100 protein-coding genes and 1 tRNA gene (1 of these 101 cut by a window edge) are annotated in these 111,550 nt (G+C 50.8%); 55 read left to right on the forward strand and 46 right to left on the reverse strand.

The window, feature by feature from the left end:
• From OCL06_RS05225 to OCL06_RS05240, 4 genes are all read left to right on the forward strand, one after another.
• Positions 1–253 carry the 3' portion of a 5-oxoprolinase subunit C family protein gene (locus tag OCL06_RS05225; protein ID WP_262992687.1) on the forward strand. Its footprint begins 704 nt before the window's first position, so the window shows 253 of its 957 coding nt (coding positions 705–957); the start codon falls outside the window, past its left edge; its stop codon occupies positions 251–253.
• The gene (locus OCL06_RS05230) at positions 250–1,116 is read left to right on the forward strand and encodes an aminotransferase class IV (protein WP_262992688.1); all 867 of its coding nucleotides are present in this window, start codon (positions 250–252) and stop codon (positions 1,114–1,116) included. Before OCL06_RS05225 ends, OCL06_RS05230 begins: the two co-directional genes overlap by 4 nt.
• Positions 1,117–1,583: 467 nt before the next feature.
• Positions 1,584–2,666, forward strand: coding sequence for an endonuclease/exonuclease/phosphatase family protein (locus OCL06_RS05235; RefSeq protein WP_262992689.1), 1,083 nt, complete (start codon positions 1,584–1,586; stop codon positions 2,664–2,666).
• A 94-nt stretch (positions 2,667–2,760) separates the two neighbouring features.
• Positions 2,761–4,023 (forward strand): DUF2254 domain-containing protein, encoded by a 1,263-nt coding sequence (locus OCL06_RS05240; RefSeq protein WP_262992690.1) that lies wholly within the window; start codon positions 2,761–2,763, stop codon positions 4,021–4,023.
• A gap of 111 nt (positions 4,024–4,134) precedes the next feature.
• Here OCL06_RS05240 and fur read toward each other — a convergent pair whose 3' ends face one another.
• On the reverse strand, positions 4,135–4,560 hold the full coding sequence (gene fur, locus OCL06_RS05245) for a ferric iron uptake transcriptional regulator (RefSeq protein WP_262992691.1): 426 nt from the start codon (positions 4,558–4,560) through the stop codon (positions 4,135–4,137).
• Positions 4,561–5,014: 454 nt separating this feature from the next.
• Here fur and OCL06_RS05250 point away from each other — a divergent pair, with 454 nt between their 5' ends.
• On the forward strand, positions 5,015–7,021 hold the full coding sequence (locus tag OCL06_RS05250; RefSeq protein ID WP_262992692.1) for a methyl-accepting chemotaxis protein: 2,007 nt from the start codon (positions 5,015–5,017) through the stop codon (positions 7,019–7,021).
• A 63-nt stretch (positions 7,022–7,084) separates the two neighbouring features.
• Here the strand turns inward: OCL06_RS05250 and fldA are convergent, their stop codons facing one another.
• The 5 genes from fldA to OCL06_RS05275 form a co-directional block, all read right to left on the reverse strand.
• Positions 7,085–7,609, reverse strand: coding sequence for a flavodoxin FldA (gene fldA, locus OCL06_RS05255; protein WP_262992693.1), 525 nt, complete (start codon positions 7,607–7,609; stop codon positions 7,085–7,087).
• 31 nt (positions 7,610–7,640) lie between these two features.
• On the reverse strand, positions 7,641–7,859 hold the full coding sequence (locus tag OCL06_RS05260; protein WP_262992694.1) for a DUF2788 domain-containing protein: 219 nt from the start codon (positions 7,857–7,859) through the stop codon (positions 7,641–7,643).
• A gap of 111 nt (positions 7,860–7,970) precedes the next feature.
• Complete coding sequence (locus tag OCL06_RS05265; protein WP_262992695.1) at positions 7,971–8,756, reverse strand: alpha/beta fold hydrolase; 786 nt, start codon at positions 8,754–8,756, stop codon at positions 7,971–7,973.
• Between the two features lie 59 nt (positions 8,757–8,815).
• Positions 8,816–9,214, reverse strand: coding sequence for an H-NS histone family protein (locus tag OCL06_RS05270; RefSeq protein WP_262992696.1), 399 nt, complete (start codon positions 9,212–9,214; stop codon positions 8,816–8,818).
• 111 nt (positions 9,215–9,325) lie between these two features.
• Complete coding sequence (locus OCL06_RS05275) at positions 9,326–10,975, reverse strand: electron transfer flavoprotein-ubiquinone oxidoreductase (protein WP_262992697.1); 1,650 nt, start codon at positions 10,973–10,975, stop codon at positions 9,326–9,328.
• A 333-nt stretch (positions 10,976–11,308) separates the two neighbouring features.
• Here OCL06_RS05275 and OCL06_RS05280 point away from each other — a divergent pair, with 333 nt between their 5' ends.
• Together OCL06_RS05280 and OCL06_RS05285 are read left to right on the forward strand one after the other, a co-directional pair.
• Positions 11,309–12,061, forward strand: coding sequence for an electron transfer flavoprotein subunit beta/FixA family protein (locus OCL06_RS05280; protein ID WP_262992698.1), 753 nt, complete (start codon positions 11,309–11,311; stop codon positions 12,059–12,061).
• Positions 12,058–12,984, forward strand: a complete 927-nt coding sequence (locus OCL06_RS05285) for an electron transfer flavoprotein subunit alpha/FixB family protein (protein ID WP_262992699.1) — start codon at positions 12,058–12,060, stop codon at positions 12,982–12,984. Before OCL06_RS05280 ends, OCL06_RS05285 begins: the two co-directional genes overlap by 4 nt.
• A 105-nt stretch (positions 12,985–13,089) precedes the next feature.
• Here OCL06_RS05285 and OCL06_RS05290 read toward each other — a convergent pair whose 3' ends face one another.
• A complete protein-coding gene (locus OCL06_RS05290; RefSeq protein WP_262992700.1) occupies positions 13,090–13,398 on the reverse strand; it encodes an isoamylase early set domain-containing protein in 309 nt (102 codons plus the stop codon).
• A gap of 372 nt (positions 13,399–13,770) precedes the next feature.
• Between OCL06_RS05290 and OCL06_RS05295 the strand changes: the two genes are divergently transcribed.
• The 4 genes from OCL06_RS05295 (at position 13,771) to OCL06_RS05310 (ending at position 20,862) form a co-directional block, all read left to right on the forward strand.
• On the forward strand, positions 13,771–14,994 hold the full coding sequence (locus OCL06_RS05295; protein ID WP_262992701.1) for an efflux RND transporter periplasmic adaptor subunit: 1,224 nt from the start codon (positions 13,771–13,773) through the stop codon (positions 14,992–14,994).
• On the forward strand, positions 14,991–18,149 hold the full coding sequence (locus tag OCL06_RS05300; protein WP_262992702.1) for an efflux RND transporter permease subunit: 3,159 nt from the start codon (positions 14,991–14,993) through the stop codon (positions 18,147–18,149). The genes OCL06_RS05295 and OCL06_RS05300 overlap by 4 nt, the downstream gene beginning before the upstream one ends.
• Positions 18,146–20,275, forward strand: a complete 2,130-nt coding sequence (locus OCL06_RS05305; protein WP_262992703.1) for a prolyl oligopeptidase family serine peptidase — start codon at positions 18,146–18,148, stop codon at positions 20,273–20,275. Before OCL06_RS05300 ends, OCL06_RS05305 begins: the two co-directional genes overlap by 4 nt.
• Before the next feature lie 221 nt (positions 20,276–20,496).
• Positions 20,497–20,862: a hypothetical protein gene (locus tag OCL06_RS05310; RefSeq protein ID WP_262992704.1), complete on the forward strand. Its 366-nt coding sequence runs from the start codon at positions 20,497–20,499 to the stop codon at positions 20,860–20,862.
• Between the two features lie 86 nt (positions 20,863–20,948).
• Here the strand turns inward: OCL06_RS05310 and OCL06_RS05315 are convergent, their stop codons facing one another.
• Both OCL06_RS05315 and OCL06_RS05320 read right to left on the reverse strand, forming a co-directional pair.
• Positions 20,949–23,213, reverse strand: coding sequence for a TonB-dependent receptor (locus OCL06_RS05315; RefSeq protein WP_262992705.1), 2,265 nt, complete (start codon positions 23,211–23,213; stop codon positions 20,949–20,951).
• A gap of 112 nt (positions 23,214–23,325) precedes the next feature.
• Positions 23,326–24,321, reverse strand: coding sequence for a GlxA family transcriptional regulator (locus OCL06_RS05320; RefSeq protein ID WP_262992706.1), 996 nt, complete (start codon positions 24,319–24,321; stop codon positions 23,326–23,328).
• A 136-nt stretch (positions 24,322–24,457) separates the two neighbouring features.
• Here OCL06_RS05320 and OCL06_RS05325 point away from each other — a divergent pair, with 136 nt between their 5' ends.
• From OCL06_RS05325 to OCL06_RS05345, 5 genes are read left to right on the forward strand one after another with little or no spacing between them, the layout of a single operon-like run.
• Positions 24,458–26,263, forward strand: coding sequence for an acyl-CoA dehydrogenase (locus OCL06_RS05325; RefSeq protein WP_262992707.1), 1,806 nt, complete (start codon positions 24,458–24,460; stop codon positions 26,261–26,263).
• A 12-nt stretch (positions 26,264–26,275) separates the two neighbouring features.
• Positions 26,276–27,286 carry an NADP-dependent oxidoreductase gene (locus tag OCL06_RS05330; RefSeq protein WP_262992708.1) on the forward strand — a complete coding sequence of 337 codons (1,011 nt, stop codon included), beginning with the start codon at positions 26,276–26,278 and terminating at the stop codon, positions 27,284–27,286.
• Positions 27,283–28,041: an SDR family NAD(P)-dependent oxidoreductase gene (locus tag OCL06_RS05335; protein WP_262992709.1), complete on the forward strand. Its 759-nt coding sequence runs from the start codon at positions 27,283–27,285 to the stop codon at positions 28,039–28,041. Before OCL06_RS05330 ends, OCL06_RS05335 begins: the two co-directional genes overlap by 4 nt.
• Before the next feature lie 15 nt (positions 28,042–28,056).
• Entirely contained in the window at positions 28,057–28,818 is a 762-nt protein-coding gene (locus OCL06_RS05340; RefSeq protein WP_262992710.1) for an SDR family oxidoreductase, read from the forward strand.
• A gap of 22 nt (positions 28,819–28,840) precedes the next feature.
• Entirely contained in the window at positions 28,841–29,284 is a 444-nt protein-coding gene (locus OCL06_RS05345; protein ID WP_262992711.1) for a YaiI/YqxD family protein, read from the forward strand.
• 118 nt (positions 29,285–29,402) lie between these two features.
• On the opposite strand, the gene OCL06_RS05350 is transcribed toward OCL06_RS05345, so the two are convergent.
• Both OCL06_RS05350 and OCL06_RS05355 read right to left on the reverse strand, forming a co-directional pair.
• Positions 29,403–30,593 carry an amino acid aminotransferase gene (locus OCL06_RS05350; RefSeq protein WP_262992712.1) on the reverse strand — a complete coding sequence of 397 codons (1,191 nt, stop codon included), beginning with the start codon at positions 30,591–30,593 and terminating at the stop codon, positions 29,403–29,405.
• A 91-nt stretch (positions 30,594–30,684) separates the two neighbouring features.
• Positions 30,685–31,461 (reverse strand): NRDE family protein, encoded by a 777-nt coding sequence (locus OCL06_RS05355; protein WP_262992713.1) that lies wholly within the window; start codon positions 31,459–31,461, stop codon positions 30,685–30,687.
• Between the two features lie 110 nt (positions 31,462–31,571).
• Here OCL06_RS05355 and OCL06_RS05360 point away from each other — a divergent pair, with 110 nt between their 5' ends.
• Both OCL06_RS05360 and OCL06_RS05365 read left to right on the forward strand, forming a co-directional pair.
• Positions 31,572–32,189 (forward strand): lysophospholipid acyltransferase family protein, encoded by a 618-nt coding sequence (locus OCL06_RS05360; RefSeq protein ID WP_262992714.1) that lies wholly within the window; start codon positions 31,572–31,574, stop codon positions 32,187–32,189.
• A complete protein-coding gene (locus tag OCL06_RS05365) occupies positions 32,186–33,436 on the forward strand; it encodes a cystathionine gamma-synthase family protein (RefSeq protein ID WP_262992715.1) in 1,251 nt (416 codons plus the stop codon). The genes OCL06_RS05360 and OCL06_RS05365 overlap by 4 nt, the downstream gene beginning before the upstream one ends.
• A gap of 94 nt (positions 33,437–33,530) precedes the next feature.
• Here OCL06_RS05365 and OCL06_RS05370 read toward each other — a convergent pair whose 3' ends face one another.
• Positions 33,531–36,002, reverse strand: coding sequence for a CHRD domain-containing protein (locus OCL06_RS05370; RefSeq protein WP_262992716.1), 2,472 nt, complete (start codon positions 36,000–36,002; stop codon positions 33,531–33,533).
• Between the two features lie 197 nt (positions 36,003–36,199).
• On the opposite strand from OCL06_RS05370, the gene OCL06_RS05375 reads away from it, so the two are divergent.
• Positions 36,200–36,811 (forward strand): FMN-dependent NADH-azoreductase, encoded by a 612-nt coding sequence (locus tag OCL06_RS05375; RefSeq protein WP_262992717.1) that lies wholly within the window; start codon positions 36,200–36,202, stop codon positions 36,809–36,811.
• Between the two features lie 124 nt (positions 36,812–36,935).
• On the opposite strand, the gene OCL06_RS05380 is transcribed toward OCL06_RS05375, so the two are convergent.
• Positions 36,936–37,478, reverse strand: coding sequence for a glutathione peroxidase (locus tag OCL06_RS05380; RefSeq protein ID WP_373318445.1), 543 nt, complete (start codon positions 37,476–37,478; stop codon positions 36,936–36,938).
• Positions 37,479–37,644: 166 nt separating this feature from the next.
• On the opposite strand from OCL06_RS05380, the gene OCL06_RS05385 reads away from it, so the two are divergent.
• A complete protein-coding gene (locus OCL06_RS05385; RefSeq protein ID WP_262992718.1) occupies positions 37,645–40,137 on the forward strand; it encodes a S9 family peptidase in 2,493 nt (830 codons plus the stop codon).
• A gap of 178 nt (positions 40,138–40,315) precedes the next feature.
• Here OCL06_RS05385 and rrtA read toward each other — a convergent pair whose 3' ends face one another.
• A complete protein-coding gene (gene rrtA / locus OCL06_RS05390; RefSeq protein ID WP_262993114.1) occupies positions 40,316–40,900 on the reverse strand; it encodes a rhombosortase in 585 nt (194 codons plus the stop codon).
• Positions 40,901–41,003: 103 nt separating this feature from the next.
• Between rrtA and OCL06_RS05395 the strand changes: the two genes are divergently transcribed.
• Both OCL06_RS05395 and ggt read left to right on the forward strand, forming a co-directional pair.
• Positions 41,004–41,771, forward strand: coding sequence for an enoyl-CoA hydratase (locus tag OCL06_RS05395; RefSeq protein ID WP_262992719.1), 768 nt, complete (start codon positions 41,004–41,006; stop codon positions 41,769–41,771).
• A gap of 75 nt (positions 41,772–41,846) precedes the next feature.
• On the forward strand, positions 41,847–43,547 hold the full coding sequence (gene ggt / locus OCL06_RS05400; RefSeq protein WP_262992720.1) for a gamma-glutamyltransferase: 1,701 nt from the start codon (positions 41,847–41,849) through the stop codon (positions 43,545–43,547).
• 5 nt (positions 43,548–43,552) lie between these two features.
• Here ggt and OCL06_RS05405 read toward each other — a convergent pair whose 3' ends face one another.
• Together OCL06_RS05405 and cysK are read right to left on the reverse strand one after the other, a co-directional pair.
• Complete coding sequence (locus OCL06_RS05405; protein ID WP_262992721.1) at positions 43,553–44,017, reverse strand: nuclear transport factor 2 family protein; 465 nt, start codon at positions 44,015–44,017, stop codon at positions 43,553–43,555.
• Between the two features lie 119 nt (positions 44,018–44,136).
• The gene (cysK, locus tag OCL06_RS05410) at positions 44,137–45,102 is read right to left on the reverse strand and encodes a cysteine synthase A (protein WP_262992722.1); all 966 of its coding nucleotides are present in this window, start codon (positions 45,100–45,102) and stop codon (positions 44,137–44,139) included.
• A 211-nt stretch (positions 45,103–45,313) separates the two neighbouring features.
• Here cysK and OCL06_RS05415 point away from each other — a divergent pair, with 211 nt between their 5' ends.
• The 5 genes from OCL06_RS05415 to OCL06_RS05435 all read left to right on the forward strand — a co-directional run bounded on the left by OCL06_RS05415 (position 45,314) and on the right by OCL06_RS05435 (position 49,658).
• Positions 45,314–46,150, forward strand: a complete 837-nt coding sequence (locus OCL06_RS05415; RefSeq protein ID WP_262992723.1) for an AAA family ATPase — start codon at positions 45,314–45,316, stop codon at positions 46,148–46,150.
• Positions 46,150–47,340, forward strand: a complete 1,191-nt coding sequence (locus OCL06_RS05420) for a vWA domain-containing protein (RefSeq protein WP_262992724.1) — start codon at positions 46,150–46,152, stop codon at positions 47,338–47,340. Before OCL06_RS05415 ends, OCL06_RS05420 begins: the two co-directional genes overlap by 1 nt.
• Positions 47,340–48,332, forward strand: coding sequence for an XdhC family protein (locus OCL06_RS05425; protein ID WP_262992725.1), 993 nt, complete (start codon positions 47,340–47,342; stop codon positions 48,330–48,332). Before OCL06_RS05420 ends, OCL06_RS05425 begins: the two co-directional genes overlap by 1 nt.
• On the forward strand, positions 48,317–48,913 hold the full coding sequence (locus OCL06_RS05430; protein ID WP_262992726.1) for a nucleotidyltransferase family protein: 597 nt from the start codon (positions 48,317–48,319) through the stop codon (positions 48,911–48,913). Before OCL06_RS05425 ends, OCL06_RS05430 begins: the two co-directional genes overlap by 16 nt.
• Positions 48,914–48,974: 61 nt before the next feature.
• Positions 48,975–49,658, forward strand: coding sequence for a rhomboid family intramembrane serine protease (locus OCL06_RS05435; RefSeq protein WP_262992727.1), 684 nt, complete (start codon positions 48,975–48,977; stop codon positions 49,656–49,658).
• Here the strand turns inward: OCL06_RS05435 and OCL06_RS05440 are convergent.
• The 9 genes from OCL06_RS05440 to cmoA form a co-directional block, all read right to left on the reverse strand.
• Positions 49,643–50,251: a MarC family protein gene (locus OCL06_RS05440; RefSeq protein ID WP_262992728.1), complete on the reverse strand. Its 609-nt coding sequence runs from the start codon at positions 50,249–50,251 to the stop codon at positions 49,643–49,645. The two genes, OCL06_RS05435 and OCL06_RS05440, sit on opposite strands and share 16 nt — an antisense overlap.
• Positions 50,252–50,269: 18 nt before the next feature.
• Positions 50,270–51,637, reverse strand: coding sequence for an MATE family efflux transporter (locus tag OCL06_RS05445; RefSeq protein WP_262992729.1), 1,368 nt, complete (start codon positions 51,635–51,637; stop codon positions 50,270–50,272).
• On the reverse strand, positions 51,634–52,878 hold the full coding sequence (moeA, locus tag OCL06_RS05450) for a molybdopterin molybdotransferase MoeA (protein ID WP_262992730.1): 1,245 nt from the start codon (positions 52,876–52,878) through the stop codon (positions 51,634–51,636). The genes OCL06_RS05445 and moeA overlap by 4 nt, the downstream gene beginning before the upstream one ends.
• A gap of 116 nt (positions 52,879–52,994) precedes the next feature.
• Positions 52,995–54,770, reverse strand: a complete 1,776-nt coding sequence (locus tag OCL06_RS05455; RefSeq protein WP_262992731.1) for a sugar phosphorylase — start codon at positions 54,768–54,770, stop codon at positions 52,995–52,997.
• Positions 54,771–54,773: 3 nt separating this feature from the next.
• Entirely contained in the window at positions 54,774–55,997 is a 1,224-nt protein-coding gene (locus OCL06_RS05460; RefSeq protein ID WP_262992732.1) for a glycosyltransferase family protein, read from the reverse strand.
• A gap of 8 nt (positions 55,998–56,005) precedes the next feature.
• Positions 56,006–56,830 (reverse strand): HAD-IIB family hydrolase, encoded by an 825-nt coding sequence (locus OCL06_RS05465; RefSeq protein WP_262992733.1) that lies wholly within the window; start codon positions 56,828–56,830, stop codon positions 56,006–56,008.
• Positions 56,827–57,702, reverse strand: a complete 876-nt coding sequence (locus OCL06_RS05470) for a kinase (RefSeq protein WP_262992734.1) — start codon at positions 57,700–57,702, stop codon at positions 56,827–56,829. The genes OCL06_RS05465 and OCL06_RS05470 overlap by 4 nt, the downstream gene beginning before the upstream one ends.
• A 90-nt stretch (positions 57,703–57,792) precedes the next feature.
• Positions 57,793–58,776 (reverse strand): tRNA 5-methoxyuridine(34)/uridine 5-oxyacetic acid(34) synthase CmoB, encoded by a 984-nt coding sequence (cmoB, locus tag OCL06_RS05475; RefSeq protein WP_262992735.1) that lies wholly within the window; start codon positions 58,774–58,776, stop codon positions 57,793–57,795.
• A 3-nt stretch (positions 58,777–58,779) separates the two neighbouring features.
• Positions 58,780–59,520 (reverse strand): carboxy-S-adenosyl-L-methionine synthase CmoA, encoded by a 741-nt coding sequence (gene cmoA, locus OCL06_RS05480; protein ID WP_262992736.1) that lies wholly within the window; start codon positions 59,518–59,520, stop codon positions 58,780–58,782.
• A gap of 171 nt (positions 59,521–59,691) precedes the next feature.
• Between cmoA and OCL06_RS05485 the strand changes: the two genes are divergently transcribed.
• Together OCL06_RS05485 and add are read left to right on the forward strand one after the other, a co-directional pair.
• On the forward strand, positions 59,692–60,324 hold the full coding sequence (locus OCL06_RS05485; protein WP_262992737.1) for a response regulator transcription factor: 633 nt from the start codon (positions 59,692–59,694) through the stop codon (positions 60,322–60,324).
• A gap of 1 nt (position 60,325) precedes the next feature.
• On the forward strand, positions 60,326–61,336 hold the full coding sequence (add, locus tag OCL06_RS05490; protein WP_262992738.1) for an adenosine deaminase: 1,011 nt from the start codon (positions 60,326–60,328) through the stop codon (positions 61,334–61,336).
• 25 nt (positions 61,337–61,361) lie between these two features.
• On the opposite strand, the gene OCL06_RS05495 is transcribed toward add, so the two are convergent.
• Complete coding sequence (locus OCL06_RS05495) at positions 61,362–61,874, reverse strand: CAP domain-containing protein (protein ID WP_262992739.1); 513 nt, start codon at positions 61,872–61,874, stop codon at positions 61,362–61,364.
• Between the two features lie 368 nt (positions 61,875–62,242).
• On the opposite strand from OCL06_RS05495, the gene OCL06_RS05500 reads away from it, so the two are divergent.
• Positions 62,243–63,163: a sialate O-acetylesterase gene (locus OCL06_RS05500; protein ID WP_262992740.1), complete on the forward strand. Its 921-nt coding sequence runs from the start codon at positions 62,243–62,245 to the stop codon at positions 63,161–63,163.
• A 116-nt stretch (positions 63,164–63,279) separates the two neighbouring features.
• Here the strand turns inward: OCL06_RS05500 and fadE are convergent, their stop codons facing one another.
• From fadE to purM, 4 genes are all read right to left on the reverse strand, one after another.
• On the reverse strand, positions 63,280–65,742 hold the full coding sequence (fadE, locus tag OCL06_RS05505; RefSeq protein ID WP_262992741.1) for an acyl-CoA dehydrogenase FadE: 2,463 nt from the start codon (positions 65,740–65,742) through the stop codon (positions 63,280–63,282).
• Positions 65,743–66,036: 294 nt separating this feature from the next.
• Positions 66,037–66,765, reverse strand: a complete 729-nt coding sequence (locus OCL06_RS05510) for a DUF3108 domain-containing protein (protein WP_308445994.1) — start codon at positions 66,763–66,765, stop codon at positions 66,037–66,039.
• Positions 66,758–67,405: a phosphoribosylglycinamide formyltransferase gene (gene purN, locus OCL06_RS05515; RefSeq protein ID WP_262992742.1), complete on the reverse strand. Its 648-nt coding sequence runs from the start codon at positions 67,403–67,405 to the stop codon at positions 66,758–66,760. The genes OCL06_RS05510 and purN overlap by 8 nt, the downstream gene beginning before the upstream one ends.
• Positions 67,406–67,408: 3 nt before the next feature.
• Positions 67,409–68,446 carry a phosphoribosylformylglycinamidine cyclo-ligase gene (purM, locus tag OCL06_RS05520; protein WP_262992743.1) on the reverse strand — a complete coding sequence of 346 codons (1,038 nt, stop codon included), beginning with the start codon at positions 68,444–68,446 and terminating at the stop codon, positions 67,409–67,411.
• Positions 68,447–68,754: 308 nt separating this feature from the next.
• On the opposite strand from purM, the gene OCL06_RS05525 reads away from it, so the two are divergent.
• Positions 68,755–70,044 (forward strand): DUF2066 domain-containing protein, encoded by a 1,290-nt coding sequence (locus OCL06_RS05525; RefSeq protein WP_262992744.1) that lies wholly within the window; start codon positions 68,755–68,757, stop codon positions 70,042–70,044.
• Positions 70,032–70,781: a DnaA regulatory inactivator Hda gene (gene hda, locus OCL06_RS05530; protein WP_262992745.1), complete on the forward strand. Its 750-nt coding sequence runs from the start codon at positions 70,032–70,034 to the stop codon at positions 70,779–70,781. Before OCL06_RS05525 ends, hda begins: the two co-directional genes overlap by 13 nt.
• 5 nt (positions 70,782–70,786) lie before the next feature.
• Here hda and OCL06_RS05535 read toward each other — a convergent pair whose 3' ends face one another.
• From OCL06_RS05535 to arsC, 4 genes are read right to left on the reverse strand one after another with little or no spacing between them, the layout of a single operon-like run.
• Positions 70,787–72,712, reverse strand: coding sequence for a hypothetical protein (locus tag OCL06_RS05535; RefSeq protein WP_262992746.1), 1,926 nt, complete (start codon positions 72,710–72,712; stop codon positions 70,787–70,789).
• Positions 72,709–73,131, reverse strand: coding sequence for a DUF2069 domain-containing protein (locus tag OCL06_RS05540; RefSeq protein WP_262992747.1), 423 nt, complete (start codon positions 73,129–73,131; stop codon positions 72,709–72,711). The genes OCL06_RS05535 and OCL06_RS05540 overlap by 4 nt, the downstream gene beginning before the upstream one ends.
• A 3-nt stretch (positions 73,132–73,134) precedes the next feature.
• Positions 73,135–73,740 carry an NAD(P)H:quinone oxidoreductase gene (wrbA, locus tag OCL06_RS05545; protein WP_262992748.1) on the reverse strand — a complete coding sequence of 202 codons (606 nt, stop codon included), beginning with the start codon at positions 73,738–73,740 and terminating at the stop codon, positions 73,135–73,137.
• A complete protein-coding gene (gene arsC, locus OCL06_RS05550; RefSeq protein WP_262992749.1) occupies positions 73,740–74,093 on the reverse strand; it encodes an arsenate reductase (glutaredoxin) in 354 nt (117 codons plus the stop codon). The genes wrbA and arsC overlap by 1 nt, the downstream gene beginning before the upstream one ends.
• Before the next feature lie 97 nt (positions 74,094–74,190).
• Here arsC and OCL06_RS05555 point away from each other — a divergent pair, with 97 nt between their 5' ends.
• A complete protein-coding gene (locus OCL06_RS05555; protein ID WP_262992750.1) occupies positions 74,191–74,706 on the forward strand; it encodes a TlpA family protein disulfide reductase in 516 nt (171 codons plus the stop codon).
• On the opposite strand, the gene bepA is transcribed toward OCL06_RS05555, so the two are convergent.
• Positions 74,692–76,158: a beta-barrel assembly-enhancing protease gene (bepA, locus tag OCL06_RS05560; protein ID WP_262992751.1), complete on the reverse strand. Its 1,467-nt coding sequence runs from the start codon at positions 76,156–76,158 to the stop codon at positions 74,692–74,694. The two genes, OCL06_RS05555 and bepA, sit on opposite strands and share 15 nt — an antisense overlap.
• Before the next feature lie 243 nt (positions 76,159–76,401).
• Between bepA and OCL06_RS05565 the strand changes: the two genes are divergently transcribed.
• Positions 76,402–77,478: an AI-2E family transporter gene (locus OCL06_RS05565; protein ID WP_262992752.1), complete on the forward strand. Its 1,077-nt coding sequence runs from the start codon at positions 76,402–76,404 to the stop codon at positions 77,476–77,478.
• A gap of 231 nt (positions 77,479–77,709) precedes the next feature.
• On the opposite strand, the gene bcp is transcribed toward OCL06_RS05565, so the two are convergent.
• Together bcp and OCL06_RS05575 are read right to left on the reverse strand one after the other, a co-directional pair.
• Entirely contained in the window at positions 77,710–78,180 is a 471-nt protein-coding gene (gene bcp / locus OCL06_RS05570) for a thioredoxin-dependent thiol peroxidase (RefSeq protein ID WP_262992753.1), read from the reverse strand.
• A complete protein-coding gene (locus OCL06_RS05575) occupies positions 78,158–78,721 on the reverse strand; it encodes a glycine cleavage system transcriptional repressor (RefSeq protein WP_262992754.1) in 564 nt (187 codons plus the stop codon). The genes bcp and OCL06_RS05575 overlap by 23 nt, the downstream gene beginning before the upstream one ends.
• Before the next feature lie 227 nt (positions 78,722–78,948).
• Here OCL06_RS05575 and dapA point away from each other — a divergent pair, with 227 nt between their 5' ends.
• The 4 genes from dapA to OCL06_RS05595 all read left to right on the forward strand — a co-directional run bounded on the left by dapA (position 78,949) and on the right by OCL06_RS05595 (position 82,646).
• The gene (dapA, locus tag OCL06_RS05580; RefSeq protein WP_262992755.1) at positions 78,949–79,833 is read left to right on the forward strand and encodes a 4-hydroxy-tetrahydrodipicolinate synthase; all 885 of its coding nucleotides are present in this window, start codon (positions 78,949–78,951) and stop codon (positions 79,831–79,833) included.
• Positions 79,834–79,845: 12 nt separating this feature from the next.
• Positions 79,846–80,949, forward strand: coding sequence for an NlpB/DapX family lipoprotein (gene bamC / locus OCL06_RS05585; RefSeq protein WP_262992756.1), 1,104 nt, complete (start codon positions 79,846–79,848; stop codon positions 80,947–80,949).
• A gap of 12 nt (positions 80,950–80,961) precedes the next feature.
• Positions 80,962–81,675 carry a phosphoribosylaminoimidazolesuccinocarboxamide synthase gene (gene purC / locus OCL06_RS05590; protein ID WP_262992757.1) on the forward strand — a complete coding sequence of 238 codons (714 nt, stop codon included), beginning with the start codon at positions 80,962–80,964 and terminating at the stop codon, positions 81,673–81,675.
• A 110-nt stretch (positions 81,676–81,785) separates the two neighbouring features.
• Positions 81,786–82,646, forward strand: a complete 861-nt coding sequence (locus OCL06_RS05595) for a DMT family transporter (protein WP_308445995.1) — start codon at positions 81,786–81,788, stop codon at positions 82,644–82,646.
• Between the two features lie 175 nt (positions 82,647–82,821).
• Here OCL06_RS05595 and yfaE read toward each other — a convergent pair whose 3' ends face one another.
• The 4 genes from yfaE to ubiG form a co-directional block, all read right to left on the reverse strand.
• Positions 82,822–83,094 carry a class I ribonucleotide reductase maintenance protein YfaE gene (yfaE, locus tag OCL06_RS05600; protein ID WP_262992758.1) on the reverse strand — a complete coding sequence of 91 codons (273 nt, stop codon included), beginning with the start codon at positions 83,092–83,094 and terminating at the stop codon, positions 82,822–82,824.
• Positions 83,095–83,104: 10 nt separating this feature from the next.
• Positions 83,105–84,235 (reverse strand): class Ia ribonucleoside-diphosphate reductase subunit beta, encoded by a 1,131-nt coding sequence (gene nrdB / locus OCL06_RS05605; protein WP_262992759.1) that lies wholly within the window; start codon positions 84,233–84,235, stop codon positions 83,105–83,107.
• A 67-nt stretch (positions 84,236–84,302) separates the two neighbouring features.
• Positions 84,303–86,624: a class 1a ribonucleoside-diphosphate reductase subunit alpha gene (nrdA, locus tag OCL06_RS05610; protein WP_262992760.1), complete on the reverse strand. Its 2,322-nt coding sequence runs from the start codon at positions 86,622–86,624 to the stop codon at positions 84,303–84,305.
• Between the two features lie 424 nt (positions 86,625–87,048).
• A complete protein-coding gene (gene ubiG / locus OCL06_RS05615) occupies positions 87,049–87,753 on the reverse strand; it encodes a bifunctional 2-polyprenyl-6-hydroxyphenol methylase/3-demethylubiquinol 3-O-methyltransferase UbiG (protein ID WP_262992761.1) in 705 nt (234 codons plus the stop codon).
• A gap of 310 nt (positions 87,754–88,063) precedes the next feature.
• On the opposite strand from ubiG, the gene gyrA reads away from it, so the two are divergent.
• The 10 genes from gyrA to pyrF all read left to right on the forward strand — a co-directional run bounded on the left by gyrA (position 88,064) and on the right by pyrF (position 100,904).
• Positions 88,064–90,742: a DNA topoisomerase (ATP-hydrolyzing) subunit A gene (gyrA, locus tag OCL06_RS05620; protein ID WP_262992762.1), complete on the forward strand. Its 2,679-nt coding sequence runs from the start codon at positions 88,064–88,066 to the stop codon at positions 90,740–90,742.
• Between the two features lie 102 nt (positions 90,743–90,844).
• On the forward strand, positions 90,845–91,930 hold the full coding sequence (gene serC, locus OCL06_RS05625; protein ID WP_262992763.1) for a 3-phosphoserine/phosphohydroxythreonine transaminase: 1,086 nt from the start codon (positions 90,845–90,847) through the stop codon (positions 91,928–91,930).
• Positions 91,927–93,240, forward strand: coding sequence for a 3-phosphoshikimate 1-carboxyvinyltransferase (gene aroA, locus OCL06_RS05630; RefSeq protein ID WP_262992764.1), 1,314 nt, complete (start codon positions 91,927–91,929; stop codon positions 93,238–93,240). Before serC ends, aroA begins: the two co-directional genes overlap by 4 nt.
• 104 nt (positions 93,241–93,344) lie before the next feature.
• Positions 93,345–94,028 carry a (d)CMP kinase gene (cmk, locus tag OCL06_RS05635; protein ID WP_262992765.1) on the forward strand — a complete coding sequence of 228 codons (684 nt, stop codon included), beginning with the start codon at positions 93,345–93,347 and terminating at the stop codon, positions 94,026–94,028.
• A 107-nt stretch (positions 94,029–94,135) separates the two neighbouring features.
• A complete protein-coding gene (gene rpsA / locus OCL06_RS05640; RefSeq protein ID WP_262992766.1) occupies positions 94,136–95,806 on the forward strand; it encodes a 30S ribosomal protein S1 in 1,671 nt (556 codons plus the stop codon).
• 75 nt (positions 95,807–95,881) lie between these two features.
• Complete coding sequence (ihfB, locus tag OCL06_RS05645; RefSeq protein WP_262992767.1) at positions 95,882–96,169, forward strand: integration host factor subunit beta; 288 nt, start codon at positions 95,882–95,884, stop codon at positions 96,167–96,169.
• Positions 96,170–96,319: 150 nt separating this feature from the next.
• On the forward strand, positions 96,320–98,680 hold the full coding sequence (locus tag OCL06_RS05650; RefSeq protein WP_262992768.1) for a PilZ domain-containing protein: 2,361 nt from the start codon (positions 96,320–96,322) through the stop codon (positions 98,678–98,680).
• A gap of 89 nt (positions 98,681–98,769) precedes the next feature.
• On the forward strand, positions 98,770–99,027 hold the full coding sequence (locus OCL06_RS05655) for a LapA family protein (protein WP_262992769.1): 258 nt from the start codon (positions 98,770–98,772) through the stop codon (positions 99,025–99,027).
• Between the two features lie 2 nt (positions 99,028–99,029).
• Positions 99,030–100,199: a lipopolysaccharide assembly protein LapB gene (gene lapB, locus OCL06_RS05660; protein ID WP_262992770.1), complete on the forward strand. Its 1,170-nt coding sequence runs from the start codon at positions 99,030–99,032 to the stop codon at positions 100,197–100,199.
• Complete coding sequence (gene pyrF, locus OCL06_RS05665) at positions 100,200–100,904, forward strand: orotidine-5'-phosphate decarboxylase (protein WP_262992771.1); 705 nt, start codon at positions 100,200–100,202, stop codon at positions 100,902–100,904. It begins immediately after the preceding gene.
• Positions 100,905–101,002: 98 nt separating this feature from the next.
• On the opposite strand, the gene ald is transcribed toward pyrF, so the two are convergent.
• Positions 101,003–102,130 carry an alanine dehydrogenase gene (gene ald / locus OCL06_RS05670; RefSeq protein ID WP_262992772.1) on the reverse strand — a complete coding sequence of 376 codons (1,128 nt, stop codon included), beginning with the start codon at positions 102,128–102,130 and terminating at the stop codon, positions 101,003–101,005.
• A 133-nt stretch (positions 102,131–102,263) separates the two neighbouring features.
• On the opposite strand from ald, the gene lrp reads away from it, so the two are divergent.
• The 6 genes from lrp (at position 102,264) to serS (ending at position 108,996) form a co-directional block, all read left to right on the forward strand.
• A complete protein-coding gene (lrp, locus tag OCL06_RS05675) occupies positions 102,264–102,749 on the forward strand; it encodes a leucine-responsive transcriptional regulator Lrp (protein ID WP_262992773.1) in 486 nt (161 codons plus the stop codon).
• A 154-nt stretch (positions 102,750–102,903) separates the two neighbouring features.
• Positions 102,904–105,372, forward strand: a complete 2,469-nt coding sequence (locus OCL06_RS16160) for a DNA translocase FtsK (protein ID WP_308445996.1) — start codon at positions 102,904–102,906, stop codon at positions 105,370–105,372.
• Positions 105,373–105,402: 30 nt separating this feature from the next.
• Entirely contained in the window at positions 105,403–105,999 is a 597-nt protein-coding gene (lolA, locus tag OCL06_RS05690) for an outer membrane lipoprotein periplasmic chaperone LolA (protein ID WP_505606708.1), read from the forward strand.
• On the forward strand, positions 105,999–107,306 hold the full coding sequence (locus OCL06_RS05695) for a replication-associated recombination protein A (RefSeq protein ID WP_262992774.1): 1,308 nt from the start codon (positions 105,999–106,001) through the stop codon (positions 107,304–107,306). The genes lolA and OCL06_RS05695 overlap by 1 nt, the downstream gene beginning before the upstream one ends.
• 1 nt (position 107,307) lies before the next feature.
• On the forward strand, positions 107,308–107,688 hold the full coding sequence (crcB, locus tag OCL06_RS05700; RefSeq protein ID WP_262992775.1) for a fluoride efflux transporter CrcB: 381 nt from the start codon (positions 107,308–107,310) through the stop codon (positions 107,686–107,688).
• 12 nt (positions 107,689–107,700) lie between these two features.
• Positions 107,701–108,996, forward strand: coding sequence for a serine--tRNA ligase (gene serS, locus OCL06_RS05705; protein WP_262992776.1), 1,296 nt, complete (start codon positions 107,701–107,703; stop codon positions 108,994–108,996).
• A gap of 43 nt (positions 108,997–109,039) precedes the next feature.
• Here the strand turns inward: serS and OCL06_RS05710 are convergent, their stop codons facing one another.
• The 4 genes from OCL06_RS05710 to OCL06_RS05725 form a co-directional block, all read right to left on the reverse strand.
• Positions 109,040–109,387: a TusE/DsrC/DsvC family sulfur relay protein gene (locus tag OCL06_RS05710; RefSeq protein WP_262992777.1), complete on the reverse strand. Its 348-nt coding sequence runs from the start codon at positions 109,385–109,387 to the stop codon at positions 109,040–109,042.
• A 65-nt stretch (positions 109,388–109,452) separates the two neighbouring features.
• Positions 109,453–109,806: a DsrE family protein gene (locus OCL06_RS05715; RefSeq protein ID WP_262992778.1), complete on the reverse strand. Its 354-nt coding sequence runs from the start codon at positions 109,804–109,806 to the stop codon at positions 109,453–109,455.
• Entirely contained in the window at positions 109,806–110,195 is a 390-nt protein-coding gene (gene tusD / locus OCL06_RS05720; protein ID WP_262992779.1) for a sulfurtransferase complex subunit TusD, read from the reverse strand. Before tusD ends, OCL06_RS05715 begins: the two co-directional genes overlap by 1 nt.
• 51 nt (positions 110,196–110,246) lie before the next feature.
• Complete coding sequence (locus OCL06_RS05725) at positions 110,247–110,912, reverse strand: Bax inhibitor-1/YccA family protein (RefSeq protein WP_262992780.1); 666 nt, start codon at positions 110,910–110,912, stop codon at positions 110,247–110,249.
• 239 nt (positions 110,913–111,151) lie between these two features.
• On the opposite strand from OCL06_RS05725, the gene OCL06_RS05730 reads away from it, so the two are divergent.
• A tRNA-Ser gene (locus OCL06_RS05730) sits at positions 111,152–111,243 on the forward strand.
• Positions 111,244–111,550: the final 307 nt, after the last annotated feature.

Here is a 111,550-nt window from a genome sequence, read left to right on the forward strand (position 1 = left end):
CTCGGAAGGGATCACATTAGGTGCAATTCAGTTGCCCCCTGACGGTCAGCCAATTGTGATGATGCGAGACCGACAAACACTCGGTGGTTACCCCAAGCTCGGCTGCGTCTCCACGAACGATATCAGCAGGCTCGCTCAGATGGTGCCTGGCCAGCCGATAGAGTTTGAGGCACAAGATGCGGAGCAGGCCAGAGCAACCTATTTACTTAAATTACGCCAACGACAGTTGGTGACAGGATCGCAGTATACATGACAATAGCCTATTTAAATGGCGACTACCTGCCGGTCACAGAGGCGCGAATTTCTCCGCTTGACCGGGGGTTTTTGTTTGGTGACGGAATTTACGAGGTGATCCCGTGTCACCAGGGCAAAACGATTGGCTTCAGCGCACACATGGACAGAATGGGTGAAGGACTTGAGGCGTTGGAAATAGCATCGGGCATGAGCGCAGAGGACTGGCTTGAGGTAGTGAATCAACTGCTACAACAAAATGCGACATTTATACCCAGTGGCTACATTGGCATTTACCTGCATGTAAGCCGGGGTACAGATACCCGGCGGTTTCATGCTTACCCGAAAGATCTGAGCCCTACGCTGTTTGCCTTTGCCTTTGAACTGGCCAACCCGCCGAAGTGTGATCGCGACGAGGTAAAAGGATTACGTGTGGCGCTTGCGCAGGATCGCCGCTGGCAACGCTGTAATATAAAATCGACCTCTTTGCTGGGTAATGTCATGCACTACCAGCACAGTTATCAAAGCGGGTTGGACGAGACCATCTTATTCAATGCCGGGGAAGAGGTGACTGAAGCCAGCTCCTGCAATGTCTTTGCGGTGATCAATGGCGAAGTTGTTACACCATCACTGGACCATCAGTTGCTGCCAGGCATAACCCGTAAAATTACCTTGCAGGCGCTGCAAACTGCGAATATTCCACACCGGGAAAGACCGCTAACAGTCACTGAGTTAAAGCAGGCTGATGAAGTCTGGCTAACGAGTGCCAGCAAAGAAATATCCCCGGTTACTGAGATTCAGGGGCAACCGGTAGGCAACGGTAAAGCCGGGCCGGTCTGGTATGAGGCATTGACGGCATTTAATACGATTAAATTCAGTGCCTGACGAATTGTTTTTCTCAGCGGTGACGTTGTTCGCCTTAATTGCCTGCAGTCAGGGTTAGAAAGTATCCTTGTATTTACTAACTCTTTAGTTGGTATTAAATAGTTTAATGACTCTATAGTTGCTGGAGCAAAAGTGGCCAAAGTCACTCTGATACCGAGCCAAGTCACGAACCTACCTACCATCGTCAACTTTATTCTCTGAAATAAAATCCCGATGCAGAATCTGGCTGATCAAGTCGTTGAAATATTTCAGCGGCTCCTTTTTCTTCATTTCACAAAATAAGTCGCACATTTTCTCTATTCAGTTCATAGTGGTTTCTTCAAAGTGGTAGAAGCATCTTTTTCGTATTGACTATTTAATCGTTTTTTTTGCATAACCTTCTAACCTATGGGTAACAGTGAAAGCACTGGGGTGCGAAGATACAGTCGTCATCAGCCGAAGAGGTGAAATTACCTACAAGGAAAAGTATGGAAGTCACAATTATTATAGCCACGTTCATATTGGCAACCGTAACGCTGTTACCTTTGTGGCGCAATCCGCATTGGGTGGTGAGGAGTATGGATTTTCCTCGCATGCAATTAGCCATTGCTGCAGCTCTAATGATACTTGCGCAAATTACATTTCTTAATTATTCGGGTTATCAGGCCTGGCTCCTGCTTGGGGTCGCGATTGCCTGCTTGATTTGGCAACTCTGGTGGATTTTACCGTATACGGCTCTTTGGCGTGTGGAGGTAAAGCCGACCACCAATCCTGCTCCGGACAGAGCGCTAAGAATTCTCACTGCCAACGTACTGACGCCTAACCGTCAAGCCGATGTCTTGGTTAACCTGGTCAATCAGCATTCGCCCGATATACTCGTGACACTCGAGTCCGATCAGTGGTGGCAAGATCAGCTTGATAAGCTGGAAACTGACATGCCCTACAGTATTAAATGTCCATTGGATAACCTTTACGGTATGCACGTATATTCCAGGCTACCGTTAGAGGACATCGAAACGTCCTTTTTGGTTGAACAAGATATCCCTTCAATGCATGCACAAGTCAGGCTGCGCTCGGGGGATGTGGTACGGATACACTTTCTTCATCCCGCACCACCCAGCCCCTCAGAAAATCCTGAATCTGCGGAGAGGGATGCGGAGCTGGTTATTGTAGCGAAGAGTGTGACTGAAAGTGACCAACCCGTGGTGGTAACCGGAGACCTCAATGATGTTGCATGGTCGTCCACAACGCGCTTATTTCGAAAGTTGAGCGGGCTATTAGATCCGCGTGTGGGCCGAGGAATGTTTAATACATTTCACGCCAAATATCCGTGCTTTCGATGGCCTCTGGACCACCTGTTTCACAGCGAGCATTTTACTGTCAGTTCGATAAAGCGGCTACCTTACTTCGGCTCCGACCATTTTCCATTATTAACAGAACTATCTTTTAACCCTGTCCAAAAAAGTAATCAGGACGGACTGGATACTGATGAGGATGAAGAAGACTGGGCGAAATCGATCTCAAAAGAAGAAAAGGTGGGGGCAAAAGATGTGCCTACGCCGGGCGAGTAGCAGGTAGCAAGCATCACGGCGTTAGTTATAGCGAACGTGTTTAGCATTCTACCTGAGCCGTCACATCTGCTTGCTGAACTATTGGATAGCAAATATGGAAGATAAAATCAGGTTCTTTCTTAGCCGAACAGCTGAAAGACTGTGGGTTAAGCCTTTAATCGTTTGTCTCATATCAGTTTTAGTCGCGTTCGTAGCCCAGCTATTTGACCAGCTGGCCCTGGTTCAAAATGTGCCGGACGTGAAAACTGAATCAATCACAATGCTTCTTAAAATCATATCTGCAAGCATGTTAGTCATGGCTGTATTCGCGGTGGGCACCATGCTGGCGGCGTATCAATCCGCAAGCAGTTCAGCTACACCCAGAGCTTTTACTCTGGTCGTGTCTGATGATGTTTCTCAAAATGCCTTGTCCACCTTCATTGGGGCTTTCATATTCAGCATTGTGTCACAAGTTGCATTGATAAATGGTTATTACGAAAAAGCTGGTAAGTTTGTCCTTTTTATCATCACCATCATTGTCTTCGTGATCGTCATAATGGGGTTTATTAAATGGGTGGATAGTATCGCCCGACTTGGCCGTCTCAGTACCACAATTGCCAAAGTTGAAAAAGCCACGGCAGATGCGCTTAACCGGCGTGCTGAAAAGCCATATCTGGGTGGTACCAAAGCGGATCAGCGAAAAGAGGGAGTGCCTGTTTATGGCCACACGGTTGGTTATATCCAGCGGCTGGATATGGATTTACTCCAAGAGACTGCAGAGCGTGAAGAATTTCTGGTTGAAATTGCAGTGTTGCCAGGCACCTTCGTAACCTTATCCCAGCCTTTGGCCTTTATACGCGGAGGCGAGAACATGGACAAAGGGATTCAGAACAATGCTATCACTAACGCCTTTATAATTGATAAACATAGAACATTTGATGATGACCCCCGCTTCGGGCTGATTACCCTATCTGAAATAGCAAGTCGTGCGCTTTCTCCAGCCGTTAACGATCCGGGAACGGCCATCGAAATAATAGGTATTTATGTTCGTCTTTTTACAATATTCGCCCAGCAACCAGACGTTGGTAAGCAGACGGGAGTAGACTACGATCGCGTGGCGGTGCCTGAGCTTGCAATAAGCGATTTGTTCGAGGATGCGATGAATGCCATTGCGAGGGACGGCGCTGGTACAATTGAAGTTGTGATCCGGCATCTTAAAGCATTGCGAACATTTGCATCTTTCGATAATGAAGATATTAAAAATGCCGCGATCGAAACGGCTAGTATAGTTATGTCGCATGCGGAGCAAGCACTGAAAACGCCTGCGGAGATAGCGAAACTGCAGGCCGTATCTCAACGTGTCCGTACTGAAGATTAAGCCCTGCCTGCTAAATTATTACACTAATTGAGACAGAAGAGCTTTGTGTAATCACGAGAAAAAAAGCCCGCTTCAGCGGGCTTAGTACTTGTTTGTAGCAGTTACCGGAATTTAGTCAGACTGATCACAGTTACCGTCTGTGCACTCACCATACAGATACAAACTATGATGCGTAAGCTTCATTTTATTCTGTTTGGCGACTTCTTCCTGGCGCCGCTCAATAACATTATCTTCAAATTCGATGACTTTTCCGCACTTCAGACACACCAGGTGGTCGTGGTGATCTTTATGACTGATTTCAAATACGGACTTCCCGCCTTCAAAGTGATGGCGGTTGAGAATACCTGCATCATCGAACTGGTTTAACACCCGGTATACGGTGGCCAGGCCAATTTCCTCACCATGCTCAATCAGGATTTTGTAGACATCTTCTGCGCTGATGTGCTGGTTGTCTGGATCCTGAAGGATTTGCAGTATTTTCAAGCGCGGCAGGGTAACTTTCAGTCCTGCTTTTTTGAGTTCTTTATTCTGATCCATAGCCTACCAATTATTATGGCGTTTCGGGGTAGGGCTATTATAGGTAACTCACAACGATTTGGAAGTAAAAGCGCAAGCTTGCTGAGTGGTTGGTGGATTTAACACCACAGGGGACAAGTGAATTTTCCCTAAATGAGACTTTGGACTAAAAGATTTTCACTAAAGTGTCGATATAATGGAATGTAAATGTTACGTAATAAAGTTGTGGGGTAGACTAAGCAGGTGAAGACCACTATTAAATCTTCTGACTCCTGATCGCTGGCGATGAGAAAGAGCAATAACAACCCATTAAATCAGTCGGTTGTAGTTCTTGTGGGGAAGGTGAGTTTTCAATGTATGAAATAGTAATAAAACGCTTTTTCTTCACCCCGTACTTAGATTAACATCTCATTAAAATAATAAAGGTATGCGCGTCATTCATTGGCGGTGCAAAATCCACAAGTCGAGATAACGAATGCAGTTAAATGTCGTCAATAAAATTAGCCTGGGCTTTGCGCTGTTCGGGTGTTTGCTACTACTTACCAGTATTCTCTCCTATTTCGGGCTAAGTGATATCAGGCAATCAGCCGTCGATGTGGTAGACAATAAAATGCCTGTCCAAAGTACCGTGGTGAGTGTTAAAACGGAAATACTCTCGCTGGCCACCATCACCGCAAACGGTTACCACGTAAACTCCCTGGCTGAACTGCAGGCCAATCGCGAACGCTTTGAAAGCCTGGCTGAGCCGTTTCTTATCCATATGAATCAGTTGCAGCAGTCCATGACCACTGCTTCCGCAGCGCAGTCTGCTATAGACGGAAGTAAAGCATATGTTGCTGAAAGTAATGCAATGTATACGGCTCTGGAGCAAAAGTTGCGGTTGATTGAGCGCATTGCCGAGCAACTGGAAGGGGTCTTAATGTCGGCAGATGAAGCCAGTGCGTTGATGCTCGATTTGTCGTACTTAGAGGCTGACGGCCCGGGGATCCAAACCCTGATTGGTGCCGGCACCAACATCGATAATAAACTGCTGACCATGAATACTGCTATCGGTGAGTTAGCCGCCACCAACGATGAAACAGCTACGCAAAATATCGTGGCCGATCTTGAGTATCAGTTTAGTAACCTGAAAGTGGATAAAGATTACCTTAACCGCCTGGCCGAAGGCGTGGATGACGGCGGTACGGTGGCAGCATTCAACAATGAGTACCAGGCGTTAATCACCCAATTAACCGGGGACGAGGGGCTAATTTCTCTACAACAAAGCAAGCTGGCACAAATTGCTGCGGCGGCCAGCCACCGGGATGCGGCAAATCAGGCCCTAGAAAATGCATTAGCTGATATCAATGGACTGTTCCAGAACGTCAGTCAATCTACCCTGGCCGGTCAGAACGAGATATTACAAACGGTACAGGAGAATCTGGTTCGTAACCTGATAGTGGCTGTTACTGGCCTGCTAGCCGCGGTCGTTCTGGCTGTATTTGCGACCCGTAGTATTGCCCGTCCGCTGACTAAAATTAACCGTGGTCTGACACAGTTAAGCCAGGGCGATCTCACCACCAAGCTTGATCAGTCGGGCAAAGATGAATTTGCTGTATTAGCGGCCCGGGTGAATAGTCTTACCGATAGTTTACGTGAGCTGGTGGGAAATATTCTTGAACAAGAAATTAAGCTGATGGCTATCACAAAAGAGAGTGTGTCATTAGGCGAGCGAAGTCTGCGTGATGTGGATGCACAGCGTCAGCAGGTGCAGACTACTTCCAAGAACACTCAGGTGGTGCAGGACACCAGCCGCAGTAACCTGACCCAGATCAATGTCGCAATGGAAGAGCTGCATACTGTGACGGAGCAAAGCCGGGCGATAGCAGATTTGGTGGCTGACAGCCGTCGCCAGGTCGACAGCCAGGCCAAGCAGGCTGAAACGTCTGCCACTGTTATCCATCGCCTGGAAGAGAACAGCAGCCGTATAGGCAGTATCCTTGATGTCATTAAAACCATCGCCGAACAAACTAACCTGTTGGCCCTGAACGCAGCCATTGAAGCGGCACGAGCCGGTGAACAGGGCAGGGGATTTGCGGTAGTAGCCGACGAGGTACGCACACTGGCCAACCGTACCCATGCATCCACAGAGGAAATCGAAACTATGATTGACTCACTGCAACAGGATGCAAAAGAAGCGGTGGGTGCCATTGAAACTGGCCGGCAGCAAGCAAACCAGGGAGTGGAAATTACCCGGCAGGTGAGTGAACAGGTAGAGGGGATCCGCCATATCATTGTTAAGCTGAGTCAGATTAACCAGGACATAGTAAAGGACACTCGTGAGCAGGATGGGTTGTTAGCTGATGTGGCTACCAGCCTGACTACGATTGTTGAGTTGGCTGAGTCGAGCGCCAACAGTACCCGGCAGGCCAATCAATCGACTGCGCAGCTCGATGAACAAATGGAGAGCCTTAAACGGGCGGTGGAACGCTTTCAGCTGTAACTCTCACTGGGCTTCAACAAAAAAGGGCCGCATGTGCGGCCCTTTCTTGTAATTCCAATCTTATTAGGCCAGTTCAGCCAGGCACAGCTCTTCGTGCAACTGTTTGCACCAGGCTTTTACCCGCTCTTCGGTCAGTTCTGGCTGACGATCTTCGTCAATGCCCAAACCTACGAAGTGGTTGTCGTCGGCCATTCCTTTTGAAGCTTCAAAGTCATAGCCCTCAATAGGCCACTGGCCAACCAGAATGGCGCCGCGAGGCTCTACGATATCGCGTACCATGCCCATTGCATCGAGAAAATACTCGGCGTAATCTTCCTGGTCGCCACAACCAAAAATGGCGACCAGCTTATCGTTGAAATCAATGTCTTCCAGTTCCGGGAAAAAATCGTCCCAGTCGCATTGCGCTTCACCGTAATACCACGTGGGGATCCCAAAAATAAGCAGATCAAATTCTGCGATATCTTCTTTACTGCTTTTGGCGATGTCTTTTACATCAATAAGCTGTTTTCCAAGCTCTTTTTGAATCATCTTGGCAATGTGTTCGGTATTTCCCGTATCACTGCCAAAAAACAGGCCCACACTAGCCATAACCTACCCCTGTCTAACAGTTAAGTTGCAGTTAAACTCCGGCGCTCACCCAGAATAACTCTATGATCCCTTTGGCAGCAAAGCCAAGGGCACCGAGGCCTAGCACGCCGTACGCCACAACCCGGCCTATCAGCGGGACATTATTTCTGGCCAGTACGTCGTGTACTGCGAATGCCATCAATACGAATAAGCAGGTTAATCCGCCATACAGCATGATGGTTTCGATGAGCTCGTAATTTTCTGCAAGCATAAATATATCTTAAAAATTTCCGGCAAAACTATACCACAGTCTATACGTCTGACAGAGCCAAAAGCGTTTAAAAATACGTTAATCTTCTGCCCGTCAGCCAGATGGGATTAGTTATTTACATTTTGCTAATTGTTTTTCAACAATTGCGTTAAATAGTTGCGGTTTCTCGGCGTGCAACCAGTGTCCGGCGCCATTAATAACATGGGCTTTGGCGGCAGGGAAGTAGCTGGCTATTGCTGATCTGTGTTCTGGCAGAATATACTCAGAATCGCCGCCTTTAATAAATAAAACCGGCCCCTGATACTGAGCATCCATCGCCGGCCAGTCGCTGATATGCGAATAGCTGGCCTTGAGACCGGATAAATTAAACCGCCATTGCCATTGTCCGGCCTCGTTCTGATAGAGGCTTTTTAGCAAAAACTGTCTTACGCCGGCTTCGGCGATGTGTTTAGCCAGCTGCTCATCGGCCTGCTGACGACTTTGAATCGAGGCCAGGGACACACTTTCAAGTCCTGCAATAATACTCTGGTGTCGGTGTGGGTAGCTTACCGGCGCAATGTCTGCTGCCATGACCTGGTGAACTAACTCAGGGTGGTGTAATGCAAAACGCAGCGCGACCTTGCCGCCCAGAGAATGTCCGAGCAGGATAAAGCGACTAAGTGATAGCTGAGAAACAGTCGCATGCAGACACGCTACTGCTGCATCCAGCGTAAACGTATTAAGGCGTGGTGACTGACCATGATCTGGCAGGTCGACGGAAATAACCCGAAAATCTTTTTCAAAGTGTCGGCGAATAACGGCGAGATTATTTAAATCACCGAATAATCCATGAATAAGTAACAACACCGGACGTTTTTTATCGCCTTCGGTGTCTGAGTAATGCAGTGCATCAGGCATGATCATCCGTAAATTATTTGCGAGAGAAAAGCACGCCGCGAGAAACGCGGCGTTAGATATTAAATTGAGAAGTCTTGTAACTTCTTGCCGTTATCAATGGCTTCTTTAAAGACTTTTGGCATACGGCCAATGCCTGTCCATGGATGAGTTTTACCGTCTTTATCGGTAATTTGATATTTTACCGGGCGCTTTTTACCGGTGGTTTTTTTAGGTGTATCTGAAGACGATACTTTCAAATCGTCAACTTTTACGCCAGCTTCTTCCATTTGTTTTTGGATTTCTGCTATTTTAGCCAGCTTTTCCTTTTCAGCCTGTTCTTGCTCGAGCGCCTTTTGCTTACGTTTTTCAATTATATTTCCCAGCTTGTCCTGTACCGACTCAAGCTCCTGGATGCTTAATTCCTTTACTGCACCTTGTAAACGTCGTCCGTGGGTTAAAATATCTAAAAATTCGCTCATCGATTAACCTTGCGTTTAGTGTGAATAAATTCGTGCATGATAATAGTTAAAATATAAGCAAAAAAAAAGCAGTAAGAAACTGCTTTTTAAAAATAAATTTTTGATCCCTTTTTACATATTCGGGTAATTGGGGCCACCGGTCCCTTCCGGAACCACCCACCGGATATTCTGAGACGGATCTTTTATATCGCAGGTTTTACAGTGAACGCAGTTTTGCGCGTTAATCTGAAATTTCTTCTCACCTTCTTCCTCGATGATTTCATACACTCCGGCCGGGCAATACCGTTGCGCTGGCTCATCGTATTTAGGCAAGTTTACCTGAATAGGGATCGTAGGATCTTTAAGCTGCAAATGACAAGGCTGGTCTTCTTCATGATTCGTATTTGATAAAAATACTGAAGACAATTTGTCAAAGCTCAATTGACCATCAGGTTTTGGATAATCAATTTTTTCACACTCATCCACGGTTTTCATTTGCGCATAATCTTTATGTTCGTCCTTTAATGTGACAAACATGTTTCCACCGAACAGGTTTTGTTCAAGGGTATTAAATGCGCCGCCCCAGAAGTTGCCAAACTTATGAATTGCCGGTCCGAAATTACGCGACAGGTATAACTCATCGTAAACCCAGGACTTTTTAAAATTGTCAGTAAATGCAGAAAGCTCTTTTGCTGGTGTATCATCAGATGCGCTCAACGCGTCGAACAGAGTTTCGGCGGCCACCATGCCCGATTTCATGGCTGTGTGATTACCCTTGATCTTTGCAAAGTTGAGCGTGCCGGCATCACAACCTACCAATAAACCACCGGGGAAGGTCATTTTAGGCAGGGAGTTAAAGCCGCCCTTGGCGATGGCTCTGGCGCCATAGGACACCCGCGTGCCGCCTTTGAGATATTGGCTTATTACCGGGTGATGTTTAAGTTGCTGAAATTCGTCGAACGGACTCAGATGCGGGTTCTCATAGTTTAGATCGACGATGAGCCCTACCAGTATCTGGTTGTCTTCAGCATGATAGAGATAGCTGCCACCGGTGGCATCAGACAGCGGCCAGCCGGCGGTATGCACCACCAGACCTTCCTGATGGACAGCCGGGTCTACATCCCAGATCTCTTTAAAGCCGATAGCGTAATGTTGCGGTGCACTGTCTTTATCAAGCTGGAACTTCTCAATAAGTTCTTTGCCAAGATGACCACGGCAGCCTTCGGCGAACACGGTATATTTGGCACGCAGCTCCATACCGGGCATGTAGCCGCCTTTTTGCTCACCGTTTGCCCCGACACCCATGTCACCGGTAATGACGCCACCTACGCTACCATCGTCATTATACAATACGTCGGCGGCCGCGAACCCAGGGAAGACTTCAACACCAAGCTGCTCCGCCTGTTCTGCCAGCCAGCGACACACGTTGCCCATCGAAACAATATAGTTTCCCTGGTTGTGCATGGTTTTAGGGGTCATAGCATTGGGGAGTTTTTTGGCTGATGACGCGTCATTGAGCAGATAAATATGATCGTCGGTGACGGCTGTTTTCAGCGGGGCGCCTTTCTCTTTCCAGTCAGGGAAAAGTTCATTCAGTGCGCGGGGCTCGAAGACGGCGCCGGAAAGGACGTGCGCTCCCACTTCAGACCCTTTCTCTACCACGCAAACCATCAGCTCCTGGTCTTTTTCATTGGCAAGCTGCATGAGTTTACAGGCAGTGGACAGACCGGCTGGGCCGGCTCCAACGATGACGACGTCAAACTCCATCGATTCTCGTTCCACGGGAGGCTCCTTTTGCGTTGTTTTTATAATGCATTATTGATGAAACAAATAATACGAAGTGTCAAAAACATGTAAATTAAATGTCGACCTGAAAGGTAATCCAGGTTGACGTTTACGTCAACAGTAAGTACATTGCGATTAGGTTTACGTTAACGTTAGTTTACGTTTTGGTAACGTTTTAAGGTTAACGTTGAGTTTTTGCCTGTTGCCTTATGGTTTTTACTGGCTATAAAACAATCTGGATGCATTCTGCGCACGCGCGCAACATCTTCACAGGCAATTCGAGATGCGTGATGGTGCCTGGCACCGACAAACTCAACAATTGAGGTAACTATGAAAATACTCGTACCGGTCAAACGCGCAATTGACTACAACGTCAAGGTGAGAGTGAAATCTGATAACTCCGGCGTTGACCTGACAAATGCCAAAATGGCTATCAACCCGTTTTGTGAAATTGCGGTAGAAGAGGCCGTAAGGCTGAAAGAGCAAGGTATCGCTGAAGAAGTGGTGGTGGTTTCGATTGGCGACAAAGCTTGTCAGGAACAAATCCGCACTGCACTGGCGCTGGGTGCCGACCGTGGTATACAGGTTGACACCGACCAGGCTCTGGACTCACTACAGGTGGCTAAACTGCTGGCTAAAGTAGTAGAAGAAGAATCACCTGAGCTGGTGATCCTGGGTAAACAAAGCATTGATTCGGACAACAACCAGACCGGACAAATGTTAGCTGCGCTTACTGGCCGTCCCCAGGGGACATTCGCATCTAAGGTGGTTGTGGAAGACGGTAAGGTGCAGGTTACCCGTGAAATTGACGGCGGCTTGCAGACCGTGGCTCTTGCTCTGCCAGCCATTGTGACTACCGACTTGCGTCTGAACGAGCCGCGCTATGCGTCACTGCCCAATATTATGAAAGCGAAGCGGAAGCCGCTCGATGTTAAACCGGCTGCCGATTTTGGTGTTGAGCTCACGTCCCACGTCAAAACACTGAAAGTGACACCACCACCGCAGCGTAAAGGCGGTATTAAGGTAGCAGACGTTGCTGAACTGGTAGATAAGCTGAAAAACGAAGCGAAGGTGATCTCATGAGCATTCTGGTTTTCGCAGAACACGACAACACCGAATTGAAGCCGGAAACGGCGAAAGTGGTCCATGCAGCAAGTCAGATGGGCGACGATATTCACATCCTGGTGGCCGGCGAAAACTGCGCGGCAGTGGCCGACAGTGCGGCAACAATCAGTGGCGTCAGTAAAGTACTAGTGGCTGATAACGGGGTGTATAAGCACCAGCTGGCAGAAAATATTGCAGATCTGGTGGTGGAAATGGCGGAAGGCTATAGTCATATAGTCGCGGCGGCGACCACTACCGGTAAAAACTTTATGCCCCGGGTAGCGGCACTGCTGGATGTGGCACAAATTTCTGACATTATTGGTGTAGAGAGCGACGATACGTTCGTCCGGCCTATTTATGCCGGTAACGCGATAGCCACAGTTCAGTCTGCTGACGCCGTGAAGGTGATTACCGTTCGCGCCGCGTCGTTTGATGCAGCAGCATCAGAGGGCAGTGCGGAAGTGGCCAGTGTCGATGTGGTAAAGGATGCAGATAAATCTGAATTCGTCAGTGAGTCACTGACTGAATCTGAACGTCCTGAACTCACCGCAGCAGAAGTGGTTATTTCTGGTGGCCGTGGAATGCAAAACGGCGAGAATTTTGCGCTCCTGGAAGGCATTGCCGACAAGCTGGGTGCGGCCATTGGCGCATCACGAGCAGCCGTGGACGCAGGCTTTGTGCCCAACGATATGCAGGTAGGTCAAACCGGCAAAATAGTCGCCCCGCAGCTTTATATTGCGGTAGGTATCTCAGGCGCTATCCAGCATCTGGCGGGTATGAAAGATTCGAAAATTATTGTGGCAATCAATAAGGACGAAGAAGCACCCATCTTCCAGGTGGCTGATTATGGCTTGGTAGGTGACTTATTTGATGTGTTGCCAGAGCTGGAAAAGTCTCTGTAACCCCAGTTGTTGCAAAAACGAAAGGCTGCCACTGGCAGCCTTTTTTTATTGTTGGTCAACCTTGAAAATGAATATAAAGTTACCGGAACCCGACAGCTTTATTACTTACACTCTGACAACCGAGTTTTCTTCAAGGCTTACCGGTGAAGGCTTATAGCCGTCTGCTTCCCAGTCGTTTTCCCATGCCTTGCCGTCCAGTACGTAGCGAAACTGGTACTCGTTGTTTGCTTCCAGGTTGACGGTCTGGGTAAAGTCGCCATTTTTCAGTCTTCTCATCGGCGTGGAAGATAAATCCCAGCCATTGAAATCGCCTACCAGAATGGCAGAACTGGCATCTTTGGCGGCCTGGGCGGGTAGCCGGAAGGTGACTTTACATACCGGTTTAGATTTCAGATATTGTTTTTTCAGACTCATGGTTTCCTCTTGACGACCTCGGTGTAATAAAATTACATAATAAGTTTAAATAATCACCAGTTTTGGACGAATTTGCAATAGTTTTGTACTAAAATTACTTGAAAACATGTCTGGTATTTGCCCGCCGAAACTTCAGTGCTTCTCCTAAAGGCAGGTAAGCAGCCTAAGCGTGCCTACAGTAACTGACTGAATATAGGCATGTTCTTTTCAGTAAAACCCGTTAACAATTCTTACAAACTATCCTGAGCAGTCTGCTGATAAAGCAGTTACACTAGCGTTGCATAATAAAAATAGTCCGAGAGTGGCGGGGCGTAAAGGTATGCATCTGACCTTTTTGCATTACCGCTATTCTGTTTTCGCTAAGGGATGGGAATGAAAAATACACTAATCAAAGCAGGCATACCGCTGCTCATTTTACTGGTTGCTATAGGCGTGGCCTCTGCCATGATTATGTCGAAAGAGCCCCCTGAGCAACAACCTGTAGAAGATAAAGCGTTTCTGGTTGATGCCACAGCGGTGTCCAGCCAGCCAGTTACCTTTAAAGTCCGGTCCCAGGGCAATGTAGTTCCTAAAAATCAAACCAGTCTCAGTGCGCAGGTGAGTGGCAAAGTAGAGTCGCTATCTGAGCAGTTTGTAGTGGGGGGCATGGTTCGGAAAGGCGATGTTCTGGCGACCCTGGAGCAACAGGATTACCTTACCGATGTAAAACTGGCGGAAGCAGAGCTGGCCCAGGCAAAAGCAGCCCTCCAGGAAGAAATTGCCCGCGGTAAAGTTGCCGAGTCCGAGTGGAAGTCGGTGAATAGTGTGGTGCCACCGGAGTTAGGTTTACGTAAGCCTCAACTGGCCCGTGAGCAAGCTAATGTAAAGGCGGCAGAAGCCAAACTTGAGCGAGCGCAGCGCAATCTTTCCCGCACCCGGATCACGGCGCCCTACGATGGATTAGTGGTGTCCCGTAATATTGATTTAGGTCAGTTTGTGAGTACCGGCATGGCCATTGGTTCGGTATACGCCACTGATGTGGCTGAAGTCCGTTTGCCGGTTACCGATAGCGATCTGGCATTTCTGGACTTACAGCAAAGCAAGCGCCAACAGGGCAATGTGACACTGACCGCGTCGGTGGCAGGCAAAACTCACACCTGGACCGGCTCATTAGTACGTACCGAAGGGATCCGCGACAGTGCCAGCCGGGTAGTGTACGTCATCGTAGAAGTCGTCGACCCCTATCTGCGGGACTCGGACGAAGAGGGTGTCGCGTTGCAATTTGGTCAGTTTGTTGAGGCCAGCATCACGGGTACCAGGACCGAAGATTTGATTGTTTTGCCGCGCACCACACTGCGTTTGGATAACACCGTGCTGGTGGTGGAAGAAGGACGCGAATTAGCTATTAAGCCAGTCGATGTGTTGCGAACCAGCGCTGACAGCGTGTACTTGTCGGATGGCCTGGACGACGGTGATCTGGTGATAATGAGCGCGGTCCCGAATCCTTACAATGGTATGAAGGTACGTCTGCCTGGTGACGAACCCGTGTTGCCCCCGGAAGCAGAAAACGATAAAGCTGAAGACACTGAACGGGTGGAGCAGGAGGCATCAGAATGAGTCGCATCGACACAAAGCATGGTGTCATCGCCTGGTTCGCCCGCAATCACGTAGCTGCAAACCTGTTAATGTGGTTGCTGCTGGTTGGCGGCGTGTTTGGCGCAATTGGCATTCAAAAGCAAATCTTTCCTACTTTCGATATTAATATCGTCAATGTAAGAGTCCCTTATCTGGGCGCGGCGCCCCAGGAAGTGGAGGAGGGCGTTATTCTCAAAGTAGAGGAAGCCGTTAAAAACCTCGAGGGGATCAAGCAAATTACCTCTACTGCCGTAGAAGGCATGGGCACCGTGCGCATCGAAGCCGAAGAAGACTACGATGTGCAATCGCTGCTGGACGAAGTAAAAGTACAGGTAGATGCCATACCGAGTTTTCCGGGTAATACCGAAAAGCCGGTGGTGTACCGTCAAAAAATTCAGCAGGACGTGATCTGGCTGTCTGTATACGGGGATGCTTCTGAGCGCGAATTAAAAGAGTTCGCGAAAGATATGCGCGAGGATATTGCCAACCTGCCGGGTATTTCCAGCGTGCAGGTGGTAGGCGACCGGGATTACGAGATTTCAATAGAACTGGCAGAAGAAGATCTGCAACGTTACAACCTGACGTTCTCCGATGTGGTGACGCGCTTACGACAGTCGAGCGTAGACTTACCAGGCGGCTCAATTCGCACGGAGAATGGCGACATCTTATTGCGGACAAAGGGCCAGGCTTATACCGGCTGGGACTTTGCCCAGCTAGTGCTACTGGTAGATGCCAGCGGTACCCGTGTCACCTTAGGCGACGTGGCTTATATTAACGATGGCTTTGTTGAAACGAACCAGTATGCCCTGTTTGATGGCAAACCCGCGATCAGCTTGCGGGTACAGGCGGTAGGTGACCAAAACGCCCTGGAAATTTCCCGGCAGGTAAATGGCTACATCGACAATGCCAAGAAAAGCTTTCCTGACCATATCAACGCCGACACCTGGGGTGACAGTTCGTTTTATCTGGCTGATCGTCTCAACATGATGCTGGAAAACATGTTTTTTGGTGCCTTGCTGGTGTTCATTGTGTTGTCGTTGTTCCTCAAACTGAAGCTGGCATTCTGGGTGATCGTGGGGTTACCGGTGTGTTTTCTGGGGACATTGCTGATCTTGCCGATTGATATGCTGGGCGTGTCTATAAACCTGCTGAGCCTGTTCGCATTTATTCTGGTACTCGGGATTGTGGTAGACGATGCCATCATCATGGGCGAGTCAGCTTATTCAGAGATAGATAAAAAAGGCCACAGTACCGACAACGTCATTGCTGGCGTGAAAAAGGTCGCCATGCCGGCCACGTTCGGGGTATTGACGACCATTGCGGCGTTTACGCCCATGCTGATGGTTTCCGGGCCCTTTGGGGTCATTTGGAAAACCATCGGTCTGGTGGTCATCGTATGTCTGGTCTTTTCGCTGATTGAGTCAAAGCTTATTCTGCCTGCGCACTTGGTGCACATGAAACTGAAGCCTTACGATCCGACCAAAGCCAATCGCCTGCAACGGTTCCGGGATTTTTTCAGCGAAGGGATCAAGCGCTTTATCAGCAACACCTATGCGCCGTTTTTGGAAAAAGCCATTCGCAATCGTTACACCACCCTGGCAATGTTCATGGCCATGCTGATCCTCACCATCGGGTTGTTTGGCGGCGGCATAGTAAGGTTTGTGTTTTTCCCGAATATCCCCAGCGACTTTATGATGGCCACGGTAGAGCTTGAGCCTGGCTCGTCATTACAGCAGCGGGATGCAGCTATTACCACGCTGCGGGAAGCGCTGGATCGCATGGATTCCGAACTGGAAGAAGAAACCGGCTATGGTGTGGTGAAGCATTCTATTGCCTACGACAATGGCTTGCTCAGTGGCCAGGTATTCGTAGAGTTAACGAAAGGGGAAACCCGGGAACTCGCCGACTTTGAAATTCATCAGCGTTGGCGGGACGAGGTGCCGGAGATTCCTGGAGTGAAGTCGTTTGATATTGGCTCCCCCGGAGGCCCGGGCGGTGGCTCTGATCTCAGTTTCGAATTCAACTCCGCGGATATCGATGCCTTACGCAGTATCAGCAATGACTTAAAAAACCGGTTGGCTGCTTACAGCGGTGTTACGGATATCAACGACACCTTCTCAGGCGGTAGTGATGAAATTCAGCTCTCTCTGAAACCTCAGGCAGAAGCTTCCGGGATTTCTTTGCAGCAGCTGGGACAGCAGGTGCGCTATGGATTTTATGGTGCTGAAGTACAGCGTATCCAGCGAGATGAAGAAGAAATAAAGGTTATGGTGCGGTATCCCGAAGCACAGCGTAACAGCGTGGAGCATCTTGAAACCATGCGTATCCGTACCCCCAGTGGCGAGGAAATCCCTTTTGAAGAAGTGGGTGAAATCACACTGGGAGAAGGCTTCGATACCATTGTCAGGGTGGACGGTGCACGCTCCGTAACGGTTACTGCGAAAGTAGATAAAGACGCCTTAGATCCAGGTGAAATTACCCGGGAAGTTATCGAAGACGTGATGCCGGATCTTCTTGAACGCTATCCAAGTGTTAGCTTTGAGTTGCAGGGCAATTCCCGGGAACAACAGGAAGCCATGGCCGGGCTGCTAAAAGGGCTGTTATTTGCTCTGTTTGCCATTTATGCGCTGCTGGCAATTCCGCTGAAATCCTATTCGCAGCCGCTGATCATCATGTCAGTGATACCCTTTGGGGTGGTGGGAGCCATTATTGGCCACCTGGCATTCGACATGGCTGTTAGTGTGTTGTCTATCTGCGGCATTATCGCGTTGTCAGGGGTGGTGGTTAACGACAGCTTGATCATGGTGGATTTCGTTAACCGTGCCCGCAGTGAAGGACACTCCCTCAGAGAAGCGGCCATCAGTGCAGGTACACAACGGTTCAGAGCAATTATCCTGACCTCGCTGACTACCTTTATGGGGTTGATGCCTATCGTGTTTGAACGCAGTCTGCAGGCGCAGATTGTTATTCCTATGGCAATCTCGCTGGCCTTCGGGATTTTATTCGCGACGGTTATCACCCTGCTGTTGGTCCCCTCGTTATACGTCATACTGGATGATATTAAGGGCGTATTTCGGCGGAAGCCGCCCGCGGCCCGCACTAATAACGACACACTCTCACAAGGACAGTCATCATGAACCGAATAACCGGCTTCACCATCGCGGCGCTCAGTTTAAGCGGTGCGTTTCTGCAAGGATGTAGCAGTGCAGACAATGCACCGGCTAAACCTGACACCAGCTTCACCTATCCCGAAACCCCAAAAGTGGAGCAGCAGGACGCCTACCACGGGGCAAACGTCAGCGATCCGTACCGCTGGCTGGAAGCGATGAATAGCGATGCAGTGAAAGCATGGGTAGGGAAGCAAAATGCACTGGCGCGTCCTTTTCTGGAATCGCTGCCTACCCGAGTGCAGTATAAAGAGCGCATTACCACGTTGTGGGATTACGAAAAGTACCGGGTACCTTTTTTCAAGGGCGGTAAATTCTTTTATTCTCACAACAATGGTCTGCAAAATCAGTACGTGTTGTTTGTAGCCAGCAGTCCTGATGGCGAGCCGCAGGTTCTTATCGATCCTAACACCTTCAGTGAAGACGGCACGGTCTCCATGGCGGAATACGAAATCAGTCCACGGGCAAATAAAGTTGCCTATATGACCTCCGATGGCGGTTCAGACTGGAAAACCATTCGTGTCCGTGACATCAATACGTTTGAAGAGAGTGAGGAAACGCTGGCAGGCGTGAAGTTCACCAACATCAGCTGGCTTCCTGATGAAAGCGGCTTTTATTACTCTCGCTACCCAAAAAATGCAGCCGGTGAGTGGGATGATAAGCAGTCGGTCAGTATCTACTTTCACAAACTGGGTAGCGAGCAGAACGAAGACCGCCAGGTTTTCGCGTTTGCGAATGAACCCAAATGGGCGCCGTATCCGGTGGTGATCGGTGATGGCAGCACCATGCTCATTATCGTTAATGAAGGTTTTGATTCAAATGCCGTGTATACCTATGATTTGACAGCGCCAGACAGTACACCTAAGCCTGTCTTTGATAAGTGGGACGGGTTGTACGACTTTATTGATATGCACGGTAGTGAGTTGCTTTTCCTGACCAACCATGATGCGCCGAGCAGCAAAGTCATCGCGTATGATTTGCATGGCGGTACCGTGCGGGATGTCATCCCTGCCACCGACGCGACACTGGATGACGCGGCATTGCTGGATGGTAAGCTGGTTGCCCAGTATATTCGGAACGTGAAGTCTGAGGTAGCCGTTTATGATCTTCAGGGAAACAAACTGCACGACATCGCCATGCCGGGGATTGGCAGTGTTGAAGGTTTTTATGATGACAAATCCAGTCAGAAAACCTATTACAAGTTAACCAGTTATACCAATCCCGGCGCTATCTACGAGCATGATTTAAGCGCCGCAGAGTCGCAGTTATATAAAGCGATATCGGTGCCGGCAGACCTGGACAAGTTTGAACTCCGGCAGGTATTTTATACCAGCAAAGATGGCACGCAGGTGCCCATGTTTATCGTGCACCAGCGCGGACTTGAATTAGATGGTTCACACAAAACCTTGTTATACGGTTACGGCGGCTTCAACGTCAGCCTGATGCCCAGGTATTCGGCTACCCGCATGGCGTGGGTGGAGCAAGGCAACGTGCTCGCTATCGCAAATTTGCGGGGTGGGGGCGAATATGGGCAGGCCTGGCATAAGGCCGGCACGCGGCTACAAAAGCAGAACGTATTTGATGACTTCATTGCGGCGGGCGAATACCTGATAGATAACGGTTATACCACTTCCTCGCGACTGGCGATCCAAGGCGGCAGCAACGGCGGATTATTGGTGGGAGCGGCCATTACCCAGCGTCCGGATCTGTTTGGCGCGGCGCTTCCGGCGGTAGGTGTGCTGGATATGCTGAGATACCATACCCCAAATGCTAACGCGCGGGCATGGTCCACTGACTATGGTCTGAGTGAAAACGCCGATGAGTTTGATGCGCTGTATGCATACTCACCGGTGCATAATACCGTAGCAGGGGAATGTTATCCGGCTACGCTTATTACCACCGGCGACCATGATGATCGCGTGGTGCCCTGGCACAGCTACAAATTCGCCGCAGTGTTGCAGCGGGATCAGGGGTGTAGCAACCCGGTGTTGCTACGGGTAGAAACCCGGGCGGGGCATGGCGCGGGCACACCCACCTGGATGCGTATTGAGAGTTATGCCGATCAATGGGCATTTCTGGAAGCGGCCTTGCAATAACAAAACCACGCAGGTCAGCCTCGCCGGAGGCTGACCGCATTTTCCACTTTATCTCTTCGAACATCTGCGTGTAGCTAAATTCCTCCTTCGATCCACCCTTTGCATGAGTTAGTCGCGTGAGAGCCGGGCATGGGGTTTGAATAAAAATCATACGAATTACTTGATAAGCCGATAATCCTGAATATACTGTGTATATATACAGTATTTGGTTTGGAGGGATTATGGATACCGGCATCAAGAAACTCGATAAACTATTTTCCGAGCACGGGGTGTTAACCGACAGTGGCACCAACGGCTTTCAGTCAGTGACTGCGCTAAGAAACGCAGATCCTAAGATGCTTACCATGAAGTTGCCGTACTGTATGTATCAGCGTGTCATGGCACTAAAGTCCGGCCAGATATTGCATTATCATCACTTTTATCTGAAATACCGGCAGGCAAGACTGGCGAGTTACCTGATAACACCTGACGGTAAAATTGTGGAGCAGGTAGATTATCAGCGGGACAGTAAATCGGTGCAGGCGTGTAAGAAAATTGCAGGTTACCTGACAGAAGCTTATTCATCCCACCGTCAACTGGCAGCTTAATGGAATTACGATGCCCACTATTCCGGACGGGTTAGCGGTAATAAAAAAGGCGCCAAGCGGCGCCTTTGTGGACGATGGACTAAGACTTAGTAGAAGTTTATTTTCGCCTCTACACCCCAGATCCGCGGCTCGTTAACGATACCGGTGAGGTTGTTGAAGTCGATAGCGCCTTTCACATTATCTTCATCGGTGATGTTCCGGCCAAACAGGGCGATGGTATAACCGTGTTCGAAGTTTTCATAACCGATCCGTACACCGCCTTCTACGTTGTCATCGGTGGTGAACTCTTCAGATTCGTAAAGGAAGAGGTTGGTTTCACCCTGGAATGCCCAGTCGGTAAACAGGAAAACTTCGCCGTTGTTGCCAACCGGTACGGTGTAGCGTGCGGTGAAGTTAAATATTGTTTCCGGGGCCTGCGGGAATGGGTTACCGTCAACTAAAGCGCGGTTTCCTTCCAGGCGCGGGTCAAGCACGGTACAGTTACCTTCGAAATCTGCCGACGAACCACAGGGCTGAACGGCCAGGCCACTGTCTTTAATTTCGGTGTGGTTATAGCTGTAACCACCGGTGAGGGTGAGCTGGTCAGTGGCCAGCCACTGTGCATCAATTTCAAACCCGTAGGCCGCGCCCTCATCGGCATTTACCAGCGCCGTGAAGTTGTTGCCACCGCCAATGGCAGAGAACTGCATGTCATCAATGGTGTAGTAGAACGTAGCCATGTTCAGACGTAAGGTGTCGTCTAACAGATCTGATTTGAAACCTACTTCCACGGAGTTGATAGTTTCTGCATCCGCGACAGAAGGCGCGCCTTCAAATGCCACATCACGGCCCTGAATGGTTTGTGCACGAAAGCCGTTAGCATAACGGGCAAACAGTGACGCATTGTCAGACAACTCGTAATTGGCACTCAGCTCATAACTCACCTGACCGTCATCGACATCGATTGGATCGTAATCCTGAACGCTCGCTGCGCCGATAACCAGGGCGAAGCCATCAACGTTTTGATCGCCTACCCGCAGACCTTTGTCATCGTGGGTATAGCGCACACCACCGGTTACGTTTAGCTTGTCGTTAATTTGATAGGAGGTTTGTCCGAATACGGCCCAGGTGGTGTTCTCATGAAATACCGTGGTCGCACCGAAAAAGCCGTCAACGCTGGTGACGTTAAACGACGAATCGAAAAAGAACGCACCCAGTTGCCAGTTAAGCGGGGAGGCGGTGTTGCTGGCTAGCCGCACTTCCTGGGTAAACTGCTCCAGATCGTTCAGGTTATCCTGAGTCACCGCCGCGAATGGAATGAATCCGGGCTGAGATGTAGGGCCTGAACCGCTACCACCATCCACATCACCCAGACTGAAGCCATCGGCTTGTTCCCAGGCTGAAATAGAGGTCAGCTCAACGTCGTCAAAGGCATATGTCAGCTTCAGTGACGTGCCAAATCCTTCGTATTCCTGCGGGTTATTGTCAGCACCGTCGCCATCAATATCACCGTCGTACCAAACCATGTCGCGCACGTAGTTTTCGTTCAGGTCGTTACTGCCTTTAGTGAATACGTTAGCACGGAAAATAGAGGCAGTGCCTTCCAGTTCACGACCGTGAACGTTTAACAGCGCAGAGAAGTCTTCTGTGGGTTCAAACAGCAACTGGGCACGCCAGGCCTTTTCATCGAATCCACCCAGGGCGTCTTTCTGACCCGTGAAGCCATTGTCGATATAGTCATCACGCTCCTGGGACATCACAGAAATACGTGCTGACAGATCATCAGTCAGACCGCCACCTACAGCTCCTTCAAAGTTCATGGTGCCGTACGAGCCGAAGGCGGCTTTCGCGTAACCTTCAAAGTACTGGGTAGGTTTCACCGTATCAAACTTAACGATACCGGCCGTGGTGTTACGGCCAAACAGGGTACCCTGCGGGCCACGCAATACTTCTACCTGTTGTACGTCAAACAGTGGAAAGCTTTTCAGCACCACGTTTTCCATGACTACTTCGTCCATGATAATCGATACCGGCTGAGAGGCCGCCAGATCGAAATCAGTATTACCCAACCCGCGGATATAGAAGCGCGGTGCAACGCGCCCGTTGGAGGATTCGGCGTACAATCCTGGTACACGTACAGCCAGTTCAAGTATATCGCCGCCACCTGAAAACAGGCTTTCAAATTTCTCGCCGCTCAACGTGGCAATAGAAATAGGAACGTCCTGAATAGACTGTGTGCGTTTTTGCGCTGTGACGGTGATTTGCTCGAGCGACCCTTCTTTCTTTTGTTTTTGTTCGTCTTGAGCAAGGGTTTGAGTACTGAAAGCGGCACTTACAGCCAATGCCAGTGTCGCTAGTTTGTGTGTTCTCATTTGTCCACCAAAGTAGTTATTTTGTCGGTTCGGAGTAGGAGTGGTGCTTGACCAGCACGCGGCGTTGCATTTTACACGAATATTGAACAATTCGTATGTAATTTTTACATAATTAGCGTTTGGCGTACTGACTGCGATATTGTGACGGCGCGAGACCGGTGTGGCGCTTGAACAGGCGCGAAAATGAGCTGACATCTTCATAGCCCACAGCGGTGACTATGGTATCGAGGGACATCGTGGATACTTCCAGGTATTTTCGTGCCTGTTCAAGGCGTAAAGCCTGAAGATAGTGGAGTGGCGTTATTCCGCACGCCTGTTTAAAACGGCGAATAAGGGTGCGCGGGGTCATATTATGTTGGTGAGCTAAGCCGGTCAGCGTCAGTGCTTCGGTAAAATGCTGCTCCATATAATTCTGTATATTCAGAATATCGGTGTCCTGATGGAATTTGTGTTGCCTGCTGCCCGCGTAAATGGTTTGCCGGGGGCGGCTCAGATCCAGTACATGGGACTTAGCGGTGTCACTGGCTACCTGATGACCACAGTAGCGCTCAATGAGTAACAGCGTGAGATCAAACCAGGCCATGCCGCCGCCGGCACAATAGACATTGTCCTGCTGAGTCACCATTTTGGCCGGCTGCAGGTTAACCTCAGGATATCTTTCCCGGAACTGTCGAGCGTATCCCCAATGGGTGGTGGCGACTTTGTGATTGAGTATGCCGGTCTCGGCCAGTAAAAAAGTACCGGTGCAGTTCGCGGCGATATCTGCGCCACCCTGCCATAGCCTGTGGATATGGGCGTGCAGGGGACGTGTGGCCGTTAATATTTCGTTCAGATCGCCGCCAATGGTAGGTACCACAAGCAAATCTGTGTGCTCAACATCCTGCAACGCACAGTGTGCATGCAACTTAAGCTGATTAACCGTAGTCACGGGGTGGCCATGCAGGGTGGCTAACTGCACACTGAAAAAAGGCGTGACTGGTTGTTGATGGATCCGCTGCCAGCTCACTCCCGCCAACGCGAACAAGTCCATGGCCCCGGTAATCGTGGAAGACAATGCAGCATCAAACCCAAGCAGAGTCACGGAAAAAGGGCGGGAAGGGGAGTTCATCAGCAAATTTTATACACCTGCCAGTAGTGGCATTAATAGATGGCGGTTTTCACCATAATTGTGTCAATTACGACAATCATGCCATGCCCAGGTCTGTGCCACAATGGATTAACATTTTGTCACCACGAGTATGGCTATGGCTGAATTACTTATCCCCCGTCGTGAGCTGGAATTTCAGCTCTATGAAGTGCTGGATGTCGAAGCGCTGTGCGCACATCCACGCTTTCAGGACCATTCCAAAGACATCTTTGATGCCACGTTAAACACTGCAGAAAAAATAGCCGAAGATGCGTTTCTGCCGCACAACAGCAAGGCTGACAGTCAGGAACCGGTGTTCGACGGCAAGCGGGTAAGCATGATTGCGGATGTGAAAGCCGCGTTCGACCACTACCGCCATGCCGGATTCATTGCCGGCCGGTTTGATTTCGAAGACGGCGGCATGCAACTTCCGGAAACCGTGATGAGTGCCTGCGCAGGGTATTTTATGGCGGCAAACCCGGCTACCACGGCCTATCCATTTCTGACTGCTGCGGCCGCGAATGTGATTAAGCACTTTGCCAGCGATGCGCTTAAACGTCAGTACCTGCCGGCCATGTTATCCGGTGAGTTTACCGGCACTATGGCACTCACTGAGCCTCATGCAGGCTCATCATTAACCGACATTCGCACCCGAGCTGCACAGGCAGACGACGGTAGCTACAGAATTAAAGGCAGCAAGTTGTATATCAGTGCCGGAGAGCATGAACTGTCTGACAATATCGTGCATCTGGTGCTGGCTAAAATCCCCGGCGGGCCACCAGGCGTAAAAGGCATTTCCTTATTTGTGGTGCCCAAATTCCGGCTCGACCAACAAGGTAAACCAGCTCAACACAATGATGTCAGTCTGGCCGGACTAATTCATAAGATGGGATACCGGGGGACCACGTCTACAGCGCTCTCCTTTGGTGATAACGATGCATGTCATGGTTATCTGGTAGGTGAACCCCACCAGGGACTGCGTTATATGTTCATGATGATGAATGAAGCCCGGATTGGTGTTGGGTTCGGTGCCGCCATGATTGGATATCGGGGCTACCGGTTGTCCCTGGACTATGCAAAAGAGCGTACCCAGGGTCGGGCCGCCCCTCTCCTGGCACAGGACGATCCACCGAGCCCGATTATCTGCCATGGAGACGTGAAACGCATGTTGCTTGCCCAGAAGGCGTACACGGAAGGGGGCATCGCGTTATGCCTGTACGGCAGCCGGCTAATGGATGCCATTCATACTGCGCAAGATGAAGAAGAAAAAATCCGCCTGAGTCAGCTACTGGATTTGCTGACACCGGTATTTAAAGCCTGGCCCTCAGAGTTTGGTCCGAAAGCCAATGATTTGGCCATTCAGGTACTGGGCGGTGCAGGCTATACCCGTGAATACCCGGTAGAGCAATGTTGGCGTGATAACCGGCTTAACCCTATTCACGAGGGGACCAATGGCATTCAGGCGCTGGATTTGCTGGCCCGAAAGTTGTGGCAGGCAGACGGACAAGGGCTGCAGACACTGATGACATGCGTACAAGACGACATTAAACAGGCTCAAGGCGAACGGTGTCAGGCCATGGTTGCCGCACTCATGCCGTATCTTGATGCGCTGGAAACGGCTATCCGCAGCAGTGCCGCCCAGATAAGGTCGGATAAAGCCGGCGTATTGTTAACCAATGCGCAATGTTTTATGAACCTCTTTGCCAGTACTGTGGTCAGCTGGATATGGCTTCGGCAGGCACTGGTTGCCGAGGCGGCATTGCAGGGGGAAAACCTGAGTGCAGACGATCAGGCTTTTTATCAGGGTAAGCTGGCAGCCGCTGACTATTACATTTTCTGGGAGCTCCCCCTGACAGATCGTGACATTCGAATTTTGAAGACACAGGACGCTACCTGTAACGATATACAAACCAACTACTTCTAAAAGGACACCACTATGCAATATAAACAATGGCAACTGGCTTCTCGACCGGTAGGTGAACCTACACAGGATAACTGGAAGCTGGCATCGGTATCGCTACCCGAGGTTAACGACGGTGAACTGGCGGTAAAAATACACTACATTTCGCTGGACCCGGCAATGCGTGGCTGGATGAACGAAGGCAAGTCGTATATTGAGCCGGTACAAATTGGCGAAGTGATGCGCGCCGGCACTGTGGCGGAAGTGATTGAGTCCCGCGCCGAAGGCTTTTCAGCCGGTGATATGGTGTACGGTAACTTCGGCGTGCAGGAGTACGCCGTGGTCTCAGCTAAAGGGATCCATAAAGTGGACCCGTCGCTGGCACCGCTGCCGCGCTACCTTGGTGTATTAGGCATGCCGGGGATGACCGCTTATTTCGGGTTGCTGAACACCGGGCAGCCAAAAGCCGGGGAGACCGTGGTAGTGTCCGGCGCTGCGGGTGCGGTAGGTTCTGTGGTTGGTCAAATAGCTAAGCTGAAAGGCTGCCGGGTGGTCGGTATTGCCGGGGGCAAAGACAAATGCGACTACCTGGTAGATGAACTCGGCTTCGACGGTGCCATAGATTATAAAAATAGTTCTGTGAAAGACGGCCTGAAAACCCATTGTCCGAATGGGGTGGATGTGTATTTTGATAACGTAGGCGGAGATATTCTGGATACAGTACTGACCCGCATCAACCTGCGGGCCCGCATCGTCATCTGTGGGGCGATCAGCCAGTATAACAATACCGAAGCGGTCAAAGGCCCCTCGAATTATCTGGCGCTACTGGTTAACCGGGCACGCATGGAAGGTATCGTGGTTTTCGATAATGTGAAGCAATATGGTCAGGCGGCTAAAGAGATGGCTGGCTGGATAGCCGAGGGTAAGCTAAAAGCGAAAGAGCATGTAGAGAGCGGACTGGAGTCGTTTCCGGATACGTTAATGATGCTGTTTAAAGGCGAGAACTTCGGCAAGCTGGTTTTGAAAGTGGAGCATAATGACGAATGAGCGCCACGGTAAGCAATAAACACATTCTCATTACTGGCGGCGGTTCCGGCATTGGTAAAGCCAGTGCTTTGCTGCTTGGGGCGCGCGGGGCGCTGGTGGCTGTGGCAGATTGCCAGTTGGCGCAGGCTGAAGACGTTGCCACGCAAATTAACGACGCCGGCGGTCGCGCTTACGCGCTGCCGGTCGACGTCGCCGACCCTGCACAGGTCAGCACCATGTTCAGCGCCGCTGCAGAACGCCAGCCTATTGATGTGGTTATCAATAATGCAGGTATAGACCATGCGCCTATGCCCATGCATCAGGTGGACGACGCCGTATTTCTTAAAAATGTTGAAGTAAATCTGGCCGGTACCTGGTACTGCATGAAAGCAGCACTGGCGCATATGCTCAACAACGGCCATGGACAGATCATAAACGTAGCCTCAGTGGCCGGTTTGCGTTCAGCGCCGACGGTGAGTGCCTATAGCGCCAGCAAACACGGGGTTATAGGACTGACCCGTTCAGCAGCCGTGGAATACGCGCGAATGAATATCCGCATTAATGCCGTTTGTCCGAGTTTTGTGGACACGCCAATGGTACAGGGCGTACTGGCGCAAATGGATGAGCGGGGCAAAAAGCAAATTGTTGGCGCCAACCCCATGAAGCGGTTGGGCAAACCTGAGGAAGTAGCCGGTGCAGTGGCATGGTTATGCAGTGATGAGTCGTCATTTATGACCGGACAGTCGGTGGTGCTGGACGGCGGCATGCTGGCCTGAAAAAGGAGTAGAACAATGAGTGATATTTTTGATTTAACGGGGAAAGTAGCGCTGGTTACCGGTGCCAGCCGGGGAATAGGTGAGTCTATCGCCCGGTTATTAGCCGAGCATGGTGCCCATGTGATTGTGTCCAGTCGTCAACTGGAAGGCTGTGAAGCGGTGGCCAGTGCCATTCGCGACGCAGGGGGAAAAGCATCAGCCTACGCCTGCCATGTGGGTGACATGGAACAGATCGGCGATATTTTTACCCGTATTCAGGCCGAGCACGGCAAGCTGGACATACTGGTAAATAACGCCGCCGCAAACCCGTATTTCGGCCACATACTGGATACTGACTTGGCCGCATTCAATAAAACGGTAGAAGTAAACGTTCGAGGCTACTTCTTCATGTCGGTTGAAGCCGGAAAGCTGATGAAAGCGCAGGGCGGTGGCGTGATCCTGAATACTGCGTCAGTCAACGGCGTCGTCCCCGGTAATATGCAGGGCATTTACTCCATTACCAAAGCGGCGGTGATCAGTATGACCAAATCATTTGCTAAAGAATGTGGGCCGTTGAATATACGCGTAAACGCGTTATTGCCCGGCTTAACCGACACCAAGTTTGCGTCAGCGCTTACCTCCAATGACACTATTCTGAAGCAAGCTCTGAAACAAATTCCGCTGGGGCGGGTGGCGCAACCTGATGAGATGGCAGGTACCGTGCTGTACCTGGTATCCGATGCGTCAAGCTACACAACTGGCTCCACTGTGACAGTGGATGGTGGTATGCTGGCGTAAAAGTCATTCAGAGAGTAACGCTATGCATATCTGGGTAGATGCAGACGCCTGCCCGGGTGTTGTAAAAGACATCCTGTTTAAAGCCGCCCGGCGAACCGGGCACCCACTGACATTAGTGGCCAATCATCCGATGCGCGTCCCGCCCGACAGCAATATCAACTTTGTGGGGGTAGCAGCGGGCTTCGATGCGGCGGATGATTTAATTGTGGAACGTTGTAGCCCCGGTGATCTGGTTATTACCAGTGATATTCCGCTGGCATCAGATTTGTTGGCAAAAGGGGCGCGGGCACTGAATCCGCGTGGCGATGAGTACGATAAGTCGACCATCCGCGCGGCGCTCACCATGCGCGATTTTATGGATACGCTACGCAGTAGCGGGGAGCGTACCGGCGGTCCCAGTGCATTTTCACAGCGCGACAAGCAACAGTTTGCCAATGCGCTGGACCGGATCTTAGCTTCGGCGTAACGCACCTTTTGAGTCTCATAACTGCTTGTTACGAAAAAGGCCATGCTGATGACACCAGCATGGCCTTTTACTTACTGCCTTTTTGCAGGGTGTGATTACCCTGCCGCAGGTATAATTGTTACAACACCGACACCAGGGCTTTTGCCAGTGTGTCTACGTTCTGTTGATTAATGCCCGCAATATTCACGCGACTGGACTCAACAAAGTACACGCTGTGCTTTTCACGTACTTCCCGCACCTGTTCAGGCGAAATACACAAAAATGAGAACATGCCTTTCTGTTCGTTGATAAAACCAAAGTCCTTATCGGCACCATTTTCGTGAAGTTTGTCGACCAGCATGGCACGCAGGGTTTTCATGCGGTTGCGCATGGCATTGACTTCGCTTTCCCAGTCTTTTCGCAGACTGGTGTCTGACAGAATAATGTCGACCAGTGCGCCGCCATAGCTCGGTGGCATGGAGTAGATGCCCCGAGCCACTGACATAATTTGTCCCTGAGCTACCTTGCGGGTTTTAGTATCGGCAGTAACGATAGCCGCCAGACCCACCCGCTCACGGTATAAACCAAAATTCTTACTGCAAGACGCCGCAATAATCACTTCTGGCAGATTTTCTGCCATCAGACGTACGCCGTAAGCATCATCTTCGAGACTGTCGCCAAAGCCCAGGTAAGCCACGTCGAGAAACGGCAGAAACTCACGTTCTTTCGCTACTTCCAGTACGGCATCCCATTGCGCTTTCGTCAGGTCTGCACCGGTAGGGTTATGACAGCAGCCGTGGAGCAGTACTACGTCGCCTTTCTCAACTTTTTTCAGGCTGTCCAGCATGGCATCAAACCGGATCCCGGCGGTGTCTTTATCGAAGTAGGGATAAGTTTCAATTTGCAGACCGGCAGAGCCAATGAGCGGAATATGGTTAGCCCAGGTCGGGTCGCTTACCCAGACTTTAGTCTTTTCGTTACAGCGTACCAGCAGCTCAGACAAGATCCGTAATGCGCCACAACCGCCAGGGGCCTGAACCGCAGCAACGCGGTCAGCCATTAACACCGGGCTTTTTTCACCCAACAGTAACGACAGCATATTGTCGATATAGCCCTGATTTCCCTGCGGCGTGATATACGTTTTCGAGGTTTCGCGCTCCAGCAGAATCTTCTGGGCCTGAGCCACCGCATTCAAAATAGGGGTATTACCTTGTTCATCTTTATAAACGCCGACACCCAGGTCGATTTTATGTGCATTGCTGTCTTCCTGATAAGCTGCAGACAGGCCTAGAATTGGATCGGGGGCGAGTGGGGGTAATACTTCAAACACAGTGCGTCCTCAGGTTGTGTAAAAAAAGATTGGCTGGTCGGCATTATGCCACTGCTGAAATAAAATACGAGAGGCAGGGGCGGAATTTATGTCACCTGCCTGAGGTTGCAAGTGTAAAGGTGTGGTGCTGTTCAGCGTCAGGCATACCGGTATCACTGAAAGTACGCTCATGCCACTGTACCGTGCCTGTACTATCCACCATCAGCAGGGTGGAGGCACGGGTTCCGTAATTCGGCGAGGTAATGAAGATAGATGACAACATCTTTTCCCACTCGTACCCAATGCCGGTATCTGGCAGGGCATGGTCAGCCGCCTGATGGTCGTCTCGCAACAAGGTGAACAACGACTCAACGGACAGCGACTCATGCTGGCAGGTATAACGGGTAAGCGCCTGCATGCCCCGGGTAACCTTCGGCCAGGGCGCATTCAGATGGGCGTTAGATAATCCGTGGATACCGGGCTGTAACGGAACAAGTGTGTTTTTGGCGTTGTTATAGACCTGCAAATTCATCACATCCCCGTACAGTAAATTATAGCCGTTATACTGGTGACGGTGACGTTGTAACTGTTCGCTGAAAACCGCGTCCGGTTGTGTATGTGTGAGCGCATTTACCACCAGTTCGCCGCGGGTACGCGCCTGACTAACCTCTCCGCCAGCGCGAATGTTGGTTAGCGCTGCAATCCGCCCACTGCGGGTCACACCCATCCAGGTGCCGCCTGCCTGCAAGTCTTTACCCGCCAGCATATCCGGGGGCTTATCCCAGAATTGGGAAATACGGGTGGGTCGGGCATAAAACTCATCCCGGTTGGCCGCGATAATTAACGGATAATCAGCATGCTGCTTGACAGCAATAAATAAAATACACATACAAAGTCCTTAACCCGCCACATGGTCTGCCAGGAGAGGGTAGATCAGGTTACGCAATTCGGGTAAAAATTGAGTATGCTTAGCAACAACAATAATTACAATATTACGCTATGAAGCAACAGCTTGAAGAACATATAGTCCCCAACCTTATGCCCAGGCGCGGCTCTCGCTGGCTGGCCCGAGTGGCGAGCTGGGGTTTCAGACAGCGGGGCTGGTCAGCACAGGGGGAGTTGGTGAATGACTCACGTGCCATACTGGCTGTAGCACCGCATACGTCCAACTGGGATTTTTTTATTGGGCTATTCGCTTTGTTTGCCTTGCGCCTGCGGGTGTCTTTTTTCGGCAAACACACCCTGTTTTACCCCCCGCTAGGCTGGCTCATGCGCCGCCTCGGCGGGATCCCTATCGAGCGCAGCCGTGCTCACGGGGTAGTTGAGGCAATTGCCAGCGCTATCCGTAAACAAGAAGCCATGGTGCTGGCACTGGCTCCGGAGGGCACCCGCAAGGGAGTCTACCCTTGGAAAACTGGCTTTCTGCACATTGCAAAGCTGGCGCAGATCCCGGTGCAGCTGATTGCGCTGGACTATCGTAAAAAATGTATTGTATTTGGGCCGGTGTTATCGCAGGTAGATAATGTCGAAGAACAAATGCAAACTATTTATGCATTTTATGCTACGGTTGCCGGCAAGTATCCTCAAAACTGTATTACAACGGAGCCTCTCGCGTGAGCAAGCAGGGATTTACTACCCGTCAGGTCCATGCCGACCGTATCCTCAACAAACCCGAACATGGCGCAGTACACGCCAGCCGTACCAATTCCGTATTGTTTGAGTTTGACGATGCCCAGGGCATCATCGACGTCTTTCAGGGCAAAAAAGCCGGTCATGTTTACGGGCGTTCGTCCTCGTCCTCGGTAGCTGCATTACAGAATATGCTCAACGATCTGGAAGGCGGTGCCGGCGCGCTCTGTTATGCCACTGGTATGGCTGCAATCAGCAGTACTTTGTTGTCGCTGTTAAAAGCCGGCGATCACATCATTGTCAGTCAGTATTTGTTCGGTAATACCCGTAGTTTTATGAATACACTGGCGGATTTGGGTATCCATATTAGCTTTGTGGATGTGACCTCACTAGAAGCCGTTCGTGAAGTGTACCAGCCGAATACGCGCATGGTGTATACCGAAACCGTCGCCAACCCGGTTACGCAGGTGGCAGATCTGCAAGCCATCGGCCGCTACTGTAACGAACGCAACGTGCTGTTAGTCGTGGACAACACCATGACGCCGCCGCCCCTGTTTTATGGCAAAGATGTGGGGGCCTCGTTAACTGTGACTTCACTGACCAAATACATTGCCGGGCACGGCAATGTGCTCGGTGGTGCCGTAGTGGATACTGGCTTGTATGACTGGACAGGCTATCCCAACATTGCCCCGGCTTATCAGGTGGCTGAGCCCCATCAGTGGGGCCTCACCCAGATGAAGAAAAAAGGCCTGCGTGATATGGGCGCCACTCTGTCAGCCGATGCGGCACATGCGATCTCCGTGGGTATGGAAACCCTTGCTTTGCGCATGCAACGGGCGTGTTTCAATGCCATGAAGCTGGCCACGTTTCTGGACAACCACCCGGCAGTGGCACGGGTTTATTATCCTGGACTGAGTGATCATCCGCAGCACTTTGTTGCCCGAGAATTATTGCAGGAAGGCTACGGTGCTATCCTCAGTCTGGATTTGCAAGGCGATGCCGATCCTGTGGCTTTTTTAAATGCGTTAAACCTGGTGATCACCGCGACCCACCTTGGCGATACCCGGACCCTGGCGCTGCCGGTAGCCCCCACTATTTTTTATGAAAATGGCAAGGCAGGGCGTGAGGAGATGGGGATCACCGAGTCTATGATCAGAGTGTCGGTGGGGATTGAAGATATTGATGATTTGGTGGGTGATTTCGAAGCAGCATTGTCAGAGGTATCGCAACGCTGATAGCGACAGAGCGCGGGCTAGGTGACACTGTTGCAATAAATACTCTACATAAAAAAGGCCGGTTACCCGGCCTTTTGTGTATCAGCTAACTCACTTACTCGAAACCAAGGGTAATCTGGCCGCGAATTTCACCGCTTGGGAAAGCAGTAGAATGGAAGTTGGTGTAAAAACCACCTTCTGCCATAGTTTCCATTTCCGGTTCGGTAAGTATGGTTTCGTCTGGTACGCCCCAGCCATTGGCGCCGTCATCTTCGAGTCCCAATACCACATCACCATTTTCACCCAGGTTACCCGCATGAATGTGTGCTGCTGTGGCCATCATTCCAAAAATGTCTACATTACCCGATAAGGCACCGGTGTCGGTATTCAGTGTGAACGCACCAAAGCCGTAAGCGGCGGTGTCTACGATCGGCACTTCCTGATCACCGGTTGCGGTAATGCCATACACCTGAATGTTGTCAGGGGTGATCTGGCCACGAATTTCACCGTCCGGGTACTCTGGTGTGTGGAAATTGGTGTAATGACCTCCTGATAACAGACGGGTCGCAGTTTCTTCATCCAACGAAATGTAGCCGTCTGTCATCCACGTCCCCGATACTTCACCACTGGCCATCAGCGGCGCAACCACGCCACCGGTTTCACCAGCAAAGCCTGTATGGATGTGAGCAGCTGTAGCGGTTTCCAGGTCCATGGTTACCGCTGTTAATTTCACTGCATTGCTGGTGGTATCAAACAGTGCGTACCCGTAGCCCATGGCATCGGTTGTTACCGGCAATACGGACTGTTCGCCACTGATGGGGAAGGTGATCACTGAGGTGGTGTCGGCTACAATCTGCCCGCGCACTTCGCCGGAAGCGTTGGCTTCCGTGTGCACATTCAGGTACCACTCACCACTGGTCAAATCTTCCAGCGAGCTGGGTGAAATGTTGGTGGCTTCCAGCATGAAGGTGCCGTCACCGTTAGCGGTCAATGGGAACGCTACATCACCGTTCATACCGATGTCCCCGTCGTGTACGTGGGCACCAGTCAGCCCGGATAGCATTGACGCATCCAGTGTGACCCGGAATGCCGGCATATCTTCATCAATTTCTACTGTGGCGGTGGCGGTGTTGTCTGTCATAACCACTGGCACTTCCTGGCTACCGGTTAACGTCACGTTATACGTCATGTCGGCATTGAATGGTGGCGCTGGTGGTGCCAGGTCATCCAGCAATATCAGTTGCGGCAAATCACCTTCCATATCACCATCCGCTGCGATGGCGGTGTATACGCCCCCGTTTTCCAGCGACAGCATATCGGTCTCTATGGCTGCGGTTTTTGAGCCGGCTGCTGTTACCGTGACAAAATAATCACCCTCTGCTAATCCGACATAGCCGGTTTCAGCTAAATCTTCAGTGGAGTAGGGCACGTCAGCGAAAGTCGGGTCAATGTCACTGATTTCACCATCACTGGTAACATAAATATCTACATTTCCTGTGGCCGGAGATGAATGAATAATACGTACCTTGGCTTCGGTGGCTACCGAGCGAGGCATATCTGTCAGTAAGTCCAGCTCGGGCATGTCCAGCGTATTGTTTGCCACGGCGGTATAATACATCCCTGTTTCCAGCGTGAGCTCTTTGTCGTCTGTTACCACAACGCTGTTGTCTGCATCCGCTACCACATCAATCAGGTAAGTATCTGCGGCGACGTTCATGTAGCTGGTGGTGCGGGGAAATTGCAGACCATCTACCAGGACGGTTTCGTTATTAGCGATAACGTCCACCGCCGGGCCACCACTGATAGCGTGCGCAACACGTAGCGCCGCCGGGGTATTAACATCATATAATTTAAAAGACGTGTCGCCGTCTGCGACTACCAGGGTGACAGGCGAATCACCCGGGCTTACGCTATTGGTGGCGGCTACCATCAAATCCGCCCCGTCAGCAAGGTTCACAGTGCCTGAGTCATACACCACATCAGTTTCTCCGGCCGCAGTAATGCGGATACGGTAGTCACCTGCAGGCATCTCCATAGGATCTGTGGCATCCATGAATGCGGCAGTGACCAGCGGCTGTTCATCTGCAATGGCTGCGTCAGGTGCGGTGACATAGATATCGACTGTAGGCGCTGCAGATGCTGCGTGAACAATCTGAACCTGTGCATTACCGTCAGCCACATCGTTATCCGCATTGGAAACAGGCAGCAATGCCAGGGTGTCATCTTCTACACTGCCCACCGCGAAGATTTCATAATTCATGTCAGTTTGCAGGGTCAGGTCAGATTGCAGGACCTCTTCGTCATCGCCGGGCAGGTTGGCTGTTACGCCAATATCATAGGTACCGGCCTGAACTTCGAATTGCGTGGAGGCGGTCTGGTAGTCAACGCCTTCCAGGCCGTTAAGAATTTCGTCATTCGCGGTAATGTTCACAGTGGGTGCATCAGAAGACGCGTGGATCACCCGAACATTGGCAAAGTCCGGTTCCTGAGGGGGGTTATCTGTGATCGGATCGTCGTCATCAGAAGAGCAGCCTGTTAAGGCGAGAGTAATAGCTGATAGAGCAAAGAATGTCTTGGTCCGTCGCATTATTGTGTCCTCGTTGAATATAACTTACGCGATCCTTTACGTACGGTGATTTGTGAAGATCATGTTAAAAGGCTTATTACTAAGATGTAATGCTTCACCCTAATTTTCGTTTTAATAGAATGAATGTATCGCTTATTAAAAATATATATTCGCTTTTGCGAAATATAAAATACTGGTCTGAATAGAGGAGACCAATTATGCGTAGTATTTTAGCGATCACATCCAGCCTGAACGGGGCAGTCAGCAACTCAAACAAACTTGTTGCCCAATACCTGGCAAACCGCCAGAGTACAGGCGCCGTGCGGGTAACAGAGCGGGATCTGCATGCTGACCAACTGCCCCATTTATCGGCAGAAGAAATGCAGGCGTGGAATACATCCGCCGCGCAGCGTTCAGAGGAGCAGACGCAACTGGCAACTTTTTCTGACACGCTAATCGATGAATTAAAAAATGCCGATGAAGTAGTCCTGGGTGTGCCGATGTATAACTTTGGCATTCCTTCAGTATTAAAAGCGTGGATCGACAGGGTTGCCCGCGCCGGTGTAACATTTGCCTATACTGACACCGGACCGGTCGGTTTACTGGCAGATAAACCCGTTACCGTATTAGCAGCGCGGGGAGGCCAGTATGCTGGTACGGAAATGGACACCCAGACAGCGTACCTGACCCATTTTTTCAATTTTATTGGGCTCTCAGATTTGCGCTTTGTGTATGCCGAGGGTCTGGCGATGGATCCGGAGAAGCAACAACATACATTATCCGTCGCTGAACAAAAAATTATTGAACTCTCAACTGCGCCCGTGGACTAAATCTATGCAGTTAGCAAAAACGAGATTGCCCTCGGCAATACCGTAACGCTAAAGTGTGTTCCAAGTTGAGTGTGCTTGATTGCCCCGCTAATTTAGCGGGGCTTTTTTATGCCCGGAGTTCGGGTTACATCGCCAACGCACTCTTTATATCGTTAATCAGAACGTCGTCTGTGGGCGTGACGCTACTCGGATAATGCTTAAGAATATTCCCTTTTTTATCTACCAGGTACTTATTGAAATTCCATGCGGGTGCCTCGCCCGTGGCGTCGGTTAGTATGCGGTACAGGGGGTCGGCATCATCGCCTTTTACATCAGTGGGTTCGAACATGGGGAATTTAACGCCATAGGTAAGCTCACACAATTCAGCCGTTTTCCCTTCGTCCTTGGCCTCCTGATTAAACTCGTGAGAAGGAAAGCCGAGAATGGTAAATTTTCTGTCTCGGTATTCTTCGTATATGGCTTCCAGACCTTCAAATTGTGGCGTGAAGCCACAGTAGCTTGCTGTATTCACAATCAGCAGGGTATGCCCCCTATACGCCTCGCATAAATTTACTGTTTCCTGCGAATTTAGTTTGCGTTTCATGAATTTCAGAACGTCTGGGCAGCTGTTCGCAGTGGCGCTGGCAGACATCAGCAGTAACGAAGCGGCTATCAGAGGTAGTTTCATTGTGTATTCCTTACCGGAAAGTGGGGGGCCTCTATAGTAAACGCCTCGCTGAGTAAAAAATCAACTGACAAGATGACTCACCTCTCTGTGGCGATGAACCTTGACCATGACGAAGTGCCAATGCGTATAATGACACCGACTGAGAAAACCTAAACAACGAGTAATAATGAATAAAATAACAACATTGCTACTTGCTGCCGGCCTGACCGGTAGCCTTACTGCCTGTATGGCCACGTCATCAACGACGTCCGACAGTGCCAGTCAAACCGCCGACAACCGTGCACCCGCTGCTACCGTTAAACCGCAGGTCGAAAAAACGGGCAACACGGGCACTACCATCACACTGGAACAAATTATGGCCGATCCGGCCTGGCTTGGGCGTCAGCCGGAAAACGCAGGCTGGTCGGTTGACGGCAGCGCGGTTGTGTATGAGCGTGAACGTGAAAACAGTGAACTTCACGACGTGTTTTATCGGGGCAGTGGCGGTGAGGCCGAGCCTCAAAAGGTGGCGATGGCCGATCTGCACAAATACCGTTTCGATGAGCGGGTCGTGAGTAATGATGGGCGCTACACGGCATTTCGTTACCAGGACAGCGTGTTTGTTATCTTCCCTGACAGCGAAATCGTGCAGCTCACCCGTGGTGGTGCATCCCTTGAAAACCTGCGTTTCATGACTGACAACCGTCTGATGGCGCAGTCAGGTAATCGCATTGTGGCCATTGACCTGACCACAGGCCGCCGTGAGCAGCTGTTAAGCTGGGCTTTTGCAGAAGAGCCCGAAGCCGTTTCAGAGCCGAAAGATTTTATTGCCAGCGAACAAATTACGCTGATTGAGTATATCGCTAAGCGCCGTCGGGATCGCCAGGCGCGCGCCGACGAACAAGATGCGTTAGCGGCAGCAAACATCGCAGTCGCACCGGATACATTTTACTTCAGCGAGGACCACCGGCTGGTCTCAGCAAGCGTATCCCCGAATGGCCGCTCAGCCATTATTGTGACCACTGAAGATACGCCCTGGCGCGATGACAGCGATGTGATGCCGCACTATATTCAGGAAGACGGCCGCATTGACAATAAAGAGGTGCGCCGCCGGGTCGCAGATGCCAAGCCGCAAAGTGATACTGTGTGGCTGGTTGATTTGTCTTCACAGACGAAAACCGAATTGTCGTATGTACAGCTACCCGGCTACAACGAAGATGTGTTGGCTGAAGTAAAAGCTGAAAATGCACGGGCCAGAGGTGAGACGTATCAGGTAAATCGCCTTCCCCGAGCCATTGGGCTGCTGGACAGCTGGTACTGGAGTGAGCCGGCGGTTCGCTGGCACAACAACGGAGAGCAGGTTGCGCTCATGCTGGAGGCCTGGGACAACAAAGACCGCTGGATAGCCACGGTGGACTTTGACAGCCAGACACTGGTCAGTCAGCACCGCCTGCATGATGATGCCTGGGTAAACTACCGTTTCAATCAGTTTGGCTGGCTGAACAACAGTGAAACGCTGTTTTATCAGTCGGAGCACACCGGCTATGCGCATATGTACGTGCAAAAGCCAGGGCAGGCACCCCGTGCCCTTACCAGCGGTCAGTTTATTACCGACAATCCTACGCTCACCCGCGACGACCAGTGGTTGTATTACACGGCGAACAAAAAGCACCCAGGTGTGTATGAAGTTTATCGGGTGAACATCGCCACAGGCGATTCGCAGGCGCTGACCGATCTTAACGGCATGACCAACTACATCCTCAGCCCGGATGAGTCGTCATTGTTGCTCACTCACAGTAAAGTCACTCAGCCACCCGAGCTGTTCTTACAGGCTGCGACACCCGAGGCGGGTGCGACCCAGCTTACTGACACACTCAGTGAGCGTTTTAAAGAATTGCCCTGGGCAGTACCTCAGGTTGTGGCCATTCCATCTTCGGATACAAGCCAGCCCATATATGCACGGGTCTATTTACCGGAAGATTACGAGGCAGGCGAACCACGCCGAGCGGTAGTGTTTAATCACGGTGCAGGTTATCTGCAGAACGCGCATTTGGGTTGGTCAGGCTATTTCCGGGAGTTCATGTTCCACAGTATGCTGGTACAGCAAGGGTATGTAGTACTGGACATGGATTTTCGCGCCTCAGCCGGTTATGGCCGCGACTGGCGAACCGCCATCTACCGTCAAATGGGCACCCCGGAAGTGCAGGACTTGCGTGACGGCGTCGACTGGCTGGTAGACAACGCGAATGTTGATCGTGAGCGTATCGGCACCTATGGCGGTTCTTACGGAGGCTTCCTGACGTTTATGGCGCTGTTTAACGATCCCGACCTGTTTCAGGCGGGGGCGGCATTACGTCCTGTGACCGACTGGGCTCATTATAACTGGGGTTATACGTCCAACATTCTGAATACGCCGGATGTGGATCCCATTGCGTATCGCCGTAGCTCACCGATTTACCATGCCGAGGGGCTGGAATCGGCGTTACTGATTAATGCCCCAATGGTGGATGACAATGTGTTCTTTGTTGACAGTGTTCGGCTGGTGCAGCGCCTGATCGAGCTGGAAAAAGAAAACTTTGAAACTGCGATATATCCGGTTGAGCCCCACGGGTTTGTACAGCCCAGTTCCTGGTTGGATGAGTATCGCCGCATTTACAAGTTGTTTGAAACCAACCTGTAAGTACGAGCAAACGTCATCCCGGCGTTAAAAACCACCGTCATCCCGGCGCTGAAAAGCTCCCGTCATCCCGGCGCAGGCCGGGACCTCTTACCGCTACTCACGTTGTTGCAATAACCGCGAACTGGTTGGTTTAGGATTAGTCAGGCAGTTGGGGAGGTTGCGGCCTTCGCCGCAATGACTATTTTTTTCTGGACAACAGCCACATAGTTAAGAACAATACGGTGCCGCTTAACGCGCCATACAGGTGAGCATCCACGGCCACCGTGGCATCAATAAGCGAGGCTACGCCGTCACTGCTGCCAAGCAGTTGCTCATACGCCAGTTTTACGGTGACCCCGGCAAGCAGGAGATACCCAGACTTCATACCCGCCCGGATATCCATACACGCGCCCCAGACGAAAATACCATGCAGTGCCCCAGACAGACCCGCATACCAAATCAGATGAGAGGAACACAGGTAGATGCCGGCACTGGTGCCCATACAACACCAGCCGAAAACTTTTAAAAACCGGCCAATACGGTAATGTTCACCGTGCAACAGCCATAACAGAGCGAGTCCGGCAAGGTTTAACAGCAGGTGATAGCCATTGGTGTGCACCAGATTACCGGTTAGCAGGCGCCAGGTTTCCAGGCCGTCTACAGCGAAGCGGTGATACGCCAACCAGTCGCCGGAAAAAGGTTCAGCAATAAACAGCGCTATAGCAAACAAGGCAACCAGCAGAGGACCGACGCTATGGCGCGCAGAGAGAGGCAGGGTAATCATCATTGATAGTTATTTTAAGTAACACGATTTGAGGGCTATCATACAGAAACTACACCGATTTTGCTTGTAAAGCAGGAATCGTGATTATAAACAAGGAGACCCTATGAGCAACGTTCGCGTACAGCAGGACAATGGCATTTTAACGCTTGAATTAACCCGCGCTGACAAGAAAAACGCGCTTACCCGTGACATGTATCAGGCGATGGCTGAAGCCATTAATAATGTTGCCGAAAATGACACAGTAAAAGTGATACTGCTAAAGGGGGAAGGTGACTGCTTTACCGCCGGTAATGACATTGCCGACTTTGCGGTGGACAAGGGTGACAGCGCTCAGGTAGGAGAAACTGCGGCGTTTATGCGGGCGCTGGCGCACACCAAAAAAGTCGTGGTGGCGCAGGTGCATGGGATGGCGGTAGGCATCGGCACCACGTTGCTGCTACATTGCGACTTTGTGTACTGTGCGTCGGGCACACGTTTTGTGTTACCTTTCATAAACCTTGGGCTGGTGCCTGAATATGCGTCCAGTTATTTGCTGCCGCACCTGGCAGGCCACCGAAAAGCCGCTGAGTGGCTGATGCTTGGCGAACCCTTCGATGCCACTGAAGCAGCGCATTTCGGGTTGGTGACACAAGTATGTGACGCGCAGTCACTGGCAGATACCGTTGCTGCTGTGTGTGACAAGCTGGTGGCGAAACCTGCCTATTCCCTGCTGCACACCAAGTCGCTCATGAAAAATGACAGCGATGCAGTGCAACAACAGATGGACGAAGAACTGGACGTATTTATTGAAGCAATGAGTACAGCAGCAGCCCAGGAGGCATTTGATGCATTTTTGCATAAGCGTCCCATTAACCCTGAAAAATTTAAATAACGGCGATTTATGAGATTAACCAAACGAACGTTTTGTTCTGTTGCAGCAGGGAGTGTATTAACCCTTAGTGCATGTATGTATTCCGGAACGGAGTCCGACGTAGCGCAGCGTGAAGCCAGAGAGCCGGAAGCGGCAACTGGCTATATCGACAAAAAAGCGGTGGTCGCAGATGACTATATGGTGGTGGCAGCTAATCCCTATGCGGCTGCCGCAGGCCGTAACATCATTCAGCAAGGCGGTAGTGCGATTGATGCGGCCATTGCTGTTCAGGCCATGCTGACGCTGGTGGAACCACAATCTTCGGGTATCGGTGGTGGCGCGTTTATTCTGTATTGGGACAACACTGCCCAGGAACTACACACGTTTGATGGCCGGGAGATAGCCCCGGGAGCTGTAAACCCGCAGTGGTTTATGCAAAACGGTGAGGTAATGGCCTGGCGCGACGCCGTAGTGGGCGGTAAATCGGTGGGTGTGCCCGGTGTGCTCAAAGCACTGGAAATGGCCCACGGTGAATTCGGCCAGCTACCCTGGCGTGCATTGTTTGACGAAACGATCACCACAGCGTCTGAAGGGTTTGAAGTGTCCCCCCGGCTTGAGAAGCTGATTGCTCTGGATTATCACCCGGGTTTAAAAACCTTTCCTGCCAGCGCCGCTTACTTTCGCCCTGATGGCGAGCCTCTTAAAGCTGGCACCATAAAAAAGAATCAGCCACTGGCTGACACCTTAACTGCCATTGCCAAACAGGGCAGTGCGTACATGTATGAAGGCCCGCTGGCCGAGAAAATTGTTGCCACGGTAAATGAGGCACCCATTAACCCGGGGCAAATGTCCACGGATGATCTTGCCCGCTACCAGGCAAAGAAGCGTAAAGGGGTATGTGGACCTTACCGGAGTAAGCAGGTGTGCGGTATGGCGCCACCCAGCTCAGGGGGCGTGAATGTGTATCAGATCCTGAAATTGCTGGAACGGTTCGAGCTTGCCGGTATGGCGCCCAAGTCCGCAGAGTTTGCCCATCTGTTTGCCCAGGCAAGCGCGCTGACCTACGCCGATCGCGCCCGTTACATCGCGGACACGGATTTTACGCAGCTTTCTTACGACGCGCTTATCGCCGAAGAATATCTATCTGAGCGTAGCCAGCTGATAGGATCACAGCAAGCCTGGCAACCCGCGCAGGCCGGTCAGCCGTATAACCGTGAGACGGCCGACGGACAAGCATTCGAGTTACCGAATACCTCGCACGTTGTTATTGTCGATAAACAGGGTAATGCTGTTTCTATGACCAGCAGCATCGAGTTTATGTTTGGTTCCGGGTTAATGGTGGACGGCTTTTTGCTGAACAACCAACTCACCGACTTTTCGTTTAATCCCGACAAGGGGGGTGAGCCTGTGCTAAACCGTGTAGAGCCCTATAAGCGCCCCCGTTCGGCAATGAGCCCGACCATGGTGTTTGCCGACAGTGGTGAGCTTGAACTGGTTGTAGGGTCGCCGGGTGGCAGTCGGATTATTGATTATGTCGCGCAAACGCTTATCGGTGTGATTGATTTCAATCTGAATATTCAGCAGGCCATTAACCTGCCGAAAATTACTAATCGTAACGACTACACGGCACTGGAAAAAGGTACTCCGCTGGAGGCATTAGAAGCCCCACTTAAGGCGTTAGGTCATCGGGTTCGGATAATCGACCTGAACAGTGGCCTGCATGGAATAGAAATCCGGGACGGCAAACTTATTGGCGGTGCTGACCCACGGCGGGAAGGGCAGGCCGTGGGTGAGTAGTCCGGTTACATGAAATGGTCAGGGTGAATTTTTTCGACTTTCCAGTCGCCATTCATCCTGATCAGATCTACCCGGCGCAGGTCTTCAATTTTATTGTCATTGTAATGGCCGGTGAAAAACAACGTGATGGTAGCCTGCTCGGAAAACTCAGAGCGACCCACGCTGTTACTGCTTTCCGGGGTAATGGCTACGGAGTCGTATTTCAAATTCAGTAAGTGGCGCTGCACGTTTCGGTTGGTGTGGTATTTTTTAAGCACACGGGCCAGACGCGGGGTGCTAAGTGACACTGCCACATCGATATCTGACTCCAGATAAATACTGCGCATAAAGCGCACAGCCGTATACTCCGGGGTGTTTTCATCCAGCATACCGTAACGGCCTACACCTTCTTCTTTTTTTCCACAGCCAGTCAGCAGCACACTGGTCAGCGCAAGCATTCCCAGCAGACGTATAAAATTAACAGCACGCATGAGTTTTCTCAGAAAGTTGTTAGTCAGGTAGGGTCAAGTGCCGGTAAGTTAGCAAAAGCATCGGCAAAAAAAAAGCGAGGACGTGCCTCGCTTTTGTAAACAGGTATGACTGTTGGTACTTACTGGACTTCTTCGTCCTCAGAGAAGGCACCGGCAAATAGCGGGCTGGACAGGTAACGCTCGGTGGCACTGGCGAGCAGCACAACCACTACCTTGTCTTTGTTTTCTGGACGTTCTGCATAACGTTTGGCTGCAACCACGGCCGCACCCGAAGAAATGCCGGCCAGGATCCCTTCCTCTTTCATCAGACGGTGGCACATTTCCATGCACTCTTCGTTGGTTACCTGTTCCACTTCATCCACGATATCCAGGTCAAGGTTGCCAGGAATAAAACCTGCACCAATGCCCTGAATTTTGTGTGGGCCAGGAGTAAGCTCTTCGCCGTTTTTGGCCTGGGTAATAACGGGCGAGTCAGTGGGTTCAACGGCTACAGACGTAATGGCTTTGCCCTGAGTCTGTTTGATGTAACGGCTTACGCCGGTAATCGTACCGCCGGTTCCTACACCGGCTACGAAGGCATCGATTTTGCCGTCAGTGTCTTCCCAAATTTCCGGACCGGTAGTTTTTACGTGAATTTCCGGGTTAGCGGGGTTATCAAATTGTTGCAGCAGTACGTATTTTTCCGGATCTGAATCCACAATTTCCTGCGCCGCTGCTACCGCACCTTTCATGCCTTTAGGTGCTTCAGTAAGCACTAAATTCGCACCAAGTGCTTTTAACAGCTTTCTGCGCTCCAGACTCATGCTGCTGGGCATAGTCAGGGTAAGCTTATAGCCTCGTGACGCCGCCACAAAGGCCAGCGCGATACCGGTGTTACCACTGGTCGGCTCAACAATTTCCTTACCCTCAGTCAGCACACCGCGCTTTTCTGCATCCCAGATCATGTTGGCACCGATTCGGCACTTAACACTGAAGCTCGGGTTGCGTGACTCCATTTTTGCGTAAACGTTGCCAGAGGTAACGCGATTCAGTTTCACTAACGGCGTGCGGCCAATTGCCAGGGAATTGTCGTCAAATACTTGCATGATTGATCCTTGTCGTTACTGTTACCCACATGTTCTCAGCCAGTATGGCAGGTTATAATAGTTTACGATTAATAACCTTGATTAGGGGTTTTATTTATACCCCTATATCATTGGTGTCAAAAGTAAAAATGCAAAGTGTTTTTTCGCTATATGTTATGGTTATTTTTTTCATATGGCGGTTACTATCCACGATTTACCATAAGGATCTTCTATGGCGTTTTCCGGAACTTCAGACTACATTGCAACCAAAGAGCTTCAGCTGGCAGTGAATGCGGCTATTACCCTGGAGCGCCCGTTACTGATTAAGGGCGAGCCGGGGACAGGAAAGACCATGCTTGCTGAAGAGCTGGCCCGCAGTCTGAACACTGAGTTGATCCCCTGGCATATCAAGTCCACCACCAAAGCCCAGCAGGGACTGTACGAATATGATGCGGTATCCCGGCTGCGGGATTCACAGCTGGGCGATGATCGGGTGCATGACATCAGTAATTATATTATTAAGGGAAAACTATGGCAGGCGTTCGAGGCCGACCAGCGCCCGGTATTGCTGATTGATGAAATTGACAAAGCTGATATCGAGTTTCCCAACGATCTGTTGTTGGAGCTGGATAAGATGGAATTTTTCGTTTATGAAACCCAGCAACGGGTGGTTGCCAAACAGCGGCCGATTGTCATCATTACGTCCAACAATGAAAAAGAATTGCCCGATGCGTTTCTTCGCCGCTGCTTCTTTCACTACATCTCCTTTCCTACGCCAGAGGAAATGCAGGACATTGTAAATGTCCATTTTCCTAATCTTAAAAAGCAACTGCTGGATGAAGCTATGTCGGCGTTTTTTGAGTTACGGGAAGTGCCGGGACTTAAAAAGAAGCCCTCGACCTCTGAGCTTATCGACTGGCTGAAACTGCTGGTGGCCGAAGATATTCCGCCGGAAGCGCTGCATAGTAAGGACGGTAAAAAAACCATACCGCCGTTGCATGGCGCGCTGCTTAAAAACGAACAGGACATTCACCTGTTTGAGAAACTGGTCTTCATGGCTCGCCGCTAATGTTAGTCGAGTTTTTCTTTACCCTCCGCAAATACCGGATTAAGACCAGCTTACGGGAATTACTGGATTTGCTAAACGCGATGAAGAACCACGTCGTGTGGGCAGACACTGAGGCGTTTTATTACCTGAGCAGAACTGTACTGGTCAAAGACGAAAGTCAGTTTGATAAATTCGATCGGGCCTTTGCCGAGTATTTCGAAGGGGTGGAGTCAATTGATCTGTTCGGCAAAGACATTCCGGAAGACTGGCTAAAAAAGCAGCTGGAACGCACTCTCACAGCCGAGGAAAAAGCGCAGTTACAGTCAATGGGCGGACTGGAAAAGTTAATGGACACGCTGCGCAAGCGGCTTGAAGAGCAGCAAAAGCGTCATCAGGGTGGCAATAAGTGGATAGGTACCGGTGGCACCTCACCGTTTGGTGCCTATGGCGACAACCCTGAGGGCGTGCGGATTGGTCAGGACGGCAACCGGCGCTTTTCTGCTGTGAAAGTGTGGGATAAACGGGAGTTTAAAAATCTGTCCAGCGATGTAGAGCTGGGTACCCGTAATATCAAAATGGCGTTACGCAAGCTGCGCAAATTTGCCCGCACCGGTGCCAGCGAAGAGTTGGATATTACGACCACCATCGGCGAAACTGCCAGGAAAGGCGGCATGCTGGATATTCACATGACCCCGGAGCGGCACAATGCAGTGAAGGTGCTGATGTTTTTTGATGTGGGCGGATCCATGGATCCCTACGTGAAAACGACCCAGGAGTTATTCTCTGCTGTGCATTCGGAGTTTAAATACCTCGAATATTTTTATTTTCACAACTGTGTGTATGAAGAGGTCTGGCAGGATAACCAGCGCCGGGACCGCGAGCGGGTGCCGGTATGGGATATCATTCACCGGTACGGGCCTGATTACAAACTGATATTTGTGGGCGATGCTACCATGGGGCCGTATGAAATTACGTACCCGGGCGGCAGCGTTGAACACTGGAATGAAGAGCCCGGCAGCGCCTGGATGCAACGGTTGACTAATCATTTTGGCAAAGCCATCTGGTTAAACCCTCAGCCTCAGCATTACTGGCCTTATTATGCGTCAATCAGCGTGATCAACGAACTGATGAACGAGCGTATGTATCCGCTCACCCTGGAAGGGTTAACCGAAGGTATCCAGGCATTAAGTCAGTCAGTGAGTAAACGTTAATGAAACATCACCTATACCATGTCTTGTCGCGCTGGGAGCCGCAGAAAGAGGCCCATCGCTGGTTACTGGCCACCATCGTAGGGACACAGGGCTCAAGCTACCGAAAGTCTGGCGCTATGATGCTGTTCAGCGACCAGGGCGAGCAGCTGGGCGTGGTAAGTGGCGGTTGTCTGGAAAGTGATATACTGCATCAGGCCAGACGTTGTTGGGAAACGGGGCAAGCAAGAACAGTCACTTACGATATGCAGGAAGAGGGCGATATTGCATGGCGTCTGGGCATTGGGTGTGGCGGTGAAGTCACGCTGTTACTACAGCCGGTCACACCAAATAATCAGTATTTGCACCTTGAGAAGGTATTACGCGCGTTGCAGCGGGGGGAAAGCGTACGCTACGGCCAGGCGCTCACATCCCCCGATGCAGAAGCAGCAGTGCTCGACACCGAAGCCCCGAGTGATGACGCAAACTGGTTTTGGCAGACTATCACGCCCCCGCCGGCGCTGGTTATTCTGGGCGGTGGCGTGGATGCTCAGCCCGTCGCCCGTATTGCCGGTACTCTCGGGTGGCGAGTTACCGTCAATGATGTCAGAGCACGCTACGCCCGGGCCGGTGACTTTCCTGACGTCCAGCTCGTCGCTGACCTGGCGCCCGAAACCTTACCTGAAGCAGACTGGTTTACCTCGGCAGATGCCATCATTGTGATGCACCATCAGGTCCATATGGATGCCAGTGCTCTGGCTGCGGTAGCACAGGTTCAGTCCGGCGCGCTGCGCTACCTTGCATTGCTCGGCCCGATGCACCGTTGCGACCAGGTGCTGGCACAGGCGTCACTTGCTGAGGCCGACCTGACTGTGCCTTTACAGGCCCCTGCGGGTCTCGCTCTGGGCGGCGAATTACCCGAATCAATTGCCTTGTCGATGATCGCTCAGGCCCATGCTGTCTTGCATGGTCAGAGTGCCGCACCCCTGAAAGGTAAACCGTGCCGTTCCGCCTAGCCACGCTGGTATTGGCTGGTGGACAAAGCGCGCGATACGGCGGGAATAAGCTGCTAAGCCCTCACCCTGAAGGGCAAACCTTGTTAGGTTCTGTGGTGGCAGCCTGTGCACCGCTGTCAGCGCTACCGGTCACCGTGGTGACGGGCGCCTGGCATACAGACATTGCACAGGCTTTCGCCGATAGCGGTATTAATCTGGTCGAAAACAGCAACTGGGCGCAGGGTATGGGATCTTCACTGGCACTGGGAGTCACCACCTGTATTACTCAATATCAGCCTTCGCATCTGTTGGTGGTACTGGGGGATCTGGCAGCAATCAGTCAGCAGTCTTTGCGGCGGTTAACTGAGGCCGCGCGACGGTCGCCTCAGTCGCTGGTAGTGAGTGAATGGGAAGGCCGTCAGGGCGTCCCTGCCATATTTCCGCAATGCTGGTTTACCACACTAACCCAACTCACCGGTGATGAGGGCGCAAGAAGCGCAATCAGGCAGTCGATAACGGTCACTCCGGAGTCTGTGGCTGCCGTAGCCCATCCCGAAGCGGCCCGGGATATCGACAAACCCGCCGACTGGCGGCAACTCTGACCCTTGCAAAAGCGCGATACGTACCAACGTTACTCTAATAGCTGATTTATGGCGTGGGTGTGTGCAAACGAGTCTGGATCACAATTTAAAGCAAGCAATATGGGTAAGTGTCTGTGCAGTAGCCGTATTATGGGTTATTCAGTCTGCCGGGGTACTTTTTCACTTGCCGTTGAACATGCTGGGTGTGCTGCCATTGCATGCTGAGCGTCTGTACGGCATTTTCACGGCGCCGCTGGTGCATGGCTCCTATGAACATCTGTTTAATAATACCTTGTCTCTGATAGTGCTGGGGAGCGCGCTGGGCTATGGTTACCCCCGTACCCGGTGGGCAGTATTGATTACGGTGTGGCTAAGTTCTGGCATTGGTGTATGGCTTATGGGTCGGGACGCTGTGCATCTTGGCGCGAGCGGCGTAAGCCACGGTTTATTTTTCTTTTTGTTTACCGTGTCTATCATGCGCCGTGATGCACGCTCCGTGGCACTCGTGATGATAGCGTTTTTCCTTTATGGCGGCATGGTAATGAGTATTTTTCCCCGCGATCCGGACATTTCCTATGAAGCACATTTCTTCGGTGCCGTAGGTGGCGTGATTGCCGCTGTCTGGGGCTGGAGAAAAGATCCTAAACCCGTGCGTAAACGCTATGCATGGGAAGGAAAGGAAGAGCTGGACGACCCGCTCATTGGTGATCTGTGGAAGCAGGATCGTCCATCCTCAGATGAACATAAAAATTACAATGAAAAGTAATCCTTAATGCCCGCCAGGGCGTTAGCCGTGGCCAGAGAGGCCAGGATAAGGCCCATCACGCGACTGATAACACTGGCGCCAGTTTTGCCAATCACACGGATGATCAGATTCGCGGCCAGTAATAACATCAGAGTAATCAGCAGTACGCTTAGCATCACCAACGCGGTCTGGGTTTGTTCCCATAAGGTATAGACATTGTTTTTAGTCAGCATCACGGCGGCCAGCATTGCCCCCGGGCTGGCAATCGACGGCACGGCCACCGGAAATATGGCGGTTTCGTGAACGCCCCCGGCCAGCTTAATTTCATGCTCTGGTTTCCCTTCGCCGAATATCATACTCAGGGCAAACAAAAACAGTACGATGCCCCCGGCTATCTGAAACGCAGGCAACGGAATTTGCATGGCGTCCAGAATGACCTCACCGGCAATGACAAAAAACAACAGCACCAGCGTGGCGACCAGCACGGCAATGAGTGCCACTTTTCTCCGGGCGGCAGCAGGTTGCTGATCGGTGGCGGCGATAAACACGGGGAGGGTACCTATCGGGTCAATGACCGCGAAAAAGTAAATGAACACCGGCAACAGTTCAATCATAGCGGGGTTGGACTCCGGTCAGACAGGGTGGTGATAACGCTGAATATACCACAACCGGGCACCCAGCATGACAGCGGCGCTGCTCAGGCCCACAATAAAGCCGATCCAGAATCCGGCGGCCGCCATAGGTTCATGGGTTAACCAGTCGGTCCGCCCCAGTATCACGCCACACGGTAAACCAATCAGCCAGTATGCAATAAATGTGATCACAAACATGGCCGTGGTGTCTTTATAGCCGCGCAGCGCGTTGGCAGAAATAACCTGGATGGCATCGGAAAACTGAAATAGGGCGGCATAAATCAACAGCGAATTGGCCAGCGCGTAAACGGCATCATCGGTGGTATACAGGCGGATAATAAAGCCTTTGGCCAGCAGGGTAAAAGACGCTGTGGCAATCGCCACCGTTAACCCCATGGTAATAGCACTTTTCACCACCACCCGAGACTGCCGGTGTTGATTCTGACCCACCCGGTAGGCTATCCGAATAGCGACGGCCATGCCCATGCTAAGCGGAAACATAAACATCAGCGCCGAAAAGTTCAGTGCTACCTGGTGGGCGGCCACGGTGGTGGCACCAAATGGCGCGAGTAATAAGGCTACTACCGCGAACAGCGTTACCTCGAAGAGCAGTGTCATGGCAATGGGAAAACCCAGCCTGAACGTGCGCAACATAGATTTGACTGCCGGACGGTACCAGTGCAGAAATAATTCATAGCGGGCAAGGGCAGGGGCGAAGCGGGCATATAAATAGGTGGCCAGTAACATGGCATAAAACACAATCGCAGTGGCAATGCCGCAACCGGCGCCGCCAAATGCCGGTATGGGCCCTGCGCCATAAATAAACAGGTAGTTGCCTACAATATTAAAGCCCAGACCAATCACCGTAATGATCATGGTGGGTTTGGTTTTACCCAGACCTTCACAGTAGTTACGCAGCCACTGGTACAATGCGAAGCCTGGCATTGCCAACACCACAAACTGCACGTAATCCACCGTGATACGGTACAGTCCGTCCTCCATGGGAAACAGTGCCACCAGTTGTTCGGTAAATGGGTAGATCATGAGCATGATCAGGCTGACCACAAACAATACATAACCAGCCTGTTGTGCGGCATCGGCGACCTGACTGATATCCCGACTACCATGCAGACGCGAGATAATGGGGGGTAACGCCAGCGCAATGCCCTGCAAAAAACACAGCAACGGGATGGTCAGGCTGAAACCCAGCGCCACGGCAGCCATATCCAGCGCCCCGTAGCGACCTGCCATGATGGTGTCACTGACCCCCATCAGCATTTGTGTAATCTGCGCGATCAGCAGCGGCCAGGTAAGGGTGACCAGTCGCCGGCTTTCCAGCGCAAAGCGTGGCGATATCCAGCGGCTCATAGCACGCCCTCAGGAGTGAGCCGGGTATCAAAGGGTAATACCGTGGCAGGAGATCCGGCGTCCAGCGTTGATACCTCAGCAGGGACTACCAGATAACAGTTAGCCTGGGTGACGCTGGACATAACCCCGGAGCTCTGGCGGGGCAGGGGCGTTACCTGCCACCCGCCTTGCGTGGGATGCATAACTGCACGCTGAAACTCGGTGCGGCCCGCCCGCCGCTGAACGGCGGTTGTCAGCGTAGCGGACAGTGCCAGTGGCTGCGTGGGGGCGGCCAGTCCCTGATAGCGTTCTATGACAGGGCGCACCAGCAATTGAGTAGTGACATACGCCGACACCGGGTTACCCGGCACCCCACAAAAACAGGTGTTGTCCATCATGCCAAACGCAAAGGGCTTCCCGGGTTTTACTGCTACCTTCCAGAAGTTCACATCACCAAGCGATTCCAGCACCTCTTTGACATAATCGGCGTCCCCCACTGACACTCCGCCGCTGCTGATGAGCATATCCACTTCCCCGCACGCCCGGCGCATTACGTTTATCAGCGCGGCTTTATCGTCTGGGACGATGCCATAGTCGGTGACAGAGACCGCCAGGGGAGCCAGTAAGGCTTTTAACCCCGTTCGGTTCGACTCATAGATATGGCCCGGTTGCAGGGGCGTCCCCGGGGTTTGTAATTCATCGCCAGTGACCATCAGGCCTACTCTGAGAGGCCGGTAAACCGTGACTGTATCGAGCCCCTGTGAGGCCAGCAACATCAGGTGCGCAGCATTTAGCCTCGTCCCCGCACTAATGACTGTGTCGCCGTGGGTGATATCGTTTCCTTTGCGGCGAATATTCGCAAACTGCCGGGGAGGTTCGGTTATGACAATGTCATCACCATTACGCTGAACATTTTCCTGCATTACGACGGTGTCGGCACCCGCAGGTAACGGCGCGCCGGTCATAATGCGTGCCGCGGTGCCCCTGGCAAGCTCCTGGATCTGACTGTCTCCGGCAAATACCGTCATACTTACGGGAATGCACGTGTTAAGGTCGGCGTCTTCTGCCCTAAGTGCATAGCCATCCATGGCCGAATTATCCCATGGGGGCACGTTTACCGGCGCTTGTATTGCACATGCAGTAATGCGGTTTAAAGCTTCCGCAAGTAATACGGTTTCAGTGCCGGTAAGAACCGGCGTAGCAGCGAGTGCACGTTCACGCGCATCGTCAAGTGAAAGCCAGGCAGGTGTTGCCACAGACATAAGCCATCCCGTTGCGAACTAATGGCTGGATTATCTATGAAAGTGCCGGTAATGCCAATGCTACTGACATGACAAAACCGGCAGCTAAGCGCCTGACATGCAGGCGGAAATCAGTATTAGAGCCCGTGTGGGTATTCAAAGTCCTGGTTACTTATCCATACCGTCTGATACGGGCGAAGCTGCAGAAAACCGGACACATCTTTGATTTTTTCACGGGAGATCAGGTCTATCCAATTATCAGTGCCAATCAGATTAATATCTGACAACAGCACTGACTGCTCTTCATTACTGATATTACTGATACAGAATACGCCTTGTTTACGGTCGAGACTCTGACGCCAGTAGCCAAATATCTCATCTCCCATTTGTAAGGTGAACTGAGTGGCATTGGGGTGAAACGCCGGCTGCACTTTACGTATGCGGATAAGCTGAGACAACCGTGTCAGAACTTTGTGGTGCTGGGAGTGGGGGGAGTCCAGCTGAGCCTCCAGTTCATTGTAATTCCAGCGTTTGCGGTTTATCGACCGGTTCTGTCCGGTATTGGCCACCTTTTCATAATCGTTAGACGTACCTAGCAGGCTATGGATATAGATGCCCGGTATGCCTTCCATCCCCAGCATAATTGCGTGAGCACAAATGAAGCGATCAACTTGCCATTTATCAGGCCCCGATGTGGTGCCCTGCATGGCGTCAAACAGGGTGATGTTAATTTCATAGGGTTTCTGTTGGCCATGCTCAGATGCCCGCCAGGAGATTTTACCCCCGAAGTTCTGCATGGCATGGACCAGCTCGGAAATTTCATCGTCACTCAGCAAGCCCTCTGCGGGGCGCAGTCCGATCCCGTCGTGTGAGGCAATAAAATTGAAATACGCCGTGCCGTTTTGAGCGGGCGGCATACTCATCATCCAGCTCTTCAGATACCGGCAGTTACCTGTGACCAGGGTATTGACCAGCAACGGCGGGAGTGAAAAGTTGTAAATGGCATGGGCCTCGTTGGCGTTACCGAAATACGTCAGGTTCTCCCGGTTAGGGATATTAGTTTCTGTGATCAACATGACGCTGGGGTTGACGTGCTCCACCAGCGTGCGAATCAAACGAATGACTTCGTGAGTCTGGGGCAGATTAATGCTCGGTGTCCCCAGCTTCTTCCATAAAAAAGCCACGGCATCGAGGCGGAAGATGCGGGTGCCCTTATCCAGATATAAACGGATAATCTCAATGAACGCCAGCAACACTTTCGGATTACGAAAATCGAAATCTACCTGATCATGACTAAAGGTACACCACACATATTTGGTACCTTGCCGGGTTTCTGTTTCACGCAGTAACGGCGACACCCGCGGGCGGGTGACCATCGACAGGTCGGCTTCCAGGTCGGCAGTGAAAAAATAATCACTGCCCGGACCTTCTCCCTTAATAAAGTTATCGAACCAGACACTACGTGATGAGCAGTGGTTAATTACCAGGTCTGTCATCAAACCGTATTCGTTGGCTATACGCTCAATGTCAGCCCAGTCGCCCAGTGACTCGTTCACGGTGGAGTAGTCTATAACGGAAAATCCGTCGTCTGAGCTGTAGGGAAAAAACGGCAGAATGTGCACGTTGTTCACGGTATTTTTGCAATAGGTATGCAAAAACCGGAAAAGCGTAAACAGGGGCCGCTCATGCTCATTAATCACACTGTCTCCATAGGTGATCATGACAATGTCGTTCTCGTCCCAGTAGTTGCAGTATGCCTGCGGAACCACAACATCTTGTTCCTGTTTCAGCCCGATTGCATGGATGAGTTCGGTGGCCAGCTCGCCCACCGGCGTATCCAGCTGTACATCAGCGTAGATAGCCTGTAGTTGATGGCTGACTTTTTCGTGCAGATGATTCCAGTGTGTCGTCATGTATTACCCCAGATATTCCGCTGTGTCGGCCTCAACTGCTTCCAGTATACGGTCAAGGATATCAGGTACAGCGCTGGTCACGCGATTCCAGCTGGGTATGAAAGGCGTTTCCATGGGATTTTCAAGGAAGCTTTGTCCCGCTTTCATAATATTCTGTGCAAACATTTCCACGGCTTTTTCTTCACGGTGAATGTCCAGTGTTAACCCATTCATCACCGCATCGTTGTGGTAGGTTTCAATAAAATCCAGTGCGATACGGAAGTAGGTAGCTTTAACCGAACGGAACATTTCATTGCTGAATGTAAAGCCCTGAGTAGCCAGTTTTCGGAACACCGCTTTGGTAATATCAATAGACATCTTGGATAAGCCTCCCTGATCGTTGTTCAGCGAGAGATCCTGATGTTTGTGATCGTAAATATCAGCAATGTCTGCCTGACATAAGCGATTATGACTATAGTTGCGGTGCATTTCAGATAGCACGCCAATTTCCAGACCCCAGTCGCTTGGGATACGAATATCATTCAGCACATCGCGCCGGAACGAAAACTCACCGGCCAGCGGGTAACGGAAGCTGTCCATAAATTCCAGGTATTCGTTGTCGCCTATAATGCGCTTGAGCGCCCGTAACAACGGGGTGACCAATAACCGTGATACCCGGCCATTAATTTTGCCGTCTGCCACCCGGGCGTAATAACCTTTGCAGAATTCATAGTTGAACATGGGGTTGGCCACCGGATAAATCAGCCGGGCCAGCAGGTCACGGCTGTATGTGACGATATCGCAGTCGTGTAACGCCACCGACTCGGCCCGGTTGGAAGCAAGTACATAGCCCATGCAGTACCAGACATTTCGTCCCTTACCCATTTCCTTGGGGGCCAGACCTTTATCCATCAATTCTTCGTCAATCGCTCTCAGGCGGGGACCGTCATTCCATAATACGCGATGGTGTTGGGGGAGCTTGCCGAAAAACTTTAACGCGTGGCGGTATTGCTCTTCATTAGCGCGATCCAGTCCAATCACCACTTCTGACAGGTAGGGGACGTGAGTAAGTTCATTAACAATCTTGGGAAGCGCGTCGCCTTCCAGCTCAGAAAACAGCGAAGGCAGAATCAGGGCCATCGGGCGCTTTTGAGAAAAGCGCAGCAATTCGGCTTCCAGTTCGTCAGTCGGGCGACTTGCCAGGTTATGCAGCGTGGTGACGACACCGTTTTGATAAAAGTCGGCCATGTATTCTCCTAATGAGTAAGCGTAAGTAATTGAGTGAGCATTTCGGCCCAGCCTTTCGGGCCGGTTAAAGTGCTGGTGTACACCCTGTCATGTTTATTGATTTGGGGTGGAGGATGATTGTCTGAAGCAATGCGAACAGCAATATCGGCCGCCTCCAGCATAGCGATATCGTTCTTCCCATCCCCCAATGCTATCGATATGGTTTGTTCATGGCCCTGACGGGCATACTCCTCCATAAACCAGCGCAGGGCAGCGCCCTTGTTGGCGTCACCGGAAATATGGATAAACCGGCCGCCTTCCAGCGGAAAAGCCCCACGTTCGCGCATGGACGAAATAAACGCCTGTTTGTCTTTTTCACTGCCTTTCCATAATACGGGTTCGCCAAACTGCCGCTGTGCAGCACGGCCAGCTGCCGCCTCGTCCAGTCCGGTAGCGGCCTGGATATCAGCAATAGACATATTACTGAAATGATCAAACTGGCCGGCAAACTGCTGACCGGCGCGCTCAATAAGTTGTAGCCAGTGGCTCTTGGAGGAAATAAATGATTTGCACCAAAACCCATCCTGCCAGATCGTGCCAGCGGGTTTTTGCTCAAAGAAACCGTGAGGGATATAAACAGCCGCACCGTTTTCAACAATAAAAGGACCGTCAAGCCCTATGGTTTTTCGTAACACCAGCATTTCTGCATAGGTTTTGCTGGTGGTCGGGATGACCGGTATGCTCGCGTCAGCCAGCGCTTTTAAGGTGGGCCTGGCGGCTTCAAAACTGTAGGTATGATGATCAAGCAATGTGCCGTCCATGTCGGAAAATATCACAGTGTTTGCTGTTGTCATGATTCCGCCTTGTGTTGCTGCGTTATCTGGCGGTGTTCGTCCAGATCGAAGGCCCAATGGCAGCGCTCAGGCACGGTGGCAAAGCCATGCTCAGTGAGTCGCTGGTAGTGCTGGATAAAGCGCTTAATTTGTTCATCAGTCATAATACCGCTGCTATCTACTACGCCGCTTTTAGCCAGCTTATGTTCCTGTTCACATCGCCAGCGAAAAACGTTATCGAAGCTCGGCGCCTTTAACATGCACCAGAAATTGACGTAACTAAATAGTGTCTGGTACGAGCCAGCTAACTGAGTATTGACATAACGACGCCATATGCCAAGCGGATCATGCTCAGCTTCAAGATCATTGACGGGAGCGTCCAGCGCACGTTCATTCTGAGGCGGCACACCGAGGCACCAACCTTCCAGGATAACAATATCCGGTGGCGCATCTGCTACCGGCCAGTCAGAAACCGGGACGGGGTTGTCGGTAGCTTTGCTAAAGCGGGGTAACGGAACTTCGCCGGGCTGCTGTAATTTAGCCAGTGTGGAAAGCGCCAGATCAACATTATGGGTGCCCGGCACACCGCGGGTGGCCAGTAACGGGTGAACTTTTACCGCCAGTGCCTGCCGGTCGCTTTTAGTCAGGTAAAAGTCGTCCAGGGACAGTATGACTACACGACAAGCGTGTTGTTGGGAAAGCCAGCTGCTAAGAAAGCCTGCCAGGGTTGACTTTCCTGAGCCCTGGCAGCCGTTTATGCCAACAAACGTGGGGGCGCCTGCACGTTTATGGTGCGAAAAAATCGCCTCAGCAACCGGAACGAACCATTGTTGTGCAGTGTCAGCGTAGCTTTCGGGTAACTGATGCTGTTCCAGAAAGCGGTTTATATCCATTTCACTACCTCAATATGCTGGTGATGCACTTATGTAGTGAAGCAGGTTACAACAATTGTGCCAACCTAATGCAGGCTAACAGATGAACAGTTATTTACGGGTCGCCACTAAAACTGCCCGTTTTGGTGCCGGAAAGCCCTCGATGGTCTTTGAAATATCTTCCGGATCCAGAAAATCTTTCAAAGACTGGGACGTCATCCAGTCAGTGGCTCGCTGTTCTTCCAGCGAGGTCACATTCACGTCAGCAAGACGCACGTCGGTAAATCCTACACGTTCCAGCCACAGCGTTAACGCCGGCACACTGGGCAAGAACCAGACATTGCGCATTTGTGCGTAGCGCTCGCCAGCCATCAACACCGTGGTCTCGTCACCCTCTACCACCAGGGTCTCAAGGATGAGCTCACCGCCTTTACGCAGTTGCTGCTTGAGTTGGGTCAGGAACGCGATAGGATCTTTGCGGTGATACAGGACGCCCATCGAAAAGACGGTGTCGAACGCGTTGAGGGGTTGCATCTGCTCGATGCCTAGTGGCAGAAAGTGAATATGCGGAGCGCGGATAAAATGGGCAATGGCCTGGAACTGAATAAAAAACAGCTGCGTGGGGTCAATGCCAATCACCCGGCTCGCACCTTCACCCAGCATCCGCCACATGTGATAGCCACTGCCGCACCCTACATCCAGTACGGTGCGATCAGTAAGATCACTGATGTGGGGTACTACCCGGTCCCACTTCCAGTCGGAACGCCACTCGGTATCGATATGAATGCCATGCAAATAGTAAGGGCCTTTACGCCAGGGCATAAACTGCTTCATAAGCCCCTGGATCTGTGCCTGGGTATAGTCAGAGATATCGGCACCATTGCCGATAGTCACACTGGTTTTCAGGTCAATTTCAGACGGCGTAGTGTCAGGGAGTTTGCCAAGCAGGCGGCACCATTTATCAAACTCACCATGGCGGCCATGCTGATCCCATTCCCGGATTTGCGCAGGCAGGGTTTCCAGCCAGTGGGCAAGGGGACTGGTGAGCAGCGACTGGTAACAGTCTTTAAACCAGGTTTCAGCCAGCTTATTCATGAGTTACTCCTGTGGCGCTTTAATGGCAACTAACGAGGTGAAGTTGTAACATTTGAACCACATCACAACATCATCGAATCCCACGCCCCGTAACCGCGCCTCGTGCTCAGCAAAAGTGTCAGTCAGCATCACTTTTTCAAGCGCGGCGCGTTTCTGGCTGACTTCCAGTTCGCTGTAGCCATTATTACGCTTAAACTGATGATGTAAATCTACCAATAACTCATTGCCGGCGGTGGAGGGATGGCGGATTTTTTCCGACAACACCAGAATCCCGCCGGGTAGTAAGCCATCAAAGATACGTTGCAACAAGGCTTCGCGGTCGGCGGGCGGAATGAACTGTAGTGTAAAGTTCATAATAACCATCGAGGCATTTTCAATATCGGTGTGCTGGGCGCTCTGGGAGCTTACCGAGACAGGGTTAGGTAAACTGAAACTGTCGATAATTCGTTGGCAGCGGGTGACCATAGCATCGGAATTATCAATACCAATAATCTCACAGGGAGTTTGCGCGGTCGCTCTTGCCACGGCGAGGCTGGCGGCCCCCAGTGAGCAGCCAAGATCATAGACGCGGGTATCGGGCTGAACCGTTCTGGCTGCCAGCTCGCCAATGGTGCTGATAATAGACTGATAACCAGGCACCGAGCGCTGGATCATATCAGGAAATACTTCCGCGACGGTTTCATCAAAGCGGAAATCGTCAACAGTGTTGAGCGGTGAGGCAAAGAGGTTATCAGGTTTATCCACGGTCATCCCTTAAAGCTGCTTAGGGCGGCAATTTTACCTGCTTTACGCAGAAAGCCAAATAATGCGATATTTTCGGTGAAAAATCCCCCTTATAGTAAGGATTTGACTTTCCCTTATTAGCCTAAAGTATTACCCTTATGACATGAGTGAAAAAGGAAGTAGTTAGTCATTATGACACGAATATTGGTTGCAGATGATCACCCGCTATTCAGGGAAGCGTTATCGGGCGCATTATTGCCATTTTTTGACGATGCGCAGATTGACGAAGCCGGTAGTCTGGACGAGGCATTACAGGCACTGGCGGTGAACAGCGCCGATTTGATCCTACTGGACTTGAACATGCCAGGCGGTGAATATTTTAACGGCCTGATTACTATTAAAGAAACTTATCCTGATATTCCTGTGGCCGTTATCTCTGCGGCGGAGAGTATTGAGGTAGTTGCGCAGGTTATGAGCCTGGGGGCGCAGGGTTTTATTCCAAAATCAACGCCTACCAAAGACATTGCGCAGGCCATTATGACGATTCGCGCCGGAAAAACCTGGTTACCAGACGGTACGCAGGAAGAACTGGATGAGGTGGATGAAGAGCTGAAGTTCCTGCTGCAGCGCTTTCGTGAACTCACACCTAAACAAATTCAGGTTCTTACCTATTTACGTGCCGGTTTGATGAATAAGCAAATCGCCCACGAGATGAACGTAACAGAAGCGACCATTAAAGCGCACATAAGTGCTATTTTACGTAAACTGGAAATTAACACCCGCACCCAGGCGGTGCTGTTGATGGACAGGTTACAGGTTAGTTAGCATGCTTAATCCAGCGTTGCCGGCAGGAGAGCTTCACCGGCATCTGGATGGCAATATCCGGCCCGCCACTATCTGGGCGCTGGCCCGTAAACATGGCATCGCGCTGGACGCCACCAGTGAGCAAGACCTCTTTAATAAAGTACTGATCAAAGATCGCACCTCAGACTTAATGGCTTTTATCGCAAAGCTGGAATATGGGGTGTCAGTATTAGCTGACCCGGAAGCCTGTTATCAGATTGCTTTGGAAAATGTGGCTGATGCCGCGTCCGAACAACTTGATTTCATCGAGTTGCGTTTCTCTCCTTATTTTATGTCACGTGCCTTCAATTTGCCGTTGGACGCGGTAGTGGAGGCGGTATGTGCTGGCGTAGAAGCCGGGCGTAAGCAATATGGAGTAGAAGTCGCTCTGCTGGGTATTTTAAGCCGCACCTTCGGTGTGCCCGCGTGTGAAACGGAACTTAATAGTTTGCTGACTCAGGCGGATGCGTTGCTGGGCCTTGATCTGGCAGGAGACGAAGCCCGTTATCCGGCACCGTTGTTCAAACAATTATTTACCCGCGCCCGTGATGCAGGCTGGCAGGTTACCGTGCATGCTGGCGAAGCTGCAGGCCCTGAGAGTGTCTGGCAGGCTATCCACGAGCTGGGGGCTTCACGTATCGGTCACGGCGTAGCCGCTGTTGATGATCCTGCACTTATGACGTATCTGGCCGAACATCAGATAGGCATTGAGTCCTGTCCGACTTCCAATTTTCAGACCGGCAGTATGACTGATACGGTAAACCATCCGCTGAAAACATTTCTGGATTATGGTATCGCAGTAACACTGAACACGGATGACCCGGGGATCTCCGACATTACGCTGGCCGATGAATACCGGGTAGCGTCTGAGGTGATAGGCTTGAGTCAGGCGCAACTGGATACCGTTCAGCGCAATACGTTGAAACAGTCTTTTCTTCCCGAAAGCACCAAAAAGAGACTTCTTAACCAGTATGGAAATCCTAGTGACCAGTAATCTGCGCTACTTAGTCAGATAGACGTTAGCCGCCTGGCATGTCCTCAAATAACATGTCGGTGCCCTTGTTGGGAATGGTGTCAAAATAGCGGTGCTGATTTTCTGTCTTACCTTTCGTTAAATACACCACCCAGTACTCAACATGCGGCGCAGTGCGATCGCTGACAAAGGCGACGCCCATTTCATCCTGTTCCCGGTAAAAGGGCAGCCGGCCCAGCAAATGGTCGGCGTGATCTTTAGACTTTTTAAATGACCGCCACACTTTTTCTACCGTCGCGTAACCGCCGGCAATGGCTTCTACCTGGTTGCTGAAGGCTGCCCCATAATAATCAGGTAGTTCAAATCCGGCGTTACGTAAGCGCGAATTCGGGCTGCCGTCTAAGTTATGAAATACCATTCCTCGCTCTGCCATCAGCCGGGCCTTTTCTTCTGCAAGCACCTGTAGCAATCCGTTACAGCGGATTTCTTTACGCTGCTGGAGCTCATCGGTCATTATGGCAAGTGCCAGCTGTTGCGCCTGTTCAGTTGAACCACACATTGAGATATCGACGGGCTGTGCAGCTATCCCGGACCGTGGGATAAGCAGCAAAAATAAACCAGTACAGCAGAGAGACTAAAGGCAGTTTTTCATTCAGGGGTAAATCCATTTAATCAGATGCATACGAAACGTCACCATTTTCGCTAAAGGCGACAACGGTAGCTACTTTACACGATCGGAAGCTTTTCCTGAAGAGAGTGAAAACCACCGGATAAACAGCGGGACAGGCAGAGTAAAGGCTGCAAACGTATTCAGTGCGCATGGACTTACCATTAACAGAAATCGCACCTATTATGTTGGTTATATTTCAGTCGCCTAATGCTGCGTAAACTAAGCCGCAGCAATATGCGAAACCAAGAGAGCATAATATGAATACAAAGTTACTTACCGGATTATTGTTACTTGCGTTCACCAAAAGCAGTATTGCTGCCGAGTACCTGACATTCTTCTTAGGCGGCCAGTCCAACATGGATGGTTACGGGTATGTGTCTGATTTGCCAAAAACGTTAGCGAGCGAACAAAACGTCATGATATTTCATGGAAATGGCGTGTTTGATAATCAACCTCACGGCGGGCTGGGTAAATGGTCAAAACTACAGCCTGGGCACGGTACTGGGTTTAATTCTGACGGTAACACCAACAATTACTCAGACCGGTTCGGCGCCGAGCTGAGTTTCGCAGCGACACTTGCCGAACAGTTTCCACAACAAAAAATTGCGTTAATTAAATATGCCGTTGGAGGCACAGGATTGCACCTGGACACCGGTTACAGCAACTGGTCGCCTGACTTTCGCAAAGGCGAGGGACAGAACCAGTATGACTTCGCTCTCAATACGATTAACAACGCCTATTCAATCTCAGATATAGACGGGGACGGCGAAGCCGACAGGTTAATTCCAGCCGGGATTATCTGGATGCAGGGTGAAGCCGATGCACATTCAAGTGAGGTCTCAGCGAACGCGTATTTTACTAATTTAACCCGTTTGATGGGGTTAGTCAGGGCGGCCTTCAGAGACGACGATATGCCGGTTGTTATTGGCAGGATCACCGACTCAGAATTGGGTGAAGATGACATTATGCCTTACATCAAGCGGGTTCATCTGGCGCAACAACAGTTCGTCGAACAGGATATTTGTGCCAGTTATATGAGCGAAACAGAACGCTACCCATATGGTCAGGATGATGCCTGGCATTATCTGAGCGAAGGCTATGTTGAAATGGGCAGAGACTTTGCGAAGTCTTATTTATCGTTAGCAAGTAAATGTAACGGGGCGAATAACAAAGACTGACCCTATCGCAGGACAGGTTCAGTACATGGATGCGGTTTGTCTAAGCCCTCAATTCAACGTTACAAAAAAAAGCTGCCCGTGGGCAGCTTTCTGGTGTTGATATCAAAGAGAGACCCTCAGGCCGCTTCGTCTGAAGATTTAGCGGTGTTTTTCTTTGCTGACGTATTGGCAATCAGTTCCGCGTGGTCGAAGTCATCTACGTTAATCGTACGCAGGCGTCCGGCCTCTGTTTCCCGTAGCAGTGCTGCTTCCTCTTCATTGATCACGCCATCTCGCAGCGCTTCATCGGCAAGTGCATCCAGACGGGTGAAAGGAAGTTTACTGCCTTTCTGTCTGCATATCCGGTTAAACACAGGTTCACTGGCAATGACATTTTCCAGTGTTTGTTCTAAATCACCGAATAAGCTGCCTTCCTCGCGAGTGAGATACTGACCTTCACCTAAACGGCTTCTGGCCGTAGAGGGAGTTTGTAATATCCCAGCAACCTTGTGCTCGATTCTGTCCGACGGCTTATCCACACGACGACCAAATGGCATGGCTACCGCCCGCATGAATACCCCCACAGAGCGGTTCGGGAAATTACTCAGGAAGTCATCAATGGCAGTTTCAATGTCATGCAGGGTATTGAGCATGGCCCAGTGTAATAACGGCAAATCTTCTTTTAGCCGCCCGTCCTCGTCATACCGCTTAAGCGTGGCACTGCCCAAGTAAATGCCACTCAGTATATCGCCTAAGCGCGCAGATAAACGCTCACGGCGCTTAAGATCACCACCAAGAACACCCATCGCCACGTCGGTCATGAAGGCCAGGTTTGCACTGTAGCCTTGCAGCAGTTTGTAATACCGGGCGGTTTCGTCGCTGAAGGGCGCAGAATGCAGGGCGCCATTCGTCCAGCTGAACCATAGACTGCGCACGGTATTGGCAATGGCAAAACCAATGTGACCGAAGACGGCTTTGTCGAATGCTTTCAGCCTTTCATGACGATCTTCAATAGATGCGGCTTTGATTTCTTCCAGTACATAGGGGTGGCAACGCATGGCACCCTGACCAAAAATCATCATATTGCGGGTCAGAATATTGGCCCCCTCAACCGTAATGGAAATGGGCGCGCCCTGATAGCCACGGCCCAGGTAATTATTCGGCCCCAACATGATGCCTTTACCGCCATGCACGTCCATGGCGTCATTCACTACCTGGCGCATTTTTTCGGTCAGGTGATATTTACAAATTGCGGAAATTACCGACGGTTTCTCACCTAGGTCAACGGCCACAGTGGATAAACGGGTCACGCTGTCCATCTGGTAGGCATTACCGCCAATGCGAGCCAGCATCTCTTCAACTCCTTCCATATGTCCCACTGGCATACGGAACTGACGACGGATGCGGGCATAGGCCCCGGTTGCCATTGCACAGGTTTTGGCACCGCCGGCGGCAGTAGAGGGCAGGGTGATACAACGTCCGACTGACAGACATTCCATAAGCATGCGCCACCCTTTACCGGCCATATCTTTGCCACCAATAATGTAATCCAGTGGCACAAAAATGTCCTGGCCGCGAATAGGGCCATTTTGGAACGGCGTATTGAGTGGCAAGTGACGACGACCAATGTCCAGACCCTTGGTATCGCGGGGGATGAGCGCGCAGGTAATACCCAGATCAGACTCATCACCCAACAAACCGTCCGGATCCTGAAGTTTAAATGCCAGCCCGATGACAGTCGCCACTGGCGCAAGCGTGATGTAACGCTTGTCGAAGGTAAGGCGCATACCTAGAATTTCTTCGCCTTCCCATTCACCCTTACATACCACGCCAACGTCCGGAATTGCGCCGGCATCCGAACCTGCCTCCGGTCCGGTCAGCGCAAAACACGGCACTTCTTCACCACTCGCAAGACGAGGCAGATAGTGTTCCTGTTGCTCTGGTGTCCCATAGTGCTGTAGCAATTCACCAGGCCCCAGCGAGTTAGGTACCCCGACGGTGCTGGACAACACGGCACTGGTTCCAGCCAGCTTTTGCAGTACTCTGGATTGCGCGTACGCTGAGAACTCCAGTCCACCGTATTTCTTTTTGATGATCATGGCAAAGAAGCGATGTTCTTTAAGGTATGCCCAAATCTCTGGCGACAAATCGGCATCCTGATGGTTAATTTGCCATTCATCTACCATATGACATACCCGATCCACCGGACCATCGAGAAACGCCTGCTCTTCCGCAGTCAGCCGGCCACGGGACACACTGTGTAATTTGCGCCAGTCTGGTTTGCCACTGAAAATATCACCGTCCCACCACACGGTGCCGGCATCAATAGCCTCCTGTTCAGTAGTTGACATTTCCGGCATCACCTTGCGGTAAAAAGCCAGTAATTTACTGCTGAGGTAGGTTTGACGAATATTGGTTACTGACAGAGGAACGGCCACTACAAGAAAGGCCAGCCAGCCGAAGAAACCGATATCCCCGAACAAGGTGCCTAGCACCATCACTGCACCCGTGGCGGCGACGGTATTTAGCAAGCTGGTCCGTTTGTAACTGGCGACAGCCAGGGTAATCAGTACCAGTAAAAACCAGATAAACTCTGCCATGTGTCACTCCTGAAATCGGCAAGGTTAGCGGTCAGTATCAACGTCAGGGCGCCGCCTACATGAGGAAAACGCACCGATTTTGAGGTCTGACCAGATTACTCTTAACGTATACCCGACGACGCAAAAATGCAAGATCGCAGCAGGGATCCAGTGTGAAATTAGTGTTAATTTTTGTATGCAAGTCAGCAGGGTGTCGTACGCTTAACTAAGGAGAGCGCGTCGATAGGGAGGGGCGGTTGTGAATGAGATGCTGAACAGCAATCCGCCCCGAACAACACGAGGCGGCAGATTAGCTTATTCGTTGTTTAAGGTGACGTAAGAGCGCAGGCGTATATCGCCCTGTTCGTCACCTTCTTTGAACTGCTGTAGCCTTACCAGGTTGTAGTCCAGTTCGGGAGCGAACCAGGCGAAGGTTTCCCGCCGGTTGGAGTCACGGATGAGTTTTACCTTAATGGTGTCCAGGCGCCCGTAAGGAAGTTTTAATTCTTCCTTACCCATGACTTCAATGCCGTAGGTACGCTTCTGTCCACGGTAATTTACAAAGTGATATTCAGTTTCGGTATCGCCAACCGCCAGCTTTCTCGGTAAATCTATCCGGTATATCTGATTATCGATTTCGCCATTCCAGGGAAGGGTTTCTTTACCGTCATCAGATTCGACCAGCAGCGTATCAGGATCGTCTTTACCAAAGGTGACGTTGAGCTTGTCATCCGGGCCGGTGCCGCTGCGGGAGTAATAATACTGGCTGGGTACCAGGTCGCCGTTTTCGACACTGAATATAGAGTGTTCGTACCGTTTGTCGGAGAGAAAAAACTTAGAGACCTTCGACGAGTACGTCAATGAATACTGGGCGGGAGATAAGCGCTCAAGTTTCATTTCAACGTTGCCGACATCGTCATCCCACTTATACGCAGTATATTGTGCATGAAAAGGGGTGAGGGCCATGGCCGGCGTGTCTTGCGCCATCGAGTTGGTAACACTGCTGGCACAAAATAACAGCCCTAACAGGCCAGATTTAATCACTCGCGAAACCGGATACCGGAAGTTCTTCATCGTCTAAAACTGCCTTATTTTCCTTCATTGCTAATCTACCTGAACATATCCAGTTAAGGACATACGGATAGAGTTGCCGTTCTTGTTCCTGAACACGCGATGCCAGTTCTTCTGCAGTATCACCTTCGAAGACCGGCACTTTACTTTGAATAATGACCGGGCCGCCGTCAAGTTCGGGCGTCACGAAATGAACGCTGACGCCGTGTTCTTTATCGCCGTTGTCGATAGCGCGCTGATGCGTGTTCAAACCTTTGTACTTCGGCAACAAAGACGGATGAATGTTCACTAATTTACCGCGCAGACTATTCACAAAGTCAGCGGTGAGAATACGCATAAAGCCAGCCAGCACCACACATTGAGGGTCATACTGGCTTATCAGCCTGGCCAGTGCTTCATCGTAACTTTCACGATCCGCATAATCGTGATGGTCCAGACAATGGGCCTCAATTCCTGCTTCTTTAGCTCGCTCCAGGCCATACGCATCCGGACGATTGGAAATGACACAGCCGATCCGGGCATGCAACGTGCCATCGTTAATACGATCAATGATGGCTTGCAGATTAGAGCCGTTACCGGAGATCAGAACACATAAAGTGGGTGTGGCAGACATCACTTAGCGCATCTCAACTTGCTGGTCACCGTCTTTAGCGGCAATTTCGCCAATTACCCAGGCATCTTCACCCTGAGCCCGCAACTCTGCCAGTGCTTGTTCGGTATTAGCCTCATCAACCACTAACACCATACCTACGCCACAGTTGAACGTACGGTACATTTCATGCTCGGTGACGTTGCCCTGGTGCTGTAACCAGCTGAATATGGCTGGCCATTCCCAGCTGTTTTTATTGATAATTACTTTCGCATCGTCAGGGAGTACCCGGGGAATATTTTCCCAGAAGCCACCGCCGGTGATGTGTGAAATAGCACTAACCTGAACTTTTTCAAGCAAAGCCAGCACAGATTTAACATAGATGCGGGTAGGCGCCAGCAGATGTTCAAGCAGGGGTTTACCTTCCAGCGACGCATTAACGTCAGCGCCGCTGACTTCAATGATTTTTCTCACCAGCGAATAGCCATTTGAATGTGGTCCTGACGAGCCCAGGGCAATCAGTTGCTGACCAGGTTTAACCTGCGTGCCATCAATGACGTTTTCTGCTTCCACCACACCCACACAGAAACCGGCGATATCGTAGTCGCCCTGTTGATACATACCCGGCATTTCAGCGGTCTCGCCGCCAATCAGGGCACATCCAGCCAGTTCACAGCCTTCCCCGATTCCGGCGACAACGTCTGCTGCGACATCGATATCAAGCTTGCCGGTCGCGTAGTAATCCAAAAAGAAAAGCGGCTCTGCGCCCTGAACAATCAAATCGTTTACGCACATAGCCACCAAATCAATGCCTACTCCGTGGTGCTCATTAGCGTCCATGGCTACGCGAAGTTTGGTGCCCACCCCGTCGGTACCGGAAACCAGTAATGGCCGTTTATATTTTGACGGGATTTCGCACAACGCGCCAAAGCCACCTATATTTCCTTTAACTTCCGGACGATGGGTCTTTTTAGTGACGTGCTTAATTCTGTCAACCAGCTGGTTACCTGCGTCAATATCGACGCCGGCATCTTTATAACTTAACGAGGTTTTTTTATCGCTCACGGTTACGCTCTGATGCTGTGGGTGGAAAAACGCGGATTCTACCAGTTAGTCACGCTAAGTCCAATTTTCGTGCGGTAAAGGTTGCGGCATTTTGATTGAAAATCGGGTAGCAGTCAGCCAGCTGCGGGTACAGAAAAACAGTGCTGAAATATTGCCATAGAAACAGGTGAAAATTTATTGTAAATAGCCCACAATACGGGCACTTGAATTGCAATAATAATTGTCATAGTGCGCAGCAATTGCTGCGTGCGATTATTGTGAGAATCTGTCTGCTGACAGGCACGCGACCCAGGGGGCATGGAAGTATTTTGAATTCGGCATCATTGGTATCGGTTATTCAAACCATATGGTTGGTAATTTTTTCGTTTGTATTGCTAGGCAGCTCTGTCGCTAATGCCACAGTGCAAATAGACACCCACGTGGGACATATTGAGGTTCAGGACCAAAGTCAGGACACACAAAAGCGCGCGGCGAAAGATGCCTTGTTACAGGTCTTGGTGAAAATGTCCGGAACGACTCAGGTGGAAGATATCGCAGGCGTACGAGCCGCCTTACGCAACCCCAATCAGTATTTGCGATCTTATCGCTTTAACGAGCGTCGCGATGCCCTGTATTACGTGGCCGAATTTGACCCGCAAGGGCTTACCCAAATACTGCGCCGGGAAAACCTGCCGGTCTGGGGCAATCGTCGTCCGGAATCTATTATCTGGTTGGCTGTAGAAGACGAACGAGGCCAGCGTCATATCGTTGAAGAAGCGGCGAAGAGCCCAGTCAGCGACGCAATCCGGAATACCGCACAGGCGCGGGGAATTCGGGTAAGCCTGCCATTAATGGATCTTACCGATAATCAGGCTATTTCTGTTTACGATATCTGGGGGCGGTTTGCCAAGACCCTGGTTTCCGCATCTTCCCGTTATGGCGTCGATTACGTAGTAGCAGCCAGGCTGTATAAAAATAACGGAAGTGAGGTACCAACATTACCGGCGCCGGATCAGGACAAGCTGCTGAACGATGCACTGAACAAGGACTGGGACCGCCCGGTACAGGATCTGGAAAATGAGCTGGAAGGCGACGGCGCATCCTCAGCGTATCGTGCCCAGTCACCTGCGGCGGCCAGCGACGTCATGCCTTTTTCCAGTCGGGAATTTGAATCCATGATGGCTCGCCAGGGCGAGGGGGCGTACGCCCTTGACTGGGTGTTTATTCGCAACGGCGATGTAAAAACCGGTTCGCTGTACGGCGATGATCCTGCGGACTTAACGGCACTACTAATGGAAGGTTATGCCAGTTATCTTGCAGATATTTTTTCGATTAAGCCCGGTGTGCAACAGGGCGAACCGCAACAATTACAAATTTCGGTGGCCAACTTAGATAGTCTGGCGCATTTCGTCAATGCCCAGCGTTACCTTAAAAGCCTGAGCGTGGTAGATCAGGTAACGCTGACCCGCCAGTCCCGCTCGGTGGGCACGTTTACATTGTCTTTGCTGGGGTCACCGCAGGACTTTCTTAACACGATGGCGCTTGAAAACCGGTTAAGTCCGGTAAAAGATGCATTCGGTCAGCCAGTGCAAGGATACAATTTCTATTGGAACCAGTAGCCATGCAATTGCCGCTACCGGTTTCTTTACCGGTAGATGAAACCTTTGACAGCTTTGAGGCCGGCAGTAATGCAGAGAGTGTGACGCTACTGCGCCAGCTGGCGAAGGCGTTGCCTGACTGGCGGCAAACCGATGGCATGCAGACGCTGGCTACACAGCAACTACCTATGGTTACGCTGGTTGGCAGTAAGGGGCGGGGGAAAAGTCATTTATTATACAGTCTTTGCCACGACATGGCGGCGCGGAATGTGCCACACGTTTATCTTAATCTGAATGATTTAGCCCATTGGCCAGACAATGCATTTGAGGAATTACACGCCTTACCGCTCATTTGTCTGGACAATATTCACGCCCTGGCCGGGCAACGTCGCTGGGAACTGGCGTTATTTGACTTGCTCAACCGGGTAGCCGAGACTCAGCGTTCCGTACTGGTATGTACCAGTCAGCTTGGTCCGAGCAATCCCGCGTTCAGCTTGCCAGACTTACGCTCAAGGCTTAGCTGGGGGGTGACCTACCAGCTCCATGCTATTGATGATGAGCAACGCCAGCAGGTAGTGCGAAACCGCGCCCGGGAGCGGGGCTTGAAGCTTTCCGAACAGGCACTGCAATTTTTACTTCATCACAGTGACCGGGATATGCCGAGTCTCATTAGCCTGTTAGATCGCCTTGATACCCGCTCACTCCAGGAGCAAAAAAAGCTCTCGGTCGCTATGGTGAAACGAGAGCTTGGACTGTAACCACCTTATCGTGTGGCTTTAGGTAAGGCCGGCATCTGCGCATGCTCTTCGGCAAACAACGCAGGAATATTCTGGTCACTGGTGGTGGTAACTCCCGGTTTATCAGTACTTTCACTTTCCAGCGACACAGTGGATTGCCAACTGGCGCCGGCAGGTAAAGCCACTGGTGAAGGCAACTGGGCCTGGGCTGCAGGCACATTAATTTCTGGCAGCACCCGACTGATCACGTAATCTACCCTGGGCTGAAGTTGCTGAGCGTTCACCCGATTCCGCTGACCCCAGGTAAGCAGGTATTCTTGCTCTGCGAAGGTTTCCCGGGTAAACACCCCTACATCTGATGAGACCCCGAGACGGTATAACATCATGAAGCGCTCTAACAGCGTCGCAAAATCTTCCCGCCGGGTGAAATACGCATAGAACGATACCGCACCATCCGGTTCAAACCAGTTCGCCACTTGCTCTGCCGAATAATTGCGCTGTTCCGCACTGGCCGTAGCTCCGCCATAGGCTACGTCAGCCAGCTCGTGAAGCTCCTGAGAGGTGAGTGGCAATGCCGTTACCAGGCCATCGGATAGGGTATTGTTGCGATTGTAATAACTGAGCGGATCGTCATTGTCTGCAAGCTGTGACCAGGTCTGATAATTGAAAAAATCATTCGCATGGGCCAGCTCGTGATACAACAGCCAGGTAAGCGCCGCTTCCACACCGGCCAGGCTGCGGGAATTGCGCAATGACCGTGCAAGGCCGGGCTGCGGGTAATAATAACTACCATCCTGTACGTACCGCCAGCTGGTCACATAATCAAGATCATTGCCAAAACCGCTGCGGTAATCCGGAATGGTGTTGAGGGTGTCCCGCTCGGCCGGGGTTCGCCAGAAATTCCTGGCGTCCAGATAAATTGCGCCGGTGGCTACCCAGTAAAACGACGGGCGTACTTCATAAGAAATTACTACGGCGGTGGTGGCCCGTAACAGGTTGCGGATGTCGTCACTGGCTGCACTGGACTCCAGAAATGCACTAAAAGCATCACCCATCCACGGATGAGAAACGTAGGTGCGATTGAGAATGTCGTCGTTCGTGGGATTTTCGGTCTCCTGACCAATCAGCGGCAAAGTACCAAACTGACATGTATCCGCGACACGATTGCCGTATACACATTCTGCAAGCGCCTCTGCATAGGGGCTTTGGGGGCGATAGGGCTGCATATGGCCGGTGACTGTCTGCAGGGTATTACCAACCTCGTCCACAAAGTAACTGTCGGCATCAATGTCGATATTCTTAACCAGTACCTGGACTTCATCGCTCGCGGTGGTGCCGTCAGCAAATTCGACGCTCGCTTCAAATACCATCACTGCGTCGGCAGTTACGGCCGGAGCCTGGAAATAAATATCCTTCGATGGGCCATCGCCGGCGTTATACCTTATATTCACCGCGGCAGGCCCGCTTAATTGCCGCCAGTTAATATCGCTCACCTCACGGGTAGGGTCGGTGTCTACCCGCAATGAGACGCGGTTACCTTCGCTCGCTTCGTGGCCTAAACGGGCAATCACTAAGGGTTGCTGGGTATCAATCACGTTAAGCACAAAGTCGTACGTTTTCTGCTCACCGTTTGTTAGTGTCGCGGTAACGGTGAAAGGATAATCGCCGACAGCAGGGGCATCAAAGCCAATTGCCTGAGTATGTGCCGCCAGCGGTTCAATATCACCGGTGGGGTTTTGCCATTGGATTTCGCTAATTGTTGTGCTGTTGTTAGTAGTAATAGCGAAGTCAGCGGAATCACCTGTTTGCACAGTGGTTTCGCCATACAGAACTAGCTCAGTGTTTGGTGGCGGTGGAGGGGGGCCGGTGACCGGTGGCTCGACGCCATTATCAGAGGACCCGCCACACCCGGCGAGAATAAAACCTGCAACCACCACCCACCCGTATTTCATCGCTTGTTACCTTCAAATCGCTGACGTTCTTCTTCCATCACCACTTTAAGCTTTTTCAGGCCATGTCCCAGTTCCTGACCCCGCTTACGGGCAAACACACTGCAACCGGCAAACATACCGCAGCACAACAGAATTTCGATGGCCGCATATACACGCTCGGCAGGCACTGCGTAAGCAATGGTGCACCCATGCAGTAAATAATATAACACTACAAAATTTGCCCAGGCATGGGTGTAGGGCTTGCCCTGGATAACTCCTTTAAGCGGCAATAGTAGCGGAACCACATACATGAGAAACACGAACAATGCTGAGTAGCCTGTGTCTGGTGACAGTAGGAAATGCCACAGGCAAACCCAAATCAGCAGGGCAACATGGCTGCAAAGCGCCAGGTATCGATAAAATCGGGTATCATTTGCCACGGATCACTTTACCTCTTGATGGCTGGAAGATAATTTGTTGGCTAGCTCAGCCAGCCGTTGGCCCTGGGCCTTACACAATGACTTTTCGTGTGCGGTCAGCCGGGTCTCGTTGTTGTGCGCCACGTGTGTTACTCCATACGGTGTGCCACCTGATTGGGTTTCATGCAACGCCGGTTCAGAATAAGGCAAACCGCAAAACACCATACCGTGATGAAGCAAGGGTAGCATCATGCTGATCAGCGTGGTTTCCTGACCCCCATGCATACTCGACGTGGACGTGAAAACACAGGCGGGTTTATTAATGAGAGCACCGCTTAACCACTGTTGGCTGGTACCATCCAGAAAGTGCTTGAGCGGGGCCGCCATGTTGCCAAACCGGGTAGGGCTGCCTAACGCCAAACCACTGCACCGAGCAAGTTCGTCTACCGTGACATAGGGCGGTCCACTTTCTGGCGGCGGTGGCGGGGCGTCGCCAGTATAGCTGGTTAACGCCGGTACGGTGCGCACCCATGCGGTGGCACCGGTCTGCTCAACGCCCTGTGCAATAGCATCAGCCAGTTGGCGGGTAGAGCCATTGCGGCTGTAATATAAAACCAGTACAGGTGCCACTAGATAATTTCCAGTACAGCTTCGGGAGGCCGGCCAATGCGGGCTTTATCATCATTAATCACGATAGGTCGTTCAATCAACTTTGGATAGGCCGCCATGGCAGCGAACAGTGCGTCATCGCTGCTGTCAGTTTTACTCAGACCGGCGTCTTTGAACTCCGCTTCTTTGGTTCGCACCATTTCGATCACCTGTTGTTGCGGCAATTTTGAAAATATCGCCCGCAATGATTCTTCGTCCAAAGGGGTTTTCAGGTATTCAAGTACGTTCGGCACGATCCCGTGCTCTTGTAATAACGCGAGAGTCTGACGGCTTTTTGAACAGCGCGGATTATGAATGAGGGTAATGCTGGACATTTTCTGTTCCGTTTGCTGATATAACCCGCAAGGCGGGCAGAGTTAAAGATAATGCACGGACTATTGCGTGTTTATGCATGTTGATCAAGAGGTAACGATGAGATTTACGGGTTTACGTGTTAACCAGCGCGGACAGTTCCGCCCTGCCATTATTATCATTCTACTGACGGCAGCACTGGTTACCGGCGTGGCCAGCTGGCAGGCATTACAGCATGATTTCAGCACCCTGGATGGGGAAAACCACCGCTGGTCAGATTATGAAGGGCAGTGGGTAGTGGTGAACTACTTTGCTGAATGGTGCGCACCATGTTTACGTGAAATTCCAGAGCTGGTCGAATTCAGCCGCACTGCACCAGCCAATACCGAGCTGTTTGCGGTCAGCTACGACCCGCTGACCAAGGATAAACTGTACGCGTTGAAAGACCAGTACCAGATTGACCTTCCCCTGGTAGTACCGGATGCCGAGCTAGTCTTGCCCATGCAGAAGCCGCCGTATCTGCCGGCCACTTTTATTATCGGCCCGGATGGCCAGGTGCGGAAAACCCTGATGGGTGAAGTCAGTGAAGCGTTGCTACACGAGACTTTACAACGCCTGCAATCACAGCCGCTTTAAACGATCTTCCTGGTCCCGTAACTGCTTAATGCGGGCCCGGATCCGCTGCTTAACCAGATGGTCATCGCCGGCAAAATTATACGCGTACTGCAGTTCATCCACGGCTCTGGAGTAGGCACCATACAACGCAAATACTTCGGCTTTGGCCTGATGCATATCACCAAATTGCTTAGCCTCACGATGGGCTTCGGCCAGCAGCTGGTAGGCCAGTTCATACTCAGGATTAACCAGCAAGTAATCTTTAAGCACCTGGGTAGCAGTACTGTACTGGCCCCCTTGTATTAACGCGTTGGCGTAGTTTAAAGCCAGCACTGTATTACGCGGCGTCAGCGACATATGTGGTTCAAGCCGGGAGATAGCTTCTTTATGCAGGTCTTCGGCCAGTGATATGTCTGTGGCAGCGTCGAGGTAGAATAAGTTCGCCGGATCGTCCTTTAACAGAGTATCAATGATGATGTCTCTGGCTTCGGCATAGTTCTCATTGCGCATATGGGCCAGCCCCAGACCATACATTGCCGCTTCTGCGTGCGGATAATCGCCGCTATCCACGGCCGCCTGGAAATGTTCCAGGGCGTAGTCCGCATCAAAGGAGTAGCGGGACACGATCCGGGCTTTTGCCAGATGAAAGCTTTTAACCGGTCGAATTCGTTTATCCGGGTAATCCGCCGCCCGGGAGCGGGCATCGGCGACCCGGGTTTCTGTGAGAGGGTGGGTCAGCAGCCTGGCCGGCGGGCGTGAGACCATTCGGTATTCTTCGGCCATGGTGGAGAAAAAGCTGGCCGCAGCATTCGGGTCGAAGCCGGCACGAGCCAGCATTGCGATGCCTATGCGGTCGGCCTCCTGCTCATTCGACCGGGTGTAGTCAATTTGCAATTGTGCAGAGGCCGCTGAGCCAGCCTGCATTGCCGCAATCCCGGCCTGAGGGCTAGCCATGGCCAGTAATACGCCGCCCAGCATGGAGGCAATAGCAATGGGCGTGGCACGCTGCTGAGCTTGCATACGCCGGGCAATGTGGCGTTGGGTAACGTGGGAAATTTCGTGGGCCAGCACCGACGCCAGTTCGCTTTCGTTATCGGCTCGGCGGATCAGTCCGGCATGCACACCGATATGACCCCCAAAAAATGCAAAGGCATTAATGGCATCATTATTCACCCAGAAGAAGGTGAACGGGAATTTGGCGTTTTCCGCATGTACCACCAGGCGATTGCCCAGATCCTGTAAATATTCATCCAGAATGGGATCGGATATAAGCGGGGCCTGACCGCGCATTTGACGCATGACTGCGTCACCTACCATCATTTCTTTGTCCAGCGAAATCGCCTCAGAAGCGACCACGCCAATCTCTGGGAGCGTATTTTTATTCGAAAAACTGGAGTCCTGAGCCACGGCTGCCAGGCTGAAAGCCAATCCAAACAGGCAAGCGGTGAGTCCTTTACGCGCGAATACTTTCATTACACCTTCGTCTTGTACGTACAACAAAGCTTTGCGACTTAGAGCCGCGAATGGCCGCAACAGTTTCAAACTTTATCGTATAAATTGGTCGTTGTGCCGCAGCAGATGGTTTAATAGTAAAGCGGCAACGGTTGAATGTCATCTACAACCCGCTGATACGTAAGTACGGGGAATGTTGCTCACTCAGGGCAATATACCCTATGATGCTCGTCCATTATTTGGTTTATACGCAGGAAACTTAACATGCTGAATGTAGTTGGTCGCTGGTACCGACGCAAATTCTCTGATCCCGATGCGGCCATGCTGCTCATTCTTATCGTCTTCTCTACCGCCATCCTCCTGCTCTGGGGAGAACTGATCATGCCAGTGTTGGTGGCGGCTGTTATCGCGTATCTGCTGGACTGGCCGGTGTGTCGGCTGGTAAATGTGGGTATGGGACGGAGTATCGCTTCTACGATTGTGCTGCTGGCGTTTCTTGCGGTCACAGTGGCAATGTTTATTGGTCTACTGCCAATCATCACAAAGCAAAGTGTGAATCTCATTCAGGAAACGCCGGTTATCTGGCAGCAGGCTCAGGACTGGATCCTAACGCTGCCCGATAAATACCCTAAGTATGTGCAGGTGTATCAGATCCACCAGATGATGGAAGGGTTAAACGACAAACTGGTAGAGGTAGGGGAAAGCCTGATTTCAGCCTCTTTCAGTAATATTGCCAATGTGGCTGCGCTGCTGGTTTACCTTATTCTGGTGCCGCTGATGGTGTTCTTTATGCTGAAAGACAAATTGTTTTTCCTGGCGAACATCTCGAAAATCCTGCCTAAAGAGCGCCGTCTGATTTCCCAGGTTGGCCATGAAATGAATGCTCAGATAGCGAATTACATTCGCGGTAAGGTTATTGAAATTCTTATCGTGGGTGCAGTGTCGTGTGCCACGTTTGTATTGATGGATCTCCGGTACGCGATATTGCTCGGTGTATTGGTGGGCCTGTCAGTGCTTATTCCTTATATCGGGGCCGCAGTGGTAACCATCCCGGTTGGCATTGTAGCTATGTTTCAGTGGGGAATTTCGCCGGAATTCTGGTACCTCATGATTGCGTACGGCATTATTCAGGCGCTGGATGGCAACCTGTTGGTTCCGGTGTTGTTTTCTGAAGCGGTGAGCCTGCACCCGCTTTATATCATTATAGCTGTGCTGGTATTTGGTGGCTTGTGGGGGTTCTGGGGCGTGTTTTTTGCCATCCCGCTGGCTACGCTGGTAAAAGCGGTGATTACGGCCTGGTCTGGCAATCCGGCACCGCTACCCGAAACGACTGAGGTCTGACCGGGAAGCGCAAAGACACCCCTGGACGTCTCGCTGCTGGCTGGCGCGAACTAATAGATAAGGCGAGGTAGCTAATTCGTGTTACCGGCGCCGCCAGTAACGGTTATGCGTAACTTTGTGCTTATATATATGTATTTACTAAACGAAGCTTTATGTAAGCATTGGTAAGCGACACAGTGACCACAAAAAAAGCCCGCAACTTGCGGGCTTCTTCATGTAATGAATAAGGGGTTAGCTGTTTTGTGACAAGTAGTCCAGCACTACAATGTGGTGCTCTTTGGTTTTGAACTTGTTAAACACGTGTTCAATTTTTCCCTGCTCATCAATCAGAAAGCTCAGACGGTGAATACCATCGTACTCTTTACCCATAAATTTCTTCGGCCCCCATACCCCGAAAGCATCGGCAACAGCATGGTCTTCATCTGACAATAAAGTAAAATTGAGGTTTTCTTTCTCTATGAATTTCGGCAAGCGTTTAACCGCGTCAGGACTGATCCCCAATACCACCACATTTTGCTTCTCCAGCTCTGACTGGATATCCCGCAGGCCTTGTGCCTGCACAGTACAACCCGGGGTCATCGCTTTGGGGTAAAAATAAACCAGCACTTTTTTACCGGCAAAGTTACTAAGAGCAACCTCGTCGCCGTTTTGATCCGGAAGGGTAAACTGTGGGGCGTTATCACCAGCTTGTAACGTTTTCATCAGAATCCTTATTGTATTTGTCTTTCACTTTGCCACTGACAGCTAACTTTTCAAACAGTGACGTAAGGGAGGTTTTCAATTCATCAAAGTCTACAGAATCAGGTACGTTTACCACAAACTTGCAGCGCATCATTTCCTGCCCTGTTTGTTCATCCTGAAATGTACGCTGACGGAAAGCGCTGATTGATGAGTGTCGTTGGGCGAAAAAGCCCGTGACTTCTTTTATTTGCCCGGCAGTATCCTCACCACTGAATTCCACATCAATCAGGTGGGCCAGATTCTGCTTCGCGTGGTGGCTCGTTCGCTTCATCATAGACAGCAGGTTAAGGCGCTGACAGAGTGGCGGTATAGTACACTCAGCCTTAGTAATGGCCGGGTGAGTCCCTTCCAGAATCATGGTCAGTGAGAATTCCTGCCCATAAATGGCCTGTCGACTGTCAAGGATGTTGCACTGAGCTTCAGAAACGGTGGCAGCGATCTCACTGAGAATACCGCTGCTGTCTGTGCCCAGGATTGTCACGATAAGTTGTTGCTTTGCCATGAGTCATGCGTCAATTCTGTTCAGAAACAGATGGTATCACAGAGTAAATTTTGACTGCCACTATGAGTTAATATTCAGTCCCGGCGATACTTTACCGGATAACATCAGCACCAGGGCCCTCAGGCTGAAGGTTTTTACACCCGTTTAATTGCGTGTTCGGGCATCTCTCTGCTTGTTTTTACGCCGTGACATATTTACCATGTGCGCTCACAAATTGCGGAGAGATTATGTTTACTGGCAGCTATGTAGCACTGGTCACGCCGATGATGGATAACGGCGACATCGATTACCCGGCCCTCGAAAAACTGGTTCAGTTCCACATTGATCACGGTACGCATGGTATTGTGTCGGTAGGAACCACCGGCGAATCAACCACGCTGCCATTTGATGAACATGTGCAAGTTGTAAAACAAACAGTGAAGATGGCGCAGGGCCGCATCCCCGTCGTGGCCGGTAGCGGCGCAAACTCTACGGCCGAGGCAATTTTTCTTACGGAACAATTGGCCGATGCCGGTGTTGACGGCTTCTTGAGCGTAGTACCTTACTACAATAAACCCCAGCAACGGGGCATGATCGCCCACTTTACTGCCATTGCAGACGCCTCAGACTTACCAATTATTCTTTATAACGTACCAGGCCGCACAGTGGCAGACATGCTGCCTGAAACGGTGGCAGAACTCGCTACCCACAATAATATTGTTGGTTTAAAAGATGCTACCGGCGATATTGCCCGCCTGAAACAAACTCAGCCTTTGGTCCCCGATAACTTTGTGATGCTAAGTGGTGATGATGCCACCAGTTGTGAGTTTTTGTGTGAGGGCGGCCATGGTGTCATCTCGGTGACCGCCAATGTGGTGCCGGAGGCGATGGCGAAAATGTGTGATGCGGCCTTACAAGGTGATTTCGCCACCTGCAAAGAAATTGACAACACCATAAATGAGCTGCATACCGGTCTGTTTATCGAGCCCAACCCTGTTATGCCCAAGTGGGCATTGTATAAAATGGGTATGATGAGAACCGCTCATTTGCGATTACCTATGGTAGCGCCGGAACTTGCAAGCAAAAATCAAATCGAAGCAATACTAAAAAAATACGCATTGATTGCTGGTTAATAAGGATCCCCGATGAATAAAACCCTGGCTTTAGTGAGTGGCCTGACCGTACTGGCCCTTACAGGTTGTGCAAGCCAACAGGACCGTAAAGCGGCTTCTGGTAGTTTTGACTATGTGAAGGCGCAAGATAATGCGCCTGTTCAAATACCTGAGTCGTTAGACAAACCTGAATTTTCCGATGAGTATGCTTTACCAGAAGTGGGTGAGCAGGCTGATCCTGATCTGGTGGGCAAGAAGTTAGTGGTTCAGTCACCGGCATTGGTTATGCCGCTGGTCACCGGGTCGCATGTCGAAGAAGGTGCCAAGCGGGCGATGGTATGGTTCGATCAGGTGGATGACAGTCAGCCGTTAGATAAAGCCATCTGGAACTCGCTGCTTAGTTTTCTGGACCAGCAGGGCATAGGTGTGGATACCTTTAACCCGGAAGAGGGAGTGCTTATCACCGACTGGATGGTCATTGGCAAAGAAGAAGACAGTAGTTGGTACGACTGGAGCGAGTCTGAAGAGCAGGTAGGCCGCCGGTTCGAGTTTTCCATGGAGAAAAAACCACACGGGCGAACCGCAGCGCTGATGGTAGAACTGAAAGACTATATGGCCACCCGCGGCGATGACGTCACCGCAGACCTTAACGACTTGCAGGAACGTCGCGAAGAAGTTGATATTCTGAATCAGGTGATCAACCACTATGAATACCAAATTCAGCTTGAAGACAGCCGCCGTATAGCCCGTATCCGTCAGGGGTTGAATATTGAAATGGGTTTCAATCCGGATGGTGAGCCTGCTTATGTGGTCGCGGCAAAATACGATGTTGCCTGGCCCCGCACGTTGCTGGTACTCAGAAAACTTAATTTCGACGTGAAAGATCTGGACAAGTCTACTGGCCTGTTATTCGTAACATACAATGGTACCGATGACGGGTGGTGGAATAACCTGATTGGTAGCGATGAAGAATTGCTGGAAGAGGGCGATTACAGATTACAACTTAACGAGCTGTCAGCAGATAAAACCTCTATTACCTTCATGAACGATGAGAGTGAGCCTTTTGACGCCAAACAGGTGTCTGAATTGTTTGATGCGTTCGCGCAGGTAATGTCGGAAGATAACCTGGATATATAATTGAGAGTCACCATGCAAAAACGTGAAGAGCTTTACCGCGGCAAGGCCAAAACTGTTTATTTTACTGACGACAGCGAAAAGCTAATCCTGCATTTTCGTAACGATACGTCGGCTTTCGATGGTGAAAAAATTGAACAGCTTGAACGCAAAGGTGAAGTGAATAACAAGTTTAATCACTTCATTATGACCAAACTGGAAGAGGCAGGCATTGCCACCCAGGTTGAGTCTCTGTTATCTGACACGGAGTCGGTTGTTAAGAAGCTGGATATGATCCCGGTAGAATGTGTGGTTCGCAATGTGGCGGCCGGTTCACTGGTTCGCCGTCTGGGCGTTGAGGAAGGGATGGCGCTTGAGCCGCCCGTGTTCGAGTTTTTTCTGAAAAACGATGCGCTGCACGATCCCATGGTTAATGATTACCATATTGCCTCGTTCGGCTGGGCGACCGCCGACCAGGTTGAGAAAATGAAGGCACTCACGTTTGAAGTGAATGCGGTTCTTAAAGCCCTGTTCGATGCTGCCGGTATGATCCTGGTCGATTACAAACTGGAATTTGGCGTGGATGCCAACGGTAATATCGTTTTAGGCGATGAGTTCACGCCGGACGGGTGTCGTCTGTGGGACAAAGAAACCCGCAAGAAAATGGATAAAGACAGATTCCGTCAGGGTTTAGGTTCGGTCGTTGAAACCTATATCGAAGTGGCTGAACGACTCGGTCTGAAACTATAAACAAAAAAAGGGCCGACAGGCCCTTTTTTTAGCACTGTCTGTTGGTGGCATATACCGGCTGGCATGATGTTTTTACTTTCTATTACCCACCACCGTACAAAGGACTTACCGTGAATGCTCACGTTTCTTCGCCCTCACGGATATCAATAGCCGGATTTACGTTACTGGCGATGCTGGCCTTTGCGGCCAATTCCCTGCTGTGCAGGATGGCATTGGTGGAAAGCGCGACGTCGCCAGGCATGTTCACTGCAATCAGGCTGGCAAGTGGCGCTTTACTGTTATTATTGCTGGCCCAGCGTAAACCCGGCTCAGTGACCCACCAGGGCAGCTGGAAGGGTGCCGGGGCGTTATTCGTATACGCTGCTGCCTTTTCATTTGCGTATGTCAGCATGACCACCGGAACCGGTGCGTTACTGCTGTTCGGCGCAGTTCAGTTGACGATGATCGGGTATGGCTGGCTGCGAGGTGAACAACTAAGAGGCTGGCAAATTGCCGGTCTGCTGATGGCGTTGAGTGGCTTGGTAGTACTGTTGTTACCGGGTATAAGCCCGCCACCGTTAACTTCTGCATTCATTATGTTGGTGGCAGGCATAGCCTGGGGTACCTATTCCATACTTGGTAAAGGTGCGGTTTCTGGTCTCGCTGTGACTACTGGAAATTTCGTTTATTCACTGGTTTTTGTGGCGGCGTTGCTTGCAGTCATTCTGGCATTGGGTGACGCGCAATGGGATCTTAAAGGCGTGTTGCTGGGGGTGGGGTCGGGTGCCATCGCATCGGCGCTGGGTTATGCAGTCTGGTATTACGTTTTGCCGTACCTTTCTTCTACGAATGCCGCCACCATACAATTAAGCGTACCGGTGTTCGCAGTTCTGGCTGGGTGGCTATTTCTGGGCGAACCCATAACCGCACAAATTGTATTGTCTTCTGTGGCTATTTTAAGCGGTATAGCGGTAGTTATCCGCCGTCACTGAGCACAGGCTAGGTGTTGCAGCTTTCGGCAAAGGCTGTAGCTAACCCCAATCACAAACATAAAAATACCCAGAATTGCCACAACCCGCGCGTGGTTGCCGGTAAGGGAAAGGTTGCTGAGCTGGGCAGCGGGGGGGGACGAATAGAGATCTGTAAGCGCCGTACTACGAGAGAATGTTAAAGCGGAACTTTAATTTTCAGGGCAGACAGTGGCACACAACAGCATGGTAAAATCTCATCGTCGTCGATAAATGCCAGTGGGTCGGTGGTGTAATTGACTTCGCCGTCGAGAAGCTTGGTGCGGCAGGCACCGCAAAAGCCTTCACGGCAGTGGGCATGCACCGGAATATTGTCGGCTTCCAGTGACTCCAGCAGTGTTTTGTCGGGGCGTGAATTAACGCACCCCACATCAACCACGTCGATGCGGAATGCGTCTTCGGTCTTACTCATTCACCCGGCGTTACAGCTCAAAATCTGCAAAGTCGTCTTCGCTGACGGCAGAGTCAATCTGGCCTACCAGATAAGAGCTTATTTCAGATTCCTGTGGCGCAACCTGCACGTTATCTGAGTTAAGGTAGTTGTTCATCCATGGTAGTGGGTTACTGGTAACATCGAACGGCATATCAAAGCCAATGGCTGACATGCGTTGATTAGCAATGTACTCAATATACTGGCACAGAATATCTTTATTCAGACCTATCATGGAACCATTCTGGAACAGATAGTCGGCCCATTGCTTTTCCTGGTCTACCGCGTTCATGAAGATAGCTTTGGCTTCTTCCTGACATTCCTCAGCAATTTGCGCCATATCCGGATCGTCTTTGCCCCGCGCCCACAAATTAAGAATGTGCTGGGTAGAGGACAGGTGCAGGTTCTCGTCACGGGCAATTAAACGGATGATTTTCGAATTACCTTCCATTAGCTTGCGTTCGGCAAAGGCAAACGTACAGGCAAAGGACACATAGAAGCGAATTGCTTCCAGCGCGTTGACTGAGTTCATGCACAGGAACAGCTTCTTCTTCAGTTCATACATGTTGATGGTATGAACCTCACCGTCTACGGTATGAACGCCTTCGCCCTGGGTTTGCCATAGCTGCGTGGCAAAGATCAAATCATCGTAATACTTGGAGATATCTGATGCACGACGTTTAATCTCGTCGTTTACCACGATATCTTCAAAGATATCACTGGGGTCAGAAAACAGGTTCCGTAAAATATGCGTGTAAGAACGTGAATGGATGGTCTCAAAAAACGACCAGGTTTCTACCCAGGTCTCCAGTTCTGGCAGCGACACGATAGGCAGGAACGCAATGTTCGGACTGCGCCCCTGTACTGAGTCGAGCAGTGTCTGGTATTTGAGGTTCGAAATGAAAATGTGCTTTTCCGGATCGGTTAGCTTTTGGAAGTCTACCCGGTCACGGGTGACATCCACTTCTTCCGGCCGCCAGAAAAAGCTGATTTGTTTCTCAATTAGCTTTTCAAAAATAGCATGTTTCTGTTGGTCATACCGGGCCACATTGACCGGGTTACCGAAAAACATTGGCTCAACCAGAGGGTTGATGCTTTGCTGATTAAATGTGGTGTATTTCATAATTACCCAACTGAGTTCAAAACAAACGCGTTAATGACTGAGGTTCCTGCTGTGGAAAGATGCGTGCTTAAATCTTGCACGCACCGCCTGCACAATCATCGTCCTCTTCTACGACAACTTCCTGCGCCTGAGGTTTTTGTTGTTGTGCTTTGGCCTCAATGGAGCTGGAATCAGCAGCACCGTCGCGGGTGTTATGATAATACAGCGTTTTCACGCCCAGTTTGTATGTAGTCAGCAGGTCTTTCAGCAACAGCTTCATGGGAACCTTGCCACCTTCGTATTTACTGGGATCGTAGTTGGTGTTGGCAGAAATGGTCTGATCGATAAATTTCTGCATTATGCCTACCAGCTGCAGGTAACCGTCATTTGAAGGAATATCCCACAGCAGTTCATATTGCTCCTTCAGATTTTCGTAGTCCGGCACAACCTGTTTCAGTACACCGTCTTTACTTGACTTAATACTGATGTGGCCGCGGGGCGGCTCAATACCATTGGTGGCATTAGAAATCTGTGACGACGTTTCAGAAGGCATCAGTGCCGACAACGTGGAATTACGCAGACCATGCGCTTTTATGTCAGCTCGCAGGCTTTCCCAGTCCATTTGCAGGGGTTCGTTACACACGCTATCGAGGTCTTTCTTATACGAGTCGATAGGCAGAATGCCCTGCGAGTACGTTGTCTCGTTAAATTTAGGACACGCTCCTTTTTCTTTCGCCAGGTTGTTCGACGCTTTCAGCAGATGATACTGCATGGCTTCAAACGTTTTATGTACCAGACTGTTAGCGCTGAAATCTGAATACTTCACGCCGTTCTTGGCCAGGTAGTAGGCGAAGTTGATTACGCCAACACCCAGGGTTCGACGACCCATAGTGGCATTGTACGCGGCAGGCACCGGGTAGTCCTGATAATCGAGCAGGCTGTCCAGTGCACGCACGGCCAGATCTGAAAGTTCTTCGAATTCGTCGAGAGACTTAATGGCACCAAGGTTGAACGCAGACAGGGTACATAGTGCAATTTCGCCTTCTTCGTCGTTAACATGCTCAAGCGGCTTAGTAGGCAACGCAATTTCCAGACACAGGTTACTTTGACGTACCGGTGCTACTTTAGGATCGAACGGACTGTGGGTATTACAGTGGTCTACATTCTGAAGGTAGATACGACCGGTGCTGGCACGCTCCTGCATAAACAGGCTGAACAGCTCCATAGCCTTAATTTGTTTCTTGCGAATGCTGTCATCGTTTTCATATTTTACGTACAGCTCTTCGAACTTCTCCTGGTCGGCGAAGAATGCGTCGTATAGGCCAGGCACATCAGACGGGCTGAACAAGGTAATGTAGCCGTCTTTCATCATGCGCTGATACATCAGTTTATTAAACTGCACACCATAGTCGAGATGACGAACACGGTTTTCTTCAACCCCACGGTTGTTCTTCAGTACCAGTAAGGATTCAACTTCCATATGCCAAAGCGGATAGAACAGGGTAGCAGCACCACCGCGCACGCCGCCTTGTGAGCAGCTTTTAACCGCTGTTTGGAAGTATTTATAAAATGGAATACAGCCTGTGTGGAAGGCTTCACCACCGCGAATGGGGCTGCCCAGGGCGCGGATACGGCCTGCATTTACACCGATACCGGCACGCTGGCTGACATATTTAACAATGGCGCTGGCTGTGGCGTTGATTGAATCCAGGCTGTCGCCGGTTTCGATGAGTACGCATGAGCTGAACTGACGGGTAGGGGTGCGCACGCCGGACATAATTGGCGTAGGCAACGACAGTTTGAACGTTGAGGTCGCATCATAAAAACGGCGGATATAGCTCATCCGCGTGTCTTTTGGATAGTTGGCAAACAAACACGCCGCTACCAGAATGTATAAGAACTGTGCGCTTTCATAGATGTCGCCGGTAACACGGTTTTGAACCAGATACTTACCTTCCAGCTGCTTAACAGCGGCATAGCTGAAGTTCATATCGCGCCAGTGATCGATATAGCTATCCATCTCGGCGAATTCTTCAGTGGTATAGTCGGTCAGCAGATGTTCGTCATACTTGCCCATGTCTACCATACGCGCGACGTGTTCATGCAGCGCCGGTGGCTCAAACTCACCGTAGGCTTTCTTGCGTAGGTGGAAGATGGCAAGGCGCGCAGCCAGGTACTGATAGTCAGGCGCTTCAGTAGAAATAAGGTCGGCTGCCGATTTGATCAGTGTTTCGTGGATTTCACTGGTATTAATGCCGTCGTAGAACTGAATTTGTGCCTTAATTTCTACCTGAGAAACTGAGACATTATTTAGCCCTTTGGCTGCCCATGTAATGACCTTGTGGATTTTTTCCAGATCGATAGGCTCTTTCTCACCGTTACGCTTGGTGACATATAAGTTATTATTCATTGGTACTGGCCGTTTGTGTTAGCGCTGGTAGCGAGGGCAGATGCGCCCGTTTTCTGTTCTTTACTTAAGGATATGGGGGTGCCCAGATCCTGTGCGATCTTTTTGGTTCCGTCACGTTGCACTGGCTATTTATTTGTGAGTTATTCAGCGTACGTGAGTGGCTCGGAATAACCACAAGATAGTGAGGTTTGCGTCTTAATGCAACCCAATATCTGGTGGTTAATCCAGCAGTTAAACCTAACGAATTTTTTGGTTAGTAGTGACTCACCTAAAAGGGGTTAACAAGCGTTTAGTAAGACAAATGCAAGCACTATTGGCGTAAAATAAATTTATATAAAACAAATTATTCCTAAACCATTATTTTTATATAAACACGATATATAGTGTGCGTTTGGCTCGCCTCATAGCACATATAGTGATTTTGTTAACCTTCAGAAACAGTGTGTAGCAGGTAATTTACATCCACGTTTTTGTCTGACAGGTAAAATGCCTGAGTTAGGGGATCCATATGTAGTCCGGTAATATGCCGACTGAATAAAGCCGCATTATCCGTCATGCGCATAAGCTCAGATGGTTTGATAAAGCGGCCATGCTCGTGGGTGCCTTTGGGCACCAATCCAAGTACATATTCGGCGCCCACGATACCCATCAGGTACGACTTAATATTGCGGTTCAGGGTAGAGAAAAATACATGGCCGCCCGGCTTCACCAGCTTAGCGCACGCGGCTACCACGGAAGCGGGTTCGGGCACGTGTTCAAGCATTTCCATACAGGTGACCACATCATACTTACCTGCATGGGAGTGTGCGAAGTCTTCAGCGGTACTCACCTGGTAGTCTACGGTTATACCCGATTCAAGGCCGTGCAAACGGGCCACTTCCAGTGAGCGTTCGGCCATGTCAATGCCTGTCACTTTGGCTCCGGCACGCGCCATGCTTTCTGCGAGTATGCCGCCGCCACAGCCAATATCCACCACCTGCTTATCAAACAACCCATCACAATGCTGGGCAATGAAATCGAGTCGCAATGGATTAATAGCATGAAGAGGTTTGAATTCACCTTCAGGATCCCACCAGCGAGAGGCAAGATCACCGAATTTATCAATTTCCTGTTGGTCGACGTTGGTCATAAAAAATCCGCAGATAGAGTAGGCGGCTGTGGTAGTGCCGCAAAAACATGATACGTCGCTAACATAGCGCAATTTACACCGTAAAGGCACTGTTGAAGTTGGGGTTTTGTATCACTTGCACGAAAAATGTGCGCTTGGCATTATCAGTAGGGGGATCGCCGCATTCAGCGCTACATTATTCGACGAACCGATGGTACACTCGATTGAATGACTCCCCCCATAATAAATTGCGCGTCGGCTATCAGAGGGGATGCTCTTGGTGACTTCCCGGCAGCGCAAAATGAACCGATAACAAGGGATTAAGCAGTTTATGACTGATAACGCTAAAGAAATCCTCCCCGTAAATATTGAGGAAGAGTTAAAAAACTCTTATCTCGATTACGCGATGAGCGTTATTGTTGGGCGCGCGTTGCCCGATGTAAGAGATGGCCTGAAGCCGGTGCACCGTCGCGTGCTTTTTGCCATGAACGAGCTAAAGAACGACTTCAACAAGCCGTATAAGAAATCGGCGCGTGTGGTTGGTGATGTCATTGGTAAATACCACCCCCACGGCGATTCTGCTGTGTATGACACCATTGTGCGGATGGCACAGCCATTCTCACTGCGTTACATGCTGGTCGATGGCCAGGGTAACTTTGGCTCGGTCGATGGCGACTCCGCTGCCGCCATGCGTTACACCGAAGTCAGAATGGCTAAAATTGCCCATGAGTTACTGGCTGACCTCGATAAAGAAACTGTGGATTTCGTACCTAACTATGACGGTACCGAGTTCATTCCTGAGGTCTTACCCACTAAAGTACCTAACCTGCTGGTTAACGGCTCATCAGGTATTGCCGTAGGTATGGCAACCAATATACCGCCTCACAACCTGACAGAAGTGGTTACCGGCTGTATTGCCCTGATTGAAAATCCGGATGTCACAATTGAAGATCTGATGACCTACATTCCAGGTCCGGATTTCCCTACCGCCGCCATGATCAGCGGACGCAAGGGAATAGAAGATGCCTATCGCACCGGTCGCGGCAAAATTTACATGCGCGCAAAAGCGGAAATCGAAACCGAAGACAATGGTAAAGAAACTATCGTTGTTAACGAAATTCCGTATCAGGTCAACAAAGCGCGACTGATTGAAAAGATTGCCGAACTGGTAAAAGAGAAGCGCATTGAGGGCATCTCGGCACTGCGTGACGAGTCCGATAAAGAAGGCATGCGGATCGTTATCGAAGTTAAACGTTCCGAGTCTGCCGAAGTACTGCTTAATCATCTGTATGCCAATACCCAGTTACAAACGGTATTTGGTATTAATATGGTGGCACTGGATAACGGCCAGCCTAAGGTATTTAACCTTAAAGAAACGCTGGAAGCCTTTATCCTGCACCGCCGCGAAGTAGTGACCCGTCGTACTGTTTTCGAACTGCGTAAAGCCCGCGACCGTGCTCACATCCTTGAAGGCCTGGCGATTGCTCTGGCCAACATCGATCCCATTATCGAAGTGATCAAAGCGTCACCGAGTCCGGCTGAAGCGAAAAAAGCGCTGATAGGCCAGGGTTGGGAGCTGGGTGATGTATCGAAGATGTTGGATCGCGCCGGTGATGATGCGGCACGCCCAGACTGGCTGCTGCCAGAATTCGGTATTCGCGACGGTAAGTACTATCTGACCGAGCAACAGGCACAAGCCATTCTGGATCTGCGCTTACACAAGCTGACCGGTCTGGAACATGAGAAGATCCTTGATGAATATAAAGCCCTGCTTGAGCAAATTGCTGAGCTGCTGCATATTCTGAACAGCCCTGCGCGTCTGATGGAAGTTATCAAAGAAGAGCTGGAAGCGATTCGTGCCGAATACGGTGATGAGCGTCGTACAGAAATCACTGCTGCCACCCACGATATCGACATCGAAGACCTGATTGAGCAGGAAGATGTGGTTGTTACTCTGTCTCGTGAAGGGTATGTGAAATATCAGAAATTGTCTGATTACGAAGCGCAGCGTCGCGGTGGCCGGGGCAAGTCGGCCACGAAGATGAAAGACGAAGACATTATTGAGAAGCTGTTAGTGGCCAATACCCATGACCACATACTGTGCTTCTCGACCCGGGGCCGTTTGTATTGGCTCAAGGTATACCAATTACCGTTTGCCAGCCGCAACGCCCGTGGCCGTCCTATTGTGAATATTCTGCCGCTTGAGGCGGATGAGCGGATCACCGCGATTCTGCCTATCAAAGAGTTCGAGGAAGGCAAATTCGTGCTCATGGCTACGGCCAACGGCGTGGTGAAGAAAACGGATCTGAGCTTATATTCCCGCCCACGTTCAAGCGGCATTATTGCCGTAAATCTGAATGACGGTGATGAACTGATTGGGGTGGCGATTACCCACGGCAATGACGACATTATGCTGTTCTCTGATGCAGGTAAAGTTGTACGCTTTAACGAGAAGTTACGCGACGCCGAAACCGGTGAAGTGAAACGGGATCCGGAAACCGGTGAAGAGTTACTGGCTTTGCGGCCGATGGGACGAACTGCAACGGGTGTCCGCGGTATTAAACTGTTGGAAGACCAGAAAGTAGTATCGCTGATTGTACCACGCGGAGATGGCGCTGTACTGACAGCCACTGAAAATGGTTTCGGTAAGCGTACCCCACTGAGTGATTACCCAGCGAAGAGCCGGGCGACTCAGGGCGTAGTTTCAATTAAGGTTTCTGACCGTAACGGTAAGGTAGTAGGTGCCGTACAGGTCGACGACAATAATGAAATTATGCTAATCAGTGATCAGGGCACGCTGGTACGTACCCGCGTATCGGAAGTCTCAATTGTTGGCCGTAACACCCAGGGTGTACGTCTTATCCGTACTGGAGAAGATGAAAACGTGGTGGGCCTGCAACGTATCGAAGAAGTGGAAGACGCATTAGCAGAAGACGGTGAAGAAAACATCGCAGTTGCCCAGTCCGAAGAGCCTCAGGACAGCAACGATAGTTCCACGACAGAAGACTAGCGCATGAGTGATGCTGGCAGCCCACGCTGCCAGTACATGCAGGTTCTGAATTAACAAGCGGCGCAAGCCGCTTGTTTTGTTTACAGGTGTTGAAAAACGACTATGAATGACGTGTTTAACTTTAGTGCCGGTCCGGCCATGTTGCCCCATGACGTTATGGTGTGGGCGAAAGATGAGTTTCTGAACTGGCGTGACAGTGGCAGTTCGGTGATGGAAGTCAGTCACCGTGGTAAAGATTTTCGGGAAGTCGCTGCCGAAGCTGAACAGGACCTCCGTGATTTGCTGGCAGTACCTGACAACTATCACGTACTGTTTACCCATGGGGGCGGGCGGGGTCAGTTTGCCGCTGTTCCTCTGAACCTTTCCGCGGCCGATCAAACCAGCCTGCACCTGGTTACCGGCTCGTGGTCAAAAGGCGCTGTCAGCGAAGCCAGCAAATTCAACCACGCCAAAGTAGTAGGCGAAGTGGCTGAGAAGGATGGTCTGCGTTACGTACCCAAGCCTGCGTTTGACGAATCGATGGCGGATGCAGCCTATTATCATTTTTGCCCGAATGAAACAGTAGACGGTATTGAATTTAACTGGCTGCCAGAATCCGGTGATGTGCCATTGGTCGCTGATATGTCGTCGACAATTTTGTCACGTCCGCTGAACATTAAGGATTACGGTGTGATTTACGCCGGCGCTCAGAAAAATATCGGACCTTCCGGTCTGTCAGTGGTTATAGTCCGCGACGATCTGGTGGGCAAAGCCCGGCAGGAAACACCGTCTATCTTTGACTATGCGCTGTTGGCGGAGTCTGATTCTATGTACAACACACCACCCACGTTTTCCTGGTATCTGGCGGGGCTGGTGTTTAAGTGGCTGAAAGGGCAGGGTGGTCTGTCGGTCATTGATAAGCGCAACGAAGAGAAAGCCAATCTGCTTTATGCAGAAATTAATAACACCGGGTTTTACAGAAGTAATGTTCATCCGGACAACCGCTCGCGCATGAATGTGCCCTTTCAGCTGGCCAATCCAGAGTTAGATAACCTGTTTCTGGAACAGGCCGAGCAAGCCGGACTGATGGCACTTAAAGGCCACCGGTTTGTGGGTGGAATGCGCGCCAGTATTTATAACGCGATGCCAATCAATGGCGTGGTGGCCTTAGTTGAGTTTATGCAGGAATTTGAGAGGACCCACGGATGAGCAATACTGACTCGTTAACTTTGCAGCCGGTACGGGCAGTGTCGGGCACAGTGAATGTGCCGGGGTCGAAAAGCTTATCGAATCGCGCACTGCTGCTGGCAGCGCTGGCTTCAGGTACCACCGAACTTACCAACTTACTCGACAGTGACGACATTCGGCATATGCTTACTGCACTTAAGCAGCTGGGCGTGAACTACAGCCTGAGTCACGACAACACCCGTTGCGTAGTAGAAGGTCTCGGGCGTGCGTTTCAAAGTGATGCGGCCCTGACATTATTCTTAGGGAATGCAGGAACGGCCATGCGGCCATTATGTGCGGCGCTGGCTGCCAGTGATGTGCAGGTGACCCTCACCGGTGAGCCGCGCATGGAAGAGCGTCCAATCGGCGATCTCGTGAACACCCTGCGCCAGGCAGGCGCCGACATTACCTATGATAAAAACGAAGGCTATCCGCCATTAAGCATCCGTGGCAAGCAATTGCGTGGAGGTGAAGTCAGTGTGGATGGCAGCGTGTCCAGTCAGTTTCTGACTGCAGTACTGATGGCCGCGCCGCTGTTCGCCGGTGAGCTGAAAATTAATATTGAAGGCGAGCTGGTTTCTAAGCCGTACATAGATATTACCCTGGATACCATGGCGAAATTCGGGGTGGTGGTAGAGAATCTTGATTATCAGTCATTTGTTATCCCGGCAGGCCAGCGCTACCGTTCGCCTGGCCGGTTTATGGTAGAAGGTGATGCCAGCTCTGCCTCATATTTCCTCGCCGCTGGCGCCATCGGAGGCGGTACGGTGCGGGTCACGGGCATTGGTGCCACGAGTATTCAGGGCGACATACGCTTTGCTGATGTACTTGAACAAATGGGCGCTACCGTGTCATGGAGTGACGAGTATATCGAAGTTACCGGCGGGCCATTGCAAGGCGTAGATCTGGATTTAAACCACATTCCCGATGCAGCCATGACTATCGCCACCACAGCACTGTTTGCCAACGGCAAAACAGCCATTCGTAACATCCACAACTGGCGGGTGAAAGAAACGGATCGGCTGCACGCTATGGCGACCGAGCTTAAAAAGCTGGGGGCAGAGGTGGAAGAGGGCACAGATTACATTACTGTTACGCCACCTGATGCGTTGCGTCATGCTGCTATCGACACGTACAACGATCACCGCATTGCTATGTGCTTTTCCCTGGTGGCCCTTAGCGATACGCCGGTGACCATTAATGACCCGGGCTGCACGGCAAAAACCTTCCCCGATTATTTCGAACGTTTTTCCGGCATTTGCCAACCTGCTGATACACTTGCAGCAGAATAATACGTTACAAGTTGCTGCGGCGTCCGTCGCAGCATTGCCAATCCGCTGGATACGCGTATAATTGCGCGCGTTTTTTGAACCTTTTAATTAAATCCGGAGCAGGTATGCATCCATCACCCGTAGTCACGGTAGACGGTCCCAGTGGTGCTGGTAAAGGTACGTTAAGTAGCTTACTGGCCACTAAATTAGGTTGGCATTTTCTGGACAGCGGCGCTATATACCGTGTTCTCGCTGTAGCCACCCTGCATCACGACTTACCCTGCGATGATGAAGATTCCATCGTTCCTCTGGCCACCGGGCTGGATGTCAGCTTTGAGACTAATGCTGAAGGCACCCGCATCATTCTTGAAGGCGAAGATGTAACGGATGATATCCGTACCGAACAGGTAGGCGCCGTAGCTTCTAAAGTGGCTGCTTTACCCCGTGTTCGTGAAGCGTTGTTAAGACGACAGCGTGCGTTTCAGCAGGAACCTGGCCTGGTTGCCGATGGCCGCGACATGGGCACTGTGGTGTTTCCCGATGCCGAAGTGAAGATATTTCTGACAGCCAGTGCCGAAGCCCGCGCCGAGCGCCGTTATGGTCAGTTGAAAGCTAAGGGCATGGATGTTAATATTGCGCGCCTTTTAACCGATATCCAGGCCAGAGACGAGCGAGATACCAATCGTTCGGTCGCGCCATTGGTACCGGCAGAAGATGCTGTAACAATCGATTCAACGGATCTGGACATAGATCAGGTCTTTGAAAAAGCTATGGAAGTGATTAACTCCCGCCTTGATGTCGTGAGATAAAAGCCCCCCATTGCGAACGCTGCAACAGGATGTAGCAGCTATTTTTAATAACCCCACGGTAGCCGGAATGTAGCGTGGATTTAAACTTAAATTGAATTTAAAACCTTATGACTGAAAATTTTGCACAACTTTTTGAAGAAAGCCTACAGGAACTGGAAACTCGCCCTGGTTCAATTGTAAAAGGTACCGTAGTTTCTATCGACAAAGACATCGTTCTTGTTGACGCAGGCCTGAAATCAGAAAGTGCTATCCCAGCAGACCAATTCAAAAACGCGGAAGGCGATCTTGAGATTGCTATCGGTGACGAAGTAGACGTAGCCCTTGACGCAGTAGAAGATGGCTTCGGTGAAACTGTACTGTCTCGCGAAAAAGCGAAGCGTCACGAAGCGTGGGTAGAGCTGGAAAAAGCTTACGATGATAAAGAGACCATCAAAGGCGTTATCAACGGTAAAGTTAAAGGCGGTTTCACTGTAGAAGTTAACAGTGTACGCGCATTCTTGCCTGGTTCTCTGGTAGACGTACGTCCTGTACGTGACACCACGCACCTGGAAGGCAAAGAGTTAGAATTCAAAGTTATCAAGCTGGACGCGAAGCGCAACAACGTTGTTGTTTCTCGCCGTGCGGTTATTGAAGCAGAAAACAGTGCAGAGCGTGAACAACTTCTGGCTAACCTGGAAGAAGGTCACGAAATTAAAGGTATCGTTAAGAACCTGACTGACTACGGTGCGTTCGTAGATCTGGGCGGCGTAGACGGCCTGCTGCACATCACTGACATGGCTTGGAAGCGCGTTAAGCACCCAAGTGAAATTGTTAATGTTGGTGACGAAATCAACGTTAAAGTGCTGAAGTTCGACAAAGAGAAGCAGCGCGTTTCTCTGGGCATGAAGCAGATGGGCAACGATCCATGGCAAGAAATTGCTCAGCGTTACCCAGAAGGCACTAAGATCTCTGGCCAGGTAACTAACCTGACTGACTACGGCTGTTTCGTAGAGATCGAAGACGGTGTTGAAGGTCTGGTTCACGTTTCTGAAATGGACTGGACTAACAAGAACATCCATCCTTCTAAGGTTGTAAACCTGGGTGACACTGTTGAAGTAATGGTTCTGGAAATTGACGAAGAACGTCGTCGTATTTCTCTGGGTCTGAAGCAGTGCATTGCTAACCCTTGGGAAGAGTTTGCCAAGTCACACGAAAAAGGTGACAAAGTAAGCGGTAAGATCAAGTCTATCACTGACTTCGGTATCTTTATCGGTCTGGATGGCGGCATTGACGGTCTGGTTCACCTTTCTGACATCAGCTGGAACAAGTCTGGTGAAGACGCAGTTCGTGATTACAAGAAAGGCGACGAGATTTCTGCAGTAGTTCTGCAGGTCGATCCTGAGCGTGAGCGTATCTCTCTTGGCGTTAAGCAAATTGAAGAAGATCCGTTCAATATGTATCTGACAACTAACAAGAAAGGTGCTATCGTTAACGGAACAGTTACTGCTGTAGACGCGAAAGGCGTTACCGTTAACCTGGCAGAAGAAGTTGACGGATACATCCGTGTTGCCGACCTGGCGCGTGAGCGTACAGAAGACGCTTCAGAAGTGGTTAGCGTAGGCGAAACCATTGAAGCGAAGTTCATGGGCGTGGATCGTAAGAACCGCACTGTGAACCTGTCTGTGAAAGCGAAAGATCAGGCTGACGAGAAAGAAGCGATTGATAAAGTGAACCAGACTGATGACGGTGGTTTCGCGAACGCAATGGCTGAAGCATTCAAAGCCGCTAAAGGCGAGTAATGCGGTAACGGGGGCATGCGAGTGCTCCCGGGTTTGCAGTAGCTGTTTGGATTAATTTATGACAATGAGGTTAGCATGACCAAGTCTGAACTAATTGAGCGGCTCGCAGACCAGGCGCGTCACATTCCTGCAAAGGAACTTGAGTTCGCTATTAAGGAAATCCTCGAACAGATGGCGCAAACCCTACAGAAGGGTGAACGCATTGAAATTCGGGGTTTTGGTAGTTTCTCATTGCATTATCGGGCTCCCCGGGTAGGTAGAAACCCGAAGACTGGTGAAACGGTGAAGCTGGACGGTAAATACGTTCCTCACTTCAAGCCGGGTAAAGAGCTTCGAGAGCGCGTGAACGCCGCTGTACAGTAAAACGAAAGGCCGCTATTCAGCGGCCTTTTTTATTGCCCGCGTTTTAACTTTTCTATTCGCTATAACATACCTGCCAGTTACATAAAATTAATAATTAGTTGATTTCCCTCATTGACGCGCCGTATAGTAGGTGTTCTATGACGGAATAATATGCAATTTCCTATGTCTGGCGGCGATGAACAAAATATAATAAAGCAGTATCAGCCACTAATTAGAGCGCTCATACCTTACGAACAGGAAAACCGGCTACTGGAAGGACTGAATAAGTTCTCAACCCGGTTGCCTAGTAGTATCCGCCGTGTGGTGAAAGAAGAGGTCATCCGCTTAACCTCGCTCACCGATGCCCCCGCAGACAATTCCGCGTTTGCCCAATTCCCGGTTATGAAATTCAAGCATTTCGGCATTCCCATGCGTCTGGACAAAGTGGGCGCCCGTATTCTGAAAGATGAAACTTCGCTATACCAGAACCGCTACACAGTGGGTGTGTTTGAGTCGGTGATGAACTCGTCTACCTATCAGACGCAGATTAAAAAGGAACAGTACAAGAAAATTGTCGATGCTTTTGCGATAGAAACGCAGTCACTTAATGATATAGATTTCGGTGACGATATCGCGCTTTCCCCTAACTTCCCTGTGTCTTCCCTGGAGTTTGAAAAAGGACGCCATTGCAACGTCAGTTCGCTGGCGTTTGACACTATGGCGGTAGAGACAAAACGGCCACCCAACATTAGCACCGGTGACGAGATAGAGTTTACGTTTCCGGATGTAATGGGGTTAAACCTGCCCGATCCTGAGGTGAAATTCACGCTAACCGCTGTGAAGTTCAATAAAAATACCAATAAATACGATTCCCACTTTACGCTGTCCGACCCGCTTAGCCCGCAGGTGCGGGAGGCCATCAAAAAGTATATAGAGGCCACAGCCTATAAACAGCCGCTTAAGCGCGATTTAGAAGTAGAGCGGGCTATGCAGGACCTGGAGCGGGACCGGATCCTGGAAAACAGCCCCTGGCTCCCGTTGTTTGTACATGCAACTAATAAAGAAGTGACGCCCGTCATTGCGCTGCTTACTAAAGCCAATATCCGCCACAGTAACGCCTACCAGTTACTGGAAAAACTGTCGGGCAAAACAGTGTTTGCCCGGCTGTGCCAAGAACTAAACAAATACCAGGAAGCATTTGTATTTCATGGCATAGTCAAAACCAAGAAAGGGCCGGTGGAAGTGGCTATGACCCACCGCCAGCTAATGGAGAGTGGTCAGTTAAGTGCTTATATCTACCTGTTAAGTAAATCAGGCAAGCTTTCGTGTACCCAATGCCGGTTAGAGGATATCACTCAGCTCGATCGCGAAAAGGCATTCTCAATTCATGATATTAACCCCAAGCAATTCGGTGAGCTGGGGGAATTAAATCGAATAGTGTACTGCCGGGATGTCTCAGACAAGCTGGAGCGCCTTACCTTGGGTGAAAAATGTGATTTTAAGGCCATTCCGCGATCGTTTCTGGTTTCTGAGGAGCGTTGGCGAATTGGTTATGTCATGGAAGAGGATCTCGACCGGCGCTCAGAGACCCGTTATGTAGTAGACAAAGCTGCCAGTATTAAAGTGGGACTGTTGTCCAGCATCAATGCCAGGGTATGCGACTTATCGGCAAAAGGCTTGCAGCTCTCAGTCTCTCCGGGCCAGCACAGTATCAGTGATGAAGTTCGGGTTACCGTTCCTGAACTGCGTATCAAGAATGAGAAGTACCGGGTGGTTAATTACGACACTACCACGGGTACCTTACGGCTATGTTTACAGGATCTGACTAAGTTAGCGAAGACCGGTGCCAGCGTGGAAGCCATGGTGGAAGAAAACAGCGCATATTATAAAATGCGTGATGTGGCCAAATTACAGCGACTCACTCACCGGTTCATCTGGGAGTTGGCAATACGGCACATGCCTTCGCTATCTGTTCTGTGTGTGTTGAATCGCAACCTGCTCGACAGACTGAAAACCGTATACCAGGGGGACAATTCAGACGATATTTACCCGTTCTCACAGGCTAAAAACATTACCCCTCTGCATGGTTTTTTTGCGGATCGTGACGTCACTAAACCCAAATCTAAAATGCTGGAGCGGCTGTTTAAGGGCAACAGCCAGTCGGCAACGATAGTGCATTGCGTACGTAATACCGACAGCAAGTTGATTTTTATCAAGAATAAAGATTTTATGTATGGCGCGTTGCGCCAGCAAATTGCCCAAAAACTTCAGGATCAGAAGGTGCAGCTGTGTGTAACGGATATTACCGCTATTCGCTGCCAGTCTCACTCTACGCCACTGACCCGTAAACGGCTTGCGCAGTTATCGAAGATAGATAAAACCACTTATGACAAGCTTCTTAAAATGCAGGAAGGCTATACCCATGTCATCAGTGTGACTAATCTCTCCACGCTGCAGAACGATTTAGTTACCGCTAACCTTCGCCACATCCCGCCCGCCAATGAGAGTAGCGCAGCGCACGGCGCAGCCTAATCCTCCCCGTTTAGTGGCAACTTAGCGATGTCATGTTGCCGCGCAATTTGCTATGCTCATTAACATGTTGTGTAACAAGGGCTTTGGCGTTGAAAGGGATCCTCTTCATCATTGTAATTTTGGTATTGTTGGCACTGGCATTTGCTATAGGCTCGCAAAACGATGCTGTTATTAGTGTTAATTATCTAATTGCCAGAGCTGACCTTCGCGTCTCTACATTAATTGCGATTACCCTGTCAGTGGGCGTTGTTATCGGGGTTTTAATTATGATGGCGAGCTGGCTGAGTCTGCGTGTGCAGCTAGTGGCTGCGCGCAGTAAAATCCGAAAGCTAACTAAAGAAAACTAACTATGCTCGAATTGTTGTTTCTTCTCTTGCCGGTAGCGGCGGGTTACGGCTGGGTAATGGGCCGTAACAGCGTTCGCCAGGCGCAGCGAAAACAATCCAGCATATTGTCACGGCACTATTATAAAGGCCTGAACTTTCTTCTTTCCGATCAACCCGATAAAGCGGTTGATACCCTCATCAAAATGATAAATCTGAATAGTGATACGGTAGAGACACATATCGCTATGGGCAACTTTTTTCGTCATCGTGGCGAAATAGACCGCGCTATTCGGGTTCACCAGAATCTGGTCAGCCGGGAAGAAATTCAGCCTGGCCCCCGTGAAAATGCCTTACTGGAGCTCGGCAAAGACTATACTCAGGCCGGGTTTCTGGAGCGGGCTGAAAATGCGTTTCTGCAATTACTTAACAGCGATAAACACTACCTGGTAGCACAACAACAGTTATTCAGTATTTACCAGACCACCAAAGAGTGGGGCAGAGCCATTGAGCTGGCGGAACGCATGGTGGCGTGTCATGGCGATAATGATGAGGTCAGCGGGCGACTGGCACATTTCTATTGTGAGCAAGCGCAGCTTGAACTTAAAAATGACGATCAGGGTAAAGCGCTGACTTTGTTGCAGAAGGCGGTGAATGCCGACGAGCACGCGGTAAGACCCTGGCTGAAGCTTGGCGAAATTGCGCTGGAGCAACGCCGCTATCGTGATGCCACCTCTTATTTGCTTCAGGTGGCAGAGCGGGATATCAGCTGGTTCAGTGAGGCGGTTCCGCTGTTAGAGAAAATTGCCGAGGAAACCGGTAACTGGGACGAGTTCGAAGCTAATCTGCAGTCACACTGGCAGCAGTGTGCAACCTCCTATCTGGCAATGGTGGATGTATTGCTCGCGCGGGGCGACTCGGGGCAGGCCGCCGGATACTTGCTTGAACAGCTACGAACCCGGCCCACCATGCGTGGCTTCAAAACATTAATGAGCCTGTATATCGACCAGATTGAAGATCAGGCCTCGACAGAAAGTCTGGAATTACTGGAAGAACTGGTAGAGAAGCAAATGTCGCAGCGGCCTAAGTATCGCTGCCAGAGTTGCGGCTTTTCGGGCCGCAAGCTTTACTGGTTATGCCCTTCCTGTAAGAAGTGGGGGATCGTTAAACCCATAAAAGGTTTGGATGGAGAATAAATGAGTAAATCAGACCCGCGTGTCATAGTGGCACTGGATTACGATAACAAAGATCATGCGCTTACTTTTATCGATCAGCTTGATCCGAACTACTGCAAGCTGAAAGTGGGCAAGGAAATGTTCACGTTATTTGGGCCAGATTTTGTAAAGACACTGGTCGCCCGGGGCTTCGACGTATTTCTCGATCTGAAATTTCACGATATCCCCAACACCGTCGCAAAAGCCTGTAAGGCAGCTGCAGAGCTGGGGGTGTGGATGGTCAATGTCCATGCGTCCGGGGGACGGGTTATGATGGAAGCTGCCAGGCAGGCAATAGCTCAGAGCAGTCACCCTCAAACCAAGCTTATTGCGGTTACGGTGCTAACCTCCATGGACGATGCCCAGTTAGCTGATGTGGTAAGTGGCGTTACCCCAGAGCAGCAGGTATTGAAGCTAGCGAGACTTACGGAGCGGGCAGGACTGGACGGTATTGTATGCTCAGCACAAGAAGCGTCAGCGCTCCGTGAACAATGCGATGATGATTTCTTGCTAGTAACACCAGGCATTCGGCCAGCCGGTAGTGACACGGGCGATCAAAAGCGGGTGATGACGCCCGAAGATGCAGTTCGCCACGGTGTAAATTATCTGGTGATGGGGCGTCCAATTACCCAGGCCGATGATCCACTGGCGGTGTTAAAAGAGGTAAATGCCAGTATCGGTCAGTAAGTAGGGTGCCGAAACAGGTCAGGCAGACACCACTTATTTTATCCATATACAACAAAGCCCCTTTCGGGGCTTTTTACGTATCATTATTTACTTGCTGCTTACCGTAATGCCTGCTCTGCCGGCGTGTAAGTCAGGCCAAGGTCTTTACCCAGGGCATCAACAACGGCTTTGTATGTAACCATACCTTCATGCACGTTCAGACCCGCCATCAGGTGGCGATCATCCAGCATCGCCTGTGCAGGACCCTTGTTTGCCAGTGCCAGACCGAAAGGCATAGTGGCATTGTTCAGCGCCATGGTAGAGGTACGTGCCACACCGCCCGGCATGTTCGCTACGCAGTAATGCACCACATCATCAATCACGTAAACCGGATCCTGGTGGGTGGTGGCCTTAGAAGTTTCAAAACAACCGCCCTGGTCAATAGCCACATCGACTAATACTGAACCCGGCTTCATCGCACGAATCTGTTCACGGTTCAGCAGTTTAGGGGCAGCGGCGCCGGGGATAAGAACTGCACCCACGACCAAATCTGCTTTCGAAGAATAGTGCTCGATAGCGTCTACGGTTGAAAAAACAGTTTTTACCTGACCATTGAAAATATCATCCAGCTGACGCAAGCGCGGTAATGAACGATCCAGAATAGTTACATCTGCGCCCAGACCCAGAGCCATTTTAGCCGCGTTAGTACCAACCACGCCGCCACCAATGACAAGCACCTTGCCGGGGGCTACGCCAGGTACACCACCTAATAACGTACCGCTACCACCGTGGGCCTTTTCAAGGTAATGCGCGCCGGCCTGAACCGACATACGACCGGCTACTTCACTCATAGGAGCCAGCAGGGGCAGGCCACCACGATCATCTGTTACCGTTTCGTAGGCGATGCAGGTTGCGCCTGATGCAACCAGCAATTCGGTTTGTACCGGGTCGGGTGCCAGATGCAGATAGGTATACAGTGTCTGGCCTTTGCTAAGCTGCTTACACTCGTTAGGTTGCGGCTCTTTTACTTTCACAATCATTTCTGCTTCAGCAAAAACCTTTTCAGCAGAAGAAGCAATATCAGCACCGGCAGCTTTATACATTTCATCGGTGAAACCGATGGCATCGCCGGCGTTTGTCTCAACCATCACCTGATGGCCATGGGTGACAAATTCTTTTACCGCGGCTGGTGTCAGACCAATGCGGTACTCATGGTTTTTAATTTCTTTTGGAACACCGACTAGCATAAGCTTTCCTCGTATTTTGTAGGGGATGTAATTTGTGGGGCGCAGTATACTTAAACAGAAACCAAAGTATCTGCTGTTATTTCAACGTAAGCCATATAAAATAACGAGATTATGAAATTTAGTGGAATTCTATATGCTCGTTAAAACGCCCAAACACCTCGATAGAATAGACCGCAACATTCTCACTGTGTTGCAAAAAGATGGCAGAATATCTAACGTAGAGTTGGCGAAGCTGGTAGGGCTTAGTGCAAGCCCTTGTTTAGAAAGGGTAAAAAGGCTAGAGTCACAAGGTTATATTACCGGGTATCACGCGCTGGTAGACCCCGAAAAACTGGGCGCTGCCATGCTGGTTTTTGTGGAGATAACACTGACCAAAACCTCGGTGGATATCTTCGCAGAATTTTCTGCTGCAGTGAAAAAACATGATGACATTCAGGAGTGTCACCTGGTCTCCGGTGATTTTGATTTCCTGTTAAAGGCACGGGTGGCTGATATGTCTAGTTATCGTCGTCTGCTTGGTGACACATTATTACGCCTGCCCGGTGTGAGTGAGTCCAGAACCTATGTGGTAATGGAAGAGGTGAAAAGCACTACGTCACTCAGGATAAATCTTAAGTAATTTGAAATAGGCTTGTTTTACCCCTTTGTGGTAGGCTTTGGGACATAAAAACAACGTAGCGTGAGCAAGCTTTCAGTCTTCATTCATAGTCTGGGTGGCAGACTGGTTTCAGTTTTGCTTAGTGACACACTACAACACAGTGAATTTTTAGGTTATGGCGCGACTTTCCGGAATCCAGCGATTGTGGGAGGCAGGTATGATAATGGCCTGCGTCTTTGCATTTTTTCTGTTGCTGGCATTAGCTTCTTTTCATCCTGGTGATCCTGGCTGGAGCCAGGCTGGCCTGCAATTAGACGTACACAACTGGGTAGGGGCAAGTGGTGCCTGGGTAGCTGACCTGTTGTTATTCAGCTTCGGTTATCTGGCCTGGACCTTACCGTTTGTGTGCGCGTTTCTTGGCTGGTTTTTGTTTCAGCATATCAAACAGCTTGATGAGTTTGATTACCTCACCATTGGCTTGCGGATTGTCGGTGCGCTGCTGATTGTGCTGGGCACCACAGGCATTGCCAGTCTCAACTTTAATGACATCTATAACTTCTCAGCCGGCGGCTTTTTAGGCGACGTGATAAGTTCAGCGCTGGTACCGTATTTCAATACCGCCGGCACTATCTTATTGTTGCTGTGCTTTTTCTGTACCGGATTTACGTTAGTCACCGGGATAAGTTGGCTGAGTATTATTGATGGCATTGGCAGCGCAACCCTGTGGACAGGGCGCAAAGCTGTCGCCTTCCCGCAACAGATAATGGGACTGGAGATGCCCAGGCTGGCATTGCCATCTCGTGCCGGTAGTTCTGAGAGCAATGATGAGCTGGATATCACCAGTATGCGTGCAGAGCCACCGGTTGAAGAGCGGGAACCTGAGCCGATAACCGCAACCCGTCCCCAACGCAGTGAACCTAACTTTGGCATTCCGGATGAGGTGTTTGAAGACGACGAACCGCCCTTTATGGTGGATAGTGACGATGCTCCGGCAGAGCCGGCTAAGCAATCCGGTTTCTCTGTCAGCGGACTAAAAGACAAGGTAAAAGCCGCAACAGGCAATAAAGCGGCTGATTCCGCCCCCAATGCGCCTGTACAAGCAGCGCCGGCGAAACAAGATGAACCCGAGCAAAGTGCACCACCCCCTGACGGCCCCATGCCATCCTTTGAGTTGTTAGAACGCGCTGATAAGCATGAGAACCCTATTTCCCAGGAAGAACTGGACATGGTCTCCCGGTTGGTGGAAGAAAAGCTGGCTGACTTTAACATTGAAGCGAATGTGGTAGGAGTCTACCCCGGTCCCGTAATTACCCGCTTTGAGCTGGATCTGGCACCGGGGGTTAAGGTCAGCAAAATCACTGGTCTTTCAAAAGATCTGGCCCGGGCAATGTCGGCTATCTCAGTCCGGGTGGTAGAGGTTATTCCCGGTAAGTCTGTTATCGGACTGGAATTACCAAATAAGAAACGTGAAATGGTCCGTTTGAGCGAAGTGATCAGCGGCGACACGTTCCAGTCAAATGCGTCTAACCTCACGATGGTGCTTGGCGCTGACATTTCCGGTAAACCGGTGGTGGTCGATTTAGCCAAAATGCCCCACTTACTGGTTGCCGGTACCACCGGTTCTGGTAAGTCGGTGGGTGTGAACGTAATGATCCTGAGCTTGCTGTATAAAAGCACGCCAGAAGATGTTCGCATGATTATGATCGACCCGAAAATGCTGGAATTGTCGGTTTATGAGGGAATACCGCATCTGCTCGCAGAAGTCGTGACCGATATGAAAGAAGCGGCGAATGCGCTGCGCTGGTGTGTGGGCGAAATGGAGCGCCGCTACCGCTTAATGAGCGCGCTGGGCGTGCGTAACCTGAAAGGCTACAACGCCAAGGTAATGAAAGCGAAACAAGACGGCGAGCCTATTAAAGATCCGCTCTGGAAGTCTGAAGAGAGCATGGAAACTGAGGCGCCTGAACTGGAAAAGCTGCCAAGTATTGTGGTAGTGGTCGACGAATTTGCTGACATGATGATGATCGTGGGCAAGAAAGTTGAAGAATTAATTGCCCGGATTGCCCAGAAGGCGAGGGCGGCCGGCATTCACCTTATTCTGGCTACGCAACGACCGTCAGTAGATGTGATTACCGGCTTGATAAAAGCCAATATCCCTACCCGGATTGCATTCCAGGTATCCAGTAAAGTTGACTCCCGAACCATTCTTGACCAGCAGGGAGCGGAAGCGCTACTGGGAATGGGGGATATGCTGTATCTGCCGCCAGGTAGTCCGGTACCGACCCGGGTTCACGGCGCGTTCGTAGACGATCATGAAGTTCACGCTGTAGTGGCTGACTGGCAAAAACGGGGTAAACCTGAATATATTGACGAAATACTGAACCCGGAATCTACCGCCGAGGTATTGTTACCCGGTGAGCAACCCGATAACGGTGATCAGGAACTGGATGCGTTTTATGACGAGGCGGTGGCCTTTGTAACCGAAAGTCGCCGCGCCAGCGTGTCCAGTGTGCAACGTAAATTCCGCATTGGATACAACCGTGCCGCCCGACTGGTGGAACAAATGGAATCAAGCGGCGTGGTGAGCCCCCAGGGCCATAATGGTAACCGGGAAGTGTTAGCTCCCGCCCCGCCTAGAGACTAAATTATGATGATGAAAACACTTTCTTTTAGCATGGCATTCTTGCTGACTTTTACAATGCCAGCATTCGCCGGCGACACGCCCAAAGCAGACCTTAAAGCGTTGCTGGCGGATATGCAGCATTATTCGGCAGATTTCACGCAGACTGTCACCGATGAGTCGCAAGAGGTTGTGCATGAGGCAAAGGGCACGTTAACGATGACCCGCCCGGACAAGCTACGCTGGGAAACCACTTTACCCGACGAAACGCTGCTCATAGCCGATGGTGAAGCAGTCTGGAATATAGACACTTTCGTCGAGCAGGTGACAATAATCGATCAGGCCTCAGCAGTGGCAGATAACCCGGTGATCTTACTGACGTCGCAGGATGACGAAACCTGGCAACAATTCAATGTTGCCCACGGCGATGACAATCAACACTTTATTGTAAAGCCGCTGTCAGAAGACGGGCAGATCCGTTCGCTGTCATTAACGTTTGATACCGGTACTCTGCGCAGTTTATCTATGCACGATGCCCAGTCACAAACCAGCCGGCTGGTATTCGATAACATCGACACGTCTACCGCACCGGAAATGGCGCTGTTCGAGGTGAATGTGCCCGACACCTATATGATTGACGACCAGCGCTGATGACAGACGGCGAGCTATACGCGCCGCTGGCGGCACGCATGCGCCCGGCCACGCTGGACGAATACGCCGGGCAGCAACACTTAGTGGGGCCCGGTAAACCGTTACGGAAGATGCTGGAATCCGGGCATTGTCACTCCATGGTGTTATGGGGGCCACCGGGTACCGGTAAAACCACGCTGGCGGAACTTATCGCCAGTTATACCAATGCCAATGTTATCCGGCTGTCAGCAGTCACCTCAGGGGTAAAAGATGTCCGAGCGGCCATGTATAAAGCGGAAGCTGATGCGAAATATCAGCAACGCACCCTGCTGTTCATAGACGAGGTCCACCGCTTTAATAAAAGCCAGCAGGATGCGTTTCTGCCGTTTGTGGAGTCGGGAACGGTAACGTTCGTCGGTGCCACCACCGAAAACCCGTCGTTTGAATTAAATAACGCATTGCTAAGCCGGGTGCGGGTGTATGTGCTGCAAAACCTCGATTCCGTAGCTCTGGACGCCACGCTCAACCGCGCCCTTAATGACAGTGAACGTGGCTTAGGCGCGCGCAATCTGTCACTGAGTGAAGATGCCCGTGCGGCGCTACTGGATTTATGCAGCGGCGATGCCAGACGACTGTTGACGTATCTTGAACTGGCCGCTGATTTTACCCAGGGTGACTGTGTCAGTCTGGCTGACGTAGAGCAGGCGGTGGGTGAGAAAGTCGCTGCGTATGACAATAAAGGCGACGCCTTTTATGATCTAATTTCTGCGTTTCATAAGTCGGTACGCGGCTCCGATCCGGATGCCGCTCTGTACTGGTACGCTCGTATTCTGGAGGGTGGCGGCGACCCCTTGTATGTGGCGCGGCGTTTGTTGGCCATTGTGTCAGAGGATATCGGTAATGCCGATCCCCGGGCGATGCAACTGGCTCTGAATGCCTGGGATACCTTTCACCGGGTAGGGCCGGCAGAAGGCGAGCGCGCTATCGCCCAGGCCGCAGTCTACTGCGCGCTGGCCGCGAAAAGCAATGCAGTGTACACCGCGTACAAGCAGGCCCGGGTACTGGCCAGAAAAACCGGTGATCTGGGTGTGCCCATGCATCTGCGCAATGCTCCCACTTCGTTGATGAAAGATCTGGGCCATGGTGATGATTATCGTTATGCCCATGATGAACCTAATGCCTTTGCCGCCGGCGAGCGTTATTTCCCCGAGGAACTGACCGGAACCCGTCTGTACCATCCAAACGAAAGAGGCTTGGAAAAAGCCCTAAAGGCGAAACGGGATTACCTTGACTCACTGAACGCGCACAGCAAACGGGTACGCAAATAGGATGAGTCAGGCATTACTGTATACCTATATAGCCCTGGGTGGTGCGCTGGGTGCCTGTTTACGGTATTTCCTGAGTTCAGGTATCGATTCATGGTTTGGAAAAACTATGCCCTTTGGTACACTCACGGTAAATGTTTTAGGCTCGTTCAGCCTGGCGCTGGTTTACGGTTTCATAGAACGACAAGAGTTGGCCGAGTCTCCCTACAGAGCATTGATTGGGGTAGGGTTGTTAGGCGCTTTTACGACGTTTTCGACGTTTTCCATTGAAACGCTGACACTGCTGGAAAATGGGCTTTGGATCAAAGCCGTTGCCAATATATTGTTAAATGTAACCGCCTGCCTGCTTGCAGCCTGGCTGGCTATTGAATTACTGAAAGGATAAGAAGAACCCTCCATGTTAGATCCCAAGTTTTTACGAAGCGATATTGACACTACAGCCGCTCGCCTGGCCACCCGTGGCTACTCTCTGGATGTAGAGGCGTTCTCAGCGCTGGAAGAAAAGCGCAAAGCGTTACAGGTTAAAACCCAGGAATTGCAGAACGAACGCAACGTGCGCAGTAAGTCTATAGGCAAAGCTAAAGCGCAGGGTGAAGACATTGCCCCGTTGTTGGCCGAAGTGGGCAAACTGGGTGATGAGCTGGACTCTGCTAAAGCGGAACTACAACTGGTTCTTAACGAGATAAATGCCTATACCCAGGGGATCCCGAATTTACCGGACGAGTCGGTACCACAGGGTGAAAGTGAAGACGATAACGTTGAGATAAGCCGCTGGGGTACGCCTCGGGAGTTCGATTTTGACATCAAAGATCACGTTGATCTGGCTGAGCAGTTAGATAAAGGTCTGGATTTCGAAGTGGCTACCAAGATCACCGGCAGCCGCTTCGTAGTGATGCGCGGCGCCATAGCCCGTTTGAACCGCGCAGTCGCGCAGTTTATGCTGGACGTTCAGACTGGGGAGAATGGCTACCAGGAAATGTACGTGCCGTATCTGGTGAACCACGACAGCCTGTACGGAACCGGACAGCTTCCTAAGTTCGGCGAGGATTTGTTCCACACCAAGCCCGCGACGGAAGAGGGGCAGGGACTGAGCCTCATCCCTACCTCTGAAGTGCCGCTGACTAACATCGTGCGTGATGAAATTCTGGACGTAAAAGCATTACCTTTGAAAATGACGGCACACACACCGTGTTTCCGCTCTGAAGCCGGATCCTATGGGCGGGATACCCGAGGTTTAATTCGTCAGCATCAGTTCGACAAAGTGGAAATGGTGCAGGTGGTCAAGCCGGAAGAAAGCTTCGACGCGCTCGAAGACATGACTTCCCATGCCGAAAGCATTCTGCAGAAACTGGAATTACCATACCGCAAAGTTTTGCTGTGCACTGGTGATATGGGCTTTGGCGCATGTAAAACCTACGACCTTGAAGTCTGGCTGCCGGCTCAGAACACTTATCGTGAAATTTCCTCATGTTCAAACATGCTGGACTTCCAGGCCCGTCGCATGCAGGCGCGCTTCCGTAATCCTGAAACTAACAAGCCTGAGCTGGTGCACACCCTGAACGGGTCAGGCCTGGCAGTAGGACGTACCCTGGTGGCGATTCTTGAGAATTACCAGCAAGCTGACGGCAGCATTGTGGTGCCAGAAGCCCTTAAGCCCTATATGGCTGGCGTAGAAGTTATACGTCCTCAGTAAGCTGCAAATCAGGTATTAAAGAGGAGGCAAATTGCCTCCTTTTTTATAAGCATTTAGCGGGCTTGGGTAGTCCTGCCAGTTTTGTGGCCTGTTTGGCTGGCCCTTTTGGAAACAGCCGTTGTAGATAGCGACTGTTACCTTTCTCAGGCCCATGCTTTGCCGCGATGGCCTTCACCAGTGCCCGCATAGCCGGGCTCGTATCATATTCCAAGTAGAAGTTGCGCACGAAGCGCACCACTTCCCAGTGGGCATCCGTCAGACTGATGTTCTCCTGCTCGGCCAGCAACGGCACCATGTCTTCTTGCCACTGTGTGTGGTCCAGCAGGTAGCCGGCTTTGTCGGTGGCTACCGGTTTGCCATTAAAAGAAAAGCTGTAAACGGGGTCTGTCATTATTTATCTATCCGGTAATTTAAGAAGGACGGGTCAATGGTCGTCATCAAAACGCGGGCTTTTCCCTAAAAGGTGACGATGTGATCAGAGCTGTTCATTAGCTCTTTGACGCCGTCAGCCGACAGCGGTTCTGCCGCGACTGCCAGCGACTGGCCATCAGTGAGTCTGGCTTGTGCACTCTGCGTACAGTAGTACAGCTCTTCAATATCGAAAAAAGGCAGAGCTTTTAATCGCTTGGTATGACTTTTCATGCCAGTGGGCGGGGTAAGCTGGCCGGCTAACTGAGCCACACCTTCGCCCTCAAACAGGATCTGCACTTCGTGCCCATAGTTTGTGGCGGCCATAGCAAAATCCAGCCCGTCCTGGGCGCTGATCCCCTGGTAGGGTGGGGTGGTCATTCGTACAGTGATTGTGGCCATCAGAATTGCACCAGGTTGTCGCTGTCATGCAGTTTGGTAAAAAAGTCGCTCAGTCCTGTTTGAGAGAATGGCGGCAATAAATTATACGCATTGTAACCCAGTTCTTCCGCTTCCTGCTGACTTAACACGCCCCGGCGGGCCGCAGCGGTTATACACACCACAAGTGGGGTATTGGTTTGTTCATGAAACGCTACCCACTGTTTAACACTGTTTGGCTCGTCCGAGGGAGGATGCATAAAGGCATTCGCATGAAACACGCCGTCCTGGTAAAAAAACACCTGATCAATAGTGTGATTGTCACGCACAAGTTGCTGACAATATGCCAGCGCGTTTGCGCCACCATTACTGGTAAACGGGGAAGACGTAACGAGAATCGAGTAACGGGCCATAGATACAAAAACACCCCGTAACCGGGGTGTTTTTCCTTTTAAGCTATAAAATTAGTCGTCGCCGCCAAAGGCACCCAGCAAGTGCAGAATTGCAGTGAACAGGTTGTAAATGCTCAGGTACAGCGATACGGTCGCGCGAATGTAGTTTGTTTCGCCGCCGTGAATAATACGGCTGGTGTCATACAGGATGAAGCCAGACATAATAAACACAATCGCTGCGCTGATTGCCAGGCTAACCGCCGGTACAGCAAAGAAGATATTTGCGATTGCTGCAACCAGAACCACAACCAAACCCACTACCAGGAAGCCAGCCATGAAAGAAAAGTCTTTCTTGGTAGTAAGCGCATAACCTGACAGTGCGAAGAACACCAGGGCAGTAGCACCAAGGGCTTCCATGATCAGGCCGGGACCTGCCACGCCAAGGTAAAAATTAAGCGTGTAACCTAACGAGGCGCCCATTAAACCGGTAAACGCAAACACCCAGAACAGGCCAGACGCAGAATCGGCTTTACGGTGCACAACGAATAGCGTTACGAACGCGCCTATCGTCATTACCAACGACATTAATGGTGAAATACCGACTGCCATTGCAACGCCGGCACAAACCGCGCTGAATGCTAGTGTCATAGCCAGTAACATGTAGGTGTTACGTAACACCTTGTTTGTTTCCAGCACAGACGGTTGAGATGCACTTGAATACATCGAACGCTGATCCATTGTTTCCTCCAACAGGACTAAGTAATTGACCGAAACGGTAAACTATTATTTAGTGTCTTTGTATGGGTTTTAGTTCCGGATTTCAAGCGCTTTCGATCAAATATCGTCAGCAATGAGTGAGTATTTGCAATAGTTGTGTGTAGTATCAACAAATTGTCTATTTGGCAGGCGTTTAGACTTCAGTTAGCCAATTTAGGCTTTACAGTTAAAATTATTTCGTTAAGATACCCACACTTCACGGAGAGTTGGCAGAGTCCGGTTGAATGCACCTGACTTGAAATCAGGCGAAGGGTCAAACCTTCCGGGGGTTCGAATCCCTCACTCTCCGCCATATTCCGAAAAACCCGCACAAGTTGCGGGTTTTTTTATGGCCAAATAAAAGCGCAGTCGTTTCCAGTGAGGGTGAGAACCCCCGCGGTTCGACAAATCGTCGGGAACGATTTGTGCCGCCGAAGGCGCCCGTAGGGGCGGGTACAGGATGTACCCGAGCACATCCCTCACTCTCCGCCATATTCCGAAAAACCCGCACAAGTTGCGGGTTTTTTTATGGCCAAATAAAAGCGCAGTCGTTTCCAGTGAGGGTGAGAACCCCCGCGGTTCGACAAATCGTCGGGAACGATTTGTGCCGCCGAAGGCGC

The sequence above is a fragment of the Alteromonas salexigens genome (genome assembly GCF_025628895.1).
GTDB lineage: Bacteria > Pseudomonadota > Gammaproteobacteria > Enterobacterales > Alteromonadaceae > Alteromonas > Alteromonas salexigens.

Bases quoted from the DNA above. Each gene is read 5' to 3' on its own strand.
- gyrA (WP_262992762.1), top strand. From the start codon at position 88,064: ATGACTGATAACGCTAAAGAAATCCTCCCCGTAAATATTGAGGAAGAG.
- OCL06_RS05360 (WP_262992714.1), top strand. From the start codon at position 31,572: ATGAAGCAACAGCTTGAAGAACATATAGTCCCCAACCTTATGCCCAGG.
- OCL06_RS05235 (WP_262992689.1), top strand. From the start codon at position 1,584: ATGGAAGTCACAATTATTATAGCCACGTTCATATTGGCAACCGTAACG.
- OCL06_RS05270 (WP_262992696.1), bottom strand. From the start codon at position 9,214: ATGAGCGAATTTTTAGATATTTTAACCCACGGACGACGTTTACAAGGT.
- dapA (WP_262992755.1), top strand. From the start codon at position 78,949: ATGTTTACTGGCAGCTATGTAGCACTGGTCACGCCGATGATGGATAAC.
- OCL06_RS05565 (WP_262992752.1), top strand. From the start codon at position 76,402: ATGCTGAATGTAGTTGGTCGCTGGTACCGACGCAAATTCTCTGATCCC.
- OCL06_RS05460 (WP_262992732.1), bottom strand. From the start codon at position 55,997: ATGGCCGACTTTTATCAAAACGGTGTCGTCACCACGCTGCATAACCTG.
- OCL06_RS05535 (WP_262992746.1), bottom strand. From the start codon at position 72,712: ATGAAATACGGGTGGGTGGTGGTTGCAGGTTTTATTCTCGCCGGGTGT.
- OCL06_RS05385 (WP_262992718.1), top strand. From the start codon at position 37,645: ATGAATAAAATAACAACATTGCTACTTGCTGCCGGCCTGACCGGTAGC.
- OCL06_RS05405 (WP_262992721.1), bottom strand. From the start codon at position 44,017: ATGCGTGCTGTTAATTTTATACGTCTGCTGGGAATGCTTGCGCTGACC.
- arsC (WP_262992749.1), bottom strand. From the start codon at position 74,093: ATGTCCAGCATTACCCTCATTCATAATCCGCGCTGTTCAAAAAGCCGT.
- OCL06_RS05500 (WP_262992740.1), top strand. From the start codon at position 62,243: ATGAATACAAAGTTACTTACCGGATTATTGTTACTTGCGTTCACCAAA.
- fadE (WP_262992741.1), bottom strand. From the start codon at position 65,742: ATGGCAGAGTTTATCTGGTTTTTACTGGTACTGATTACCCTGGCTGTC.
- OCL06_RS05325 (WP_262992707.1), top strand. From the start codon at position 24,458: ATGGCTGAATTACTTATCCCCCGTCGTGAGCTGGAATTTCAGCTCTAT.
- OCL06_RS05425 (WP_262992725.1), top strand. From the start codon at position 47,340: ATGAAACATCACCTATACCATGTCTTGTCGCGCTGGGAGCCGCAGAAA.
- OCL06_RS05265 (WP_262992695.1), bottom strand. From the start codon at position 8,756: ATGCCTGATGCACTGCATTACTCAGACACCGAAGGCGATAAAAAACGT.
- OCL06_RS05455 (WP_262992731.1), bottom strand. From the start codon at position 54,770: ATGACGACACACTGGAATCATCTGCACGAAAAAGTCAGCCATCAACTA.
- cysK (WP_262992722.1), bottom strand. From the start codon at position 45,102: ATGCAAGTATTTGACGACAATTCCCTGGCAATTGGCCGCACGCCGTTA.
- OCL06_RS05395 (WP_262992719.1), top strand. From the start codon at position 41,004: ATGAGCAACGTTCGCGTACAGCAGGACAATGGCATTTTAACGCTTGAA.
- OCL06_RS05330 (WP_262992708.1), top strand. From the start codon at position 26,276: ATGCAATATAAACAATGGCAACTGGCTTCTCGACCGGTAGGTGAACCT.
- OCL06_RS05415 (WP_262992723.1), top strand. From the start codon at position 45,314: ATGGCGTTTTCCGGAACTTCAGACTACATTGCAACCAAAGAGCTTCAG.
- OCL06_RS05280 (WP_262992698.1), top strand. From the start codon at position 11,309: ATGAAAATACTCGTACCGGTCAAACGCGCAATTGACTACAACGTCAAG.
- OCL06_RS05495 (WP_262992739.1), bottom strand. From the start codon at position 61,874: ATGTGTGGTTCAACTGAACAGGCGCAACAGCTGGCACTTGCCATAATG.
- OCL06_RS05295 (WP_262992701.1), top strand. From the start codon at position 13,771: ATGAAAAATACACTAATCAAAGCAGGCATACCGCTGCTCATTTTACTG.
- lrp (WP_262992773.1), top strand. From the start codon at position 102,264: ATGCTCGTTAAAACGCCCAAACACCTCGATAGAATAGACCGCAACATT.
- yfaE (WP_262992758.1), bottom strand. From the start codon at position 83,094: ATGAGTAAGACCGAAGACGCATTCCGCATCGACGTGGTTGATGTGGGG.
- moeA (WP_262992730.1), bottom strand. From the start codon at position 52,878: ATGTCTGTGGCAACACCTGCCTGGCTTTCACTTGACGATGCGCGTGAA.
- tusD (WP_262992779.1), bottom strand. From the start codon at position 110,195: ATGGCCCGTTACTCGATTCTCGTTACGTCTTCCCCGTTTACCAGTAAT.
- purC (WP_262992757.1), top strand. From the start codon at position 80,962: ATGCAAAAACGTGAAGAGCTTTACCGCGGCAAGGCCAAAACTGTTTAT.
- OCL06_RS05230 (WP_262992688.1), top strand. From the start codon at position 250: ATGACAATAGCCTATTTAAATGGCGACTACCTGCCGGTCACAGAGGCG.
- OCL06_RS05465 (WP_262992733.1), bottom strand. From the start codon at position 56,830: ATGACAACAGCAAACACTGTGATATTTTCCGACATGGACGGCACATTG.
- OCL06_RS05715 (WP_262992778.1), bottom strand. From the start codon at position 109,806: ATGGCCACAATCACTGTACGAATGACCACCCCACCCTACCAGGGGATC.
- add (WP_262992738.1), top strand. From the start codon at position 60,326: ATGCTTAATCCAGCGTTGCCGGCAGGAGAGCTTCACCGGCATCTGGAT.
- OCL06_RS05470 (WP_262992734.1), bottom strand. From the start codon at position 57,702: ATGGATATAAACCGCTTTCTGGAACAGCATCAGTTACCCGAAAGCTAC.
- fur (WP_262992691.1), bottom strand. From the start codon at position 4,560: ATGGATCAGAATAAAGAACTCAAAAAAGCAGGACTGAAAGTTACCCTG.
- lolA (WP_505606708.1), top strand. From the start codon at position 105,403: ATGGCATTCTTGCTGACTTTTACAATGCCAGCATTCGCCGGCGACACG.
- OCL06_RS05375 (WP_262992717.1), top strand. From the start codon at position 36,200: ATGCGTAGTATTTTAGCGATCACATCCAGCCTGAACGGGGCAGTCAGC.
- OCL06_RS05240 (WP_262992690.1), top strand. From the start codon at position 2,761: ATGGAAGATAAAATCAGGTTCTTTCTTAGCCGAACAGCTGAAAGACTG.
- pyrF (WP_262992771.1), top strand. From the start codon at position 100,200: ATGAGTAAATCAGACCCGCGTGTCATAGTGGCACTGGATTACGATAAC.
- aroA (WP_262992764.1), top strand. From the start codon at position 91,927: ATGAGCAATACTGACTCGTTAACTTTGCAGCCGGTACGGGCAGTGTCG.
- OCL06_RS05575 (WP_262992754.1), bottom strand. From the start codon at position 78,721: ATGGCAAAGCAACAACTTATCGTGACAATCCTGGGCACAGACAGCAGC.
- fldA (WP_262992693.1), bottom strand. From the start codon at position 7,609: ATGGCTAGTGTGGGCCTGTTTTTTGGCAGTGATACGGGAAATACCGAA.
- ihfB (WP_262992767.1), top strand. From the start codon at position 95,882: ATGACCAAGTCTGAACTAATTGAGCGGCTCGCAGACCAGGCGCGTCAC.
- OCL06_RS05345 (WP_262992711.1), top strand. From the start codon at position 28,841: ATGCATATCTGGGTAGATGCAGACGCCTGCCCGGGTGTTGTAAAAGAC.
- serC (WP_262992763.1), top strand. From the start codon at position 90,845: ATGAATGACGTGTTTAACTTTAGTGCCGGTCCGGCCATGTTGCCCCAT.
- OCL06_RS05340 (WP_262992710.1), top strand. From the start codon at position 28,057: ATGAGTGATATTTTTGATTTAACGGGGAAAGTAGCGCTGGTTACCGGT.
- nrdA (WP_262992760.1), bottom strand. From the start codon at position 86,624: ATGAATAATAACTTATATGTCACCAAGCGTAACGGTGAGAAAGAGCCT.
- OCL06_RS05320 (WP_262992706.1), bottom strand. From the start codon at position 24,321: ATGAACTCCCCTTCCCGCCCTTTTTCCGTGACTCTGCTTGGGTTTGAT.
- bcp (WP_262992753.1), bottom strand. From the start codon at position 78,180: ATGAAAACGTTACAAGCTGGTGATAACGCCCCACAGTTTACCCTTCCG.
- rpsA (WP_262992766.1), top strand. From the start codon at position 94,136: ATGACTGAAAATTTTGCACAACTTTTTGAAGAAAGCCTACAGGAACTG.
- OCL06_RS05290 (WP_262992700.1), bottom strand. From the start codon at position 13,398: ATGAGTCTGAAAAAACAATATCTGAAATCTAAACCGGTATGTAAAGTC.
- OCL06_RS05555 (WP_262992750.1), top strand. From the start codon at position 74,191: ATGAGATTTACGGGTTTACGTGTTAACCAGCGCGGACAGTTCCGCCCT.
- OCL06_RS05370 (WP_262992716.1), bottom strand. From the start codon at position 36,002: ATGCGACGGACCAAGACATTCTTTGCTCTATCAGCTATTACTCTCGCC.
- OCL06_RS05420 (WP_262992724.1), top strand. From the start codon at position 46,150: ATGTTAGTCGAGTTTTTCTTTACCCTCCGCAAATACCGGATTAAGACC.
- purN (WP_262992742.1), bottom strand. From the start codon at position 67,405: ATGTCTGCCACACCCACTTTATGTGTTCTGATCTCCGGTAACGGCTCT.
- bamC (WP_262992756.1), top strand. From the start codon at position 79,846: ATGAATAAAACCCTGGCTTTAGTGAGTGGCCTGACCGTACTGGCCCTT.
- OCL06_RS05285 (WP_262992699.1), top strand. From the start codon at position 12,058: ATGAGCATTCTGGTTTTCGCAGAACACGACAACACCGAATTGAAGCCG.
- OCL06_RS05445 (WP_262992729.1), bottom strand. From the start codon at position 51,637: ATGAGCCGCTGGATATCGCCACGCTTTGCGCTGGAAAGCCGGCGACTG.
- OCL06_RS16160 (WP_308445996.1), top strand. From the start codon at position 102,904: ATGGCGCGACTTTCCGGAATCCAGCGATTGTGGGAGGCAGGTATGATA.
- OCL06_RS05485 (WP_262992737.1), top strand. From the start codon at position 59,692: ATGACACGAATATTGGTTGCAGATGATCACCCGCTATTCAGGGAAGCG.
- OCL06_RS05310 (WP_262992704.1), top strand. From the start codon at position 20,497: ATGGATACCGGCATCAAGAAACTCGATAAACTATTTTCCGAGCACGGG.
- OCL06_RS05355 (WP_262992713.1), bottom strand. From the start codon at position 31,461: ATGTGTATTTTATTTATTGCTGTCAAGCAGCATGCTGATTATCCGTTA.
- serS (WP_262992776.1), top strand. From the start codon at position 107,701: ATGTTAGATCCCAAGTTTTTACGAAGCGATATTGACACTACAGCCGCT.
- OCL06_RS05725 (WP_262992780.1), bottom strand. From the start codon at position 110,912: ATGGATCAGCGTTCGATGTATTCAAGTGCATCTCAACCGTCTGTGCTG.
- ubiG (WP_262992761.1), bottom strand. From the start codon at position 87,753: ATGACCAACGTCGACCAACAGGAAATTGATAAATTCGGTGATCTTGCC.
- OCL06_RS05315 (WP_262992705.1), bottom strand. From the start codon at position 23,213: ATGAGAACACACAAACTAGCGACACTGGCATTGGCTGTAAGTGCCGCT.
- rrtA (WP_262993114.1), bottom strand. From the start codon at position 40,900: ATGATTACCCTGCCTCTCTCTGCGCGCCATAGCGTCGGTCCTCTGCTG.
- ggt (WP_262992720.1), top strand. From the start codon at position 41,847: ATGTATTCCGGAACGGAGTCCGACGTAGCGCAGCGTGAAGCCAGAGAG.
- OCL06_RS05250 (WP_262992692.1), top strand. From the start codon at position 5,015: ATGCAGTTAAATGTCGTCAATAAAATTAGCCTGGGCTTTGCGCTGTTC.
- cmoB (WP_262992735.1), bottom strand. From the start codon at position 58,776: ATGAATAAGCTGGCTGAAACCTGGTTTAAAGACTGTTACCAGTCGCTG.
- OCL06_RS05650 (WP_262992768.1), top strand. From the start codon at position 96,320: ATGCAATTTCCTATGTCTGGCGGCGATGAACAAAATATAATAAAGCAG.
- crcB (WP_262992775.1), top strand. From the start codon at position 107,308: ATGAGTCAGGCATTACTGTATACCTATATAGCCCTGGGTGGTGCGCTG.
- OCL06_RS05380 (WP_373318445.1), bottom strand. From the start codon at position 37,478: ATGAAACTACCTCTGATAGCCGCTTCGTTACTGCTGATGTCTGCCAGC.
- bepA (WP_262992751.1), bottom strand. From the start codon at position 76,158: ATGAAAGTATTCGCGCGTAAAGGACTCACCGCTTGCCTGTTTGGATTG.
- ald (WP_262992772.1), bottom strand. From the start codon at position 102,130: ATGCTAGTCGGTGTTCCAAAAGAAATTAAAAACCATGAGTACCGCATT.
- OCL06_RS05260 (WP_262992694.1), bottom strand. From the start codon at position 7,859: ATGCTTGCAGAAAATTACGAGCTCATCGAAACCATCATGCTGTATGGC.
- OCL06_RS05305 (WP_262992703.1), top strand. From the start codon at position 18,146: ATGAACCGAATAACCGGCTTCACCATCGCGGCGCTCAGTTTAAGCGGT.
- lapB (WP_262992770.1), top strand. From the start codon at position 99,030: ATGCTCGAATTGTTGTTTCTTCTCTTGCCGGTAGCGGCGGGTTACGGC.
- OCL06_RS05335 (WP_262992709.1), top strand. From the start codon at position 27,283: ATGAGCGCCACGGTAAGCAATAAACACATTCTCATTACTGGCGGCGGT.
- OCL06_RS05710 (WP_262992777.1), bottom strand. From the start codon at position 109,387: ATGACAGACCCCGTTTACAGCTTTTCTTTTAATGGCAAACCGGTAGCC.
- OCL06_RS05440 (WP_262992728.1), bottom strand. From the start codon at position 50,251: ATGATTGAACTGTTGCCGGTGTTCATTTACTTTTTCGCGGTCATTGAC.
- cmk (WP_262992765.1), top strand. From the start codon at position 93,345: ATGCATCCATCACCCGTAGTCACGGTAGACGGTCCCAGTGGTGCTGGT.
- nrdB (WP_262992759.1), bottom strand. From the start codon at position 84,235: ATGAAATACACCACATTTAATCAGCAAAGCATCAACCCTCTGGTTGAG.
- OCL06_RS05695 (WP_262992774.1), top strand. From the start codon at position 105,999: ATGACAGACGGCGAGCTATACGCGCCGCTGGCGGCACGCATGCGCCCG.
- OCL06_RS05300 (WP_262992702.1), top strand. From the start codon at position 14,991: ATGAGTCGCATCGACACAAAGCATGGTGTCATCGCCTGGTTCGCCCGC.